Below are 113,139 nucleotides of genomic sequence, written 5' to 3'. Positions count from 1 at the left end.
GATAGGCGGGTTTGGGCCACGGATCGGTCCATTCGGCCCAGCCTTCACCTTTGCCAGATGGGTTGCCGTTCGACAGCAGGACCGGAAGTTCGCCGTTGATCCGTACTGTAAATGTGGACATCACATCGGGGCGGTCGGGATAAAAGGTGATCTTGCGAAACCCCTCGGCCTCGCATTGGGTGCAGTACATGCCGTTCGACATATACAACCCCTCAAGCGCCGTGTTGTTGCCCGGGTCGATTTCGACCTCGGCCTCCCAGATGAATGGCGCATCGGGGACATCGGCAGTCAAACCTTGCTCGGTCACCGCAGGGTTCACATCTGTGCCATCAATGGACGCACGTATCAGCTCTAACTCTTCCCCATGCAAAAAGAAGCGGTGGTCCGAGGCATCGGGGTTTGGTCGAAATGCGATGCGCGATTTCACACGCGTTGCATGTGGTGCGAGATCAAAGGTCAGATGAACGCTGTCCACCAGGAACCCAAAGGGCGTGTAGTCTTTCAGATAGATTGTCTTGCCAGTTTCGTCGCGCATCCGAGGCCTCGCATCGGTTTTGGGTTTTTCGCGACGTTATGAGCTTCGATCCGGGGCTGCAACCGGCCCGCGCGATTGCCTTGCCGCTTTTGAAACAGCTTTAGGCAAAACTGGGCGATGAGAAACCTTAGACAAAAGTTGCCTATCGGAAACATTCGGCTTAAGTCAGTTTGGCATACATCGGCACACAAACGCGGGAGAGCAACATATGAGTGGCAGACAGACCCTGAGCGGGTTGCAGGTAGACCCAATACTGGTTGAGTTTATCGAGACTCAGGCGCTGCCAGGGACGGGCGTATCGTCCGAGCATTTCTGGGCTGGTCTCGCACGTATGGTTCTAGAGCTGGGGCCCAAGAACCGTGCCCTTCTGGCCAAGCGCGCGGATATTCAAAGTCGTGTCGATGGCTGGCATCTTGCAGAAAAATCGCAACCCATGGATCCCTCCGCCTATCAGGCTTTCTTGAAAGAGATCGGGTATCTGGTTGATGAAGGCGAGGCGTTTCAGATCAAAACGGCAAATGTGGACCCCGAGATCGCGCTGACCCCTGGCCCGCAGCTTGTCGTGCCAATTACCAATGCCCGCTTTGCTTTGAACGCGGCAAACGCACGCTGGGGCAGTCTATATGATGCACTCTACGGGACAGACGCAATGGGCGATCTGCCTGCGGGTGGGTGCTATGACGAAAAGCGTGGGGCGCGTGTAATTGCATGGGCCAAAGCGTTTCTGGATGAGGTTGCGCCGCTTGCCGAAGGATCATGGGCTGATGTCGCGGGGCTGACCATCGATGCCGGAGCGTTGACTCCCGCGTTGGCCAATCCTGCACAGTTTGCCGGTTTCGGCGGGGAAGCAAATAAGCCTGCGTTCGTATTGTTGAAAAACAATGGCTTGCACATTCAAATCATGATCGACCCGTCCAGCGCAATTGGGACAAGTGATCCTGCGGGCATTGCCGATATGCGCCTGGAATCGGCGCTGTCGACCATCATGGATTGCGAAGATTCTGTCGCCTGTGTGGATGCCGAAGACAAGGTTGTCGCTTATGGCAACTGGCTGGGCTTGATGAAAGGCGACCTGACCGAGGAGGTCACGAAGGGCGGCGAAACCTTCACCCGTAAGCTTGCGGATGATGTGGAATACACCACGGCTGATGGCGGTCAGGCGTGGCTAAAGGGCCGGTCGCTGATGTTGATACGGAATGTGGGCCACCTGATGACCAACCCGGCCGTATTGGACACTGAAGGAAATGAGATCGGTGAGGGGCTGATGGATGCGCTGTGCACCACGTTGATCGCAATGCATGACCTGAAGCGCGACGACGGGAACTCGGTCGAAGGGTCTGTCTATGTGGTCAAACCCAAGATGCATGGCCCCGAAGAGGTCGCGTTCGCGGTTGAGATTTTCGACATGGTCGAAGACGTTTTGGGACTGCCGCGCAACACCGTGAAACTGGGCATCATGGACGAGGAACGCCGCACCTCGGCAAACCTGACCGAGTGCATCCGCGCCGCGAAATCGCGCGTGGCGTTTATCAATACCGGGTTCTTGGATCGTACCGGGGATGAGATTCATACCTCGATGGAAGCGGGTCCGATGCTGCCCAAGGGGGACATCAAAACCACGCCGTGGATAGCCTCGTATGAGGATCGCAATGTCGATATCGGCCTAGCCTGCGGTCTCAAAGGCAAGGCGCAGATCGGCAAAGGTATGTGGGCGATGCCCGACCGGATGGGTGAGATGCTGGAAGCCAAGATCGGCCACCCGCAATCTGGCGCAACCTGCGCTTGGGTTCCATCTCCTACAGCGGCAACTCTGCATGCGACGCATTACCACAAGGTGGATGTGCTTGCCCGGCAGGATGAAATCGCAGCTGGCGGCGCGCGCGGTACTTTGGATGATCTGCTGACCGTTCCATTATTGGGTGGTCGCAACCTGAGCGATGAGGAAATCACCCGCGAGATCGAGAACAACGCGCAGGGCATCCTGGGTTATGTAGTACGCTGGGTCGATCAGGGCGTGGGCTGTTCGAAAGTGCCGGACATCCATGATGTCGGGTTGATGGAGGATCGCGCGACCTGCCGTATCTCATCCCAGGCGCTGGCGAACTGGCTGCATCATGATGTGGTGAGCGAGGCACAAGTGATGGCCGCGATGCAGAAAATGGCGGCTGTAGTGGATCGCCAGAATGCGAGCGATTCAAACTATGTTCCGATGGCGCCGGGATTTGACGGTATCGCTTTCCAGGCTGCTTGCGATCTGGTCTTCAAGGGCCGGGTTCAGCCGTCAGGCTATACCGAGCCGGTTCTGCATGCGCGGCGGTTGGAATTCAAAGCCAGTCAGGATTGAGTGGTAGTTGCGGGAACGAGGGGGCTGTCTGCCCCCTCGCGCTCCCCCGAGGATATTTTTGGCCAGATGAAGGGATCAGGTATGGGTATTTCTTTGCGCAAGGCGCGGACCATTATACGTAAAGCGATGGAAAAAGGGCGGGAAATGGAACTGAAACCACTCTCGGTTGTGGTTCTGGATGCCGGCGGTCATGTTATCGCATTTGAGCGTGAAGACGGTGCTGCCCCTGGCCGGTTCGCCATTGCACAGGGCAAGGCGTATGGTGCGGTTATGCTGGGCATGTCAGGCACGGCGCAGATGCAGCGAGCCGAAGCACAGGCCTATTTTATGGCCGCGGTGAACGGCGTGTATGGCGGACAGGTCGTGCCAGTGCCGGGCGGCATTCTGCTGCGCGACCGCAAAGGTGCCGTGATCGGTGCGGTTGGTGTGACGGGCGACACCTCGGACAATGATGCTGTTGCAGGCATGGCAGGGATCGAAGCAGCTGGACTAACGGGCGAAATCTGACCCGGCAGAGTCCAGTTAATAGGCGTGTGCGCAATTGAACATTGCTTTGCGCTGTTATGCAGCCTGTGCTCTGTTGCACGGGCTGCTTTGTGTCGATAGCGTCAGTTCCAATCAATGCAAAAGCAAGGACATTGGAATGGTGCGACCCGTTGTTGGTATTATCGGCAATTCTTATCTGATGAATGATCAGTATCCCACACATGCGGGTGGGACGATGAATTCGGATGCCGTGGCCAATGTATCGGGTTGTCTGCCGCTGCTGATACCAGCTGATCCGCGGTATGTTTCGGTCGACGAATTGCTTGAGGTCTGTGACGGGTTCCTGCTGACGGGTGGTCGCCCCAACGTACACCCTGAGGAATATGGCGAAGCGGCCACAGATGCGCATGGAGATTTCGACCGGGCGCGGGATGCGATCACGCTGCCTTTAGTGCGCGCCTGTGTCGAACGTGGCCAGCCCTTTCTGGGGATCTGCCGCGGGTTTCAAGAGGTGAACGTGGCCATGGGCGGCACGCTTTATCCCGAAATCCGGGACCTGCCGGGCCGCATGAACCACCGGATGCCGCCAGATGGAACGCTTGAGGAAAAATTCGCACTGCGCCATATCGTGACCCTGTCGGAGAACGGTATGTTTCACGATCTCTTTGGTGCGACCGAGGTGATGACGAACACGTTGCACGGTCAAGGCATCAAGCGGATTGGTGAGCGGGTGGTGATCGACGGCCATGCGCCGGATGGTACGCCCGAAGCGATCTATATCAAGGATGCGCCCGGTTTTACCCTTTCGGTTCAGTGGCACCCGGAATGGGATGCGATCAATGATCCGGTGTCTCGTCCGCTGTTTGAAGCGTTTGGGGCGGCTGTGCGGAACTGGGCTTCAGGAACCGCGCTGCAACAGATGCAGAGATTGGCATGATATTGTCAGCGGCCCGGCGATGGGTGCCGGACCGCCTCTATGTCATCAGATCATCAGATCGAACTGATTAATCAAAGGCAGGCTGCGCGCTCGTTCCCCGGTCAGGTCGAACAATGCGTTCCCAAGCGCGGGCATGGATGGCGGTGTGCCGGGCTCACCCGCGCCGCCCATATGGCGGTTGGTTTCCAGCACGCGCACCTCAACCTGTGGCGCAGTGTGCATGCGGATCGCGTCATAGTCGGGGAAGTTGTACTGCTCCACTTCGCCGTCGGCAAAGGTAATCTCGCCGTAGCAGGCCGCTGATAGGCCATACATCATGCCGCCGAACATCTGGGCTTTGACATTCTCGGGATCCAGAGCCAGCCCCATGTCACAGGCGATCCACGCCTTGTTGATACGGATCGTGCCGTCTTCATCCACCACTTCGATGACTTGCGCAACAGGGGTGCCGAAGCTGTAGGTGAAGGCCACACCGCGCCCGACACCGCGGGGTGTTTGGCCCGTCCAGCCCGACATTTCGCGGACCGCTTCGAGGCATCCTGCGGATGGGGCGTGCTCGCCTTGCATCAATTCCAGTCTGAATTCCAGCGGATCACGGCCTGCGGCATGGGCCAGCTCATCCATGAATGTCTCGTGGAAGAACCCGTTATGGCTGTTGCCGACCGAGCGCCAGAACCCGACAGGGATATCGAGATTGGCGATATGTCCGCTCATGCGATAGTTCGGGACGCCATAGGGCTGGTTGAAGAAACCTTCGACCAATACCTTGTCCGGGCCGGCGCCAGGCAGGCCAGTATAGCGCTGAACAGCTTGTTGCGTACAGGACTGTGAGGCGACGGCGCCATCGATCAAAACCGCTTTGCCATCCTGAACCGCACCCCGCATCCGGGCGATGGCACCGGGGCGGTAGTAGTCGTGGCGCATGTCTTCTTCGCGGCTCCAGGTGGTTTGGACCGGCGTTCCCGGCATCGCCATGGCGACCTTGGTGGCAATGTCACCAAAATCCAGCTCACCACGTCGGCCAAAGCCGCCACCCAGATAGGTGGTATGAATTTGCACGGCTTCGGTCTCCAACCCGGCTGTGTTGGCAACCCGGAACTGGATCAGAGTGGGGGCCTGGTTGCCGCACCACAGCTCCAACGCGTTTCCGGTGTAAAGCGCGGTGGCGTTCATCGGCTCCATCGTTGCATGGGCCAGATAGGGCAGTTGATACTCAGCTGTGATCTCTGTTGCGCCCTCGGGCATAACGCTGACATCGCCATCATCGCGCATGGTCGAGTTCGGGGCGTCGTCGAACGCCTTGGCAATCTCGGCAAAGACCTGATCGGTTTCGGGCGGGTAGGGGGCGTCGCCCCAATCCACGTCAATTGCGTCAACCGCCTGTTGGGCGAGCCATGTGTTGTTGGCGATGACCGCAACTCCGGTGCCCAAATCGACAACTTTCTCAACACCCGGCATCGAGGTTGCGGCACTGTCATCATATCCGTTCATCGCGCCACCCAGCTTAGGGTTCATGCGCACAGCGGCGAATTTCATACCCGGCAAGCGGACATCGACGCCAAACTCTGCCGTACCCGTTGCTTTCTCCACCATATCCAGCCGCGGCTGGGATTGTCCCAGATAGCGCCATTCGGAGGGATCGCGCAGGGGAACCTCGACCGGCTCAAGATCGGCGACATCAACGGCCAAATCGGTGTAAGGGATTTTGTCACCATTGGGGGCGATTACATGGCCAGACGCGGTCTGCAACTCTGCGGGGTCAACGCCCAGCCGGTCGGCAGCAGCGCGTTTCAGGGTTTCGCGCGCCGAAGCCCCGGCCTGACGCATGCGTTCATACCCGTCCTTCATCGAAGTCGAGCCACCGGTGACCTGAAGGCTGAGTGTACGCCCCAACACCCCTAGTGCTTCACCCAAATTGTACTGGATATCCGGGATGTCATAGCCCTTGTTGGGCAGACCTTCGCCAATCAGAGCCGAGTTGTAGTAGGCCGCAGCGGCAGGCCCGTGCAGAACGGTGACCTGATCAAGGTCAACGTCCAGTTCTTCGGCAATCAGCGCGGCCCATGTGGTTCGCACGCCCTGTCCCATTTCCGCGCGGGGCGCGAATAGCGTTACACCGTTCTGGTCGATCAGAATGAATGGGTTCAGTGCAGCCTCACCCTCGCCGGGTTTCAGCGGGTTCGCGGCGGGTCGGCTGACGTAATACGCACCGAAGGCCACACCGCCGACAATCGCGGCGGACCCGATCAGGAAGGTGCGGCGCAGGATTTTTCCAACTTTGCCCATCTCTTACGCCTCCTTCAGTTTGCCAGCGGCGTCGTGAATTGCTGCACGTATCCGGGGATAAGTGCCGCAACGGCACAGGTTGCCCTGCATCGCGTCTTCGATATCGGCATCTGAGGGCGCGGGGTTTTCGGCCAGCAAAGCTGCGGCCTGCATGATTTGACCGGACTGACAATAGCCGCATTGCGCCACCTGATGGTCGACCCAGGCTTGTTGGAGTGCTGACATGGCCGCAGGCGTTCCGATGCCTTCAATCGTTGTCACGTCGCCCCAAACATCCGACAAAGCCACCTGACAAGAGCGCACGGCCTCGCCATCGATGTGCACGGTACAGGCCCCGCAGGCCGCGACACCGCAACCGAATTTGGTACCGGTCAAGCCGACCTCATCACGCAGCACCCAAAGCAGGGGGACATCATCAGGCAGATCCACCTGATGTGCGGTTCCGTTGATCTTAAGGGTGGTCGCCATGGCGCGCCTCTCGTTAGCTGTGGCAGTTTCTGACATAATTGGTGAAAAATGTCAGCGTGTCAATTGACAAAATATACGAAAACTGTCAGAGCTTCTGAAATGAAGGATACGAGCGACGACATACGGCAAAAGGCTATTCTGGCTTCGGCTTTCCAGGCTTTTTCAAGATACGGGTTCCGCAAGACATCGATGGATGACATTGCGAAAGGTGCGGGTATGTCCCGCCCTGCTGTGTATCTGCACTACAAGAACAAAGAGGCGATCGTTCGCGAACTAACCAGGCTGCACTATGCTGACAAGACAAATGCCGTAGCCGCTGCATTGAAGAAGGCAGGATCAATCTCGCAGGTGTTGAACGCAGCGATTCAGGCGCAAATGGAGGGAATGGCGGCGATACTGGCGTCACCCCATGGGGTCGAGATGCTGGATACGACCAAATCCATGTCCACCGATATTGTCGAACAGGGTGAGGCAGAACTGACTTTGCTATTTGCGGAATGGCTGACCGATATGCAGGCCAAAGGGCGCGCCCGCGTGTTCGACACGCCCCACGACACCGCAAAGACGATTACGGCCAGCCTGAAAGGGATCAAGCTGACCGCCTCCAGCGCCGAAGAGTTCGAACAGCGCACCCGGCAGCTGGCTGCGATGATCGGCGCGGGGCTTGAAGTCAGGTAACCCGCTGACGGATTTTGTATTCGGGCCGATCCCACTGCCTGTTGCGCATGATATCGGCCAGAATATCAACCGCTTGCTCCACATCCGTTACATCAATGTAAAGCGGTGTAAAGCCAAAGCGCATAATATCCGGCGCCCGGAAATCTCCGATCACACCGCGCGCGATCAGGGCCTGCATCGCGGCGTATCCTTCGGTGAACCGGAACGACACCTGACTGCCCCGTTGCAGCGGGTCGCGGGGGCTGGCCAGTGTCAGGCCAGGGCAGGTGGCCTCGACCCGTTGAATGAACAGCTCGGTCAATTCGATGGATTTGGCGCGCACATCGGCCATATCGGCCATATCCCAGACATCCATCGCCACCGAAAGTGAGGCCATCTGAATGACCGGAGGGGTTCCGACCCGCATCCGTTCGATCCCCGCGCCGGGGCGATAGTCGAGATCAAAAGCGAACGGAGCCTCGTGCCCCAGCCAACCAGACAGTGCTGGGCGCACCTGCTCCGCCAACCGAGGGGCCACATAGACAAAGGCCGGAGCACCGGGCCCGCCGTTGAGGTACTTGTAGGTACAGCCCACTGCAAAATCGGCATTGCAGACCGTCAGATCTACAGGAATCGCCCCAGCCGAATGGGCCAGATCCCAAACGGTCACCACGCCCAAAGAGTGCGCCAATTCGGTCAGGGTTTTCATGTCATGCATGCGCCCGGTCCGGTAATCGACCTCGGTCAGCATCAGTACGGCGACGTCATCCGTCAGGGCATCGGCCACCTGTTCAGGGTCGACCACGCGCAACTCATAGTCATCGCTGAGCGAACGCAAAAGCCCGTCAACCATGTAAAGATCGGTTGGGAAGTTGCCATTGTCTGACAACACAACTTTGCGATCCGGGTTTAGCTCCAAAGCGGATGCTACCGCTTGATAGACTTTGATCGATAACGTGTCGCCCACGACAACACTGCCTGGTTTTGCTCCGATCAGTTTGCCAATCCGGTCGCCCAATGCCGCGGGCATACCCATCCAACCGGCTTTGTTCCAGCCCGTGATCAGCAATTTCCCCCATTCGTCGGTCATCATCTGATGCACGTGATCCGCCGCCGCCTTCGGAACCGGGCCCAGTGAGTTTCCGTCGAGGTAGATCATCCCCTCGGGCAGAGTGAACATGTCTTTGGTCGTCGCGAAATCAGTCATGGCGGCCCGTTTTTTTGTATATTCGGATAGCATTGCCCCTAGGGCGTAAAACATCCCATCTCTGCTGTCCATTGATGCGACAACTGGGGTTTTGCTATTTCGGTCCCAAAGCGGTAGGACAGCGCCCAGAAACGACACGTGCCCTTACGTGACGTCAACCCTGAGGATCGACGATGCGCTGGATCGACCTTCCCCCTGTCTGGCTAGTGGGCTTTGCCCTGCTTGCCTGGTTACAGGGGCGCTATATGGGATTTGGCCTGTCCCTCGACGGTGGGTTGACCGATCTGCTCAGCGGTGTGCTGATCGGGGGGGGCATCCTTCTGGCCGTATTGGCCGTTGCCGAATTCCGACGTCATAAGACGACAGTCATCCCGCATGAAACACCCAGTGCAATCGTGCAATCCGGTATCTACAAACGCAGCCGGAATCCGATCTACCTGGGAGATGTTTTGATCCTGGCGGGCTTGGTTCTGCGCTTTGACGCCGTTCTGTCACTGGCTTTAGTGCCGATCTTCGTCTGGGTGCTTGAACGTCGTTTCATCCTGCCCGAGGAGGACCGCATGCGCCGCACCTTCCGCGCCGATTTCGCCCGCTATGAACAAAAGACAAGACGGTGGGTGTAGCCAGATCAACTGAATGACACAACGTAATGGATGCTGCGCTTGCGAAATAAAATTGCGCAAGATACATCTTTTCTTAACAATCCATACCCGAGGACCTGACCGGCCTTAGAACCAAGGGGGACTGCCAGTGAAAATAGGCACACCGAAAGAAATACTGGATGGCGAGAACCGAGTGGCAATGACGCCAGACTCGGCCGTACAGCTGCAGAAACTGGGTTATGAGTGCCTGATCGAAAAAGGAGCCGGGGCTGCCGCCGGGTTTTCGGATGCCTCATATGAGGCTGCGGGTGTTGAGATCGTAAAAACCGCGGCAGCGCTTTGGAAAGCGGCGGATATTATCGCCAAAGTGCGCATCCCGACCGAGACCGAGCTGAAGCGTTTGACCAAGGGCAAGACGCTGATCTCTTTCTTCAATCCGGCGGGGAACGAAGAAGGGATGGAGCTGGCCAAGTCCAAAGGCGCGAACGTCATTGCGATGGAGATGGTTCCGCGTATTTCCCGTGCGCAGAAGATGGACGCGTTGTCCTCGATGGCCAATATCGCCGGTTACCGTGCGGTGATCGAGGCGGGTAACAACTTTGGCCGGTTCTTCACCGGTCAGGTAACGGCGGCCGGTAAGGTGCCGCCTGCCAAGGTTTTGATCGTGGGGGCCGGTGTTGCCGGTCTGGCGGCGATTGGTACGTCCACGTCGCTGGGTGCGATCACCTATGCGTTCGACGTACGCCCCGAAGTGGCCGAGCAGGTCGAATCCATGGGTGCCGAGTTCGTCTATCTGGATTTCGAAGAAGAACAGCAGGATGGTGCGGCCACCGGTGGCTATGCTTCGGTCCAGTCGGAAGAGTTCCGCAACGCGCAGCTGGCCAAGTTCCGCGAGCTGGCGCCCGAGGTGGACATCGTCATCACTACCGCGCTGATCCCGAACCGCGAAGCGCCCGAGCTTTGGACCAAGGATATGGTCGAAGCGATGAAGCCGGGCTCTGTCATCGTGGATTTGGCAGCGGAGAAGGGCGGTAACTGCAAGCTGACCGTGCCGGATGAGAAGATCGTGACCGACAATGGCGTGACCATCATCGGCTATACGGATTTCCCCAGCCGGATGGCGGCGCAATCCTCTTCGCTGTACGCGACAAACATCCGTCACATGATGACTGACCTGACGCCGGAAAAGGACGGTCAGATCAATCACGACATGGAAGATGACGTGATCCGCGGAGCAACCGTGACCCATGAGGGTGAGATCACCTTCCCGCCGCCACCGCCCAAGGTGCAGGCGATTGCGGCGCAGAAAAAGCCCGAGGTCAAGGAACTGACCCCGGAAGAGAAAAAGGCGCAGGAAATCGCAGCCTTCAAGGCGCAGACCAAGCAGCAGTTCACCCTGCTCGGTATTGGCGGCGCGCTGATGCTGCTGGTGGGGCTGATCGCTCCGGCCAGCTTCATGCAGCACTTCATCGTCTTTGTTTTGGCGATCTTTGTGGGCTTCCAGGTGATCTGGGGCGTTGCGCACAGCTTGCACACACCGCTAATGGCGATCACCAACGCGATCTCGTCGATCATTATCGTCGGGGCGTTGATGCAGATTGGGTCCGGGTCGTTCCTGGTCATTCTGCTGGCGGCGCTGTCTGTCTTCATGGCCGGGATCAACATCTTTGGTGGCTTCCTCGTAACCCGGCGCATGCTCGCCATGTTCCAGAAATCCTAAGGAGGTCGGGCATATGATTGGCTTTACTTCTGCCGCTTATGTTGTTGCGGCTGTCCTTTTCATCCTGTCGCTCGGCGGCCTTTCGAACCAGGAAAGCGCCAAGCGCGCGGTCTGGTATGGCATTGTCGGTATGGCACTGGCGGTCTTCGCTACTCTGGTTGGTCCCGGTTCGGGACTGTGGCTGCTGTCCATTCTGCTGATCATCGGCGGTGGTCTGATCGGTCAATACGTGGCGCAGCGCGTCCAGATGACCGAGATGCCGCAGCTGGTGGCTGCAATGCACTCGCTGGTCGGCTTGGCGGCTGTGTTCGTGGGCTTCAACGCGCATTTTGAGATCGGCAACGTGGCGCAGGTCATGGCGATTGCGGATAGTGCCAGCCAGGCGAACCTGTCTGATCTGGGCGCGTTCGCCAAGCTGATCGCCAAGAAAACCCCTGCGGAACTGGCGATCCTGCATGTTGAGCTGTTCCTGGGCATCTTCATCGGTGCGATCACCTTTACCGGCTCGGTCGTGGCCTATGGCAAGCTGGCGGGCAAAGTGACCTCGGCGGCGACCAAACTGCCCGGTGGGCATATGCTGAACGCGGCGGCTGCAGGTCTCTCGCTGATTTGTCTGATCTGGTATACCAGCTCGGGTGGGTTTTTCCCGCTGTTCCTGATGACGCTGGCTGCGCTGTTCATTGGCTATCACCTGATCATGGGCATCGGTGGTGCCGACATGCCGGTGGTTGTGTCGATGCTGAACTCGTATTCGGGTTGGGCGGCTGCGGCGATCGGCTTCAGCCTTGGAAACGACCTGCTGATTGTGGTTGGCGCTCTGGTCGGCTCGTCGGGTGCGATCCTGTCCTACATCATGTGCAAGGCGATGAACCGTCACTTTGTCAGCGTGATCCTAGGCGGCTTCGGTGGTCCGCAGGGCGAGCAGATGGCTGTCGAGGGCGAACAGATCGCGATTGAGGCTGATGGCGTGGCTGCTGCGCTGAACGATGCGGACAGTATTGTCATCATCCCGGGTTATGGCATGGCAGTGGCGCAGGCACAGCAGTCGGTGTCCGAGTTGGTCCGCAAGCTGCGCGCCAAGGGCAAAGAGGTGCGCTTTGCGATCCACCCCGTTGCCGGACGTTTGCCTGGCCACATGAACGTTCTGCTGGCCGAGGCGAAAGTGCCGTATGACATCGTGCTTGAGATGGATGAGATCAATGACGATTTCCCGGACACGGATGTAGCCATCGTCATCGGCTCGAATGACATCGTGAACCCTGCCGCGCAGGAGGATCCCAACAGCCCCATCGCCGGTATGCCGGTTCTGGAATGCTGGAAGGCCAAGCAGGTCTTTGTGTCGAAGCGCGGTCAGGGCACTGGCTATTCGGGCATCGAAAATCCGCTGTTCTTCAAAGAGAACACGCGCATGTTCTATGGCGATGCCAAGCAGTCGCTGGACAAGCTGTTGCCGATGATCGACTGATCAACTGTTGCTAGTAAATTGCAAAGGGCGCCTGCGGGCGCCCTTTTCTTTTTTTGGGTAGAGGTGGGGGCTTTGCCCCCAAACCCCCAGGATATTTGTGGCCAGATGAAGCCTGTGGAATGTGCTATTCTGAGCCGGAACACGGTGACAGGAGGTGGCCATGCAGAAAGTGAATGGTATTGGCGGGGTTTTCTTTCGGGCCCGGGATCCTGAGGCGTTGCGGGATTGGTATGAAAGGCATCTGGGCGTTAACCATTATGACCCTGTGCCCTGGAAACAGCGCGAGGGGTATACAGTGTTTGCACCTTTTGCGCAGGATACCGAGTATTTTGGCAGGGCCGAGCAGCAATGGATGATCAATTTTCGCGTTGATAACCTTGTGGCGATGACCGCACAGCTTGAGGCTGCGGGGATCAAGGTTGAGACCCACCCCGACTGGGACAGCGAGGTTGGCAAGTTCGCCCGTATTCATGATCCGGAAGGCAATCCGATTGAGCTGTGGCAGCCAAATCAATGAGATAGCTGGTTTGTATACCGTTGCATTCCTGTAAGTATATGAAATAAAAAGAGAATTGATGTATTTCAGCTGTGTCGTATAGTGCCCCGGATAAGACGGAGCCAAAAAATGACGCCGATTGATGATCATCCCCTGCGCTATGCGCTGGCCAATGAGCTGCACGCACGGCCCTTTCCAAGCGCCGAGGTGCCCTGCACAGTTGCATTTCTGGCGATCAAGAAGCCGACTGAGTCGGTTGATGGAGATCGTCAGGCGGACATCGCACATCTGACCGATCTGTTGACGCGCCATGGTGCGTCTCGCCCCCAGCCAGACGCCACGCATTACGCAGGTCAGATTGGTCGTCATTGGTTGAAGTGGGAACAGCATACCGAGTTTGTGACCTATACCGCGATCTCGCAGAATGTGAGCGCGCGGGCATTTGACCCAGCTGACTTTGAAGTGTTCCCGGCGGACTGGGTTATGGCCAGCCCAGGCAAAAGGATCACATCGATTCTGATGCGTGTCGTGCGGCGGCCAGATCAGGATGCGGTCCGTGCTGTGTTGCCTGACTGGTTCGAACCCGAAAGCCTGGCCGTTTCTTGCGTTCTGGATGATGCGGCGATCTGTGCCAGCGATTTTCGCATCGATCCAGCGGGCCATATGCGTTTTGCTGTGTTTATTTCCGAAGGCACGGGTCAGCGACGGATCGGGCGTATCATTCAACGCTTGTGCGAGATCGAGACGTATAAGGCGATGTCCATGTTGGGATTTGCCAGGGTCAAAAGCCTGACGCCGCGCATCGGTGGGTTAGACCAGAAGTTGACCGCGTTGATGGGCGAGATGACGGACGGAGAAAACCATCCTGACGATCTGTTACCTGATCTGCTGCGCATCTCGACCGAGTTGGAAACCTTGTCTGCCCGCTGTGCCTTTCGCTTTGGGGCGACTGGTGCCTATGAGGCCATTGTCAATCAGCGCATTGCCGTGTTGCGGGAAGAACGGTTTATGGGCCGTCAGAGCTTTGCCGATTTCATGATGCGCCGTTACGACCCGGCTATGCGCACTGTGAAATCGACAGAAAAACGCCTGCAAACCCTTTCAGACAGAGCAATCCGCGCCGGGGATTTGCTGCGTACAAGGGTTGATGTTGAACGCAGCGCACAGAACCAGGCTTTGTTGGAAAGCATGGACAAGCGCGCGGACCTGGCCTTGCGCCTGCAGCACACGGTCGAGGGGCTTTCGGTTGTGGCCATCAGTTACTATGCCGTCTCGCTGGTCAGCTACGTGCTGTATCCGCTCACGTCGACCGGGTTGAGCAAGGGTACATTGACCGCCTTGATCACGCTGCCGGTCATTTTGATGGTCTGGGCTGCCGTCCACAGAATTCGCAAGCGGTTGGAATGACGTCACTTGCACAGCAGGGCAAGCTTTGTACTAGTGACCGGCAGCGATAGTCACACAATCGGAGCATCCCTGTGATCAGTGTCGTTTCAGCATGGCGGGCTGTGACCGCGATGTTCATCCTCAACGGTGCGTTGTTTGGTATCTGGGCCTCGCGCATTCCGGCGGTTCGGGATCATCTGCAGCTGAGCCATGAGGCGTTGGGCTATGGCCTGCTGTTCATGGCAGCGGGCGCGGTGTGCTCCTTTCCCGTCACTGGGCGACTGACCGACCGGTTTGGCGCCGTTGCAATCACGCGGGTTATCGCGGTTCTCTATACCGGATCTCTGGTGCTGTTGGGGCTGGCGGACAGTTTCACCCTGCTGGCTGTCTTTCTGTTTGTCTTCGGGGCGTTTCACGGGTCGATGGATGTGGCCATGAATGCCTGGGCCGCCGAAGTTGAAAGCGCCTACGAGAAACCATTGATGTCCTCATTCCACGCGATGTGGAGCCTTGGGGCAGGGCTGGGCGCGATCAGCGGGTATGCGGCTGTTCAGATGCAGATGAGCGTGTTGCAACATTTCCTGGCGGCTGGCGGTCTGGTTGTGGCTCTGGCTTTGGCGCTGTCTTGGGTGCAATGGACTTCCCGGCGTTCGGTGCAGTCGCAGGGATCAGTTTTTGCGTTCCCGTCTGGGGTGCTGATCCTGGTGGGGTTCACGGCCTTGTGCGGTGCGCTCGGCGAAGGGGCCGTCGCGGATTGGAGCGCGATTTTCCTGCGCGATGTCACTGGCGCTGCCGAAAGCATTGCGACGCTGGGCTATGCCGTGTTCTCGGTCGCGATGGTGGTATGTCGTCTTGCGGGAGGGATGGTGATTGCTTGGGTCGGGCCGGTTGCTGCGGCACGGGGTGGTGGAATGTTCGCCGCTATGGGCGTGTTTTGTGTTGTCTCGGCCGGGGCCGCTCCGCTGGCTTTGGTGGGCTTTACGCTGATGGGCGTGGGATATGCGGTGATTATGCCTTTGGCGTTTAGCCGTGCCGCGAATGACCCACAGATACCGCCGGGGCAGGCCATCGCCAGCGTGGCAACGCTTGGCTATGGCGGCCTGCTGATCGGGCCGCCCCTGATCGGGTTTTTGGCAGAGTTGCTGACGCTGAGAATGGCCTTTGGTGTCTTGCTGCCGCTTGCCGTTCTGATCGTTGTATGCGCCGGCGCGCTGAAGCGCGCCGACTGAGTTTGATTAACGTCCGCGAATACGCGGATCCAGCGCGTCTCGCAGGCCGTCACCCAGATAGTTGACGCTGAGCACCGTGAGCGAGATGGCGAGGCCGGGCCAGAACACGCGCTCGGGGTATTGCTGCAGGTAATCGACGCCATCGAATAGCAAGCGGCCCCAGGTCGGGAAGTCAGGCGGGAAGCCCAGCCCCAAGAAGGACAGCGCGCTTTCGGTGATGATCGCGGTGGCAATCCCCAGTGTCGCTGACACCATGATCGGAGACAGCACGTTCGGCAGGATGTGCCGCGTGATGATCTGGCTGTTGCTGGTGCCGATGGATCGGGCTGCCAGAACGAACTCTCGTTCCTTGATGGCCAAAACATCGCCCCGAACGATCCGGGCTGTCGGCATCCACGAGGTGATGCCGATGGCGCACACGATCAGGATGAAAATCCCGCGTTCCAGCCCGAATGCGGCAGACAAGGGCTCGCGGAACAGCAGCATCATGACCAGCAGCAAGGGCAGCAGAGGTAGGGCCAGAAACAGATCGGTCAGGCGCATCAGCGGCCCGTCGAGCCGTTTGAAGAACCCAGCGACCACACCGATGAATGAGCCCAAGAACAGCGCCAGCAGCATCGCGGTGATACCCACCGAAACCGAGGTTTGCCCACCTGACATCATCCGCGCCAGAATATCGCGGCCCAACTGGTCGGTGCCAAAAGGGTGCGCCCAGCTTGGACCCTGATTACGCGACCGGATGTCGATCTGCGTCGGGTCGATGGTCCAGAGATACGGGCCCAGATACACTGCAGCGACGATGAAGATGAACAGGACCGCCCCAATCATCGCGCCTTTGTGTGTCTTGAACTGATCCCACACATCGCGCCACTGGCTGCGGGGGGGGGTGGTCAGATCGTCCATCACGCCTGCAGTTGGCAGGGCAGTAGACGCGGGTGCAATGCCTTCATCCGGGACCAGCGTATCGGTACGATCATGATCAGTCATAGCGAATCCTCGGGTCCAGGATGCCGTACAGGACGTCGGCGATCAGGTTGAACAGTACGATCAGCACGGCAAAGATGAAGGTCAGGGTTTGAACCATCGGCAGATCGTTGGCCTGAATGGCCCCGATCAGCAACTGGCCGATGCCGTTCACCTTAAAAACCTGCTCGGTGATGATGGCGCCGCCAAAGATGGCCGGGATACCCAGCGCGATCACTGTGACCACAGGGATCATCGAATTGCGCAGGACGTGGACCATGACGACGGTGTATTCGCTGAGGCCCTTGGCGCGGGCGGTGCGGACGTAATCCTGATTGAGGTTGTCCAGCATCGAGGCGCGCATAAACCGACTCAGCTGAGCGGTGATCTGAAGCGCCAGAACCATGACTGGCATGATCATTTGCTTGAGCTGCACGACAAAGCTGTCCCAACTGTTGACCACCAGCGTGGTGTCATAGATCGAAGGGAACCAGCCAAGCTGGACTGAGAAGATCACGATCACCAGAACGCCCGAGAAGAAGGGCGGGACCGAGAAACCAACCATCGACACGAATGTGCCCATTTGGTCGAACCAGGAATACTGGCGATAGGCCGAATAGATACCGATGGGCAGGGCGATCAGGATCGCAACTACATAGGCAGTGCCAACAACCCACAGGGTCTGTGGGATGCGCTGAACGACGATGTCCATGACCGGCGAACGGGTCTGCCACGAAATCACACGTAGATCACCTTCGGAAAAGGTGGTGCCGAACATGTGGTCAATCAGAACCTGCGGTTCGATCCAGAAGAACTGAACGATCCATTTCCAGAACCGGATATGCATCGGCTGGCCGAGGCCGAGCGCTTCGCGCATCTTCTCTTTGACTTCGGGAGGAACGGTTAGCGGAACCTGTGCCATCGGATCGCCAGGTGCGAGTTCGAGGAGCAGGAAGATGACGAGGCTGATGAACAGCAGTGTAGGCACCGCCAATATCAGTCGTCTGATGGTAAAATTAAGCATTAAGAGGCGCCTTTATATGCGTCTTCTTGTTGGGGTGGTGTGCAAAGCACCGCGCCCCGAAGATCGGGGCGCGGCTTTGCAAGGCTAACGCTTAGGAACCGGTCTTGCGGTACCAGTCAGCGATATTCCAAAGTTCGCTGTCCCAAACGTTCAGGACAACGCCACCCAGGGTGTTTGCATGTGCCGACAGGCGACCACGGTGCACAAGCGGGATCATACCGCCGTTTTCAACCATGATGTCGTTCAGCTGTTTCGCGATCTCGGCACGCTGTTCCAGACCGGCAGTTTCGGCCAGCTGCGCATGCAGCGTATCGAACTCTTCGTTGCAGAAGCGGCTGATGTTTTCACCCTGCCACTGTGTATCGGGACGAGGAGCCTTGTCGCATAGACCGTTGCCCAGATAGGACTGAGGGTCGGTGCCGTTGAAGGTGTTGGCGTACATTTCAACGTCGGCATAGAACTTCTGGAATGTGTCGGGCGAGCCCGGGTCACCACCGAAGAAGACCGACGCGTTGATGTTGCGCAGTTCAGTTTCGATACCGATCTGGCTCCACCATTCCTTGATCAACGCCTGGAAGTCCTGACGGACGGCGTTGGTAGACGTTTGATAGACGACTTTCAGCGGAACACCGTCTTTTTCACGGACGCCGTCGCCATTTGTGTCAACGATGCCTGCTTCGTCCAGCAGGGCGTTTGCGCCCGCGATATCCTGCGTGTCACAGGTCATCGAGGTCGAGTTGAACGCAGCCGGGGCCGGAACCCAGTTACAGGTCACTTTGCCTGCCTGACCATAGCCGATCTCAACCAGTAGCGGGCGGTCGATGGCCATGGACATGGCTTTGTAAACGGCCGGGTCCTGCAGGAACGGGTGCGGATGCGTTGCGGTCGACCGCTCGCCTTCCGGCAGGTCAGGCGACGGGTTGGTCTGGTTCAGCATGATACGCTCGACCAGAGGACCGAAGCCCGCAACCGGGGTACCTTTGCCACCTTCTTGCATCTGCGCGATCACTTCGGGCGCCAGCTGCAGGTTCCAGGCATAGTCAAACTCGCCGGTTTCCATAACAGCACGACCAGCCGCGGTTGCATCGCCGCCACCTTTGAAGGTGACTGTCGCAAAGGCAGGTTTCGCCGGATCGCGATAGTTGTCGTTGGCCTTGAAGGTGATCACGTCATTTGGCTTGAATTCGGTGACGACAAATGGGCCAGTGCCGATGGGGTTAAAGTTCTGTTCGGTGCATTCGGGGGCCTTCGCGCCCATGCAATCCGCGAACTGAGCGGCCTGAATGATCGGGCTTTCACCACCCACAAACGGTCCGTAGGGGAAGGGGGTCGGTTTGTCGAAGGTGACTTTGACGGTCAAGTCATCCACCGCTTCGACATTGGTGACGCCTTCAAACTTGGTGACTTGCGCACAGCCACCTTCGGGGTCCATGCAATAGTTCGCGGTAAAGACCACATCTGCCGAGGTAAACGCCGAGCCATCCGACCAAGTGATTCCCGGTGCGATCTTCCATGTGATCGAGGTCAGGTCCTCGCTAACTCCACCGTTTTCAACGGTCGGAATCTCTGACGCCAGATAGGGCACCATGTTGCCATCTTGGTCGTAGCGCGCGAGTGGCTCGATCACCAGCGATGCGGATTCAACGTCCTTGGTTCCGCCCGACAAAAAGGGGTTCAGGATCGACGGAGCCTGCCAATAAATGATGCTGACATTGCCGTCCGATCCACGCTCGGCCAAGGCCATCGGGGCCATCGCCGTGCTTGCGATCGCACCGAGCAAAAGGGTTTTGATCTTCATAATAAACTCCCGAAAAGGACACTTCCGTGTCTCGATTATCTCCGCAAGGCCTGCGGATTTGGCGTTGCCGCTTTGGGTAAGGGTCTGAATTGTTGCCGCAAAATCTGCTAAGACCCACGGAATCCATGATCTCCCCATCACGGTTACGCGAGGTATCGAAACAGAACTCTGGAAAAAAGCAAGGGTTGCCGTCGGGAAAAATGGCAACGGGTTTGACTTTTCCTGCCTTGCCGCCTTAGCGTCGGGCATCCGAACAAAAAAAGATTACCAACGGGAGCGCGTGCGTGCTGGATCAACCTATTGCACAGATCAAGAAACTGCGGGTCGAGTTTCAAACGAAAGATGGCCCTGTAGTGGGTGTCGAGGATGTCTCGTTCGAAGTAAATCCCGGCGAAACCGTTTGTATCGTTGGCGAATCTGGCTCAGGGAAATCGGTTTCCTCGCTGTCGTTGATGCGCTTGGTCGAGTTCGGTGGCGGCGAAATCGCGGGTGGAGAACTGTTGTTTGACCGCCGCGACGGCGAAGAGATGGACCTGTCGAACGCCGATCAGGATCTGATGAAACAGATTCGCGGCAATGAGATCGGGATGATCTTTCAGGAACCGATGACTGCGCTGAACCCGGTTTTCACGGTCGGACGCCAGCTGACCGAAGGGCTGCGCATCCACAAAGATATGTCCAAGGCGCAGGCCGAGGAGTGCGCGCTTGAGTTGCTGCGCCAGGTTCGAATCCCTGAACCTGAGCGTCGTTTGAAACAGTACCCCCATGAATTGTCGGGTGGCATGCGGCAGCGTGTTGTGATTGCGATGGCGATGGCGTGTGAACCGCGCCTGCTGATCGCGGACGAACCCACGACCGCGCTGGATGTGACCATTCAGGCCGAGATTCTGGCGTTGATGGACCGGCTGAAGCGGGAAACAGGTACGGCGGTGATGTTCATCACCCATGATATGGCTGTTGTGGCGCAGATGGCGGATCGGGTTGTTGTCATGTTCCGCGGCAACAAGGTTGAAGAGGGCACCGTAAAAGAAATCTTCGAGAACCCGCAGCATGATTATACCAAAGCGCTGCTGGCGGCGGTGCCGAAGCTGGGTGAGATGCGCGGCAAATCTGCGCCTGAACCCATGAAACTGCTGGGGGTCGAAGGGCAGAACATCGCCCCCATCCCGGGCACCGAAGAGGTTCTGCTGACTGTCAACAACCTGACAACGCGCTTCCCGGTCAAAGGTGGCTTACTACGTCGTACTATCTCGAACGTTCATGCGGTTGAGGATGTGTCCTTTACCCTCAACAGGGGGCAAACGCTGAGCCTGGTGGGCGAATCGGGGTGTGGAAAATCCTCGGCTGGACGCTCGATCCTGCGGTTGGTCGAGCCTATGGCCGGCGAGATCAATCTGGACGGCGTCGACATTATGAAACTGGATCCTTCCGGCCTGCGTAAGGCGCGGCTGGACATGCAGATGATCTTTCAAGACCCGTTTGCCTCGCTCAATCCGCAGATGCAGCTGGTCGATCAGGTGGCCGAGCCGATGCGCAACTACGGCGTCGCCTCAGGGTCGGAATTGCAGGACCGCGTCGCGCAACTGTTCGACAAAGTACAATTGCCTCGCAGCTTCATGCGTCGCTTCCCGCACGAGATGTCAGGCGGTCAACGTCAACGGATTGCCATCGCCCGTGCATTGGCCCTGAACCCTAAGCTGATCATCGCGGATGAGGCGGTCTCGGCCCTTGATGTGTCTGTGCAGGCGCAGGTTCTGAACCTGATGATGGAACTGCAATCTGAACTTGGCCTGTCCTACCTGTTCATCAGCCACGACATGGCTGTGGTCGAGCGTGTCAGCCATTATGTGGGCGTTATGTATTTGGGTCGGATCGTGGAACTTGGACCGCGTGCGCGGGTATTTGAGAACCCACAGCACCCCTATACACAGGCGCTGATGAAGGCGGTTCCAATTGCTGATCCAAATCAGCGAAAGTCGGAAAAAGACTTGAATTTCAAACCGATCCCGTCGCCCATTCATCCGATTGACTACAAGCCGGAACCGTCTGAGTACCGCGAGGTCGAGCCGGGGCACTTTATCCTGACCACGGATAGCGGATACTGACCCACATGGCACAGCGTCTGACGCCGCTTGAGATCATGACCGAACTGATCTCGTTCCCAACCGTAAGCCGTGAAAGCAACCTGCCGCTGGTCGATTGGGTCGAAGGGTATCTGGGCGAGCATGGGATCAAGGCGCATCGCTGGCCTGACCCGAACCAACCGCACAAGGCAGCGATCTTTGCGCATGTGGGTCCTTGGGAAGAAGGCGCGGTCGTCCTTTCTGGCCACACAGATGTGGTGCCGGTCGACGGGCAACCTTGGGATTCCGACCCTTTTGTTGTGACCGAGAAAGATGGTAAATATTTTGGCCGCGGCACCTGCGATATGAAGGGATTTGACGCGCTGGCGATCTGGGCCCTGGTCGAGGCGCACTACGCCGATCTCAAACGCCCGCTGCAATTGGCGCTGAGCTTTGATGAAGAAGTCGGCTGCACCGGCGCGCCGCCCATGATTGAGGCAATGCAGAAGGTTTTGCCCAAAGGGTCGGCTGTGATCGTCGGTGAGCCATCGGTGATGCAGGCTGTCACGGGTCACAAGGGAGGGTTCGGTTATGACACGCATATGATCGGGTTCGAGGTCCATAGCTCAATCATGCATACAGGCGTCAATGCGATCATGGAGGCGGCGCCTCTGATCAATTGGGCCAATGAACAGAACGCCCGCAACCGGGCTGCGACGCCAAGTGACACGGCGGCGGTGTTTGATCCGCCCTGGACCACCGTTCATGTGGGTATGATCGAAGGCGGTACAGCGCATAACATCACCGCGAAAGATTGCCATTTCATGATGGATTTCCGGACCGTGCCGGATGAAGCCAAGGCCGAATGGCGAGATGCGTATTTCCAGCAGGTGCGCGCGGTTGAGACGCGGATGCAGGCCGTACACCCTGAAGCCCGTATTGAGATTTCCGAGAACTTCTCGATCCCCGGTCTGGTGCCCGAGCAGGATGGTGAGGCCGAAGCTTTGGTGCGCGCTCTGACCGGCGACAATGCCAGCCATGTGGTCAGTTACGGCACCGAAGCGGGCCAATTTCAGGAAGCAGGCTATTCGGCTGTCATCTGCGGCCCCGGTGATATTGCGCAGGCGCATCAACCGAACGAGTTTATCTCGGTCGTGCAGTTCGAAGCAGGGCACGCGTTCATGCAGCGGTTGGTTGAAAAATTGTCAGGCTGATCCAGCCCTTTTTAAGGAGGCTTCAAATGCCGGTCAAAAACAGACTTGCCGAGATGCAGGATGAGATTACCAAATGGCGCCGCCATCTGCATATGCATCCCGAGCTGATGTATGACGTCCACGAAACCGCGGGTTTTGTGGTTGACCGCCTTAATGAGTTTGGCGTCGATGACATCACGCCGGGCATCGGCCAAACCGGTGTCGTGGCGGTGATTAAGGGTCGGACAGATACCAAAGGTCGGGTGATCGGACTGCGTGCCGATATGGATGCTTTGCCCATCGAAGAGGCGACGGGATTGGACTACGCCTCGACCGTGTCCGGCAAGATGCATGCGTGCGGGCATGATGGTCATACCTCGATGCTGCTGGGGGCGGCGCAGTATTTGGCTGAGACGCGGAACTTCGATGGCACTGTGGTGCTGATCTTTCAACCAGCCGAAGAAGGCGGGGCCGGGGGATTGGCCATGTGTCAGGACGGGTTGATGGATCGTTGGGGCATTCAGGAAGTATACGGGATGCACAATATGCCCGGCCTACCGGTTGGCGAATTCGCGATCCGGCCCGGTGCGTTGCTGGCGTCGTCCGATGAGTTTGAGGTCGTTGTAACAGGCAAAGGCGGCCACGCTGCAGCCCCGCATGAAGCCGTCGATACAACGCTCGTTGCTTCGCATATTGTTGTGTCTTTGCAGTCGGTTGTGGCGCGAACTGTCGATCCGATTAAACGCGTTGTCCTGACGGTTGGTACGTTCGAGACGGACAGCGTCGCCTCGAATGTGATTGCGCATACGGTCAGGCTGAAGGGCACGGTGCGGACGCTTGACCCCGAGTATCGCACGATTGCCGAAGAACGCGTGCGCCGGATTGCCGAAGACACGGCCTCGGCCTTTGGTGCGACCGCACAGGTAACATGGAAGCCTGGGTATCCGGTGACGGTGAATTCCGAGGCGGAAACAGGATACGCCGCCGAAGCCGCCGCCGCTGTTGCAGGCAAGGTGAATGACAGCACCGATCCCATCATGCCGTCAGAAGATTTCGCCTACATGCTTGAAGAACGGCCCGGAGCCTACATCTTTGTTGGAAACGGGGATACGGCCATGTGCCACCACCCGGAATACAACTTCGATGACGACGCGATTCCCGCCGGCTGCAGCTGGTTTGCCGAGCTTGTGGAACGACGATTGCCCATCGCCTAACAAAGGGAGAATGCCATGCCGATCAGAAACCGCCTTGCAGAGCTGCATCAAGAGATCACCGGTTGGCGGCGTGACATTCATAAACACCCCGAAATCCTCTACGACACCCACCGCACCAGCGCTTTGGTGGCTGACAAGCTGAAAGAATTCGGTTGTGACGAGGTGGTCACCGGCATCGGTCGTACCGGTGTGGTTGGCGTAATTAGGGGCAAGACTGATACGCAAGGTCGGGCCATTGGGTTGCGGGCGGACATGGACGCGCTGCCCATGCAGGAGCAGACCGGGCTGGATTACGCCTCGAAAACGCCTGATGCGATGCATGCCTGTGGGCATGATGGTCATACGGCAATGGTTCTTGGGGCTGCGAAATACCTGGCCGAAACACGCAATTTCGATGGTACGGCAGTTGTGATCTTTCAACCCGCGGAAGAGGGCGGCAATGGGGCCGAGGCCATGTGTCAGGATGGGTTGATGGACCGGTTCGGCATTCAGGAAGTCTATGCCATGCATAACGTGCCGGGCCTGCCCACGGGGCAATTCGCGATCCGTTCGGGACCTCTGTTGGCGGCGGCGGACGAGTTCGACATCCATTTGGAAGGTCATGGCGGGCATGCGGCCAAACCGCAGGAGACGGTGGATACTACGGTAATGCTGTCTCAGCTGATCGTGGCGCTGCAAACGGTTGTCGCGCGCAACGCGGACCCGATTGAACAGGGTGTTTTGTCTGTGACCTCAGTTGAGACATCATCGAAGGCGTTCAACGTGATCCCGCAATCGGCTCGTGTGCGAGGAACAGTGCGCACCCATTCCAAAGAGATGCGCGCCATGATCGAAAAGCGGCTGACCGAAGTTGCGACCGGGATCGCAGCAACGATGGGCGGCACGGCGACCGTGACGTACAACAAAGGCGTTCCGGTCACGATCAACGCCGAAGAACAAACCGGCTACGCCGAAGAGGCCGCGATTGCGGTTGGTGGAAGCTGCGGCGAGGCTCCTATGGTTATGGGCGGCGAGGATTTCTCATTCATGCTCGAAGAACGCCCCGGCGCCTTCATCATTCTGGGCAACGGCGACAGCCCAGGGCTGCACCACCCAGAATATAATTTCAACGACGAGATCATCCCGATTGGATGTTCGTGGTTTGCCGAAATGGTCGAGCGCCGGATGCCGGCGGCTTGAAGTAGGAGAGAGAAGACATGCCAGTTAAGAACCGCTTTGCCGAATTGCAGGCCGAAATCACCGAATGGCGACGGGATTTGCACGAGAACCCCGAAATTCTGTTCGAAACGCATCGTACCAGCGCAATGGTTGCGGAGAAGCTGAAAGAGTTCGGCTGTGATGAGGTAGTCACCGGAATTGGCCGCACCGGCGTTGTGGGTGTGATCAAGGGCAAGTCTGACAGCAAGGGAAAGGTCATTGGCCTGCGCGCGGATATGGATGCATTGCCAATCCACGAGGCGACAGGTCTGGACTATGCCTCAAAAACAGATGGAGCCATGCATGCCTGTGGGCATGACGGTCATACGGCGATGTTGTTGGGGGCTGCGAAGTACCTGTCGGAGACGCGAAACTTCGACGGCACCGTTGTCGTAATCTTCCAGCCCGCCGAAGAAGGCGGTGGCGGTGGGCGCGAGATGTGCGAAGACGGCATGATGGACCGCTGGAACATTCAGGAGGTCTACGGAATGCACAACTGGCCGGGTAAACCGGTTGGTAGCTTTGCGATCCGTCCGGGCTCGTTCTTTGCCGCAACTGATCAGTTCGACATTACTTTTGAAGGGCGCGGCGGACATGCGGCGAAACCGCAGGAAACCGTCGATACAACCGTGATGACAGCGCAGGCGGTGCTGGCCTTGCAAACCATCGCATCGCGCAATGCGGACCCGATTGATCAGGTGGTTGTGTCGGTGACCTCGTTTGAAACCTCGTCGAAGGCGTTCAACGTGATCCCGCAGACGGTGCAGATCAAAGGGACTGTTCGCACGATGAGCAGCGACATGCGTGATCTGGCCGAAAAGCGGATCAATGAGATCTGCAACGGGGTTGCGGCGACGTTTGGTGGCACCGCGGACGTGACCTATATTCGCGGCTATCCGGTCATGGTGAATAGTGACGAGCAGACTACGTTTGCCGCAGAAGTGGCCCGGTCTGTTTCTGGCGATTGTGAGGATGCACCTCTGGTGATGGGCGGCGAAGATTTCGCGTTCATGCTCGAGGAACGCCCGGGGGCGTATATTCTGGTTGGCAATGGCGATACGGCCATGGTTCATCACCCGGAATATAACTTTAATGACGAGGCCATTCCCGCCGGGTGCAGCTGGTGGGCTGAGATTGTCGAGCAGCGGATGCCGGCGGCCTGATGGCGAGGGTGGGGGCCCTGCCCCCACACCCCCGGGATATTTTTAGCCAGATGAAGAGGGATCCTGCGCCTTTGGTGCAAGGTTCAGGTGCGTGCAGAGCGTTTCGGCGACCTGGTTCAGCGCGTCTTTTTGAGTGCTGACGCAGGTTTGGGCAGCGCTGCGCGCGGTGGTCAGGGTGCTGTCATCGGATAGCCAGGTTGCAACAGCGTTGGAGAGCCCTTGTGCGGTTTGGATTTCGATTGCGCCTCCGCTCTTGATCAGGGGCGCGAAGGTTTCGGCGAAGTTGAAATAGCCCGGGCCGGTGAGGATGGCGGCCCCGGCTTGGGCGGGTTCGAATGGGTTATGGCCGCCGATCTCTTTCAACGATCCGCCAAGGAACACGATGGGGCAGAGCGCGTACCACGTGCCGGTTTCACCTAGCGTGTCGGCGACGTAGGTTTGAGTTTGCTCCGTGACCGGTTCACCCGTCGTGCGGAAAGCGGCTGTGAGATTGGCCTGATGTAGAAGTTTGGCGACTTCGTCACGGCGTTCCGGATGGCGCGGGATCAGAAGCAGGAGCAGATCGGGCCAGCGTTCAAGCAGCGTCTTATGCGCCGCGAACACGGTTTCCTCTTCGCCTTCATGGGTAGAACTGGCGATCCAGACGGGGCGGCCTGCGATTTGCGTGCGGATGTCGGATAGCGCCTGTTCGTCGATGTCCAACGGATCGGACATCGCTTTGAGGTTGGTGCCGGGTTTCACGTCCTCGGGTTTGGCACCCATCTCGATCAGATTGGCTGCGGTTCGGTCATTCTGGGTCAGGAAGAGATAAAAACTGTCCAATATGAAACGCGCAGTTTTGGGCCGCTTTTTCCAACCCTCGACAGATTTCTGCGAAAGACGGGCGTTCAGCAGGGCCAGTGGCACGCCGCCCCTGGCGCTTTCGACGATCAGCTGAGGCCAGATTTCACTTTCGACAAACACGCCTGCATCGGGTTTCCAGTGTGAGAGAAAGCGCTGTACCGGGCCATGCGTATCCAGCGGTGGGTATTGGTGTCGTGTCCGGGGGGGCAGGCGTTTCTCAATTAGCGCGGCAGATGTCGGCGTGCCGGATGTGATCAGAAACTCGGCGTCGGGCAAAAGCGTGCCCAACCGCCTGATCAGGCTGAGGACCGACAGGCTTTCGCCAACGCTGGCCGCGTGAAACCATATCAGACGTCCTGAGGGTCGCGGTAGGCTGGCATGACCCAGCCGTTCCTGCTGTCTTTTGTTTGGAACACCTGCAGATTCAAGTTTGCGGCGCACGGTGCGCCAGAACAAGGGCGCTGCCACAGCAATGATCCCGCAGTAGAGATGATACAGCAGTGTCGGACGACCGGGGCGATGGTCGGGCATCCTAGCCGCCCGTATGGCTCATATGGCGGGTCATCTGGCCATCAACGGCTTGGCGGGAATAGTCGAAATCATGGCCTTTGGGTTTCAGGTTGATGGCGGCGCGGATCGCATGCTCCAAGGGCGCTTCGCTGTCGGGGTGGTCACGCAGCGGGGCGCGCAGGTCAGCCATGTCTTCCTGACCGAGACACATATAGAGCTCACCCGTGCAGGTCAGGCGCACCCGGTTGCAGCTTTCGCAGAAATTATGGGACAGGGGTGTGATGAACCCAATCTTCTGCCCGGTTTCTTCCAACCTTACATAGCGCGCGGGTCCACCGGTCCGTTCGGCCAGATCGGTAACGCTGTAGTGGTTCTCATATTCCTTGCGAACGTCCTTCAGCGACCAGTACTGATCCAGACGATCCTCGTTGCCGATATCGCCCATGGGCATCACCTCGATCCAGGTCAGGTCCATATCGCGTTCGGCACACCATTCGGTGATGCGGGGCAGTTCGGGTTCGTTGAAGCCTTTAAGAGCAACCGCGTTGATCTTGACCCGCAAACCGGCCTTTTGCGCCGCATCAATCCCGTTCAACACCTGTTTCAGGCGGCCCCAACGGGTGACTTTGGCGAATTTGTCTTCATCCAGCGTATCCAGAGAGACGTTCACACGCCGCACACCGGCGGCATAGAGTTCGTCGGCAAAGCGATGAAGTTGCGAGCCGTTGGTTGTCAGCGTCAGTTCCTTGAGCGCGCCGCTGTCCAGATGCCGCGTCATGGAGTGGAAGAAACTCATGATGTTGCGACGCACAAGAGGTTCCCCCCCGGTGATCCGCAGCTTTTGAACGCCCAGCTTCACAAAGGTCGAACACATCCTGTCCAACTCTTCCAAGGTCAGAAGATCTTTCTTCGGCAAAAAGGTCATGTGCTCGGACATGCAGTAGACGCAGCGGAAATCGCAGCGATCCGTTACCGAGACGCGGAGATACGTGATGGCACGTGCGAAGGGGTCTATCAGCGGAGCAGTCATGCGTAATAGGTAAATCGGTAACTGGTCCGCGACAAGGGGCTAACATGCTTTGGGCTGGAACAGATCGATGCGTGGCTGTAAGTTTCGGGTATGAAATACGTTCTTGTTTTCCTGTGTGTTCTGCTTGCCGGCTGCGAAACGGTGCGGTCGACGACGGATCGTGTGTTTGGGCGCAGCGAGGCCGCGCCCGAGACAGAGGCCAATGCAGAACCCGAAGCCGCACCCGAAACTGAGCCGGTCACGACGCGACCGAACTGGGACGGCGCCAAATCCACTACCGCTGTTCTTGGGGACCCCTCAACGCCAGGGCGCTGGATGCAAACGCCGCTTGTGGATACCGAGGTTACGGCCCGCGTGGTGGTGCCCCGGACCGGGGCACAGGCGTATATCACGCTTATTCCGTCGCGCGGACCAGAAGGCGGCGGCAGCCAGTTGTCACTGGATGCGATGCGTACACTTTTGGTGCCTTTGGATGCGCTGGTTGAGGTTGACGTCTACGCCAACTGATCTTTCAGGTACTTCCCGGCTTCCCGCCGCGCAAAGGGTTTCATCGCCGGGCCATGCTGCTCCAAAAACGCGACAACGCGCGGGGCATCGTGTTTTGACAATTCGCGCAGCCACCAGGCAATGGCTTTCTGGATGAACCAGTTGCGATCTGGCACATACCTGGCAGCCCAGCCCAGTATGCGATCTCGGCGGTGCAGATCATCAGGTTTGGGATGGTTTTGCTTGGTCCAGGGCAGGGTGGCCACCAAGGCGGCGCGGCGTGTCCACATGTGATCTGATGTTGTCCAAACCTCGACCTGATCCAGCCGGGCGGGATCAGCCGTCAGCCGTTTTTGCATCGCCATAGCCGCATGATCGGCCACGGCCCATGCATCGAAATCCGGCAGCCAGCTTTGCAGCAGTTCCCAGACGGCGTCATCCGGTCTGATACGCGCCTGAGTGAGGAGTTTTGAGGCGGCGAGCCGGGTTTCGTGGGTGTTGAGTTGCCACAGCGCATCCGCCAACTGCACGCGTTGCGGCACGTCCAGCTCTTGCCGCCAAGCTTTGGTCAAATCATTCAGAACGGGGTTTGCGACGCCCAGATACGGGCGGTCAGCCTTGTGATAGGCTGCCATCTGGGCACCGCGTTCAGGATCGGCATGGGCCTTGATCTGGGCCAGATAGGGATCAACCAGTGGCATCTCAGGCAGGGACTCCTGTGGGTTTGCTGTCAATCGTCTGCTGGTTCTTGTCTGCCCAATAGGCGCGGATGTCCTCATCGGACTTGCCATCTACCCATTTCTGCATGGTGTCGCGTTCCGACGTGTATTCCATGAAGGGTACCGCGTAGCCGCAGGAGGTTTGAACCATATCGATGCTCAGATCATAAATCTGCCTCGCGCTACGATGGGCGGGGAAATGCTGGGCCAACCCCTCCCAGCCCGCATCGCCTGTGTGGAGTGTTTTGGCGGTACCATAGGCGCGCAGGATCAAAGGGCGGGTGGTGAAGGAACACCACATCAAAGTCATGCGATTGACGTCCAGTAGATGCCCAGCCGTTTCATTGCCGCTGCCGGTCAGGTTCATCCAGATGATCCGGTTCGGGCCCAGAACACGCAGGGAATCCATCCCCTTGGGCGAGATATTGACTCGCCCCTCAGACCCAGCGGTTCCGACAAAGAACATGTGCTGATCTTCTATGAAGGTCTGATGCGGCGGGTCGAGTTGCGGGAATTGCTTGGCCATGATGCGCTCCGAGTAAGGGGTTGCGGCAAAACTAAGCGCGTACGGATGGGCCGTCCAGCACTCAGGAGATTGAGCGCCGTTCTGCGAGCAGGGCATCCAGATGCCTGGGATAGGTTTTGTACCCTGTGAATATGAATTCGTCCTCATCCGCCGGGGCGCGCAATTTGGCCTCGTGATCCCAGATTCGGGCCCAATCCCGCAAATGCTCTTGCAGGTCTTCCAGCGCTGACATCAGTTCAGGGGCGGCTTTGAATGGAGTGTCTTCGATGAAATCCAGCACCTGTTGGTTGGTCGCGCGCAATGCCTGCGCCGGACCAAAGGTCTTGCCTTGTGCCAAATAGCGTTCGTACTCTGTGCGCGAAGCACGCATCAAGGACATCAGTTGCGCAATAGCGTCCTGCTGAACCATGTTCCCGCCTATTCCACCGTCACCGACTTCGCCAGATTGCGCGGCTGATCCACATCCGTGCCCTTGGCCACCGCTGTGTGATAGGCCAGCAGCTGTGCGGGGACAGAATACAGGATCGGGGCAAGGCTAGGGTGGATATGCGGCATTCGGATCGTGCTCCAAACCCCGTCCTCGGCCTCGGCGATGCCATCATCGTCTGAGACCAGGATGACCTTTCCCTTGCGCGCCATGACCTCTTGCATATTGGACACGGTCTTGTCGAACACGGTATCTTTCGGTGCCATCACCACAACCGGCATATGCTTGTCGATCAGCGCGATGGGGCCGTGTTTCAGCTCACCTGATGCATACCCTTCGGCGTGGATATAGCTGATTTCCTTCAGCTTTAGCGCGCCTTCCATGGCCAGCGGGTACATCAGGCCGCGCCCCAAGAACAGGACATCGCGCGCCTCGGACAAGCGCTGGGCGGATTTGCGGATGGCGCGATTTTGATCCAGCGCCGAGTTCAGAACCGAGGGCAGACCACGCAAGGCGGCGGCGTGATCGGCCAGTTCCTCATCGGTCAGGGTGCCCCGGTCGGCGGCGGCTTTGAGCGCCAGCATCAGCAAGACGCTGAGTTGGCAGGTAAAGGCCTTTGTCGAGGCCACGCCGATCTCGATACCTGCGTGGATGGGCAGTGCCACATCGCTTTCCCGTGCGATCGAGCTTTCGGGGACGTTAACAACAGAGACGATCTTGTCAGCCTTACCTTCGCAATAGCGCAGTGCAGCCAGCGTATCGGCGGTTTCGCCCGATTGGCTGACAAACAGGGCCAGGGTGCGGTCGCTGATCGGAGGTTCGCGATAGCGAAACTCGCTGGCGATATCGACCTCGACCGGCATTTTGGCCAGTTGTTCGAACCAGTACTTCGCCGTCAGGCAAGCGTAAAACGCGGTCCCGCAGGCGACCATGGTTAAGCGGTCAAGCTTGGTGAAATCCAGATCGATATCTGGCAGAACCACCCGATCCCCGCCGGTAGGCAGGTAAGACCGGATCGCTTCGGCCACAACAACCGGTTGTTCTGCGATTTCTTTGGCCATGAAATGTTTGTGCTCGCCTTTGTCGGCCCGCGCATGATCCAGCTTGATCTTGCGCATTTCCCGATTGGCCAATTCACCGGCCTCATTGCGGATTTCAAGCGAGGTGCGGGTCAATACAGCGCGGTCGCCTTCCTCTAGATAGGTGATCTTGTTTGTCAGAGGGGCTAATGCGATGGCGTCGGAACCCACAAACATCTCTCCATCCCCGTGCCCGATGGCCAAGGGTGAGCCCTTGCGCGCGGCGACGATCAGGTCGTCTTGCCCGTCGAACAGAAAAGCCAGCGCAAATGCGCCTTCCAACTGATCAATGGTCTTGAACGCCGCTTCGACCGGGGACAGGCCTGAATTCAGCAAATGTTCGGCCATCAGAGCCACGGTCTCGGTGTCGGTCTCGGTTTCAAATCCGATCCCGTTTTCGGCCAATTCGGCGCGCAGTTCGCGGTAGTTTTCGACGATGCCGTTATGCACAACGGCGACCGGGCCGGCCTTGTGCGGGTGGGCGTTGTTGACCGATGGCGCACCATGGGTGGCCCAGCGAGTGTGGCCAATCCCGGATTTGCCAGGCAGCGGGTCATGGACCAGCAGGTCACTCAGGTTGACCAGCTTGCCTACCGCCCGGCGACGCCCCAGCGCCCCGTCATTCACAGTGGCAATGCCGGCGCTATCATATCCGCGATATTCCAGCCGTTTCAGGGCTTCAACCAGAATAGGGGCGACCTCATGCTGCCCCAGAACACCTACAATTCCACACATAAACTCAGGCCTCTTTATCGCGGCGAGCTTTTTTCGCCTTTAACATATCAAACAATTTGCGCGCATAGCCGGGTTTGTTTTCTTGTTTGGCCCGCGCAACGGCCAAGGCATCAGCTTCGACATCTTTGGTCACCACGGTGCCGGTCGCCGTCATCGCCCCATCGCCCACTGTCACCGGCGCAACCAGCATGGTATTCGAGCCGATAAACACGTTGTGACCAATCGTGGTTTTGTGCTTCATCACGCCGTCATAGTTGCAAGTGATCGTGCCCGCACCGATATTCGTTGCGGCCCCAACTACAGCATCACCGACATAGCTAAGGTGATTGACCTTCGCGCCCTCGGCAATCTCAGCGTTTTTGATCTCAACGAAATTGCCGATTTTCGCGTTTTCTGCGAGTTCCGCACCCGGGCGCAGGCGGGCATAGGGGCCGACGACGGCGCCTCGGCTGACATGGCAGCCTTCCAGATGCGAATAAGCTCGGATCGTCGCGCCGCTTTCTACGGTCACGCCGGGGCCAAAGACCACGTTGGGTTCGATTACCGTATCGCGCCCGATGACCGTATCGGCGGCCAGATAAACCGTTTCCGGCGCCATCAGAGTCACGCCCAGATCCAGCAACTCGGCGCGCGCCTGCGTCTGAAACACAGCATCCGCCGCAGCCAGATCAGCGCGAGAATTCACACCCAGTGTCTGGGCTTCGTCACAAGCTACGGCGGTTACGCTCAGACCACGGTTGCGAGCGATTTCGACCACATCCGTCAGGTAGTACTCGCCCGCGGCATTGCCATTGCTCACCGCATCAATCAGCGACAACAGTGTTTCTGCGTTACATGCTAAAAGCCCTGAATTGCAGAAACTTATCGCGCGTTCTTCATCTGATGCTTCTTTGAATTCGACAATCCGCTCCAGCGTGTCACCATTCATGACCAGACGCCCATAGCGTGCGGGATCTGCGGCCTTAAAGCCCAGGATCACAAGATCATTCTGCACGCGGGCCTCGATCATGCGTTCCAGCGTATCGGGCTTCAAGAACGGAGTGTCACCGTAGAGAACAACGACATCACCGTCGAAACCTTCGAGCGCGTCGCGCGCTTGCGCAACCGCATGCGCGGTGCCCAGCTGCTCCTCCTGAACTGCGATCTGCGCCGTTTCATCTTCGGCCTGCGCGACCTTGGCGACGGCTTCGGACCCGTGGCCTGTGACGATCACGGTGCGCTCGGGCGACAGCACCGACCCGGCGCGCATGGCGTGGATCAGCATCGGAACCTGGGCGATGGGATGCAGTACCTTTGGAATATCCGAATTCATCCGGGTGCCTTTTCCAGCGGCAAGGATGACAAGGGCAGTGGTCATGAAATCGTTTTCTCTTTGTGTTTTCTTGCCGACCGTTTTATCCGCTGAGGGCAAAGGCGCAAGCCGTTCGGCCATCAAACAAGATTGCCGTTTGCAACATGACATGGCGGAAAACTGCCGAGCAAGGAGGCGCGATGCGCACTGTCATCTTCGATCTGGATGGGACTTTGGCGGATACATCCGGGGATTTGCTGGCCGCTGCAAACCATTGTTTTCGCGCGATGGGACATGGGGATGTGCTAGTCCATGGACAGGATGCGGGCATTGCGGTGCGTGGTGGTCGGATGATGCTGAGGCACGGGTTGAAACGGGTCGGGGCCTATAACGAGGATACGGTGGATGCTTACTATCCTGTGTTGCTCGAGGCTTACTCTAAAGATATCGACACCCATACGCGTTTTTATCCGGGTGCGTTGGAGGCGGTCGACGCCCTAAAGGCCGCAGGCTACGGCGTCGGCATCTGCACCAACAAACCCGAACGGCTGGCGGATCAATTGTTAACTCAGATGGGTGTTCGCGATCAGTTCGCTTCTCTGGTTGGTGCAGATACGCTGCACGTACGCAAACCCGATCCCGCGCCCTTGCGTGAAGCAGCACGACGGGCAGGTGGGCATCCCGATCTGTGCGTTCTGATCGGGGACTCTGATACTGACCGCAACACAGCAAAGGCCGCAGGCGTGCCGTCTGTGCTGGTTACGTTCGGGCCATCGGGGGATGATATGGCCGCGTTGGAGCCCGAGGCTTTGCTGCATCATTTTGCCGATCTGCCGGGTGTTGTGACCGATCTGATCGGTGCGGCGGCATGATCTCTTGACCCGACGCGGATAGAGCCCCAGAACTGAGCCATGACTGAGACATTCACCGGCAGCTTCACCCAACAGGAACCGATCCCTGATGAGGCGATCGAGGCCGCGCTGGCCGTCCTGCGCCATGGGCGTCTGCATCGCTATAACGTCGCACCGGGTGAGCTGGGCGAGACCGCATTGTTGGAACAGGAATTTGCCGCCCAGATGGGGGCGAAATACTGTCTGGCGGTGTCCTCAGGCGGTTACGCATTGGCGACTGCCTTGCGCGCGGTGGGTGTGCAGCCCGGCGATCCGGTGCTGACGAATGCCTTTACCCTTGCACCGGTGCCGGGGTCGATTGCATCTGTTGGGGCTAAACCTGTGTTTGTAGGCGTCTCGGAAAATCTGACGATTGATCTGGACGATCTTGAGACCAAGCTGGATCAGGCGCGGGTTCTGATGCTCAGTCATATGCGCGGTCACCTATGCGACATGGATCGGTTGATGCAACTTTGTGATGCGGCTGGTGTGGTCGTGATCGAGGATTGCGCACATACGATGGGCGCGGCTTGGCGGGGGCAATTGTCCGGTCGGCAGGGGGCAATCGGCTGCTATTCCTGCCAGACGTACAAACATGTCAATTCCGGTGAAGGCGGACTGCTGATCACTGATGATGAGGAGCTTGCCGCCAAGGCCACGATGCTGTCGGGCTCTTACATGCTCTATGAACGTCATCTGGCAGCCCCGTCGCCCGAGGTTTTCGAGCGCGTCAAATACACCACGCCCAATGTCTCGGGTCGCATGGACAATTTGCGCGCTGCCATCCTGCGCCCGCAATTGCGCGATCTGGATCGGCAGGTTGGGCGTTGGAATGAAAGATACCGGGCCATCGAGGCTGGCTTGCGCGGAACACCGGGGCTGACAATTGTGGACCGGCCAGAGGAAGAAACCTATGTCGGTTCGTCGATCCAGTTCCTGCTTCTGGACTGGGTTCCCGATCGGATCACCGAGGTTATTGATAGGTGCGCAAAACGGGGGGTCGAGTTGAAATGGTTTGGTGGGGCTGAACCGACAGGCTTCACCTCTCGCTATGACAGCTGGCGCTATGTCGAAAGCGAATGTATGCCGGGATCGGATCGTATCCTTACGGGTATTTTGGATATGCGTGTCCCGCTCACGTTCTCTTTGCAGGACTGTGATCTGATTGCTCGAATAACTCGGGAAGAAGTCGCGCGGATCCACAATCTGGCGACGGCCTGAAACAGCAAAATCCGTTGTCCGGACACGATTTCGCTTGCGTACGGACGTTATCATGCTGGCAAATTGAGGTGTCTTTGCTTCTTTGAGCGGGCACACCATCAGATATCATTGCGGAACCATGACCAAAGAGAAAAAATCTGAATCTCTGGAAGTCAGGCTAAGCCTGTCGGAAAAAAACGCGTTCGCCGCAAGGGTTGCTGCGCGCGGGGAAACCATGAGCGCGGCTTTGCGCCGCTTGATCGCTGAAGATGGAGTGCCTCATTCAAACTCGAAGGAGGTTTCGACCATGAAAAAGACTGTAGTTGCGGCGTCTCCAGTAATTCTGACGATCGCTATCTTAGCCGCTGTATCGATGTCTGGAGCATCTGCAAAAACCGATTTCGCTGGCAATTTTCGTGCCAAGGATACCAACGGCGATGGATTTGTCGATCGGATCGAAATGCTGAGTTACATGACGCAGCAGGCCGAGCAGGTGAACTTGCCTAGCGATTGTGATGGAACCGAACTGGCGAAAGTTTGGTCAATGTCGCCGGAAGAACTGGCAGATGATGCAATTGGCTTCTCAGATGCTGACAATGATGGCCGCATTACCTTGTCTGAAGTCGTAGCGGCAAACGAACGCTACCGGGCTGACGATTTCACATCCGCCGATACCAACGAGGACGGATTTGTGACCTTGGCAGAGTTGGAGTTCGGCTTTCGTGAAGACGAAGCCAAGGTCAGCGCGGAATGCAGAGCGGCCATTGGTATGCACAGCGCCGCTCGCGCTTCTGAGATTTTGGAGCAAATAGATACAGATGGTGATGGGCGGATCAGCTTGGGTGAGTTCGTGAACCACTAGACCGCATTCCAACTGGACAGACACTCTTGGTTTCGCTATAAATGAACACATGTTCAATTACTGAAGTGTAGCGCAGAGGCAGACCAAATGTTCCAGGCGGCAATGACTTTTGATCTCGGCGAGGATGTAAACGCGCTGCGCGAGATGGTGCATCGCTGGGCGCAGGAACGGGTCAAGCCGATGGCCGCCGAGATCGACGCATCTAATGCTTTTCCCAATGAGCTATGGGCGGAGATGGGAGAGCTTGGCCTTCTGGGCGTGACGGTGCCCGAGGAATATGGCGGGGCCGGAATGTCCTATCTGGCTCATACAATTGCAGTAGAGGAAGTGGCGCGTGCCTCGGCATCGGTTTCGCTGTCATACGGGGCGCATTCCAACCTGTGCGTGAATCAGATCAAGCTGAACGGCAATGAGGAGCAAAAGCAAAAGTACCTGCCGCGGCTGATTTCTGGCGCGCATGTGGGTGCATTGGCGATGTCCGAGGCTTCGGCCGGGTCGGACGTCGTTTCGATGAAGCTGCGCGCGGAAAAGCGCAACGATCATTACCGGCTGAATGGCAACAAATACTGGATCACCAACGGGCCGGACGCGGATACGCTGGTCGTCTACGCCAAGACAGACCCAGAGGCCGGGTCCAAAGGAATCACCGCGTTTCTGATCGAAAAAGAGATGAAGGGCTTCTCGACCTCACCGCATTTCGACAAGCTTGGAATGCGCGGGTCCAATACAGCAGAACTGATCTTTGAAGATGTCGAAGTGCCGTTCGAAAATGTTCTGGGCGAAGAAGGCAAGGGCGTTGCCGTTCTGATGTCTGGGCTCGACTACGAACGTGTCGTTCTGGCCGGGATCGGAACCGGGATCATGGCGGCCTGTCTTGATGAGATCATGCCCTATCTGGCCGAACGCAAACAGTTCGGCAAACCCATCGGCAGCTTCCAACTGATGCAGGGCAAGATCGCGGATATGTATACCTCGATGAACTCTGCCCGGGCTTATGTCTACGAAGTTGCAAAGGCCTGCGATCGTGGGGATGTGACGCGGCAGGATGCAGCGGCGTGCTGTCTCTATGCCTCAGAGGCTGCGATGACGCAGGCGCATCAGGCGGTTCAGGCGATGGGCGGGGCCGGGTTCCTGTCGGACGCGCCGGTCAGCCGGATTTTCCGAGATGCCAAACTAATGGAGATCGGTGCAGGCACCAGCGAAATTCGCCGGATGCTGATTGGCCGCGAGCTGATGAACGAGATGCAGTGAAGAAAACGCCCCGCTGACTTTGGGTCGACGGGGCGCTTTGGATTGGATCAGAACCGATGGACGTAGGACACACCGACCAGCCAGGGATCGATTTCGGCGGTGCCGATATCGGCGCCATCCAGGGTCACGTCCGAGTCGATGTCGAACCAGCGCACATTCAGTCGGACTGCCCCGTTTTGGGTGACCTGATAGTCCAGCCCGGCCTGCAGCGCGACCCCGAACGAGTTATCGACCTTGAGATCCCCCAGCGGAGAGCTTTCGTCGAAGAAGATCGTGTAGTTCAGACCGGCCCCGACATAGGGTTTCCAAGCGGTGTTGGTCGGGAAGTGATAGTTCAGCGACAGGGTCGGGGGCAGGTGCTTGACGCTGCCCGCATCAGTGCTGCCTCCCAGAGTGATGTCGTGGCTGAAGGGCGTTGCAGCCAAGAGCTCGATCCCCAGATTGTCGCGGATAAAGTATTCGGCGGTGAAGATCGGGCGGGTATCCGCGTCGATATCTGCGCTAAGCCCCGCAAGCGTTCCGTTGTCGGATTTCGGGTCCAGATATCCCACACCTACGCCAAGGGTCCAGTCGCCCTGCGATTGGGCAAATGCGGGCACGGCCAAAGCGGCCAGTGCGGTCGAGAATGTCAAAGCGGCGAGCGTTTTCATCATGATCTTGCCTTTGGTTTTGTTGATGCCCCTTGTGTGGCGGCAAAGGCCAATCCGCGCTCTGATCTGTATCAAGTTTTGCTTGGTTCTGGTTGCCTGCGTCCGGCGGGAAAATTCAATGAAAAAAGAGGCCTAGCAGATGCTTGACCCTAGGCGCATACCTGGTTTGCGCCCAGAGGGTGGCTGGGACCTGCCCGATCAGTTGAACATGGCGCGTCAGTGTCTGGTTCATCCCGATGATCGTATTGCCGTGATTGATCTAACCGGTCCCACTGAACAGCGTGTGACTTATGAGCAGCTACATCATATGACCGACGGGATTGCTCGTGCTTTGCAGCAGAAGGTACAGCCAGGTGATCGGGTCGGTGTCCTGCTCAGCCAATCCCCATGGTGTGCCGCCGCGCATCTGGCGATCTGGAAGATCGGCGCGATCTCGGCTCCCCTGTTCAAGCTGTTCAAACAGGAGGCATTGCTGTCTCGTGTCAGTGATGCGGGCGCCAGTATTGTGCTGACCGATGTCGAGGGTGCCGGGCTGCTTGAAGGGATCGCAAAGCCTCTGATCGCATCTGAAGTAGGGGTGGCCGGCGCTCCACTTCCCTTTGCCGAGACTGGGCCGGATGATCCGGCGGTGCTGATCTATACGTCGGGCACAACCGGCAGCCCCAAGGGGGCCCTGCACGGGCATCGGGTGCTGACGGGCCATTTGCCCGGCGTTTCAATCAGCCACGATCACCTGCGCGACGGAGACTGCCTGTGGACCCCTGCCGATTGGGCCTGGATCGGCGGGCTGTTCGACGTGCTAATGCCCGGTCTGGCGCTGGGCATTCCGGTGGTTGCGGCGCGGCTGGATAAGTTTTCGGCTGAGGCCTGCGCGGACGTGATTGCGCAGGGTGGGGTGCGAAACGTGTTCTTCCCTCCGACCGCGCTGCGGATGCTGAAAGCAGCGGATCAGAGCATACCCGGCTTGCGCTCGGTCGCCTCGGGTGGGGAGCCTCTGGGGGCCGAGATGCTGGCCTGGGGACAGCAGACGTTTGGCCTGACGATCAATGAGTTTTACGGCCAGACCGAATGCAACATGGTCGTCTCTTCCTGTGCCGAGGATTTCCCGGTTCAGCCCGGTTGCATCGGCAAACCAGTGCCGGGGCATGAGGTGGCGGTGATCGACGACGATGGCAATCCGACCGGGGACGAGGGCGACGTGGCCATCCGGCGCGGCTCGGCCTCGATGTTGCTGGAATATTGGAACCGCCCTGACACAACTGCTGAGAAATTCCGGAGCGACTGGCTGATCACCGGCGATCGCGGCGTGTGGGAGGGAGACTATCTGCGCTTTGTCGGTCGTGATGATGACGTGATTACCTCCGCCGGGTATCGCATCGGCCCGGCTGAGATCGAGGATTGCCTGCTGACCCACCCGGCGGTGGCAACGGTGGGCGTGGTCGGCAAGCCCGATCCGCTGCGGACCGAGATTGTGAAGGCCTATGTGGTGTTGAAACCGGGTGCTGAGGCTGCGGAACGGGAGTTGCAGGAGTGGGTCAAGGATCGTCTGGCGCAGTACTCCTATCCGCGCGAGGTGGCGTTTTTGGAGGAACTGCCAATGACGGTCACGGGGAAGGTGATACGCAAGGAATTGAAGGCCCGAGCGGCCACAGAGGTGTTATGATACGTTTTATCGCCGTCTTGTCTCTGCTGCCCGTTCAAGCGGTGGCTGATTGGGCTCCTGACCCGGTAGCCGAGGCTGATATTTGGCATTGTGTGGCCGAGGCGGGTGAAGGCTGGCATGCTGGTGCAACGTGTGTCCGGAACTTTGCGAATGCCTGCATAGAAGAGGGCGGTTCCTATGACAGCATAGCGGTTGCACAGTGTATGGACGCAGAGACCAAAGCTTGGGATGCAGTGATGAACACAGCATACGGATCTTTGCGCCAAGATTTATCAGATCCAGAACTGCCGCCCGTTGCAGCTGAGGCTCTCAGGGACGCACAGCGCGCCTGGATCGCATTTCGAGACGCTGAATGCCTGTCGCGGGGAAATCTGACAACCGGAACGGGCCACTTCGAAGATGGGGCGGATTGTATGTTGCGGGTAACAGCAACGCGCGCGTTGGATTTGATCGGATATGGGGGCACACAATGAGTAAATTGAAATCCGCGTTCCTTCCTAGTTCGGAAGCCGCACAAACAAACCGCACCGCCCATCTCGACGCGCTGGCGCAAATCTCCGAAGCTGCTGAAGCAGCCCGTATCGGAGGCGGCGAGAAATCTCGCGCGCGGCACGTTTCTAGGGGCAAGATGCTCCCGCGGCGTCGGGTGGCGAACCTGCTCGACCCGGGCTCTCCGTTTCTTGAAATCGGCGCGACGGCGGCGCATGGGATGTATAGCGATGCCGCGCCCTGTGCCGGGGTCATCGCAGGCATTGGGCGTGTGCAGGGGCGCGAGGTCATGGTGGTCTGTAACGACGCCACCGTGAAGGGCGGCACCTATTACCCGATGTCGGTGAAGAAACACCTGCGCGCGCAGGAGATCGCCGAGGAAAATCAACTGCCCTGCATCTATCTGGTCGACAGCGGCGGTGCGAACCTGCCCAATCAGGATGAGGTCTTTCCTGATCGCGATCACTTTGGCCGCATCTTCTACAATCAGGCGCGTATGAGTGCGAAGGGGATCGCTCAGATCGCCGTTGTGATGGGGTCATGTACCGCGGGCGGGGCCTATGTGCCCGCGATGTCTGACGTCACGATCATCGTGAAGGAACAGGGGACGATTTTTCTGGCCGGGCCGCCTCTGGTGAAGGCTGCGACCGGCGAGGTCGTGAGTTCCGAAGATCTGGGCGGCGGTGACGTGCATACCCGCCTGTCAGGTGTGGCGGACTACCTAGCGGAAGATGACGCCCACGCTCTGGCTTTGGCGCGACGGGCTGTTGGCTCGCTGAACCTGCGCAAACCGCAGACGGTGGATTGGGCCAGCCCCGAAGACCCTGCCTATGACCCAGAGGAAATCCTCGGCGTTGTTCCGGCTGACTTGCGCACGCCCTATGACATCCGCGAGGTGATCGCGCGGCTGGTCGACGGCTCTCGGTTCGATGAGTTCAAGCCCAGGTTTGGGGAAACGCTGGTGACCGGCTTTGCCCATGTCAAAGGCTGCCCGGTGGGCATCATCGCCAACAATGGGGTACTGTTTTCCGAGGCCGCGCAGAAGGGCGCGCATTTTGTCGAGCTGTGCTCGCAACGCAAAACCCCGCTGGTGTTCCTGCAAAACATCACCGGCTTTATGGTGGGCCGTAAATACGAAAACGAAGGCATCGCGCGGCATGGGGCCAAGATGGTGACGGCGGTGGCAACAACTTCGGTGCCGAAGATCACGATGCTTGTCGGAGGCTCATTCGGGGCCGGAAACTATGGCATGGCCGGTCGGGCCTATCAGCCTCGGTTCCTGTGGACCTGGCCGAATTCTCGGATTTCCGTGATGGGCGGCGAGCAGGCGGCGGGCGTTCTGGCCACCGTCAAACGCGACGGAATCGAACGGCAGGGCGGCACTTGGTCCGCCGAGGAAGAAGCCGATTTCAAACGCCCGACACTGCAGATGTTCGAGGAACAGTCGCATCCGCTGTATGCCTCGGCCCGCCTCTGGGACGACGGTATCATCGACCCGCGCAAATCGCGTGATGTGTTGGCCCTATCGCTCAGCGCAGCGCTGAATGCCCCGATTGAGGAGACACGTTTCGGCGTGTTCAGGATGTAAGATGACCGATCTGGAACAGCTAAAAAACCGCTACCCAGGCGCACAGACCTTCAAGTTTGGGGACAACGCGGCGCTGAGTGACGAGCTGCTGGCCCTTGTGCGTGCTGGAAAGAAAACGGCGACCTGCGATGCATTGCGAAACTATCCCGAAGGCTCTCCTGACCTGCCGGTGGTTGGGCGGCGCGATATTGCTCTGAACTGGAATGATCGCCCGGCGCTGGTGATAGAAACGGTCGAGGTTACGATCTGTCGCTATTGCGATGTGACCGAAGGTTTTGCGCTGGCCGAGGGCGAGAATGAAACGCTTGCGGGGTGGCGCGATGATCACCGCCGTTATTTCGAACGCAATGGCGGCTTCGATCCTAAGATGGAGTTGGTCTGCGAGCGATTTCGTCTTGTCGAAGATCTGGCGGTTGAGGGGTAAGCCATGTTTTGTAAAATCCTGATTGCCAACCGGGGCGAGATCGCCTGCCGAGTGATGGAAACTGCTCAGAAAATGGGCGTTGCTTGTGTCGCTGTTTATTCCGATGCAGATGCCTCGGCCAAGCATGTTCAGATGGCGGATGAAGCGGTTAATATCGGCGGCGCGGCTCCGTCAGAGAGCTATCTGAAGGGCGATGTGATCATTCAGGCGGCGCTGGATTCCGGCGCGCAGGCGATCCATCCGGGCTATGGGTTTCTATCCGAAAACCCGGAATTCGTGGATGCGGTTGAGGCTGCGGGCTTGACGTTCATCGGACCATCGGCAGATGCGATCCGGAAGATGGGCCTCAAAGACGCAGCAAAGGTTCTTATGGAACAGGCGGGCGTGCCTGTCGTGCCGGGTTATCATGGGGACAATCAGGACCCCGAGCATCTGGCCGAGGCGGCCGAAACTATTGGCTATCCTGTGTTGATCAAGGCAGTGGCAGGCGGCGGCGGCAAGGGGATGCGGCTGGTCGAAAATCCCGAGGATTTTCTGTCCGCTCTGGACAGCGCACGCGGCGAGGCGAAAACCGCCTTCGGCAATGATGCTGTGCTGGTTGAGAAATTCGTCGCGAAGCCTCGCCATATCGAGGTGCAGGTATTTGGCGACGGCAGACACGCAGTTCACCTATTCGAACGGGACTGCTCATTGCAGCGACGGCATCAGAAGGTGATCGAAGAGGCTCCGGCCCCTGGCATGACAACTGAAATGCGCGACGCGATGGGACATGCAGGTGTCCGCGCGGCTGAGGCGATTGGCTACAAAGGGGCGGGGACGGTTGAGTTTATCGTCGACGCGTCCGAAGGACTGCGCCCGGATCGGTTCTGGTTCATGGAAATGAACACGCGCCTGCAGGTTGAACACCCTGTAACCGAGGCGATCACGGGCGTCGATCTGGTCGAATGGCAGTTGCGTGTGGCAGCGGGTGAGAGCTTGCCAAAACAGCAAAGAGACCTTTCGATCAACGGCCACGCGTTCGAGGCGCGGCTCTATGCCGAAGATGTACCCAAGGGATTCCTGCCAGCAACAGGTACCCTGACCCATCTGCGCTTTCCTCAAGGGTGTCGGGCAGATAGTGGCGTGAGGGCGGGGGATACAATCAGCCCCTGGTATGACCCGATGATTGCAAAGGTGATTGTGCATGGGCCGACGCGGTCGGTCGCTCTCGAACAGTTACACCGCGCGTTGCAAGGGACTGAGGTCGCCGGAACGGTTACCAACCTGTCATTCCTGGGGGCCTTGACCCGGCATACTGGCTTTGCCTCGGGCGATGTCGATACGGGGCTGATCGGGCGCGACCTTGACGAATTGGTGCAGGCGGTACCGCCACGGCCCGAGACCCTTGTGGCGGCAGCCATGCGGGCATCGAACTTGGTGGACATGCAGGCAGACGCTGGTTTCTCGCTTTGGGCGCCTCTGCATCGGGCGGTTCAGCTGATATCCGGTGAGGATCATATCGAGCTTGATGTTCAAGTTATTGGCGCCGAGCGGCAGGAGTGGCACGTGGGTGAGACGGTCGTCACGGCACAACGCCAGGACGGGCGCTGGCTGATCAACGGAAAACCGATGCCCTATGTCGTGGTCACTGGTCCCCGGATCACGGTCTTCGAGGATTATGGACAGAGTTTTGACCTGGTCGACCCACTGGACCGCGAGGCCAGCGCGGCTGGGGATACCAACCTGATCGAAGCGCCGATGCCGGGGCTTGTCAAAGCGGTCTTTGCAGTGGCCGGTCAGCCGGTCAATGAAGGCGACCGCTTGGCGGTGCTGGAGGCGATGAAGATGGAACATTCCCTGCTTGCTGCTCGGGATGGTGTTGTCGCAGAGGTTCTGGCCGAAGAAGGCGCTCAGGTCGAAGCCGGTGCCGCCTTGGTCCGGTTGGAAGATAGCTAGGCTGTTCGAAAGTCTGTGCATGTGTCACGATCAGTTTGGACACCTAAGGGAGATGAGGCATGGGCGAACGGGTCGAAATTTTTGAAGTCGGGCCTCGGGACGGGTTGCAGAACGAAACGCGCGACATTCCGGTGGCCGAGAAGATTGCGCTTGTCGATTGCCTGTCGGATGCCGGGTTCAACCGGATCGAAGTGGCCAGCTTTGTTTCACCTAAATGGGTTCCCCAAATGGCGGGAAGCGCCGATGTTCTGGCCGGCATAGCGCGCGCAAAGGGTGTGCGATATGCAGCCCTGACCCCCAATATGCGGGGGTATGAAGATGCATTGGCAACCAAAGCGGATGAGATCGCGGTTTTTGCCTCGGCTTCCGAGGGATTCTCGAAAGCGAATATCAATGCCACCATTGCCGAGTCGATTGAACGGTTCACGCCGATCCTGGACGCCGCGCGCCACATCGACCTGCCAGTGCGCGGCTATGTCTCTTGCGTGACCGACTGCCCGTATGATGGGCCGACACCGCCCGAAAAGGTGGCCGAGGTCGCGGATCTTTTGTTCTCTCACGGCTGCTATGAGGTGTCTTTGGGCGATACGATCGGGCAGGGCACGCCGGACAAGATCGCACGGATGTTGATGGCGGTGCGAGAGCGTGTTCCCGTGACCCGGCTGGCCGGTCATTTTCACGACACGAATGGCCGGGCGTTGGACAATATCGATGCCTCGCTTTCACTGGGCGTCCGTGTATTCGATGCCGCCGTTGGTGGCCTTGGTGGTTGCCCTTACGCACCCGGTGCAGCGGGCAATGTCGCGACCGAAGCCGTTGCGGCGCATCTGGAACGGTTGGGATATGCCACCGGCCTGGATGCCAAAGTGTTGGATAAAGCCGCGCAGATGGCGCGCGCCATGAGGGGCTAAGATGTACGAAACGATCTCGATCGTCACAGATGCACGCGGCGTTGCCACCCTGTGCCTAAACCGCCCGGAAAAACACAACGCGATGTCGGCCACGATGATCGCCGAACTGACGCGCGCAGCGCAGGATTTGGAGCAAGACCCCGCTGTTCGGGTCGTCGTGCTGACCGGGACTGGTAGATCCTTTTGCGCGGGCGGGGATCTGGTTTGGATGCAGGATCAGATGACAGCCGACCCTGCAACGCGTTTCATCGAAGCACGCAAGCTTGCGGAAATGCTGCAAGCGCTCAACACGATGCCGAAACCCCTGATCGGAGCGTTGCAAGGCAATGCGTTCGGCGGTGGCGTGGGTCTGGCTGCTGTCTGTGATGTGGCGATTGGTGTTGAAGCCCTGAAAATGGGCCTGACCGAGACAAAGCTGGGCCTGATCCCGGCGACGATTGGGCCCTATGTGATCGCACGTATGGGGGCGGCCAAGGCCCGCCGGGTTTTCATGTCTGCGCGTCTGTTTGATGCGGCCGAGGCCGTGAGGCTTGGGCTTTTGGCCAAAACAGTTGCGGTAGACGGGTTGTATCAGGCCATCGAGGACGAAGTTCTTCCCTATCTGAACTGCGCACCAGGGGCGGTTGCCTCGGCCAAGGCGCTGGTTCAGGATCTTGGGCCTAAGATTGACGATCAGGTGATTGACCATACGATCAATGCGCTGGTTTCTCGCTGGGAAACAGAAGAAGCGCACGAGGGAATTAACGCTTTCTTTGAGAAACGTAAGCCCAAGTGGATCAACGACGTTTAATTCTGAGACGGAATGCGGCGCTGTGCAGAATGACATGCGAAATTTCAGGATGGTCAACCCCAAGGTTGATGCCCCTGCGCGCTTGTGATCGGTTGACCCTCTGACCCCGCAGAGATAGAGAATGTCCAGTCAACTCGCCAATTGACCGCGCGCTCAATATGGATCGCGCAGGAAAGGAGCTACTCTTGGAAGAGCTGTTGCGGGAATATCTCCCGATCCTGGTGTTTCTGGCCGTGGCCGTGGGCCTTGGAATAGTGCTGATTCTGGCGGCTGTCGTTTTGGCCGTCCGCAACCCCGATCCGGAAAAAGTCAGCGCATATGAATGCGGCTTCAACGCATTTGATGACGCGCGGATGAAATTTGATGTTCGATTCTATCTGGTCGCGATTCTTTTCATTATCTTCGATCTGGAAATCGCCTTCCTGTTCCCCTGGGCCGTTGGCTTCAAGGACATCAGCGATGTGGGTTTCTGGTCCATGATGGTGTTTCTGGGCGTTCTGACCATCGGCTTTGCCTATGAATGGAAGAAAGGGGCGCTGGAATGGGAGTGATGACGGGTGCAAACACCGCTGGCGTCGACAAAGAAGTCGCCACCCAGGCCTTGAATGCCGAGCTTCAGGACAAAGGGTTCTTGCTGACTTCGACCGAGGACATCATCAACTGGGCGCGCACTGGCAGCTTACATTGGATGACCTTTGGTCTAGCCTGCTGCGCGGTTGAGATGATGCACACCTCGATGCCGCGCTATGACGCGGAACGGTTCGGTATCGCCCCGCGCGCATCCCCGCGCCAGTCCGACGTGATGATCGTGGCTGGAACCCTGACCAACAAAATGGCCCCGGCGCTGCGCAAAGTTTACGATCAGATGCCCGAACCGCGCTATGTGATCTCGATGGGCTCCTGCGCGAATGGCGGTGGCTACTACCATTATTCCTATTCAGTCGTGCGCGGCTGTGACCGCATTGTGCCCGTGGATATCTACGTACCCGGCTGCCCTCCGACCGCCGAGGCGCTGCTCTATGGTCTGATGCAACTGCAACGTAAGATCCGCCGTACTGGGACGATTGTAAGATGATCGGGGTTTCTGGTTCGACACCTTCTATAGATTTGGTCGCGGAGAACTCGGCGATACTGGCCGGTTTCGCCGATCGTGGGGTCGATCTGAACCAAAAGCTAGAGTTCGAATTTTCTGTTGAATTTTCAAGCAAAGATCAGGCGAAGGAGTTCAGATCGATTGCTCGTGAAGCAATGAAGCCGATAAAAGCGGAGTTTGGGCTGAAAAATTTCCTGTTTATTTTGTGTAACTACGAAGATGAAGGCTGCGTCGAGTTAAAGTGCTGTGTCGAAACTACTCCGGACGTCCGATTGATTTCTACCATCGAACAGACGTTGGGGGCACTCGCTGCAGAACGCGGTGGAAGTGACTGTTTTTGGGAGTTCCCAGATCCGGCGAACAACAAAGTTCCTACGGAATCCGCGCAGGAGGTTGGTCAATGAGCGAAGCACTCAAAGAACTCGGCACACAGCTTGAACTGAAACGCTCGGATTGTGTTCTGTCCTGGGACGTGACCCATGAAGAATTGAACGTCGATGTTGCGCTGTCGAACCTTGTCGAATTCATTGAATTCCTGAAAAGCGACCGGTCCTGTCAATTCTCTACCTTGGTGGATATCACCGGCGTGGACTATCCCGAACGAGCCAAGCGGTTCGACGTGGTCTATCACTTCCTGTCGATGTACCAGAACCAGCGTATTCGCCTGCGGGTCTCGATCCGCGAGGAAGACATGGTGCCCTCGATCGTTGACGTACACCCCTCGGCCAATTGGTTTGAGCGTGAGGTGTTCGACATGTTCGGCATCCTGTTCTCAGGCCATCCGGACCTGCGGCGTATCCTGACCGACTATGGCTTCCGGGGCTATCCGCTGCGCAAGGATTTCCCGACCACAGGCTATACAGAAGTGCGCTATGACGAGGCGCAAAAGCGAGTGGTCTACGAACCCGTCAGCCTCGTGCAGGAATACCGTCAGTTTGATTTCATGTCCCCGTGGGAAGGTGCGAACTACATCCTGCCGGGGGATGAGAAGCAGGAGGCCGAGTGATGGGGGGTATCTGGTGGCTGATCCTTTCCGCGCTGACCATCATCCCGATGGTAAAGATTTTGCCATTCTTCGGGATCAACAAGGTCTGGTGCCTGCTATGTCTGGTCCCTTTTGGCACGATTGCCCTGCTCTGGTGGGTCGGGATCAAGCTACAGGAAATGGAGCGCCGTTAAGATGCTGACGATGTTGGGCGAACTGATCACATTGGGCGCGCTGGGTGTTTTGCTGGCCGGGGCTGCTGCCAAAGCCGTTGAGGCAAAAAAGGTCCGAGTTCGGGCTGAAGCAAAGAAAAGACGGGGGCGTTGATGGACGGCTCAAGATATGATGACGGCAGCACGGACGCGCTGAGCGGCGAGCAGAAGATCCGTAACTTTAACATCAACTTCGGCCCGCAACACCCTGCAGCGCATGGGGTTTTGCGCTTGGTTCTTGAGTTGGACGGCGAGATCGTGGAGCGTTGCGATCCGCATATCGGCCTGCTGCATCGTGGTACTGAGAAGCTGATGGAAAGCCGGACGTATCTGCAGAACCTGCCGTATTTCGATCGTCTGGACTATGTGGCGCCGATGAACCAGGAACATGCCTGGTGTCTGGCGATTGAGAAACTGACTGGTGTTGAAGTGCCGCGTCGCGGCTCGCTGATCCGGGTTCTGTATTCCGAGATTGGTCGTATCCTGAACCATCTGCTGAACGTGACCACACAGGCGATGGATGTTGGCGCGCTGACTCCGCCGCTTTGGGGATTTGAAGAGCGCGAAAAGCTGATGGTGTTCTACGAGCGTGCCTGCGGGGCCCGCCTGCACGCTGCTTACTTCCGCCCCGGTGGCGTCCATCAGGACCTGCCGCCGGAACTGCTGGACGACATCGAGGCTTGGAGCCACGAATTCCCCGCCGTTCTGGACGATATCGACGGTCTACTGACCGAAAACCGCATCTTCAAACAGCGCAACGCCGATATTGGCGTTGTGACCGAGGATGACATCCAGAAATACGGGTTCTCGGGCGTGATGGTCCGTGGCTCGGGCCTCGCATGGGACCTGCGTCGCGCGCAACCCTACGAATGCTATGACGAGTTCGAGTTCCAGATCCCCGTCGGCAAGAATGGCGATTGCTACGACCGTTATCTCTGCCGCATGGAAGAGATGCGCCAGTCGCTGCTGATCATCCGTCAGGCCATCGCCAAGATTCGCGAATGCCCGGGCGACGTTCTGGCCCGTGGCAAGATCACCCCACCGAAACGGTCTGACATGAAGACCTCGATGGAAAGCCTGATCCATCACTTCAAGCTCTACACCGAAGGGTTCCACGTCCCCGCAGGCGAGGTCTACGCCGCCGTCGAAGCCCCCAAGGGCGAGTTTGGCGTCTATTTGGTCGCCGACGGCACCAACAAGCCTTATCGCGCCAAACTGCGCGCGCCGGGGTTCTTGCATTTGCAAGCCATGGACCACATCGCCGGAGGCCACCAACTTGCCGACGTCGCCGCCATCATCGGCACTATGGATGTGGTTTTCGGGGAGATTGACCGGTGAAAACGATTGTCGTCGCTCTTACAGTTTATGCGCTTTCCGGGCCAGTGATAGCCCAAGCGCTGGTCGGTGAAAGCGACTATGTTCATGTTTCTGATCTTGCCAATGCAGGGTTTGAGCCATTTGCCACAAGTGGCCAGAACGGGGCTAGTTTCGGTATGAAAAAAGGCTCGGATATGTATTTTTGCTTTAGCGCGGATCGAGAGGAATTTGCTGCCGTTCGTCGCGAGAAATTGAGTGCAGAAATGCGCGATGAATCGCCTGATCGAAAGGTGCCCAACATTTTTGTTGCGTGCATTGCGATGCAGTAGGACCAGATCAATGCTTAGACGCCTCCACCCCGAACAACCCGACAGCTTCGCCTTCACCTCTGCCAATCAGCAATGGGCCGAAGCGCAGATTACCAAATATCCCGAAGGTCGTCAGGCCAGTGCGGTGATCCCGTTGCTGTGGCGCGCGCAAGAGCAGGAGGGGTGGCTATCCCGTCCGGCAATTGAATCCGTCGCTGACATGCTGGGCATGGCCTATATCCGCGTGCTTGAGGTCGCCTCATTCTATTTCATGTTCCAACTTCAGCCGGTCGGATCGGTGGCGCATATTCAGGTCTGTGGCACGACCTCCTGCATGATCTGCGGGGCCGAGGATCTGATTGCGGTCTGCAAGGACAAGATCGCCGCCAAGCCGCATGAACTGTCTGCCGATGGTAAACTGAGCTGGGAAGAAGTCGAATGCCTTGGGTCCTGCGCCAATGCGCCGATGGCGCAGATCGGCAAGGACTATTACGAAGATCTGACCGCCGCGAGCTTTGGCAAGATTATCGACGATCTGGCCGCAGGCAAGGTGCCAACACCGGGCCCTCAGAACGGGCGTTACGCAGCTGAACCACTGGGCGGGCTGACCAGCCTGACGGACCATGACGCAGGCAAACCGCAGTACAATGCCAGCGTGGCCTTGGCGACCGATCTGGGCGACACGGTCAAGCGCATCGACGGGACCGAGGTGCCGATTCTGACCCCTTGGCTGGGCAAGGACGGCAAGGCAGCGGCGACCAAGTCGGCCCCGAAACCGCCCAAAGCGCCGAAACCGGCCAAACCCGCTGTGAAGCAGGCGGAGGAGGCGAAGGCCGCCAAGGAAGCGCAGCCAGAAACGCTGACTGACGCGCGGGATGGCAAGGCCGATGATCTGAAAATGCTGAAAGGCGTCGGCCCGAAACTGGAGCAGACGCTGAACGAGCTGGGTTTTTACCATTTCGACCAGATCGCCGCCTGGACGCCCGAACATGTGGCTTGGGTCGATACACGGTTGAAGTTCAAAGGCCGGATCGAGCGCGACGGATGGATCGCACAAGCGGCCAAGCTGGCAGCGGGAGAAGAGACCGAGTTTGCCAAGCGCGCCAAGAAAGACGGTAAGTACGAAGACTGAGATGGACGCGGATAAGGAACAGGCCATCGCCCGCAAGGGCCGACATATTGGCATCGTCATTGCGGTGACGATGGCGATCTGGCTTGCCATGAACCTGTTCATCGGTCCCGCTTTGGGGCTGACCACGCGCCACGCATTGTTTTTTGACCTCGCCGCATTGGCCGGGTTCATCTATGCGGGCGTCAACATATTTCAACTCTGGCGCATGCGTCAGGAAAGCCGAAGGTAACACGCGATGCTGAAGGATCAGGACCGGATCTTTACCAACATCTACGGGATGCATGAGCGTACGCTGCGCGGTGCACAAGCTCGCGGGCATTGGGATGGCACCGCTGGATTGATCGAAAAGGGGCGCGACTGGATCATCCAGACGATGAAGGATTCCGGGCTGCGCGGGCGTGGTGGCGCGGGTTTCCCCACCGGTTTGAAATGGTCCTTCATGCCCAAGGAAAGCGATGGCCGTCCGGCCTACCTGGTTGTAAACGCAGATGAATCCGAGCCGGGCACATGCAAGGACCGTGAGATTATGCGCCACGATCCGCACACTTTGATCGAGGGGTGCCTGATCGCATCCTTCGCGATGAATGCGCATACCTGCTATATCTACCTTCGCGGCGAATACATCCGCGAGCGTGAAGCCCTACAGGCCGCGATTGACGAAGCCTATGACGCCGGTCTTCTGGGCAAGAATGCTGCCGGTTCGGGCTGGGATTTCGATCTGTTCCTGCATCACGGGGCAGGGGCCTATATCTGTGGTGAAGAAACGGCGCTGATCGAAAGTCTCGAAGGAAAAAAGGGCATGCCGCGTATGAAACCTCCGTTCCCGGCGGGGGCGGGGCTTTATGGTTGCCCGACCACAGTGAACAACGTGGAATCCATCGCGGTTGTGCCCACCATCCTACGCCGGGGCGCAGATTGGTTTGCGGGCTTTGGTCGTCAGAACAATGCGGGCACCAAGCTGTTTGCAATCTCGGGCCATGTGAACAACCCCTGCGTGGTGGAAGAGGCAATGTCGATCTCGTTCGAGGAGCTGATCGAAACCCATTGCGGTGGCATCCGTGGTGGCTGGGACAACCTTCTGGCGGTTATTCCGGGCGGGTCTTCGGTGCCATGTGTCCGCGGTGAGAACATGCGCGACGCGATCATGGATTTCGACTACCTGCGTAACGATCTGGGCTCTGGCCTTGGAACAGCAGCAGTGATCGTGATGGATAAGTCCACTGACATCATCAAGGCGATCTGGCGCCTATCCAAATTCTACAAGCACGAAAGCTGCGGTCAGTGTACGCCCTGCCGCGAAGGCACAGGCTGGATGATGCGCGTGATGGATCGTTTGGTGCGCGGCGAGGCCGAGCTGGAAGAGATCGATATGTTGTTTGACGTGACCAAACAGGTCGAAGGCCACACGATCTGCGCCCTTGGTGATGCGGCGGCCTGGCCGATCCAGGGCCTGATCCGCAATTTCCGGGACGAGATCGAAGATCGCATCAAGGCCCAGATATCGGGTCGTTCAAGCGCGATTGCAGCGGAGTAGGAAACATGGACCTATTCACAGATTATTCTCATGCTGTTGCTTCGGTTGTGATTTTCACGCTGGTCGTATTGTTGTTGTCACCCCTCACGGCGATGGCCAAACAGAGCAAAGGCTTGGCACCGGGTGCGACGCCTGATCAGGACTATGCCGACCGTGCTTATCGTTTGAATCGGGCCTATCTGAATGGAACAGAAACGCTGCCGGCTTTCGTCGCGGTAACAATTGCCGCGATTTTTCTGGGGGCGAGCCCGTTTTGGGTGAACCTGTTGGCTTCGGTCGCTCTGGTTGCGCGGTTGGCGATGCTGGTGGTTCATATTCGCGGAACGGGTAAGCCAAATTCAGGCATCCGTTCGATCTTTTATGTGCTGAGTTGGGCCTGCATGTTTGTGATTGGGGTCATGGCTCTGGTGGCGGCGTTCTGATGGGGAGCAAGGATAAAGTGAACTGGTCGACGGTTGGGCGCATTCGTTCAGGCACCTGCGTTGCTATTGCAGCCGTAGCGCTTGTGTCGTCCTGTGGTACGATCACAAAGTCAAGTGACCGGGTTCAATTCGAAGGCAATTTCTTCCGTGCCAAGGCCAAGCCTGTGGACAAGAAAAAGGCCCCGACTGATTTTACTGTTGTCGTGAACGGCGTCTCGCAGTCCTTGAACGGCGCGCGTGAAGCCGGGCGCTATGAGGGCACGAAGTACTGTATTGAGCAATTCGGCTCCTCCCGTATCGAATGGAAGGTCGGGCCTGATACCGAACCGGATCAGCTTCAGATCAGCGACGACAAGCTTTCTTTTGCAGGAACATGCCAGCGACCATGATCTGTGTTTTTGCATATCAGCGCATGACTAGGGGTTTGCTATCGCATAGCAGACCGTCAGGCCCTTGTTTTGGGGAACCCAAAACAAAAGGAAAGAACATGTCTGTAGCAAAATCCTTAGGTCTGGCCGTTCTGTTGACATTACCAATCGCAGCCGAAGCCAAACCTCCCCTGCGCGATGTTCATGAGATCGACAACGAGCTGTATTATATCGCCATCGCAAATGAGATTTCTGAATATTGCCCTTCGATCAGCGGTCGACGTCTCAAGGCGATCAATGTGATGTGGGGGCTGCGGTCCAAAGCCCACAAATTGGGATATTCCGACAAGGAAATCCGCGCCTATGTGGAATCGGACTCGGAAAAAGACCGGATGCGCGCCAAGGGCGAGGCCTATCTGGCGCAAAACGGAGTGTCTTATGACACACCGAACTCATTTTGCGCACTGGGGCAGTCCGAAATTCAAAGAAACAGCGCCATCGGCGTCTATCTGAGGGCGAATTGACGATGCGTTTCAGGGCAGTGCAAAAAACTCTTCTCGGCGGATTGCTTCTGCTTGTTGTGGCGGGATGTCAGACCACCGCCAGCGAGTCGCCTGAGGTGGCGGCCGCACGTGCGCCGTTCCGCACCGAAATGCCGGAAAACCTGTACAATGTAGCCTTCGCCAATGCGATGGCCGAACAAATCTCAATCGGATGCCCTTCATTGTCGATGAACCGGCCACAGATCGCGAACAGCATGAAAGCGGTGGCTGACGATCTTGAAGCCAAAGGGTATCAGGAAAGCGACTTTAAATATCTTGAACAAAATCTGCCTCGGAAACGGATTCAGGACGATGCAATCCGGTACATCCAAAGCAACGGGATCGTCATCGGTGTGCCGGAAACCATGTGTTCGGCGGGCCGACGCGAGATCGCCAAAGGCTCTGCCATTGGCACATTCCTGAAAGGGTAACGTCACAATGTCTGACCTCCGCAAGATCAATATCGACGGCCAAGAAATCGAAGTCGATGGCGCGATGACCCTGATCCAGGCTTGTGAACAAGCCGGGGTCGAGGTGCCGCGCTTTTGCTATCACGAGCGTCTGTCAATTGCCGGGAACTGCCGCATGTGCCTGGTCGAGGTTGTCGGCGGACCGCCGAAACCTGCGGCCTCTTGTGCGATGCAGGTGCGCGATCTGCGCCCCGGTCCGGAAGGGCAGCCACCGGTGGTCAAGACCAACTCGCCGATGGTCAAGAAGGCGCGCGAAGGGGTGATGGAGTTCCTGCTGATCAACCACCCTCTGGACTGTCCGATCTGTGACCAAGGCGGCGAGTGCGACCTGCAAGATCAGGCCATGGCCTATGGTGTATCGGGTTCGCGCTTCAAGGAAGCGAAGCGCGCGGTGGATGATTTGGATCTGGGGCCGCTGGTCGGCACCGCGATGACACGTTGCATCAGTTGCACCCGCTGTGTGCGCTTCACCACCGAGGTTGCCGGGATCACCCAGATGGGTCAGACCGGGCGCGGGGAAGATGCCGAAATCACCTCTTATCTGAACCAGACGCTGGAATCGAATCTTCAGGGCAATATCATCGATCTTTGCCCGGTTGGGGCACTGACCTCGAAGCCTTATGCCTTTACGGCCCGTCCTTGGGAGCTGACCAAGACCGAGAGTATCGACGTAATGGACGCTCTGGGCTCGAACATTCGCGTGGACACTAAGGGCCGCGAAGTAATGCGCTTTTTGCCGCGCAACCATGATGGCGTGAACGAGGAATGGATCAGTGACAAAACGCGGTTCGTCTGGGATGGTCTGCGCCGTCAGCGTCTGGATACGCCTTATATCCGTGAAAACGGCAAGCTGCGGCCTGCGTCCTGGCCCGAGGCGCTGACCAAGGCGGCTGAAGCGCTCAAGGGGGCTGAGAAACCTGCCGGCATCATCGGAGACCTGGCCCCGGTTGAGGCCGTATTCGCCCTGAAACAGATGATCGAAGGGCAGGGTGGCGTTGTCGAATGTCGCACCGATGGCGCTAAGTTGCCCGCAGGCAACCGTGGGGCCTATGCCGGGACCGCAACCATCGAAGAAATCGACAATGCCAAATCTATCCTCCTTGTGGGCACCAATCCGCGTGATGAAGCGCCAGTGTTGAATGCACGTATCCGCAAGGCGTGGGCACATGGTGCTGAGGTCGGGCTGGTCGGTGAGGCCGTAGATTTAACCTATGACTACGCACATTTTGGCACAAATCGCAAAGCGCTGACTGACAACGCGCAATGCGCAATTGATAATTTGTCCACGAAGGGCCCAAGCATTGTCATTGTTGGCGCGGGTGCTCTCAACGAAGCAGATGGTGCAGCCGTTCTAAGCGAAGTCATGCGTATCACGCAGGCAGCTGGGGCTAAGCTGCTGGTTCTGCACACCGCAGCCGCGCGCGTTGGTGCGATGGATGTGGATGCCACCAATGAAGGCGGCATGGAGGCGATCAGCGCGGCGGATGTCATCTATAACCTCGGCGCGGATGAAGTTGAAATCGGCGACGGTGCTTTTGTGATCTACCAAGGCAGCCACGGCGACCGTGGCGCGCATCGTGCCGATGTGATCCTGCCGGGCGCGGCCTATACCGAAGAAAACGGTCTGTTCGTGAACACCGAAGGCCGCCCACAACTGGCGATGCGCGCCGGGTTCGCACCGGGCGACGCCAAGGAGAACTGGGCCATCCTGCGGGCCCTTTCCGCAGAACTGGGCGCGACGCTGCCTTATGACTCGTTGGCGCAACTGCGCACGGCCTTGATCGAAGCGGTCCCACATCTGGCCCGCATCGACGAGGTGATCGAAAACGAGGTGCAGCCGCTTGAGGCTGGCGCATTGGGCGACGCGACATTCCGCAATGCGGTCAAGGATTTCTACCTGACCAACCCGATTGCCCGCGCCTCGCAACTGATGGCCGAGCTTTCGGCGCAGGCCAAAGCCTTAAAAACCGACAGGATCGCCGCAGAATGATCCGAACCGCTGACATATCCCCGACGACCCACGGTGTGAGGACCAATGGCTGACTTCTTTAACACCCCAGGCGGCATCGCCCTGATCATCCTGGCCCAAGTGCTTGCGGTTGTGGCCTTTGTGATGATCTCGCTGTTGTTCCTTGTCTATGGCGACCGCAAGATTTGGGCCGCCGTCCAAATGCGCCGAGGCCCTAACGTAGTAGGGGCTTATGGCCTGCTGCAAACGGTGGCGGATGCGCTGAAATATGTGGTGAAAGAGGTCGTGATCCCGGCGGGGGCGGATCGAACGGTATTCATCCTTGCACCACTCACGTCCTTTGTGCTGGCCATGATCGCCTGGGCGGTGATCCCATTCAACGATGGCTGGGTTCTGTCGGATATCAACGTCGCCATTCTGTATGTTTTCGCCGTCTCCTCGTTAGAGGTTTATGGCGTGATCATGGGTGGTTGGGCGTCGAACTCAAAGTATCCGTTCCTTGGCTCACTCCGCTCTGCCGCGCAGATGATTTCTTATGAAGTTTCAATTGGCCTGATCATTATCGGCATCATCATCTCAACCGGGTCAATGAACTTTGGCGATATCGTCCGTGCGCAAGATGGTTCCTTCGGCTTCTTCAGCTGGTATTGGCTGCCGCATTTCCCGATGGTCTTCCTGTTCTTCATCTCGGCGCTGGCCGAAACCAACCGCCCGCCATTCGACTTGCCCGAGGCGGAGTCGGAACTGGTTGCAGGCTATCAGGTCGAATACTCGGCCACGCCCTTCCTGCTGTTCATGGCCGGAGAATACATCGCCATCTTCCTGATGTGCGCCCTGACCACGCTGCTGTTCTTCGGCGGCTGGCTGTCGCCGATCCCGGGCCTGCCCGATGGCGTGCTGTGGATGGTCGCCAAGATGGCGTTCTTCTTCTTCCTCTTCGCGATGGTCAAAGCGATCACGCCGCGCTACCGCTATGACCAACTGATGCGCCTGGGCTGGAAAGTGTTCCTGCCGTTCTCGTTGGTCTGGGTGGTGTTCGTGGCCTTCGCGGCGAAATTCGACTGGTTCTGGGGCGCGTTTGCCCGCTGGAGCGTAGGAGGCTGATATGACACAAATCGACTATACTCGCGCCGCCAAATACTTCCTGCTGCAAGACTTCTGGGTCGGCTTCAAACTGGGCATGAAGTACTTCTTTGCCCCCAAGGCCACCGTGAACTATCCACACGAAAAAGGCCCCCTGTCCCCACGCTTCCGGGGTGAACATGCCCTGCGCCGCTATCCGAATGGGGAAGAACGCTGCATCGCCTGCAAACTGTGTGAGGCGATTTGCCCGGCGCAGGCCATCACCATCGACGCTGAACCGCGCGAAGACGGCAGCCGCCGCACCACGCGCTATGACATCGACATGACCAAGTGCATCTATTGCGGTTTCTGCCAAGAGGCTTGCCCGGTCGATGCCATCGTCGAAGGCCCGAACTTCGAATTCGCTACTGAAACCCGCGAAGAGCTGTTCTACGACAAGGAAAAACTGCTGGATAACGGCGAACGCTGGGAAGCCGAGATTGCCCGCAATCTGGAAATGGACGCACCGTATCGATGACTTCGACTGATCCAAAGACCAGCACTTACGCGCGCGGAAAGGCGTTGTCCGAACAGGTCAACCCAGGCATGGAGGATGCTCTGCGCGCCCGATATGATGAACTCGTGCCGGGCCTTTCACGTACGGTTGTGGATGTGGCCTATGGGCAGTTCTATGATCGCGGGGTTGTAGACGAAAAGACCCGATTGCTGGCGACCGTCGCAGCGTTGACTGCACTTGGCGGGCAGACCCGGCCGCAACTCAAGGTCAATATCGCAAGCGCGCGCGCTGTGGGTGCGTCACGCGAGGAGATCAGTGAGATCATCTTTCAGATGACCCTCTATGGAGGGTTTCCGGCGATGATTAATGCAATGAACGCAGCGATCGAGGTGTTTGAAGCGGAAGAGGCGACGGATGAATGACAGCCCGACAAATCCGTTCGAGCTGATGATGAAGCAGGCTCAGGACATGGCCAAGGCGATGAACCCGGCGATGGAAAGTTTCTCGCCCAAAGGGTTCGAGGCGCTGTGGCCGACCATGCCGAAAGAAGTCATGGAGATGATGTTCGGCAATACCGTCAACAAAGACGGGCTGGATGCCAAAACCCGCCTGCTGCTGACGCTGGCCGGGCTGACCTGTCAGGGCGCGCAGGCGGACCCAGCGGTGCGTCAGACCGTGCGCCACGCGCTGGAAGCGGGTGCCAAGAAACAAGAGATCGTGGAAACGATCGGTCAGATGTCGGTCTTCGCCGGCATCCCGGCCATGACCCGCGCGCTGGATCTAGCGCAAGAGGTCCTGGGCGACAACGAGGATGAGGATCAATGACCGTCTTTGCCTTCTACCTGTTTGCCATCAGCGCCATCACCGGCGGGCTGTTTACGGTGATCAGCCGTCAACCGGTGCATTCTGTGCTGTGGCTGATCCTGTCCTTCCTGTCTTCGGCAGGGCTGTTCGTGCTGCTGGGGGCCGAGTTCGTGGCGATGCTGCTGATCATCGTTTATGTTGGCGCGGTCGCGGTGCTGTTCTTGTTCGTCGTGATGATGCTGGACGTGGATTTTGCCGAGCTCAAGGCCGAGATGGCGCGCTATATGCCGCTGGCCCTGCTGATCGGTCTGGTGATCCTGATGCAGTTCGTCATGGCTTTCGGCGCTTGGGATAGCGCACAAGGTGTCGAGGCCAATCTGGCCCAGCCGGTTCCGGCAGACCGCCACAATACCGAGGCGCTGGGTGTCATCCTTTATGATCAATACTTCCTTCTGTTCCAATTGGCGGGCCTGATCCTGCTGGTGGCCATGATCGGCGCAATTGTGCTGACGCTGCGCCACCGTCAGGACATCAAGCGTCAGGACATCATCGGCCAGATGATGCGCGACCCGGCCAAGGCGATGGAGTTGAAGGACGTGAAACCGGGGCAGGGGTTGTGATGCGTGGAATATTCTTAGCATTTGCTTTTGTTCTGTTTGCCGGTAGCGCCTTTGCTTGTAGTCTTGAGGAAGACCCCACATGGAGAGATCAACCAATCTCGGTAGCACCGGATGGGAGCTTTCAGCACGCTGAAGACTATAAGTATCATAAGTCGTTCGGTGGAAAGATCGTTGATCTGGGCGGTAAACTAGTTGCCCAACGAGTCACCCTCACGACCACGTGCGGTGGCGTTTTTGAGAGTATTTTGTTTGCCGACTGCCATCGGGCAGAAGTCGTGTCGATCTTAGGAGCAGAAAATCTAGACCAGCCTTACGGATGGCGTGACGAACTCGTGGATTTGATACAAGTTCCCATTGGAGCTATCGACTTGCGGAAAATTACTTCTGCAGCTGAACTCGTATCGTTTGCTTACGAAAACGACTACAAAGTTTCTCTTAATGTTGAGCAAAGAGTCGCAAACATGAAGCGCCGCAACCGCTATGACCCATTTAACGGCTGCAAAATCTACTACCCAGAGTCCCGAGGAGCAGGTCTATGATCGGACTTGAACACTATCTTACGGTCGCGGCGACGCTGTTCGTCATCGGCATCTTCGGTCTCTTCCTGAACCGTAAGAACGTCATCATCCTGCTGATGAGCATCGAGCTGATGCTGCTGGCGGTGAATATCAACCTTGTGGCGTTTTCCAGTTTCCTGGGCGATCTGGTCGGGCAGGTGTTCACGCTGTTTGTGCTGACCGTTGCGGCGGCTGAGGCGGCGATTGGTCTGGCCATTCTGGTCTGTTTCTTCCGCAACCGTGGCACCATCGCGGTTGAAGATGTCAATATGATGAAGGGCTAAGAGAACTATGGAAACCACCATCCTCTTTGCCCCTCTCGTGGGCGCGCTGCTCTGCGGGTTCGGCTGGAAGTTCATTGGCGAGAAAGCCGCCATGTGGACCGCAACGGGCCTGCTGTTTCTGGCCTGTCTTCTGTCATGGATTGTCTTCCTCACCTTCGACGGCCAGACCCAGCAAATCGAAATCCTGCGCTGGATCGAAAGCGGCTCGCTGTCGACAAGCTGGGCTATTCGTCTGGACCGTCTGACCGCGATCATGCTGATCGTGGTGACGACCGTCTCGGCGCTCGTGCACCTGTACAGCTTCGGCTACATGGATCACGACCCGCAATGGCGTGAGGGCGAAAGCTATAAGCCGCGCTTCTTTGCCTATCTCTCCTTCTTCACCTTCGCGATGCTGATGCTGGTGACAGCCGACAATCTGGTGCAGATGTTCTTTGGCTGGGAAGGCGTGGGCGTCGCATCCTACCTGCTGATAGGGTTCTATTACCGCAAATCCAGCGCAAATGCGGCGGCGATGAAGGCGTTTATCGTCAACCGGGTTGGCGATTTCGGCTTTGCTCTGGGCATCTTTGCGATCTTCTTCCTGACTGACAGTATCAATTTCTCGGATGTTTTCGCCTCGGCCCCGACACTGGCCGAAACACAGCTAAGCTTCCTGTGGGGCGAGTGGAACGCTATCGAGGTAATCTGCGTGCTATTGTTCATCGGCGCGATGGGCAAGTCAGCGCAGTTGATCCTGCACACCTGGTTGCCGGACGCGATGGAAGGCCCGACGCCTGTGTCCGCCCTGATCCACGCCGCGACGATGGTAACGGCGGGTGTGTTCCTGGTCTGCCGCATGTCGCCGCTGATGGAGTTCGCACCGGGTGCAACTGCGTTCATCACCTTCCTGGGCGCATCGACAGCCTTCTTTGCGGCGACCGTGGGATTGGTTCAGACTGATATCAAGCGCGTCATCGCGTATTCGACCTGTTCGCAGCTGGGCTACATGTTCGTTGCTGCGGGTGTCGGTATGTATTCGGCGGCGATGTTCCACCTGCTGACCCACGCGTTCTTCAAGGCGCTGCTGTTCCTGGGCGCAGGCTCGGTGATCCACGCGATGCATCACGAGCAGGAGATGACCGAATATGGCGGGCTGCGAAAGAAAATCCCCTATACGTTCTGGGCGATGATGATCGGAACGCTGGCCATCACCGGTGTGGGTATCCCGCTTACCACGTTCGGTTTTGCCGGGTTCCTGTCGAAAGACGCCATTATCGAAAGCGCCTTTGCCGGCGGAACGGGCTATGCCTTCTGGATGCTGGTGATCGCGGCGGTGTTCACTTCGTTCTACAGCTGGCGGCTGATCTTCCTGACCTTTTACGGCGAACCGCGCGGGGACAAGCATACGCATGATCATGCGCATGAAAGCCCGATGGTGATGCTGGTGCCTTTGGGCGTTCTGTCGCTGGGAGCGGTATTTGCTGGGATGCTCTGGTACAACAACTTCTTTGGCCATACCGACAAGGTGGGCAAGTTCTACGGCATTCCGGTGGCTGAGGCCTCAGAGCATGGTGGTGCGCATGGCGATGCCCATGCAGATGAGGGTCACGCCGACGATGCACATGCTGATGGCTCGCATGGTGACGACGAGGGTCACGGTAAGAAAGACGACCATGGCGACCATCACTATGTGTTTGCGGGTGAGCCGGGTGAAGGCGCGTTGTACATCGCGCCCGATAACACGGTGCTGGACGATGCGCATGCGGTGCCGAAATGGGTCAAGGTCTCACCCTTTGTGGCGATGTTGTTGGGCTTCATCGTGGCCTATTGGTTCTACATCGTGAACACCACGTTGCCCGCGCGGCTGGCTGCGAACCAGCGTCCGCTGTACCTGTTCCTGCTGAACAAATGGTACTTTGACGAAATCTATGACGCGGTCTTCGTCAAACCCACTGTGGCCATTGGCCGCTTCCTGTGGAAACGCGGCGACGGCAACACAATCGATGGCTTCCTGAACGGAATAGCAATGGGCGTTGTTCCCTTCTTCACCCGCCTCGCAGGCAAGGCGCAGACCGGGTACATCTTTACCTATGCCTTCTGGATGGTGCTGGGCATCGCGGCCCTTGTGACCTGGATGTCGATCGGCGGAGGGGCGCAGTAATGGACAATATCCTTTCCATCGTTACCTTCATCCCGGCGATTGCAGCAGGCATTCTGGCGCTGTTTCTGCATGGCGATGATGCGGCGGCACAGCGGAATGCCAAGTGGATTGCGCTTCTGGCGACGACTGTGACCTTCCTTGTGTCCATCGGCATCTACACGGGCTTTGACCCCTCGAATACCGGCTTCCAGATGGTGGAAGAGGGTGAGTGGCTTATGGGTCTGAAATACAAGATGGGCGTGGATGGCATCAGCGTTCTGTTTGTCCTTCTGACCACATTCATCATGCCGCTAACCATTCTGGCCAGCTGGAACGTGACCGATCGCGTCAAGGAATACATGGTGGCCTTCCTTTTGCTGGAAACGCTCATGCTGGGCGTGTTCATGGCGCTGGACCTGGTGCTGTTCTACCTGTTCTTCGAGGCCGGTCTGATCCCGATGTTCCTGATCATCGGCATCTGGGGCGGAGCGAACCGCATTTACGCCAGCTTCAAGTTCTTCCTTTACACCTTCCTCGGCTCTGTGCTGATGCTGGTGGCGATGGTTGCCATGTACGCAGACGCGGGCACCACGGATATCGAGGCGCTGATGACCCACCAGTTCTCGTCCGAGGGGTTCAGCGTACTGGGTATCTATATCATCGGCGGTATGCAGACGCTGATGTTCTTGGCGTTCTTCGCCTCGTTCGCTGTGAAAATGCCGATGTGGCCGGTGCACACCTGGCTGCCGGATGCACACGTTCAAGCCCCGACCGCTGGTTCGGTGGTACTTGCGGCGATCCTGCTGAAGATGGGTGGCTACGGCTTCCTGCGCTTCAGCCTGCCGATGTTCCCGGTGGGCTCAGCAGTGATGACCGATCTGGTGCTGTGGATGTCAGCCATCGCTGTCGTCTACACCTCGCTGGTGGCGTTGGTGCAGGAGGATATGAAGAAGCTGATCGCCTATTCCTCGGTCGCGCATATGGGCTTTGTCACCATGGGCATCTTTGCGGCGAACCAGCAAGGCATAGATGGCGCGATCTTCCAGATGCTCAGCCACGGGTTCATCTCGGCGGCTCTGTTCCTGTGTGTCGGCGTGATCTACGATCGTATGCACACCCGTGATATCGAGGCCTACGGGGGCTTGGTGATCCGTATGCCCGCATATGCGTTGGTCTTCATGCTGTTCACTATGGCCAATGTCGGTTTGCCGGGTACATCGGGTTTCATCGGCGAATTTCTGACCCTGATGGGAGCCTTCCAAGTCAACACCTGGGTGACCGCAGTGGCGGCGACCGGCGTGATCTTTTCAGCCGGTTATGCGCTGTGGTTGTACCGCCGGGTTGTGTTTGGCGACCTGATCAAGGAAAGCCTGAAGGCGATGACGGACATGAGCTCACGCGAGCGACTGATCTTTGCTCCGCTGATCATTATGACCATCCTATTGGGCGTCTACCCATCTCTGGTAACCGATGTGATCGGGCAATCCACCGCCGCGCTGATCTCGAACTATGACACGGCTCTGGCCGCGGCAGAGGCCGCGACCCAGACAGCCGCCTCGCATTAAGGGAGCTTTGGAGACATGATCCAAGCTGATCTGACAATAATCCTGCCAGAGATTGTTCTGGCCGTGTATGCGATGGTGGCTCTGATCGGAGCCGTCTACACGACGAAAGACGGGCTGGCCCCGGTGCTGGTCTGGACAACGGCGGGCCTGATGGCGCTGTTGTCCTTCTGGATCGCCACCAATGGTGACGGCATGAATGTCGCCTTCAACGGCATGTTCATCGACGATGGCTTTTCGCGGTTTGCCAAGGTCGCGATTTTACTTTCTGCCGCCGCCGTTCTGGTCATGAGCCAGGACTACATGGCGCGCCGAGACCTGTTGCGGTTCGAATACCCGCTATTGGTCGCATTGGCGGCTGTTGGCATGATGATGATGGTCAGCGCGGGCGATCTGATGTCGCTCTATATGGGGTTGGAGCTGCAGTCTCTCGCGCTCTACGTCGTAGCTGCACTGCGCCGCGACAGTGCAAAATCAACAGAGGCGGGCTTGAAATACTTCGTCCTGGGCGCGCTCAGTTCAGGCCTGCTGCTGTATGGGGCCTCGCTGGTTTATGGCTTCACCGGAACAACCCTGTTCTCGGGTATCATCGGAACCGTGCAGGCCGGAGAGGTCTCAATCGGTTTGCTGTTCGGTCTGATCTTCCTGATCTCGGGGCTGGCCTTCAAAGTCTCTGCCGTGCCGTTCCATATGTGGACCCCAGATGTGTACGAGGGCTCTCCGACCCCGATCACCGCATTCTTCGCGACCGCACCCAAAGTGGCCGCCATGGCGCTGTTTGCGCGGCTGTTGCATGACGCCTTTGGTGGCATTGTAAAAGACTGGCAGCAGGTGATCGTGCTGCTGTCGGTTCTGTCAATGCTGTTGGGTGCAGTCGCGGCCATAGGTCAGCGCGACATCAAACGCCTGATGGCTTTTTCGTCGATCGCTCATATGGGTTACGCGTTGATCGGTCTGGCCGCAGGGACCGAGCTGGGTATCAAAGCCATGCTTATGTATCTGGCCATCTACGTGACGATGAATATCGGTACCTTTGCCTTTATCCTGATGATGGAGCGGGACGGTAAGCCGGTCACGGATATTGATGCCCTGCGACAGTATTCCAAACGTGATCCGGGCAAGGCGCTGGCGGTTCTGATCTTGATGTTCAGCCTTGCTGGCGTGCCGCCGATGCTGGGTTTCTTCGCCAAGTTTGGCGTTTGGCAAGCGGGTGTCAGCGCGGGGCTGACCGGTCTGGTCATCGTCTCGGCCATCGCCTCGGTCATCGGGGCGTTCTATTATCTGCGGATCGTGTTCTACATGTATTTTGGGGCGGAAAACGAAGAACCGATCGAGACGCGTTCGACGCCTGTTCTTTGGGTGGCCCTGATGGGCTCGGCCGCGTTGATGCTGGTGGGCGTATTCTACCAGTTCGGGGTTGAAGGCGCAGCGGCTGCCGCTGCGGCGACGCTTGTCAACTGATCCCTTCCGCAAGACCGGGCCTTTCCTGTCATGAGCAATTGGCCAGACGGATACGGCCTGCATGTTGTGCAGGAGGTCGACAGTACCCTGAACGAGGCTGCCCGTTTGGCACTGCAGGCGCGGGGATCCGTTTGGATCATGGCACATCACCAGACCGCCGCGCGTGGTCGGCGGGGCCGGGCCTGGACGCACCCAAAGGGTAATCTGGCGGCGACGCTGCTGATGCGTCCCAGTGGTGATCCCGAGCAGGCCGCATTGCGGAGCTTTGTGGCCGCGTTGGCCCTGTTTGATGCCTGTGTTGCGGTGACAGGTCGTGCGGCGGGTCTGGCGTTAAAATGGCCCAATGATGTGTTGCTGAATGGTGGCAAACTGGCGGGTATTTTGCTGGAAAGCACGGGGCAGGGTCGCAGTGTCTCTCATCTGTCGATCGGGATTGGCGTAAACCTTGTGGACGCTCCGGGCACAGATATGGTCGAGCCTGGCGCGGTACGCCCGGTCTCGCTATTGTCCGAGACCGGGGCACAGGTCTCGCCCGAGGATTTCCTGACCGAACTCGCCGCCGCTTTTGCAACCTTAGAGGCGCAATTCGTGACCTATGGGTTCGAACCGATCCGCAGCGCATGGCTGGCGCGTGCAGCCCGGTTGGGCGAGGTCATCACCGCTCGCACCGCAACGTCCGAAACAGTGGGAACCTTTGAAACGGTAGACGCGGGGGGCAACCTTGTCCTAAACACCGCGAAAGGCCGCGTCAGCATTCCCGCGGCGGATGTGTTTTTCTGAAGGGGGCTCAGATGCTTCTGGCCATCGACTGCGGCAATACGAACACTGTGTTCTCGATTTGGGACGGCGAGAAGTTCCTGTGTACGCTGCGCACCTCGACCCATCATTCGCGCACCGCTGACGCCTATTTCACCTGGTACTCGACGCTGGTGAAACACTATGGGATCGAGGCCGAGATCAGTGACGTCATCATCGCGTCGACTGTGCCGCGTGTTGTCTTCAACCTGCGTATCTTTGCGGATCGGTTCTTTGGTTGTCGTCCGCTGGTTGTGGGTAAACCCGATTGCCTGCTGCCCGTGCCTCCGCGTATCGACGAAGGCACTGTTCCGGGGCCGGACCGTTTGGCCAACGCCGTTGGTGCGTTTGACCGCCACGGCGGCAATGTGGTTGTCGTGGATTTCGGCACGGCCACCAATTTCGATGTTGTAGCCGCAGATGGCGCCTATGTCGGTGGTATCATTGCACCGGGTGTGAACCTCAGCCTTGAAGCATTGCACCAAGGCGCCGCGGCCCTACCGCATATCGACATCACGCGCCCGGACAAGGTGATTGGTACGAATACGGTTGGCTGTATCCAATCGGGCGTGTATTGGGGATATTCCGGTCTGATCGAAGGGCTGATTGCCCGCATCAAGACCGAATACGGAATGCCGATGAAAGTCGTTGGAACCGGAGGGCTTGCACCCTTGTTCGATCAGGCCGACGTAGGGTTCGACGCAATCGAAGATGATCTGACGATGCACGGGCTGACCGTGATCCATCGCTATAACAAGGAAAATGGCTCAACATGAGCAGCGAAAGACTGATCTACCTGCCGCTGGGCGGGGCCGGTGAAATTGGGATGAACGCCTATGTATACGGCTACGGCAAACCGGGAAACGAACGTCTCATCCTTGTCGATCTGGGTGTGACCTTCCCGGATATGGACACTACGCCTGGGGTGGATCTGATCCATGCCGATATCTCATGGCTGCGGGAACGTGCCGATCGGCTTGAGGCCGTGTTTGTCACCCATGCGCATGAGGATCACGTTGGCGCCGTTGCTCATTGCTATGAGGCGCTGGGGGCACCCGTTTATGCGCGCGCCTTCACGGCCAATATCGCGCGCCGCAAGATGGAAGAGCATGGCCACCCAGAGGACGCGGTCCATACGGCTTCGGCCTGGCCAGAACAGGTCTCGGCTGGCCCGTTCACGGTTGGCTTTCTGCCTGTTTCACACTCGATCCCTGAAAGCGCGGCACTGGTGATAGACACACCCGCAGGTCGGATTGTGCATTCAGGCGACTTCAAACTCGACGCGAACCCGGTGGTGGGTGAGGCGTTTGATCCGGACCTGTGGGCCGACGTCGCCAAATCGGGCGTCAAAGCGCTGGTCTGTGACAGCACGAATGTGTTCTCGACCCATGCCGGGCGTTCGGAATCCGAAGTGGGGCCCGAGATCACCAAGCTGATCGAAAGCGCCGAAAGCATGGTTGTGGCGACCACCTTCGCGTCGAACGTGGCGCGGGTGAAAACCTTGGCTGAGGCCGGGCAGCGGGCCGGGCGCTCGGTTGTGCTGCTGGGCCGCGCCATGCGCCGGATGATTGAAGCGGCGACGGAAACCGGCATTCTGTCGGACTTTCCTAAAGTGATCAGCGCTGAAGAGGCGGTGGACCTGCCACGCCAGAACCTGATGCTGATCGTGACCGGCAGTCAGGGCGAACGCCGCGCTGCCAGTGCGCAGCTGGCACGCGGCAAGTATCGCGGTATCGAGTTGAAAGAGGGTGATTTATTCCTGTTTTCATCCAAGACCATCCCCGGCAACGAGCGTGGCGTGATTTTCATCATGAACCAACTCAGCGAAAAGGGCGTCGATGTGGTGGATGACAGCTCGGGGCTCTACCACGTCTCGGGCCATGCAAACCGGCCTGATCTTGAGAAAGTGCATGCGTTGGTTGATCCACAATTTGTGGTTCCGATGCATGGGGAACACCGTCATCTGCGTGAACATGCCAAGCTGGCTGAAGCTGGCGGACGGACGGGTGTTCTTGCTGTGAATGGCACCATGCTGGACCTGACTGGCAACGCGCCCAAAATAGTGGACTATGTCGAAACCGGACGCACTTATCTTGACGGTACCGTGAAGATAGGCGCGTTGGATGGGATCGTGCGTGACCGTATCCGTATGGCACTGAACGGACATGTGACTGTGACCGTTATTCTGGATGAAGAGGATGAACCGCTGGGTGAACCCTGGTGCGACACGATGGGTCTGCCCGAGATTGGAACATCGCGTGCTGCGCTGGTCGAGGTGCTGGAAGAAGACTTGAACCAGTTCCTGAGGCGGGCCGAGGCCAAGACGTTGCGAGACGACGACAAGCTAGAAGAGGCGATGCGCCGGATCGTGCGCCAGACGGCAAAAACCGAGATCGGCAAAAAGCCCGAAGTGACGGTCGTAGTCAGCCGGATGAAGTAAGCCGGGCGTCAGTCGACATCCGGCATCGGAACGCCCCTCAGGCGGAAAAACAGGCTCGCCTCGTCATTGTTGCTGTAGAATGGCACCGACGCGGGCGGGCTGGGGTCAGCGACACGGGTTTCGATTTCGGCCAGCACGACCTCGGTGATGAAGGGCAGGTCCAGATCGCGGGCGCGGTTCAGTTTGACCCATTGCAGATGCGACAGCTCATCCGAGGCATGGCTGAAATCATCCAGATCTCCTTGAATCTGATCTGCATCCACCAGAAAGAACCGCGCATCGAACCTGCGGGGCCGACCCGGTGGGGTGACCGCGCGAAACACAAATTGCAATGCATTGGCCGATGGCAGGAAACCGGAGCGGGCAAAGCCGGACCAGTCTGCGGGTACGTCGCCTTGCCAGTTGCCGGGCTGACCCAATATCAGCCCGGTTTCCTCCCACAGCTCGCGGATCGCTGCGGCGGCCAGCGCCGTTTGCAAACCGGGGTCGGAATGCTCGGCCAGGCGATTATGGCAGAGGGCAGGCAAGGCATTTGCAAGCGTAATATCGGCGTCTGCCGGATCAACCGCCCCACCTGGAAACACGAACTTGTTCGGCATGAACACCGCATTCTTGCCGCGCTGCCCCATTAGGATCGACGGATCAGACAGCCTGTCGCGCAACACGATGACCGTTGCGGCGTCTCGTATCGGGGTCTTGTCGATGCTCATGCGTGGGTGGTTCCGGCGGTAGGCGTCATCAGGCCTTTTCAAACCCGTTCATACGACGGGCCCATTGATAGGCCACGACTGCTCCTTTCAGCCGGGGCAGCAGGTACAAAGACAATGCCACACAAGCGATTGAGAGGCTGATCGCCATGGTCCAGGGATCCGGTCGCCAATGCACATACGACACATGCAGAACAGGTGCCAGCAGGTGACCAACCAGAAGGATCGTCAGATAGGCCGGGCCGTCATCGGCGCGGTGATGAAACAGCTCCTGCCCGCAATTTGCGCAGTGGTCGTTCACCTTCAGATAGCTGTGCAGCAGCTTGCCTTCACCGCATTTGGGGCATTTGCAGCGAAATCCCTTGACCAGCGCGGGCCAAGTCTCGCGCTCATCTGCGGTTTCAGTCGATTTGTCGATTGTCTGGTCCATAGCAATACTCATGCGTTCGCCTTTCGCAGATATTGCGCCCGAATGGTGCGAGTTAAAAGGGGGGTGCGTCGCTTTGCGCCGATGTGATTTTTAGGGCCCGCGCAAAAAATATGCGATCCAAGCGACGGAAATACCCGCGGGGTGCGTTTGAATGGGTATGAGCAGCGGTGATGAGGCCGCTTCAAAAAGGGGAAAGACCTATGAAGAACTCAATATTTATTTCGGGGATCATTCTTGCCGCGGTTGCAATCACAGGCACATCCGTTTTGGCAGCAGGTCCCAAAGATCGCCAGCCAGCTTCGTTCCAAGAACTGGACGCGAATGGGGATGGTCAGATCACCAAAGATGAAATGACGGCCCATCGCAACGCACGGTTTGCAACCGCTGATACCGATGGCGATGGTCAGCTGAGCGTGGATGAAATGCAGGCCGTAGCGCAGCAGAGATCCAGCGATCGTGTAACCAAGATGTTCGAAAAGCATGACGCAAACGGGGATGGTTTTCTGAGCGATGATGAGTTGCCGAAACCGCGCCGGGCTGACAAGATGTTTGACCGGATCGATGCCGATGACAGCGGCGGCATCTCGGAACAGGAATTTGCTGATGCAAAAGACAAAATGGGTCGACACAAAAAGCGCCAGAAGGCGGACGCCGACGATAGCTGATGCAGGATGGAGGATCTGACCTCCCACTCACAGACCGGTTGCGGTGGCACCTCCGCCGCAACCGAACTTGGCGACGATGCGTTGCTAAGGCGCTTTGCTGATGGCGATGCGGGCGCGGCACGGATTTTAACCGACCGTCTGGGCCCGCGCTGCTATTCGGTGGCATTGCGCGTGTTGGGAAACCGGGCTGAGGCCGAGGATGTCACGCAGGAGGCGATGATGCGTCTGTGGCAGATGGCGCCCGATTGGGTGCCGGGGCAGGCCAAGGTTTCAACATGGCTCTATCGGGTGACGCTGAACCTATGCACCGATCTTCGGCGCAAGAAACGGCCCGAGCCGTTGTCAGATGTGCCCGAGCCCGAGGATGACAGCGCCGGTGTCGTCGAGCAAATGCAGGACGTCGCGCGAAAGGACGCGCTGCAAGCGGCTCTAGACATGCTGCCGGATCGGCAGCGGCAAGCGGTTGTGCTGCGCCATATCGAGGAATTGTCCAACCCCGAGATTGCCGGGATCATGGAGATTTCGGTAGAAGCGGTTGAAAGTCTGATCGCGCGAGGAAAACGCAGTCTGGCCGCTCTTCTGGCCGAACGACGGGATGAACTGGGGTACAAGAATGGCTGATAAGGATATGGAACTGGACCACCTATTCGCCGAGGCTCGACAGCGCCGGGATGCGTTGCCGGATGATCTGGTTGTGCGGATACAGACGGACGCCGAGGCGGTTCGGCTGGAACGTCTTTCAAAACTATCGAGGCCGACGCAAGGCCTCTGGTCTCGCGTCACGGATCAGCTTGGAGGCTGGCAGGGTTTGGGCGGCTTGGTCGCTGCAAGTGCTGCCGGGGTTTGGATCGGATTCTCAGCGCCTGCATTTCTGCCTGATCCGGCCAGCTTTGTTGGGGGGCAAGATACGGCCTATCTGGTTTCGGATCTGGGATTTGACACAAGTTTTCTGGAGGCTGCGGAATGAGCGCGGAAACCAAACCGAAGCGGCGTTGGATGCCGATTGTTCTGGTCATCTCGCTGGCCTTGAATCTGTTGGTCATCGGAATGGCCGCAGGGACTGCTTGGCGCCTGAAAGGAAGCGATCACGCCAAGGCGCCGCCGGGCTTCGGGCCTGCCTTGTATCGCGCGTTGCCGAAAGGCGAGCGCAATGCCATGTGGCGGGAATTGTCTGCGCTGCACAGAAAGGGGGCCAAGGAGCGGGCCGAGGATTTCGCCGCCATGTCGCAAGCTTTGCGGGCTGTTCCGTTTGACCCGGCTACGGTTGAGGTTCTACTGCAGCAGCAGACCCGCTCGATGGTTGAAATTCAGGACGAGCTGAAAACTCGCTGGCTGGCACGCGTAACCGCGATGTCAGATGCCGAGCGACAGAAATACGCCGATCGCCTGCAAGAGGTGGTCGCACGTGGCCACAAGGGAAAAAAGGATAGGGACTGAGATTAGGCTGCGCTTTGCCTGATCCGGACCTGATTGCGCCCGGCTTTCTTTGCAGCATAAAGCGCTTTGTCCGCAGATTTCAGTAACCCGTTTACAGGTTCGCATTGTTCCTTTGCCGACAGGTCCGAAGGCAAAGCATACTTTAGGCCAATGCTGATCGTAACAGAGACCGGGGTCTTATGATCAGACAAGTGAAATGGTTGATCGCAGATACTGTCGCATAACGCTTCGGCAAGCTTCAGCGCGCGGGCGCGCGACATGTTTGATGCGCCGATCATGAATTCCTCGCCGCCGATACGGGCGACAAAGCCTGCGTCTCCCAGCACGTGTTGCATACGCTCGGCAGCTTGTTTCAGCACCAGATCGCCGCTGGCATGCCCAAAACGGTCATTGATTGCTTTGAAATGGTCAAGATCGGCCAGCATCACGACAAACCCGCGTCCGGATTTGGAAGACTGACGCGCCATTTGTGCCATTGCGTGCATTCCATAGCGACGGTTGTGCAAGCCGGTCAGAGGATCGATCCATGAATCCGCGATGCCGCGTTTCAGCGAAGCGCGCATCTTGTCGATACGGGTTTTACGCGCCAGTTGATTGGCCAGCCTCAACTGGATCTCCTGCGCGCAGTAACCCCCAAGGCACACGGCATCTGCGCCGCGATCCAGCGCCTCAGAGGCCATCGCCGCGTTCTTGTCGGTCAGCACTCCGATCAGAACCGTATGCCGTGTCGCACTGCGCGACCTGAGATCGGCCAGAATGTTCAGCCCTGATGGGCTGGTATCCAGTTCGATGATAATCGCGTCAGACGGGGGGCCGGACAAAAGCGTATGCAAACTTGATTGCGTGTGCCAGGCAACGGAATGCGGTGACTTGTCTGCAAGGTCTTTACACCAAGTGGCACCGGTCCGAGGGGACAGGGACAGGATGTCAACCCGCGCTGGTTTGAAAGGTGTGTGGAAGGTGCTTGTTTCTTCCGCAAATCCAATGCTTTTGGTCCCGTGATTGACGCGCAGATCCTGGGTATCCGCGCGCGCGCGCAACAGGCTTCGAACGCGGGCCAGCAGCAACGTGTCCTTGAACGGGTGGGTCATGACGTCATCAAGACCGTCCTCTAGCGCGCGCAGGCGGACGGCTTTGTCATTCTGTGGGGCAAGGGCAATCACCGGCACATCGCCCAGGTCGGGTTCGCTCAGGATCAGTTTCTTCACATCTGCCGCCGTCCCATCTGGCAGGGAATGCGCAGTCAGCACCAGATCAGGCCGCGTCCGCCGCAAGAGTGCCCCAAGTCCTTTAAGCCGTTCCCCTTGTACTACATGGTACCAGGCCGCTGTCAGCTGAACCTTCAGCATGATGCGGTTGGTTGATACCCCGTCGAGGACAAGGATGGTTCCCTGCACGGACATTGTTGCTCACCCATTGATTGCATGCGTCAACAAAGTGTTTATGAGTCTGGTTAACAAACCCTTTCCAAGATCGTTTTCAGGGCCTGTTCATGTCACTTTCCGCCGATTCCGCCGAAACTCTGGCCCTAACCGTCTTGGGTTGGCTGGTCGGAAATGAGGAGCTTTTGCCGGTCTTTTTAGGCTCAACCGGCGCTGCATCCGAGGATTTGCGCGCCAGTGCGGGCGATCCGGCCTTTCTGACGTCAGTGCTGGATTTTCTGCTCATGGATGATTCGTGGATCGTTGCGTTTTGTGACTCGCATTCAATTCCCTATGAGCATCCAGCCCAGGCGCGCGCCGCGCTTTCGGGTGGCGAAATCCACTGGACTTGATCCCATCCCTGCAGGAGCATCTGATGCCAATTGACGCTATTGTCTTCGACAAAGACGGTACTCTGTTCGATTTCGCCAACACTTGGGGCGCGTTTGGGCGATCCCTTGTGATGCGCCTGACAAACAATGATGAAACACGGGCGGCTGCGCTGGGCGATGTGATCGGCTACGATCTTGCACAGGATCGATATGTTGAGGATAGCATCGTGATTGCCTCAACTGTCGAAGAGATTGCGGAATTCATGCTGCCACATGTCGATGGCTTCACGCTGACTGGGCTCATCGACGTTATGAATGTCGAAGCCGCCGCTGCCACGCAATCCCCAGCCGTGCCGCTCAAACCATTTCTAGAAGGCCTTCGAAAATCTGGGCTCAAACTTGGGGTGGCCACAAATGACAGTGAACACCCAGCTATGCAGCATCTGACGTCGGTCGGAATTCAGGATCATTTTGACTTTATCGCGGGCTATGACAGCGGCCATGGCTATAAGCCGGGGCCAGGTCAGTTGTTGGCCTTTGCCACGCATGTCGGGATCGATCCGTCGCGCATCGCGATGGTGGGGGACAGCCTGCATGACTTACAGGCCGGGCGCGCCGCTGGTATGGTCACCATTGGTGTGCTTACCGGGGTTGCCAAGACCGAGGCGTTGGCCCCGATGGCGGATGTCGTCTTGCCGGATATCGGACATATCCCGGCCTGGTTGGAAAGAAACTGACAACACCAATTAGAAATTCGGCACATCGGGACTAAAAACCGACAACTTCTGTCGCAGATAGAACGGCTGAGATGCGGTCTTCAAGGCTTGCTTAGAAACTAGCAAAGCAGGAGAGGACTATGGCCGATACCAATACACGCAGACGTCGTGGCGGCGGTCGCGCAGGTGCAGCGGCTCGTCGTGGTAGTGCTGTGATTGATCAGATGCCATGGAATCCGCCGGTTAATATCGACCGCCCGACCGAACCTTTGGGTCCAGAGGGAGTGGAAGCGATCCATGATGGCGCGATGCGCATCCTCGAAGAGATCGGGATCGAGTTCTACAATGATGAGGCCATCGGCATCCTGCGTGAAGCCGGGTGTACCATCGATGGTGACAATGTGCGCATGGGCTGCGATTTCGTCATGGAGATGATCGCCAAAGCCCCCAGTCAGTTCTCGATCACGCCCAGAAACCCGGACCATACGATTCAAATTGGTGGCAAGAACCTTCTGTTTGGAAATGTATCGTCCCCTCCGAACTACTGGGATATGGAGATCGGCAAGAAGGTTCCGGGCAATCGCGAGATGTGCCGAAACCTGCTGAAATTGACCCAGTATTTCAATTGTATTCACTTTGCCGGCGGGTATCCGGTTGAGCCGGTCGATCTGCATGCCAGCGTCCGGCACCTGGACGTGCTCTATGACAAGCTGACGCTGACAGACAAGGCGATGCACGCCTATTCGCTGGGCAAAGAGCGGGTCGAAGACGTGATGGAGATGGTGCGGATCGCGGGTGGGTTGAGCCACGAGGAGTTCGAGGCGACTCCGCGGATGTACACCAACATCAACTCGACCTCACCGCTGAAGCATGACTATCCGATGATCGACGGGTGCTTGCGTCTGGCACGGCGTGGTCAGGCGATTGTTGTGACGCCGTTCACCTTGGCTGGTGCTATGGCGCCGGTGACAATGGCGGGCGCTGTAGCTCAGTCGCTGGCAGAAGCCCTGTGCGCAATTGCGCTGTTCCAATATGTGCGTCCGGGCACGCCCTGTGCCATTGGAACATTCACGTCAAATGTTGACATGAAAACAGGTGCGCCTGCCTTTGGTACGCCAGAGTACATCCGTTCAACCCAGATGACGGGGCAGATGGCCCGGTACTACGATCTGCCGATGCGGTCTTCGGGTGTTTGTGCCGCCAACGTCCCGGACGGGCAGTCGGTTTGGGAGACGTCGAATTCCCTCTGGGCAGCTGTGCAGTCGGGTACGAATATGGTTTATCACGCGGCAGGTTGGCTAGAAGGGGGGCTAATCGCCAGCCCCGAAAAATTCATAATGGATTGTGAGGTTCTACAGCAAATTCAACGCTATATGGACCCCCAACTTGTGGCCACGGGCCCGGATGAAATTGCGCTGGACGCCATTCGTTCTGTCGGAAATGATGGCCACTTCTTCGGTATTCAGCACACCCAGGACCGCTATACCACGGCGTTCTATCAACCCTTCCTGAGCGATTGGAAAAACTACGAAGGCTGGGAGGTTGCCGGAGGTATCTGGACGGCTGAGCGTGCGCATCACATGTTCAAAGAGATCATTACCAGCTTTGAACCCCCGGCTTTGGACGATGGCATCCGGGACGAACTGGCCGATTTTGTTACCCGTCGTAAGGCCGAAGGCGGGGCGCCGACTGATTTCTGACTTGAAAACTATCGCTTTGATACTCGGTTGCATTCTCCGCAAACAGCGGTGGATTTTGGGTAATTGTTAAGATTTATCCGACCAAAGTGAGATGGAACCAAATGGGGCATCTTATGCATGGTCTGATAAATCGGGCGATCCAGTCTTTTGTTTGCGCGACCTATGGTCAATCGTGCTGGCTGCGTGTGACCGAGGCTGCGCGATTGGGCTTTGTCGAGTTCGAGGCCATGTTGACCTATGAAGACGATGTCCTGTTCCGGGTTCTGGAGGCGCTAAGCGCTGAACTTGGCCGCCCGCAGTCCGAAATACTCGAAGATGTCGGGACCTATCTGGTCTCGCATCCCAATATGGAAGGGCTGCGGCGCCTGTTGCGGTTTGGGGGTGTCAGCTATGTCGAATTCCTACACTCGCTGGATGATCTGCCTGATCGCGTCCGCTTGGCCGTCTCAGACCTGACCCTGCCCGCGCTGGAATTACGAGAGCTTTCGGTGACTGAATATCAACTGCTCTGCCATCCCGGTCTACCGGGCTATGCCAGCGTCATGGTTGGGGTACTGCGGGCGATGGCGGATGACTATGGCGCTTTGGTGATGCTGTCGGAGGATGGTCAACAGGACAGAGCTGAGGTCATATCCATCATGTTGGTCGAGACTGCTTTTGCCGAAGGACGTCACTTTGATTTGGGGGCGCGAAACGAATGACTAAGCCTCAGGATCTCGCACAGCTGCTCGAGACCCTTTGCCCGATGTTCATGCTGCTGGATGACAAAGGTCTTATCCAGAAGGTCGGACCGACATTGCAAAAGCTGCGACCAGATACGCCCCTGATCGGCAAAAGCTTTCTGGATGTGTTCCAGTTGATCCGACCACGGACCGTCACGACCATTCCGGCGCTGATGTCCATGGCCGGTGCAAAGCTGCATCTGAAGTTCCATGATGAGCCACGCACCGCTTTGAAGGGCCTGGTCGCCCCATTGCCGGATGGCGGCGGGGCAGTGATCAATCTGTCTTTCGGGATTTCAATTCTGGATGCGGTGCGGGATTATGCCCTGACTAGTGCCGATTTCTCGGGCACCGATCTGGCGATCGAACTGCTGTATCTGGTCGAGGCAAAATCTGCCGCGATGGAGGCGTCACGCTCGCTGAACCTGCGGCTGCAGGGGGCGATGCTTGCCGCTGAAGAGCAGGCGTACACCGACACATTGACTGGCCTGAAAAACCGCCGCGCGATGGATCACATGTTGGCGCAGCTCAGCGCGGCAAATGCGACATTTGCACTGATGCATTTGGATCTGGATTTCTTCAAATCCGTCAATGATCGCTTGGGGCATGCAGCCGGGGATTATGTGCTGCAGCAGGCCGCCCAGATCATGGTCGAGGAAACCCGGTCGAACGATATGGTGGCGCGAGTTGGGGGTGATGAGTTCGTCATCATCTTCAAGGGTCTGACCCAGGAAGAAATTCTGTCATCCATAGCCGATCGTCTGATCAAACGTCTTAACGAACCGATGATGTTCGAGCAACAACCCTGCCGTATATCCGCAAGCATCGGAACTGCGCTATCGACGCAGTTCGAGACGGTAAAGGCGGCTGACATACTGCATGCCGCCGATCTGGCCTTGTATCAGGCCAAACGAGAAGGGCGGTCACGTCATCGGTTGTATTCTAGCCTGTCACAGGCCCGCACCTGATCTGTGCTACGCTGCTGCAAAGACCGCTTCGAGCTTGCGGGCGATCTGGCGTTGAATGGGTGGAAGCTCTCCGACCACCGGCAGGGTTGCGCCTTGAAATCCTGCGCGATCCAGCTCCTGTGGGACATCTTCCAGCACATGGCCTCCGGTGCAGGCGAAAAAGGGCAGACAAAGAGACTGCGCACCGGCACCGCTTGCCGCATCTGCGATGGATGGGGGTTCTTCAACAAACCCGGCTTTCAGGGTCCTGAAAGGCAGCAGCCCGCCCAAATTTTCGGCGAACTCCAATGTCACAGCGGATGGATTGCGGCTGCGCCCAGATCCATGGGCGGCGATCACCAGATCTGTATCTTCGGTGACCCAGTCCTTTGACGTCAAAGCCTCGCGCAGGGCGGTGCACACCAAAGTTGGCAACTCAGGATCGACGCCAAGCGGGTCCAGAATCCGAAGCCCACGGTTGCCGACGCGTTTGGGCAAGGCACTGGTCACAAACCAGCCTTTGGCCATGAACAAAGGATAGATCACCGCATCAGATGGCAGTTCGTCCATCACCGCCTCAAGCCGGCCAGGGGCTGCCAAGGTGGCCGAATGCACCGAGACATCCTGGGTCAGAGCATCGACCTGAGCCGCAAATCGGGCAAGAGACGCCTCTGCCGGATCCGGGTCCGAGGGTTGACCATGGGCAACGATAATGGCCTGCGGCATATGTGGTTCCTTCTGTTTGCCCGATAGGTGTCGCGCCGGACGTGTAAGTCAAGGCGGGGATTATCCCAAAAGGGTCAGCCAAAGCCAGACGGTTATGATGGACGCTGCAGTTCCGATCAGTACAGATGACGCGGCGACCCGCTTGGCCCGGCCATACATATTGGCAAAGATATAGGCATTAAAACCCGGCGCCATCGCTGCGTTTAACACGCCCGAGCGAAACAGGTCCTGTGGCAGGCCTGTGGACGCGCCAAAGATCCAAACCAGACTAGGATGCAGCATAAGGGAAATGCAACAAACGTAAGCAATCGTCCTTAAATCGCCCTCGGGTTTGTACTTAACCAGCACGCCCCCCAGCGCAAACAAGGCGCCGGGCAAGGCCGCACGGGTCACAAGGCCAAGGGCCTCATCGACCACCCGAGGTATGACAATACCCGACAGGTTCACGACAAACCCAAGCGCGATACCCAGAATCAGGGCATTCTTGAACATCGCAGACAAAACCGACCGCGCCAAGCGTATGCCGCCATGACCGCGATTTCGAACAATCTCCATCACCGTGATGCCGACGCCGTAACAAAAGGGCGAGTGGAAGGCGATGATGGCGTAATTGCCAGTCAGATTGTCAGGCCCGTAGGCGCGTTCCGTGATGGGCAGGCCCAACAGGACCGAATTCGAGAACAGGCAGCAGAAGCCGATGGCAACGCAATCCTCCCAATCGCGCCCAAAGACCAGCCGCGCGCCGAACAGCCCTGCGGTAAAGCACAGGGCAGCGGCAGAGTAGAAGCTGATCAGCAGGCGCGGATCGAAACTGGCGCTGAGGTCCAGATGCGCAATGGCTAGAAATAGCAGGCAGGGGATGGCAAACCCCTGCGTAAATTTCATTAAACCGTCGACATGAATTTCTTTGAAATAGCCAGACCGTGTTGCTGCATAGCCTGCGCCGATGACCAGAAAGACCGGAAGGATGACGTCGATCAGGCTTTGAAGCATATCGCCCCGCGGCTTGACGATATCTGGCTCGCGCAGAGCAGCGGCTTACAGCGCCTGTTCGATCACCATCCCGTCATAGGCGGGGGTGATATTGTCAGGTGTCTCGGCCTCGACCGTCGCATAATCCAGATCGATATGCATATTGGTCAGAACCGCGCGTTTCGGGCCAAGCCGCTCGATCCAACCCAGTGTCTTTTCGAGATGCGCATGGGTGGGGTGAGGTGACCGGCGCAGGGCGTCGATGATAAGGCAATCCAGCCCCTCCATCTTTGGCCATGCGTCGTTATAGATTTCCGCGACATCCGGTAGGTAGGCGAGGTTACCCATCCGGAAGCCCAGCGAGTCGATCGAACCGTGGTTCACCTTGAATGGCTCAAACGGGATCGGGCCGCCGGGACCGTCGATTTCGAACGCGCCATCAATGGATTTCAGATCGAGGATCGGCGGATAGGGTGAGCCTTCGGGCTGGATGAACGCATACCCAAACCGACCCAGCAGGGCGTTTTGCGTATCACCATCGGCCCAGACTGGAACGCGGGTTCGCATGTTGAAGACGATCATTCTCAGATCGTCGATCCCATGCATGTGATCCGCGTGCGAGTGGGTATAGACGACCCCGTCCAATCGTCCGGTTCCCGTGTCCAGCAACTGGCTGCGCATATCCGGTGTGGTGTCGATCAGCACCGATGTAGTGCCATCCGGCCCGTCCCGTTCCACCAGCAGAGAGCAGCGGCGGCGGATATTACGCGGGTTCGCGGGATCGCAATCACCCCATTGCCCGCCCAGGCGCGGCACGCCGCCCGAAGATCCGCAGCCCAGAATGGTGCAACGCAGTAAGTTCATGCAGCGGCCTTAAACTGGGTGACCTTGGAAAACAGGCGGTCGAAGTTTAACTGAGTTTGTGCGGCGAATGCGGCGTAATCCATGCCGAACACCTCGGCCCCTTTGCGGGCTGTATACGCGGTATAGGCGGGTTCGTTGCGCTTGCCACGATAGGGTGGTGGCGCCAGATAGGGCGCGTCGGTTTCCACCAGAATACGATCCACCGGGGCTGCAGCGAAGATATCGCGCAGCTCCTGGCTTTTGGGAAAGGCAGCGATGCCGGACATGGACAGGTAGAACCCCAAATCCAAAGCGGCGCGGGCCAGTTCGGCTGAGGATGAAAAGCAGTGCATGACGCAGGAATAGGGCGCGTTGCGGTATTCCTCAGTCAGGATGCGGGCCATGTCATCATCGGCGGCGCGGGCGTGGATGATCAGCGGTAGGCCCGTGCGCTGTGCGGCCTCGATATGGATGCGCAGCGATTGTTTCTGCACCTCGGCACTGTCGGCGGTGTAGTGGTAATCCAGTCCGGATTCGCCGATGCCTACGAGTTTTGGGTGCTGTGCAAGCGCGACCAGCTCGTCAACTGTCGCCATCGGCTCGTCTGCCGCGCTCATCGGGTGAGTGCCTGCGGCGTAGAAGACCGGCGCGTGGGCCTCGGCAATGGCGCGGACGGTGGGTTCATTGCGCAGGCGGGTGCAGATGGTGACCATTCGGGTTACGCCTGCATCGGCGGCGTTGGCGATGATCTGGTCCAGCTGCCCTTCGAAATCGGGGAAGTCCAGATGGCAATGGCTATCGGTGATTTCGGGCGTATCGCTCATCTGCTCTGACCGGCGGTTTCCTGTATCTTGAACACCGTATCTAGGACCAAAGCGGCAGGGTCAAGGTTCACCGCCTGACCATGGCGCGCTCGGGCTGTGATTGTCGCGGCAACTTCGGCCCAGCGGCGCGCCTGATGAGGCGACGCGGATAGGCGGGCAAGCGTCTCGGCCTCGTTTGGGGCGGCTTCAGGCGCGGGAGGCGCACCGGTTGCCCCGGTCAGGGCCAGGCGGGACAGGGCGATGTCGATCAGGGTCAATAACAGTTCGAACCGCTCGGCTGCGCCGCGCTGGGCGGCGGTTTCGGCCAGCTTCAAAGCGCGTTGGCGATCCATGCGGGGCAGGGTGCCTAGAACAGCGATCAGTTCTGCATAGAGGTCCAATCCGCCCAGATTGATCAGACGCACCGCATCGCCGACCGATCCCGCGGCCAGCGCGGCCAGATGATCCGCCTGCGATGACGGTTCCGCCCCGGTCTGCGCCAAGGCGGCCTGCATGTCCTCAGGCCCCAGCGGTGAGAGGCGCAAGGTTCGGCAGCGCGACCTTATCGTAGGCAACAGGCGCGAAGGCTGGTGCGATATCAGCAGAAGCGTGGTCCTTGCAGGCGGCTCCTCAAGCATTTTCAACAGCGCATTCGCGGCGCTGACATTCATCTCATCAGCAGAATCGACGATGACTACGCGCCGCCCACCATCTGCCGAAGATAGACCGAAAAACTTGCCCAGTTTGCGGATGTCATCCACGACAATCTCACCACGTAACCGCCCCTGATCGTTCAGCGAGCGTGTTATGGCCGCCAAACCGGGTTCCGCACCCGCCATGATCCGGTGCGAGACCGGGTGGCCCGGATCAATATCCAGTGTTTCAGGGGGTGGAGGCGCGCCGAATAGCCCACCGTCATCAGCCGGAGGCGTTGCCAGAAGAAACCGCGCAATCCGCCAGGCCAATGTGGCCTTCCCAACCCCGCGCGGGCCGGTCAGAAGCCAGCCGTGGTGCAACCGGTCCGAGGTATAGGCAGTTAGAAACGCCTGTTCCGCCGCGTCTTGTCCGAAAAGGCGCAAGGTTTCACGCGGATGCGGCGCGCCGGGCGCCTGATCTGGGGTTGGGGTGTCGTCGCTCATCGTCTATCGCAAAGCTGCCTGGACGATGTCTCTCACATCTTGTGCGACGCTGTCCATGTCGCGATTGCCATCGACGACGCGGAACCGGTCGGAAAACTCGTCGGCCAAAGCCAGAAACCCAGAGCGCATCTGTTTTTGCAAGGCAGGGCCGAAATCTTCAAACCGTTCCTCGGTGCCCTGGCGGCCTTTGGCGCGGGACAGGCCGATTTCCGGGTCCATATCGACCAACAGGGTCATGTCGGGTTCGCGTCCGATCATGAGACTGTGCAACTGGTCGACAATGCCCCTCAGATCACCACGCGAGAGGCCCTGATACATGCGGGTGCTGTCGGCAAAGCGGTCGCAGATCACCACCTTGCCATCGGCCAGCGCTGGTTCGATGGTGCGTTCCAGGTGGTCGCGGCGGGCAGCAGTGAACAGCAGAATTTCGGTTTCAGCCGACCAACGATCCGGGTCGCCTTCCAGCACCAGCCTGCGGATTTCCTCAGCTCCGGGCGATCCCCCAGGTTCGCGCGTCAGAATGACCTGGTGGCCCGTCTCGCGCAGAAACTCGGCCAACATCCGAGCCTGAGTTGATTTACCTGATCCGTCAATGCCTTCAAAGGTCAGGAATAACCCGCGTTTCGTCACATCGACTCCAGCGGGTTATTGATCACGTCTTTCAGAACAATACCGCCCACGGTCATCATGCGCACCATGAACCCACCCAGAGGCACATCTTCGGCTGCAACCAGCGGGCGGCGAATTTCGGGCAGGCCTTCGGGTTTGATGACAAGCTCAGCCAGTTGATCGCCCTTGGCAACAGGGGCGTTGATCGGGCCGTCATAAACGACCTCTGCCTGCACATTCTGAGTGCCAAGAACCGGGAACAGAACGTTCAGGTCGCCCTCGGGCACCAACCCCACGGTCTTCTTCTCACCCATCCACAGCTTGGCTTGGGCTATCGGCGTTTCTTCGGTGGCAACTGTCCTCTCGACAAAATTTCGAAACGACCAGTTAACCACGGACTCAGCCTCCTCTGCCCGCTGAGCGGTACTGTCGAGACCGGTGAGGACAAAGATCACACGACGGTCGCCTTGTTTAGCCGATCCGACCAGGCCATATCCCGCTTCTTGCGTGTGGCCGGTTTTGAGCCCATCGGCCCCGATGTCCAGCCGCAGCAGAGGGTTCCGGTTGCGTTTGTTCGATGGCGCGCGCCCGTCGAATTCGAACTCTTCTTCAGCAAATAGCGGGTAGTATTCCGGGAAATCGCTGATCAAGCGATCCGCAAGAACCGCGAGATCATGCACCGACATCATATGCCCTGCGGCGGGCCAGCCGTTTGAATTGGCAAAGTTGGAATTGTCCATGCCCATCTGTTTGCCGCGTTGGGTCATGTAACGGGCAAATCCCGCCTCGGTCCCATCGGGGCTCAGCGCTTCGGCGATCACTACGCAGGCATCATTGCCCGACAGAACGATGATACCGCGCAACAGGTCCTCGACCGTCACGCGATCTTGTGTGTTCAGGAACATGGTCGAGCCGCCATAGCTCATCGCGTGTTCAGATACGGGCAGAGTTTCCTGCAAAGTCAAACGCCCATCGCGCAGCGCTTCGAACGCGACATAGAGCGTCATGAGCTTCGACATCGACGCGGGCGGCAGCGGTTGATCAGCGTCTTTCGACAGAAGTACAGTTCCGGTTGACTGATCGATCACATAGGCGGCACGCGCCGTGGTATCAAACGCGTGTGCGGGCAGGGCCAGGACAGCCATCCCGAGGGTAAATACGGATGTGCGAATTGCGGATAGCACGGGGCGCCTCCTGTTATCAGTTGGACACGGTGAATGCGTCGGTAAAGCCCAGGTCTTTGACATCGGTCTGAATCGCCTTGCGATCGGCGCGTGTTGTGGCAGGGCCGACCAGAACGCGCCAGACGGTTTTGTCTTCAGCCTCTAGCGCACGGACCTCGGCAGCCATACCATTCTTACGGATTTTTTCTGCGGCGGTGTTTGCATTGGCTTCAACACTGAACGTGCCGATCTGAACATAGGGCTTTGTCAAGTTCGACGCAGCAGGGGCGGCAGCTGCGGCCGCTGCCGGAGTGGCCTCGGCCGCGTCAATTGCGGCGGCTGCCCCTTCGATTGGGTCCAGCGGTGTGGCCGTTATCTCTTCGGGCTGCTTTTTCTGCCACCACTTGCGCTTGGCGGGTTTTTCGGTTGGGGCTGCAACGGGGGCGTCAGACAGTCCCGGTGCGGCGGCCCCAGCGGCTGAGGTGCTGTCTACCGCAGCTTCCGCAGCCTCTTCACTGGCCGAGCCAGCCGCCGCTGCAGCAGCGCCCGCTGCGCCCGCGGCAGCAGCCGGTTCTTTCTTTTGCCACCACTTGCGCTTGGCCGGCTTTTCCGGTGCAGCGGCCTCTGCTTCAGGTGCAGCGGCTGCGACTTCGGTTTCTTCTTTCGGAGCCTCGGCCTCGGGCGTCTGTTCTTCAGCGGGTGGTTCTTCTTTGGGTTCTTCCCGGCGCAGGGCTACAACGCTGACCCGCGTTGGCGCCCCGGCCAGCATTCCAAGTTTTTCCGCCGCGGCAGAGGAAACCTGCAAGGCAGGCCCCGGCAAGTTCGCCTGACGCCGGAACAGCGCGCCCGTGACGCTTTTGTTGTTCGCGGTGTTCTTGATCAAAACGCGTTCTGGTTGGTTAACATCAGGATGCGCCACCCAGATGCCGCCCAGCGAAGGCCGCCCATCCCAAAGCCCAGCTTCGGTTACCGAAAACACATCCGGTGCCTCAACGTCGCGCTGCGAGCTGTTGGTGACCTGAGGTACGAGTTCGATTGTCGAATTGTCCGCGCTGTCGCTCCTGGGCTTCGTTGATCCGTCCTGAGATTGAAGAACGTCGTCACACCCGGACAAAACTGTCAAAGTCACAGCTAGTACAGCCAGTCCTCGCGGATTTGCGCGTGTCTGTGTCGCTCGCTTCATCTCTTGTTCCCTTGCCTGAAAGGGCTTCGTTTTTTTCCAGCCCCGCCGAATGACCGGTTCTAAGCGCCAGTCTGCTGCGATCTTAAGGCCAGATCATAACGTGGCTGAAGGTCCAAGGAAAGGCTGCTGCGCAGGCTTGAGCAAGATTTCCCGATTTCGGCTTGCCTCTGATCTCAGTTGGGCTTAGACCGGGCCTCCGACGGGGAGGTGGCAGAGTGGTCGAATGCGGCGGTCTTGAAAACCGTTGAACGTGAGAGCGTTCCCAGGGTTCGAATCCCTGTCTCCCCGCCACTTGGCCTTTGCAATCCAATCACTCCAAGAACGGTTCTGGCAACTATTGCGACTTCAGGTCACGCGACCTGAGCCGAGAGTTGAAGCTGCGTGAACTCCGCATGGCCCTGAGTTTATCAGTTTGAGGGAAGCGTAAAATGAAGCGAGTTTTGCCTCCACCGGATACAACTGTGCTCGCTGTGTCGAAGCACCTTTCCCATCGTCGCACAATGATTGCAATGACAAGGACGTTCACTACATTCTAGGTAACTAGGATTCGCGACAGCCAGCGCGACGACTGTTTGTTTTGGTGTGCTGACTAGCTCCAGGATTTGACAGAGACAACAACTCTGCCGTCTGGGCCGTCATCCAGTTCCACGCCAAGCGCTTCGCCGACATTCACCATCCCAAGTCCTGTTTTTGCCAGAGTGTTCAAGTGTAGAAAACAATCGCGGGGATCATCAAACACATTTACGAACCCGTATTGCTTTTTCTCGCAGAACCATTTGACGCGTGCGGGCAGGTAAGTTCTACCTTCCCGTTCGCTGGTTCCGTCAGGCAAAAAATCTGGCACCGGTTCAGCCTGCAGCTCAAGGATCTCGACGATTTGTGTGCCCTTGGATGTGCGGCGCGCAAGCGCCTTGATTTCGCATCCGGGTGCTATGGATGTTTGGCCAAACTCGTTGAGCGTGTTCTGATGGAGCAGTGCATCTTTGCCCGTCTCGTCGCAGGTGACAAATCCGTATCCGTGTTTGGCAGCAAACCATTTCAAAACACCTGAAAACTGGACCAGAGCGGGATCGCCAAGCGTCGAACCATCCATAACAAGCAAACCTTTGAACATCACTGTCTTGAGCTAAACCCTTCATAGTAAATATGGTATTTATTAGTCATGTTTTAGGAGACTTGTGGTAAACCACAGATTAACACCCGCGGCGTTCGCAGCTGTGTATCTACTAAGATCAATGGCGCCTCAGCCCGCCACCACCATCTGTCGTTGAACGCCTAAGCCTTCGACACCAAGTTCAAGGATGTCTCCGGGTTTCAGGTAGACGGGAGGATTTTGCCCCATGCCAACACCGGGGGGGGTGCCGGTTGAAATCACGTCACCCGGTTGCAGCGACATGAACTGAGACAGGTGAGATACCACCGCCGCCACGCCAAAATGCATCGTTCGGGTTGAACCATCCTGATATCGATGGCCGTTCACCTTAAGATAGATCGACAGGTTTTGTGGGTCTGGAACCTCATCCCGGGTGACCAGCCACGGGCCAATGGGGCCAAAGGTGTCGGCTGATTTGCCTTTGGTCCATTGGCCCGAGCGGTGTAGCTGAAAATCACGTTCGGACACGTCGTTGACCACGCAATATCCGGCAACATAGTCTAATGCATCAGCCTCCGAGACATACTTGGCTTCTTTGCCGATGACGACGCCCAATTCGACTTCCCAATCGGTTTTGGTCGACCCGCGTGGGATCTCGACCGAGTCATTGGGCCCTGAGATGGCCGAGGTCGCTTTGAAAAAGATCACCGGTTCGGCGGGCAAATCCATCCCGCTTTCCGCCGCGTGATCGGCATAATTCAGGCCGATGCAGATGAATTTTCCAACCTGGCCGACGCAGGCCCCAATGCGCGGATTGCCGGTAACAACGGGCAGAGTTGATACGTCAAGCGCACGCAGCCGGTCGAGGGAGGCTTTGTCCAGCATCTCACCCGTGATGCCATCGACCATGGCAGATAGGTCCCGAATGGCACCGTCGTCATCCAGCATCCCCGGTTTTTCTGAGCCCTTTGGGCCGTAGCGAAGCAATTTCATAGTTTGCGGATATCCTGATTGGTAGTGGCGTCGAGCGTCGGCTTTCGAAGCCTGCAGCCTGTAGGACTTTGGGTCAACCGCTCAGTACGCTTTGAAACCTTACAGGCTTAGGGGTGAGATCCCCCCTGCAAAAGCCGCAAGAATGGGCGCGGCCAGCGCGATGCCCGCACGCATGAAATCGCCGGGCCCATCTGACAGACCGTGTGTGGATCGCCAGTCATCGACATCGAAGTCGTCCTCTGTGTCGTCTACCTGCCGGGCCGCAATGGCCAATTGTGTCACCCGACCATCCAGGATCAGTGCCACCGGCAGATAGAAGCTGAGCATCAGCAGACAGAAATAGGTTCCGGTGAACAAAGCCGATGCTGTGACCAAAGAGCTGAATGCGGCCTTTTCGGCCTCTGCAATGACGGGTAAGGGCCAGTACATCCAACTTGACGCAAAGAACATCCCAAAGGTCAGGATCAGACTGGACAGATACAGCTGTTGCTTCATTTGGCGGATGCTGCGGGCCAGGCTGGCGGCCGTATCTTCGAGATCGTCACCGCCGCCAAATGACAGGCACAAGATCATCCCAGCAATCAGCGCGCCTACTGCCAGACCGGCCAGTGCGGTGACAATATCCATCACGCGCCGGAAGAGTGAGAAGACGGGGATATCCCCACAGGTGCCCAGGGCCCAGAGATCATTGGGTCCGTCGCAGCCCGGCAACGTGCCTTTGGACAGAGCCATTTCAAATAGCTCTTTTCCGACTTGCCCATAAATCTGCGGGGGCGTGTTCGTCATGTGCTGCTGAATGACCGGGATCATCGCAAGGCAGAAAACCGTTATAACGGTCAGAATTGCGGCCAGCCTGGTAGCGCGTTCCGTCGGTCGCCTCAGGTTGCGTACCAAGACGGCGACCGGAAGAACAGCCAGAGCGGCAAAGAACCATGACGCCGCAAGAAACCGATACCGGCCAACTGTTTCCAACCAATCCTGATCCGCGATAAGAATGCCAACAGACAGGTTCAGGTCTTTTGGCAGCATGTGTGTCTGGATCAACTCATGGATCAGAAACACGCAAATCGGCAGCGCGACGATCGAAAAGTAATGCAGTTCTACGCGACGTTCGGACACGAGGGCGCCCCCCTTGCGTGAAAATTGTCTAAAAAACAGAGCATAGCATGGAATGAGGCTGGTTTCACGGTGTGGGTGGATGTTGGCCGCGTAGTGCCCGCATCCGTGTTGCCCGGCCAAACCGCGATGGATGGCGGTTTTTAGCCAATAGAAGCGAGGGATGTGATAAGATCAAGCGCAAGAGATGTTTTGGTGGGGCCATGATTAACCCAGTTCAGAACTATCACTACAACCAACAGCGCCGCGCCGGACCCCGGCCTTTGTTATGCTACAGCCCGTCGACCAGCCTGTATTTCGGGACCGAAGGTAAGGTTTCAAGCTGTTGTTATAATCGTGAACCGCTGGGCCGATATCCGGATCAATCCATCCGCGAAATCTGGCAGGGGCGTCCAAGGCAAACCTTGTGCCAGCGCGTGGCGCAGGGTGATCTGGGTGGCGGGTGCAATGGGTGCGGGTCGCAGATTGAAACCGGGAACTACGGCGCTGTTGTCGCACAGCATTTTGATCGCTGGAGCGTTGATCCCGATCACCCGACCTCGTTTTCGTTCGAACTCCACAATGCATGCAATCTGGAATGCATCATGTGCAACGGGGAACTGTCTTCGCGTATCCGTCGCTACCGCGAGCTGCGCCCGGCGATGCCGCAGGCTTATGGGGGCGAATTTGTTGAGGAGTTAGAGGATTTTATCCCGCATCTTGAAGGTACAACCTTTTATGGTGGCGAGCCCTTTGTAATGCGGCTTTATTATCAAATCTGGGAGAGGCTGATCGCCCTGAACCCAGAGTGTGAGATTACCATTCAGACCAATGCAAGCCTGCTGCCGGATCAGGCCTTGTCGGTTCTGGAGCGGGGAAATGTGCATATTGGTATCTCGCTCGACTCTGTCCGGCGTGAAACCTATTGCTCGATCCGCCGCAACGCGGATTTTGATGAAGTGATTAAGAACACCCGCTGGCTGGCCGAGTATTCGCGGCACCATCAGCGCCCGTTTGGCATATCGGCCTGTATCATGACGGTGAACTGGCAGGAACTGGCAGACCTGTTGGCTTTTGCCGACGACCTGGGTGCGGTTTTGTATTTCAACACTGTGTGGGAGCCCGAGCACTTGTCGCTGGCCTATGCCCCCCCCACCATGATCCTGCGAGTGATTGATCTGTACCGCAGACTTGCCGTCGAAAGGGGATTGCGCGGACCTATGGATGTGGCGAGGACTGTGACATCGACCAATCTGGCCGGATACATCGCCTTGCTGGGCACCTGGTATCAGGCTGCAATTCACTGCCAAAGCGAAGAGAAATTGGCGAAACTCAAGAGTTTGGTGTAGACTGGCGACAAGAATGACCGAAGCGAAACCGCAGCACTAAAGGGGCTGAGATGGCTAAGGCAACCCGCAAACAACCCGCAAAACGCGCGCGCGCGAAGGCGAAACCAGCAACGCCAGAGCCGCAGCCAGAACCCGTTGAGCCGGTTCAGGAGGTATATGAGAACAGGGCCAGCTCTACCAGCGGGCAAGATACGCCCCATGGCCTTGGCAAACAGGCCGAATTGCAGGCCGCGATGGAGGAAAGCTATCGCCAGTTGCAGTCCATCTACACGGCCTTCACGCAACAATACACGGATGCTGGGACCCAGTATCAGCACCTGACTGAACAGGGCTATGTGCCGGAAATGGCCGATCTGTACAAAGAGTTCACCGAGACGCGGGGGGCCGAGATCGCGCAGGAGGGTCTGCAGCTTGCGATCCGTTATGCAGCATCAGCTCAGGTTCTGTCGAAGCGCTATACGGATGAGCTGTTTCAGTTTCTCAACAGTCGTGGCGTGAACGGATATGCAGCCGAAGGGGCAACCACCCCGCAAGCCGCCGCAATCACATTATCCGGGCCTGCTGGCAGCACGCTTTCAGCCAGTTTCGAGGTCGAGAACAGCACGGCGGTTAGCGTCAGCCCGCGTGTGTCGACCACGCCGGTTCTGGATGAAGATGGCGTTGCGATAGAAGGGGCCATGATCGATGTGATCCCGGACCTGATCAATCTGGCGCCGGGGCAGAAACAACTGGTCAAGGTGATGGTGCCTGTCGATGCTGATCTGTACCGCGCCGGGCATTGCTATTCGACGGCGCTGGTCATCGTTGGATTAGGACAGGCGCGTAATCAATTAATAACGCTGGAAATTGATATCAGTTGATCGGGCGTTTCAAGCGCCATATCCGATAGCTCCATTCACCGGATTTCATGGATTCGTAGACCGCTGATCCAGGGGTTGCCAGGAAATTGCTCATCTCCTGATCGCCTCCGAACGCGCCCAGACGCGAGGCCGCGATTTCATCGCAGGACAGCAGCACGTTCTGCGTGATATCACGCTCGTCTTCGAGCTTAAAACCTAGGTCCTTCAACAGTTCGAGACATTGGTTCAGCTTTCCCAAAGGCAGAAGGTCGGTGTACAGAAACGCCCCGCCGGGTTTGAGGACCCGCATGACCGAGGCATAGAAGCGCTGTATCGCGGGGTAGGTGTGTGAGCTTTCGATATTGGTTACCGCGTCGAATTGCCCATCATCGAAGGGCAGGTTTTCTGCATCACCCTGAACAAAATTCAAACGCGGATCTGTATGCGTCTTGCGGCAAAACTCGATTGCCGCGCCGGACAGGTCCAACCCGGTGACAGCGGCGGGATCGAAGAACTCAACCAACGTGCGGGCAGTGCCGCCGCGCCCGCAGCCCACATCCAGAACCGACGACCCATCGATCGGGTGGGCACCAATGACCTCAAGCGCCAGTTTGACCGAATTCCGGTTCATCATCTTATCGCTCAGGGGAACATCAGACGCCTCGGGCGCTCCGTTCGGTGTGTAGCCATAGTTCAGAAAATGCGCGAAGGTTCCGAAGCCTGAGCTGTCCAGCTGCTTGGTGACACCATCATACATGTCCTGAAAGCTCTTCTTCGTGCCCTCTAGGTTCAGGTCGGGCTCTGGCGGCGGTGGTGGTTCAACCTCAGCTTTGACCGTTTCAACAGTGGATGCCCCCATATTGGCCTCGATAATCGGGGCTAGCCCCGCAATGGTCGGAGTGTCGAAGATCTGGCCAACCTCGGGGTTGTAGCCAAACCTCTCTTCGATCCGCATGGTCATTTCAATGGCCAGCAGGGAATGCCCGCCCAGCTCGAAAAACTTGTCGTTTATGCCAACCGGGGACAGGCCCAGCAGGTCTTCCCAAATCCCGGCAAGGATGGTTTCCATGTCCGTTTTCGGTGCTTCGAACGGATTGCTCAGGTTGGGGCGGCTGTGGCCTGTTGGTGTGGCTTCCGTGGCTTTGGGGGTGGCGGTGAATTCGACCCATTCCGCAAGCCTAGTGTTCAGCGGTGTGGTCGATATGGCGATCTGATCGGTATCCAACGCGGATAGGCGGTTCAGCGCCTCAACCCCATCTGCGGGAGAGATCGCATCTTCCCCATGCGTCTGATCGGCAAAGGCCCATTGATCCCAGTTCACGCTGATCCAGCGCGTTGGTGTCGGCTGCGACGCGGCAAATGTGTCCAGCATCTGGTTTGCCACCGCGTAGTAGCCAAGGTTCAACCCGCCCAGAACAGCCGACAGGGATGAGCCCAGCAGGACAAAATCCGGGGTATGGTCCTGCAAGACATGTGCAAGTGCGCGGGCACCGTTGATCTTTGGGGCGATATGGCTGTTTAGGTCTTCGGTCGTCAGGTCGCTGAGTTTGCCAAACCCGCTACCCACATTTCCAGCCATATGGAAGATGCCGTCTATGGGGCCGAAGGCTTTGGTGGCTTTCGACATCGCCACTTGCAGGGCGTTTGCGTCACAGACGTCGGTCTTCAGAACCAAGAGATCTGTCTTTCGATCCAAATCCAGCAACCTGCGTGCCAGCATCGCCGTTTTATCGAACTCATTGGGACCGGCGGCCAGCGCCTTCCAGTCGGGTTTTGCAGGCGCACCCGAGCGAGACAGAAGTACCAGCTTGGCCTTGTAGCGCTCCGCCAACATATCAGCCATCGCCAGCCCGATATTGCCTAAACCGCCAGTTATGACGTAGACGCCACCGGGCTTGAACAAAGTGGAGGTTTCGACCGGTTCCAGTGGTTGCGCCTGATAACTGAGGCGATGCCGTTTCCCTTTGATGTAAGCAACCGAAGGAACGAACTGTTGCGCTTGCAGCTCGTTTATAAGCCAGCCTGCAAAGTGGTCCGCTGAGGGCTTACTTCGATCGCTTTCCGCGATGTCGACCGAGGTGACGCGCAGCGAGGGAACCTCCTGTCCCAACACCTTCGCCAGCGCAAGGGTGGCCGAGCTTTCCACCCCCATCGTCTTGTCGGACCGTCCGGGCTGCGCCTGCGCAGTCACCGAAATCATCCGAAGCTTGGCAAGCCCACTGGCTTTGGTGACAGCCATGGCCGCATTCTGCATCGCAACCACGTTGGCCTCGGCGTCCTCAAGCGCGAGAGGCCACAGGTAAACGATGTGCGAAATAGGGTTGTTATCGTCCCGCAGCGCGCTGGCGAGACGGGTGAAATGCTCTGAAACTGTTGGATCGACCGAGAATGCGCCATCCTTGCGGTGCATGAACCGTGATGAGGCCGTGATGGTGGTAGCTGCGATGCCCTTGTCCCTAAGCGTTTTTTGCAAAACTCGGGCTGCTGGGCTCTTGTCGCTCAAAATCAGAACGCGCGCGTTTGCGGGCAGGTCTTCGATGTCCCTAATCGGAGCGTTTTTCCACTTTGGTACGTAGCCCCAATCGACCATCGCCTTGCGTGATGCTGCGGCGTCCACGCTGGGATCTTCCGCGCCGCCGACCCAATAGCTGTCCCGCTCAAACGGGTAGAGGGGCACCGGGACTTTGCGTCTCACCTCCTCGGCATAGTATCGATGCCAATCGATCTCAGCCCCATGCGCCCAAAGCTGGCCCAGCGTATCGGTCGCCAAATCAGCCTCAACCTGCGGGCCAGACTTGCTGTCTATTGAGGGCAGGGCGACCGAACCGCTCCCACTCAATTGCAGCCCGGCAAGATTGGTAAGCGATCGACCGGGGCCGACTTCAAGGAAAATCGCATCGGGCAGATCCAGCCCAGCTTTGACGCAATCGGCAAACCGCACCGCGCTGCGCAGATGCATCGCCCAATAAGCGGGATCGGTTGCGGCGGTTTTGGTCAGGACGGTGCCGGTGAGGTTCGAATAGATGTCGATCTGCGGTGCGCGCAGGCGAATGCCCTGAAATGCACTAATGAAGTCGTCCAAAATTGGATCCATCATCGCCGAATGGAAGGCGTGCGAGGTGCGCAGAAGCGTGGCTTTGATCTTCTGGTTTTCCAGCCGCTTTGCCAGCCGTTTGATTGCCGGGCTTGGTCCGGCCACAACTGTCATTCCTGTGGCGTTCACAGCGGCGATCGCGATGTCATCCGGCAGCAGCGGGCGCAGATAGGCTTCCTCTTTCGGAACGGCGAGCATCGAGCCCGGCTTACATGAGGCCATGAGCGCCCCGCGCTGCGCCACCAGTTTTGCGGCGTCCTTAAGTGTCATCACTCCCGCCATCGCGGCCGCAACATATTCGCCAATGCTATGCCCGATCATGGCTCTGGGTCGTACGCCCCACGACATCCACAGCTGCGCCAAGGCATATTCGACAGCAAACAGTGCGGGCTGTGTGAACTGCGTCTGTTTGAGCTTCTCAGCCGCGCGTTCACGATCCACTTTCTTGGGAAAAACTATCGGTTTCAGGTCTAACCCGCTGCCATCCCGAAAGGCGCGGCAGCACCGGTCAAAGGCCTTGCGGAAGACGGGCTCTGATCGATAGAGACCCCAGCCCATATCCGGATATTGGGCACCTTGGCCCGAGAACATGAAAATGACGGGCCTATCCTCGCCACTGGCTTCTATGGTGCGCACCTTGTCGCTGTTATGCGCCAGCAAGGCCAACGCGCTGCCTGCGGGGTTGTCGGCGTCTACGCGCACGTAACGCCGATGCGTAAAAAGCGTGCGGGAGGTTTTTGTTGTGAAAGCAATGTCGGCCAGTTCAGACGGCGTGGCAGTCATAACACGACGTGCATGGGAAAGGGCCAACCGGTCCAGCGCAGCCTCATTGCGGGCGGACATAACGATCAGATGCTGCGCGCGCCCCGGCCTGGATGGAGCCGGTTCGGGAGGTTCTTCCAGCAGGATATGCGCGTTGGTCCCACCAACACCGAATGAACTGACACCGGCGCGTCGCGGACCGTCACTTGCCGTCACGTTAGTCGCGTCACGGTTGACGTAGAACGGGCTGGTGGGGAAGTCGATGCCCGGGGCGGGCACGTTAAAATGAGGGTTCGGGGGAATTGTGCCGGTCTCGGTTACTAGGGCGGCCTTGATCAGCCCCGTGACGCCTGCGGCGCAACTCAGGTGGCCCACATTGGCTTTGACGGAACCGATGGCGCAGAACTGCGTATCCTCGGTCGATTTGCGGAATACGCGCGATAGTGCCGCGACCTCGATCGGGTCGCCCAGCATGGTCGCGGTTCCATGCGCTTCGATATAGCCGACCGAGCGGGGCGGGATTCCCGCCATCTCGAACGCGGTCTCAATCGCGCGCGCCTGACCTTCGGCGCTGGGCGCGGCATAGCTGACCTTGTTGGACCCGTCGTTGTTGTGGCCGAACCCCCGGATCACGGCGCGAATGCGGTCGCCATCGCGCAGCGCCTTATCCAGCCTTTTGAGGACAACCAGACCCACGCCGCTGCCAACAATCGTGCCCTGAGCCGCCGCATCGAAGGGGCGGCACTGACCGTCCGGGGACAGGATGCCACCTGCGGCGAACAGGTAGCCGCGCCGCTGCGGAACCTTGACCGTGACACCCCCAGCCAGCGCAATGTCGCAGCTTTCCTCCAGCAGGCTCTGGCAGGCCAGACAAGTTGCAACCAGCGAGGTCGAGCAGGAGGTTTGAACCGTGATCGCTGGACCGGTCAGGTTCAGCTTGTAAGCCACCTGAGTGGCCATGTAGTCCTTGTCATTGGTGATCATCAACTGCATGCCGTCCAGAAAACCCAGGCGGTCAATGTTGCGGTTGATAAGGTACAAATAGCCCGACAGTTCACAGCCCCCGAAGACACCGATATCGCCTTTGTAGCGATCGGGCACATAGCCCGCATCCTCAAGCGCATGCCAAGCGCATTCCAGAAACAGGCGGTGCTGCGGGTCGGTCAGTTCCGCGTCACGGGGGCTGAACCCGAAGAATTCGGCGTCGAACTTATCGACGTCCTCCAGCAGGGTGGCTTTGTTGACGTAATTCGACAGCTCGTGCAGCTCTTTCGGAACCTGCGCGCCTTCCATTTGCTCGGGTGTCAGAGTCGTGACCGCCTCGTGCCCCGTCAGCAGGTTCTGCCATAACTCATCGACACTGGCCGCGCCGGGAAAGCGGCCCTGCATGCCGATAATGGCAATCGACGCCTCATCCGGCGCGATAGAGGTCCTTTGAGTGTTCATTCAGGGCATCATCAACGTAGTCGAAAAGGGTGTCGGCGAAATCCGGGTTGGTAAAAGGAAAGAAATGATCACCTGCAAACAGGCGGCATTCAAAACGGCTGCGCGTGCGGTGTCGCCAACCCAGAATGCTGTGGAATGGCACCTGTGGGTCATTGTCCGAGCCGATCGCAAGGATTGGGCAGGGCAGCGGAGGATGCTTGCTGACGTGGTCAGCCTCATAGGTTTCGAGCAGCGCAAAATCAGCGCGCAAGGCGGGTAGCATGCGGTCCATCAGATCGGTATTGGCTAGCACTTCGGGCGGCGTGCCATTTATGGCTTCAATCTCAGCCAGAAACGCGGACCGAGGCAATCCGGATACATTGCGATCACGCCGTGCCATCTGCGGGGCAGGGCCTGCTACGATCAGCAGGTTGGGCGCATGTCCCTTGGCCGCCAAAACATGGGCAACTTCATAGGCCAGCAGAGCCCCAAAACTATGACCGAAGATGGCAAATGACCGGTCTGTCAAAGGCTGAATCTCGGCAACAATCGACTTGATCAGGTCCGGCCAACTCTCCACGGGCGATTGATCCAAAAGCCGCCCATGTCCCGGCAGGGTGACAGCCCGCACATCCAGAACCGGCGCAAATCCGCTCATCCAGTCGTGAAAGCGCTCAGCCGCGGCGCCTGCATGCGGGAAGCAGACCAACCGACCCGACAGCCCGGCATGGGTAGGGTTCTGCGGAGTCAATGCGATTTCTACACTCACAGCATCTGTCACCTCTGGTGATACCCACATGCGCGGCGCGCACCCAACCACTGATCTGGCCCAATCATAGCATGAAATCAGCGTTTTGGCGTGGCCCGCCCTGTTCCACCCAGGTTCTGGCGTGAATTGGCGGGTAAAATATGCTACCCTAGCGATACTTTTTGCACAGTTTTCGTGCCAAACGCTTACTCAGGTGCAGCCCGCACCAGAATGGATTTGGAGGTGACTATGCCAGGCGGCGGCAAAGGTGGCGGTGGCAGAAGCACCGTAAACGTCAACAACGGACCTATTAACATCGACTCTGACACAGACGCGGATGTCACAATCAATGGTCTGGACGATATCGGTCTCACGCTGAATGGCGGGCAACGCCCGATTAAGACCGAGACGAAGCTGGAAGGTGGCGATCCGATTAAGACGGAGAGCATTCAGGACCTGAAAATCTCGGAGCCGATTGTCAGCGAAAACACCACCGACCTGACGCTTGAGATCAAGCCTCTATCGGTTGATCTGAAACCCGTAGCGTTGGATCTGTGCACGACTGTCAACTACGGTAAGCTTCCAACCGGCATCATCCGGCAGCCCTATCATCACCATATCGGCGTGACCTATATGGGCGTCGAGTATTACGGCGTGACCTATAGCGGCGAAAGCAAACAGGTCTACGAAGAACTGCCCTTCCGCCCCTCGGTACAACTGCCGGCGCAAAGCGCGGCCCCTTCGGGTGGCGCAGCTGCGGCCAAACCGAACCCATCTTCGGGCGGCGTGAAAATCCACATCAAATAGGGATGCAAGATGGCGACGGCTGCAAAGAAAAAGACCCCAGATGTCTCACTTCTAGAGCCGCTTGTTCTGGTAGGCGCACCCAGCGCGCTGCATGGTACCTTAGCTCTGGCGAATACAGGTGCCGAACGCAAAGCCCTGCGGGATTTGAAGCTGATAGAGGTTAAGCCCAAGACGCGAGGCGCGAGGGCCCAGCCACTGCTCTCAGCAGATTTGCCACGGGTCAAACTGCGTGCAGGTGCTAGCAAAACTGTTCCGGTCACTGCAGCGCTTAACCCATCAACCCCGCCGGGGGTCTATAAGATGTCCCTGCCGGTTGATGGCACAGACCATCCAGTCGAGGTGATCGTCACCGAGGTTGTCGATTTCGAAATCACACCGGATGAGGTGTTTTTGGTCGGCAAGCCGGGGGCCAAGATCAAAAAACTGATGGTGTTCCGAAATCACGGCAACGTTCCGATCGATGTCCCCGCAATCGGCGCGATCCAATTGGATCTGGACCTGCTGCATTGTCGGGCGCAGCGCGAGATGCTCAAGAAGCTGCGCGATACGGACCGGACATTAGACGACGCGATGCGCGCGATGTCGTTGAGCTATGATGCCGAGTTGGAAAGTTTCACGCCGCTGAAGGTCAAGAACGATGCTGCGACCGTTGGCGCGGGAGAGACGGTCTCACAAATCTGGGAATTCTCGATACCGGGCACCATTCCAAAAGGCGTCGATGCCACGGCGATGATCCGGGTTTCGTCTGAAACCGTGACAGTACATATCTTGGCGGTTTGAACGCAGCGCCCGGAATAAGGAGACAAGACCATGCAAAGGACAATCACACGACATTCTGGCGGGTACGATAATAAGCCCGAAGTCTTCTACGGGTACTGCTATCAGACTCGCGGCATGCGGATGATGGATTTGGATGACTATCTGGGCAATCTGCGGGAAGGCTATGTTCAATTGCAGGCCTATACTCAGGGGGTCTACCGCGTGCCAGATGGAAGGTATTCGGGCGCTTGCAAGGAAGAAGATTGCGGCTGCGACTGCGATACCAAATCTTATGACAGTTGTTGTGATTGCTGCATCTGTGAGGGTGATGTGCTGATCGAAGCCCGCTGTTCGGAACGCCGGGTGATTTCTCTGACTTTCGCCAATGATACACGCCGCACGCGCGAGGTGACGCTATCGCTAAGCAGTTTCACCACCGCCAGTGGGCACGATTTGGGGTGGACGGCCGCCCTGTCTGACACAAAGTTCGAATTGGGCCCCTGCGAAGAAAACGTGGTGCAGTTGGTGGTCAATGTCGATTGCGCTGCCTTCCACAAAAACGGTGGCTCTGGATCCGCGGCGGCGGGGCGAGGCGACAAGAACAAGGAAAGACATCTGGATGTCGATCGATGCGAGGTGGCATATGCCCGGGTCAGTGCGGATGGCTGTATCTCGCGCCCTGTTTTGGTTGCTGTTGCTGTCTTGCCGAACCATTGCGACAGCTATGTCGCTGCATGCAAGTGCGGGTGCTGCTAGGCGGGTATTGCTGGCACCGAATAGGTCCCTTGCCCGTTCGTCGGGCGAAGCCGTACATGTATTTCGGAAAAATCATAGGTCTGTTTGGATAAAGTAGAATCTTACCGATTCCGGCTATGTCGACCTTGAAGCGCGATAGCTTCGCATGTTTGTCTTTTGGAGCATGTGTTTTGCTCACAATCAAACGCTAACAATCTGAGAACGCACATGTTGTCAATAGAATAAGCGCGCGCGCCGGGACGCCCCGAAAGACTGCGCGCTACATGTCCAACATGGAGAGACCTGATGAACAAAATTTCGATGCTACTGGGTGGCGCATCTGCAGTGGTCGCTTTGCCCGCATTTGCGGCCGACATTGTGATCGGCGTTCCGAACTGGGCCTCGGTCAACGCAACGGCGCATATCCTTGAGGTTGTGATCGAAGAAAACCTGGGGCTGGATGTCGAGCTTCAGAACGGAACGAACCCGATCGTGTTTGAGGCGATGGACAGTGGGTCCATGCATGTCCACCCCGAGGTTTGGATGCCAAACCAGCAAAACCTGCACGACACCTATGTTAAAGACAACGGCACGGTCGTAATGAACCAGAACCCGGTTCAGGCTGAACAAGGTATGTGTGTCCCGACCTACATTGCCGAACAGTATGAGATCAAATCAATTGATGATCTAAGCGATCCGGACAAGATGGCCATTTTTGACACCGATGGGAACGGAACCCCGGAAGTATGGATTGGCGCGCCTGGCTGGGCTTCAACCGTGGTTGAGAAGATTCGTGCAAAGTCATATGGCTATGATCAAATCTTCGACCTGACTGAGTATGAAGAAACGATTGCCTATGCAAACCTCGCCAACGCCACCAAGGCGGGCGATCCTTGGATCGGCTTCTGCTACAGCCCGCACTATATCTTTGTGACGCAAGAGCTGACCGTTCTGGAAGAGCCGCCCCATGATCCGGCAACCTGGACCATCGTGCAGCCCACGGATGATCCCGATTGGCTGGCTAAGTCTGAGGCGTCCTCGGCTTGGAACGGTGCGACCCTGCACCTGCACTATGCCAAGGAGTTGGAAGAGGCCTATCCCGAAGTTGCGGCTCTGTTTGCCAACTACCAGATGCAGGGCGATGACCTGAGCGCGATGGGCAAGGCGCTGGCCGTGGACAATGTCGAAGCCGCAGATTTCGCGCGCCAATGGGTGTCAGATAACGAGGACACCGTGATCGGCTGGTTGACCAACTAAGCCACACATATCCGGGCCGTTGCGAAAAATCGCAGCGGCCCGTTTCCTATCTGCCTGGCGCAACGACGCCTTCATGGGGGGCAAATGGACGAATCTGTAGTAAAACTTGAAAATGTCTGGAAAATTTTCGGCAATCGCGCTGCCGAGGCCATGGATGCCGTTCTGAAAGAGGGGCTGACCAAGGCTCAGGTTCTGGAACAATATGGCTGTGTTGTTGGTGTACAGGATGCCAGTTTCGAAGTCTCGCGAGGTGAGATATTTTGTATCATGGGTCTGTCTGGTTCAGGCAAATCCACTCTGGTCCGGCATGTGAATCGCCTGATCGAGCCCACCGCGGGCAAGATCGAAATTCTGGGTAAGGATGTTTCCGCCATTTCCGAGAACGAATTGCGCCGCATCCGGGCGCAACAGATTGGAATGGTGTTCCAGCATATGGCGCTGATGCCGCACCGGTCAGTGCGCGACAATGTCGCCTATCCGCTGGAAATCCGCAAAGTTTCCAAGTCCAAGCGCTGGGCGGTATCGGATCACGCACTGGGTCTTGTGGACTTGACAGGGTACGAAGACCGCCTGCCCAAAGAGCTGTCAGGCGGGATGCAGCAGCGTGTGGGGATTGCAAGGGCGCTTGCCTCGGACCCTGAAATTCTGCTGATGGACGAACCTTTCTCGGCCCTCGACCCGCTGATCCGGTTGCAGTTGCAAGATCAATTCAAGGCGCTAGTGGCGCAGTTAAAGAAGACAACGCTGTTCATCACGCATGACCTGGACGAGGCCATTCGCATCGGCCATCGGATCGCCATCATGAAGGATGGTGTCATCGTTCAGATCGGCACCCCGGAAGATATCGTGATGAACCCGGCAGACGATTATGTGCGCGAGTTTGTGCAAGGCATCTCGAAACTGAAACTGGTCAAGGCGCATTCAATCATGGAGCCGGTCGCCAGCTATTCGGGGTCGCTGGATGGTGCCCCCCGCGCGGATGAAGGCGCAGATCTCGATCAACTGATTGATCTGGCCGTCAACACCGAGATGCCGGTGGTCATCACCGACGCAGGTGCAGACGTGGGTGTTGTAACCAAACCGCGCCTGCTGCGCGGAATTCAGGGGGGCAAAAATGACTGATGCAGCCATGGAAATGAAAGTCACCGCCGCCTCGGATATCGAAGTCGATCGCGAGGCGCTGGATCAATCGATCCACGAATTCGCAGGACCGAATGGCGACTACTATGTCAATGCGTTTCACAAGATCCATGACGCAACCAGCCCTGTCCCGAACACGTTCAACCTTTGGGCTGCCGTTCTAGGGCCATTCTGGTCGGCCTCGCGGGCCATCTGGGGTATGTTCTGGACCTTTCTGATCCTTGAAATCATCGCCTGGGTTCAGATCGGACGCGGTGCCTGGGGCAACCCCGGTGCGGATTTCGCTGATCGGGCCGCACGCCAACAGGAACGCGCGAACGAGTTGCTGGGCCGGGCCGCTGAAGCGACCGCGCAAGCAGATATCGACCGGTTCACAAAACTGGCTGAGAACATCCAGAAGGCCGCAGATACCAGCCTTGAACGCGCGCTCGCCGCGCAGTCTGAAGCGACGGGTATCCTGTTGACCGGGCTTCTGATGCTGCTTGTTTTCAAGGTGGTGCAGGGGTTCTATGCCGATCGTATTTACGAGAAGCAGTATTCCAACTGGCGGATCAATCCGGGCAATGTTGAAAGCGGGCGCTCGACCCGAAACATCGTGATGGGGGCGATCCTGATCGCGGCTATTGGTCCGCTGATCGTCTACAAGTTCACTGTAAATGCATCGCTGCCATTGCTTGATGCCTTCCCAGAACAGGAAGTGTCCGCTGTGTTCTTGGGTGAGGGCGGAGGCACCTTGTTCTCAGCGCTTGCCAACTGGATGGAGGCGCGGATCGATGCCGCCGCCGCCGCTGGGGGCGATGTGTTTGATGGGATCGTTGCGGGGGTCCGCTCGGTTCTGGATGCGCTGACCATTGCGCTGATCGGATCACCCTGGCCGGTGGTCATGCTGGTCATTTGCGTGACCGCGTGGCGCGCGGCTGGCCCTCGGGTCGCGATCTTCACGGCTGCGTCCTTGGCGTATATCGCACTGCTGGGATATTGGGATGTGGCGATGGAGACGGTTGCTCTGGTGGGTGCAGCGGTGATCCTGTGCGTCGTGTTCGGCATTCCGCTTGGCATTTGGTTCGGCAAGTCTCAGCGCGCGTATCGCGCAGCCGAGCCTGTGTTGGACCTGATGCAGACATTGCCTGCTTTCGTCTACTTGATCCCGATTATCGCGTTCTTCGGTACGGGCAACCCTCCCGGCATTCTGGCCACGATCATCTTTGGTATGCCCCCCGTGATCCGCCTGACGGCGCTGGGGATGCGCGGGGTGCCTGACAGTATCAAAGAGGCTGCGGTCGCCTTTGGGGCCTCGAAATGGCAGTTGCTGAAGGATGTGGAGATTCCACTGGCCTTGCCTTCGATCATGACCGGTGTGAACCAGACCATTCTGATGTGTCTGTCGATGGTGGTGATCATCTCGCTGATCGGTGGCGGAGGTCTGGGCAAGGAAATCCTTGAGGCACTGCAATACGCCGCCAAGGGTCCGGGTCTGTTGGGCGGCTTTGCCATCCTGTTCTGTGCCATGGTCATCGACCGGATCGTACAGGGGGCCTTCCGGCGAGAAGACGAAAAAATCTGAACATGCGCGCCCCCGGTTCCCGCCGGGGGCGTTTTTCTATGAGGGAGAGCGAAATGGTGGATCGTTACGAACAGTCCATGATGGACAACCTGTATTGGTGGGGCGTGCCAACACTGTTTCGCTGCCCCAATATTGGCCCTGAAGGTCAGGATATCGCTCTGGCGGGTGTGCCCCATTCCACAGGCAATGGCACCACCGAACGGGACCAGCACCTGGGCCCGCGCGCGTTGCGCCATGTCTCGGCCGTACAGCGTAGGGTTCATTCGCTGTTTCAGATCGACCCGTGGACCAGTGCGAAAATCGCAGACGTGGGCGATGTGCCGTTTCCGCGAGCCAATGATAACGAAGCCTGTATCGAGCAGATCACCAAGTTCTACAAAGATATTGATGCAGCAGGTGCGCGCCCGGTTTCGATTGGTGGCGATCATTCGATCACCGGTGGAATTGTTCAGGCGCTAGGCTGTGGCAAGCTGGCGGGGGGCGAGCCGGTGAGCTTTCTGCATTTTGACGCGCATACCGATGTATTTACCAAAGTGGATCACTTCCTGGGCGCCAAGAAATCGGCCGCGCATTGGGGCGCGTATTTGGCTGATCAAGGGCAGGTTGATCCAAGCCGATCCATGCAGATTGGCTTACGGGGGCATCCGCGCAGTCTGGACTGGCTCCAGCCATCTTATGACTACGGCTATAACATCGTGACAATGCGCGAGTTTCGGCAGCGCGGTCTTGCTGATGTGTTGGCGCAAACGCGCGAAGTGCTGGGCGACCGTCCGGTCTATATCACCTTCGATCTGGATTGCCTCGACCCGACCGTTGCGCCTGCGGTATCCAATCTGGAACCCGGCGAGAAGGGTTTCGATATTGATGAGGCTGTGGGCCTTCTGCATGCCGCGCGCGGCTTGAACATTATCGGAGGAGACGTGGTCTGTATGATGCCCACCAAGGACAGCCCGAACAATATCACCGCGCTGACGGCGGCTGCGGTGATGTTCGAGATGATCTCGATGATTGCCGAAAACGTCAGCTAGCGCCGCGCATCCACGGCCTGCGCCAGCACACAGAGCAGTTCGAACATCAGCGAAATCCCCAGCCACGCCGTGCCTCCGTTCGGATCGAACGGGGGGGCGACCTCGACCAGATCAGCGCCCACTAGGTTCACGCCCGACATCTGGCGAATGACCTGCTGCGCCTGAAAGCTGTTGGGCCCACCGATTTCAGGCGTACCTGTGCCGGGGGCGTAGGTCGGGTCGACAAAGTCTATGTCATAGGTGCAATAGGTCGGGGCTGTGCCGACAATCTGTCGGACCTCGGTCATCACTTCGCCGATGCCGCGATCGAACAGTTCTTCAATGCGAATGATGCGAATGCCCTGCGCCTCGCCCCATTCGATGTCCTCGGTATTGTAGGCGGTGCCGCGAATGCCGACCTGCACAGAGCGTTTGGGATCGACCAGACCCTCCTCGACGGCGCGGCGGAACGGGGTGCCGTGCGTGAATTTGTGGCCGCCGAAATAAGTGTCGAACAGGTCGGTATGGCTGTCGAACTGGATCAGACCCAGCGGGCCGGACGCTGCCAAAGCCCGCAGGACGGGCAGGGTGGTCAGATGATCCCCCCCCGCGGTGAGCGGGGTGATGCCATCTGACACCAGACGCCCGTAGAAGCTGGTCACGCGATCCAGCGTGTCATCAATGTCCACCGGGTTGGGCGCAACATCGCCCAGATCGGCGCAGTTCACCAAGGAAAACGGGCTGATGCCGGTGACCGGGTTCATGGCGCGGATCATGGTGGAATAATCGCGCAATTGCCGGGGACCATGCCGCGCGCCGGGCCGGTTTGTGGTTCCGCCATCCCATGGGATGCCGACCAGCGCCAAATCGACGTCTTTGTATCGCTCATGCTCGGGTGTCAGGTTCGGCAGGCGCATGAAGGTTGGAACTCCCGCAAAGCGGGCAAGGTCCATCGCCGATACCGGTTGGAAAAATGCGTCTGCCATGGTGCCCCCCGTGATCCTTAGCGTCCTGCGACCCTAACCGGCTGGCGGCGCGTCGCCAATCCATAGTTTGCGGTCAGTAGAGAATACGAAACCGCTTGCGAATCTCTGCATCCTGCTTGGGCGTCAGATAGGTGGGGTGATGTGTTTGCAAGGTCTCGATGGCCTGCTCGCGGGCATTGGTCCAGGCGTCCTTTGCACCGTCCTCTTGCCACGTGCGCGGCTCGGTTCGGTCTGCAAGGGCGGGGTAGAAATAATCCCGCTCCATCGCTTCATAGGTATGAGAGCTGCCGAGGAAGTGACCATCACCCAGAACCGAATGGCAGATCGCGTCAAACCCAAGGTTTTCCTCAGTCACTTCGATCCCCCGCAGCGCGCGATAGGTATGAGAGTGCATTTCGTTGTCCAGCACAAAGGCTTCAAAACTCGCACCCAACAGCGACGCGGTCATGCCCGAGCTTTCATAGATCAGGTTTCCACCGGCCAGAGCCGCCGCCAGCGAGGTCATGCCCTTCTCAACCCCATATTGCGCGTCAATCGCCTTGGCGTCTGTCATCGAAGCCGCAACGCCCGACGGTAGGCCCAGCCAGTTGATGATCTGGGCCGAGGCGGCGTTCAGGATGGCGGTTTCGCCACTGCCGCCCGCAAAGGCCCCGGTCCGCAGATCGACGATGAAGGGCCAGTTCGAGAACACCATCGGAAAGCCGGGCTGGATCGTGTTGACCATAACAAGGCTCGCCAGCGTCTCGGCCAGCGATTGCGCCAGAAACCCGGCTAGTGTTGCTGGCGCTGTTGCCCCGGCCTGTGCGGCGGTGATGCAGGACATCGGGATGTTGTGGCGGACGCATTCATAGACAACGTCCACCGCATCTTCGCCGTAGCGGAGCGGAGAAATTACGGGGCTGATATGGGCTTTCAGGAACGGGCGTTCGGAAAACGCTCCGGGACCGCCTGCGGCAATGTCCAAAAGCGAGACAATCGAGGCGACATGCGCGGCCAGGGTGAATGAGGTTGCGACGGGTTTCGTGGTGTTTTTGACAAGCGCATAGGCGGTGTTTACGTCCAGATCCAAAACATCGGGTACGTCTGTCGCAACGCAACAGCGGGTGAACCAACTGACATTTGCAAGCGTGTCCTGCAGGCGGGTGAAATCATGCAGATCGGCAAGGGTTGAGGGGCGATAAACACCGCTCTCAAGGTCCAGCGTCTGAACCGCAGCCCCTCCGGTACCGAAAAACACCCGATCGCCACCGACTGCGATGGATCGTGCTTCGTCTCGGCCATGTAGGGTAAAGGTTTTGGCGGCTGTGCCGATTGCGTTTTCGACCATGCCGCGCGGAAGCAAAACGCGGTCTTGTTCAGCCTCCAACGCGCCCGCCGATAGTAGATCCCTGCACAGCCGATCCGGAACTTCACCCATACCGAGCGTTTCCAACAGGCGAAGCGCGGTATCATAGACGCGGGAAATCTCAGCTTCGGTCAGCGGTTTGTAAAACCCGCCGACCTGTCCCGGTGCACAGGGATCAACCTCGGGCTTGCCGGCCCGTTGCGCATGGCGGGCCTTGCGGCCGCTTCTTCTGTTTCCGTCCGATGCCATGCGCAGGGCGCTCCTCCGTCTTATCTGGGGTCACCGTAGAACTCAGAGATGGCTACCCGCAAAACCAGAAATCAGCCTTTTGAAATCTAAAACCATAGTTTCGATTTTTTCAAACTCACAAAACCCGCGTTGCTGACAGGCCGGGTTTGTCGCCACCATCTGAAAGACGCAGGAGGGAGCGCGCGATGAAAACACGCACAAAGGTCGTTGTGATCGGAGGAGGGATCGCCGGATGTTCCACCTTGTACCATTTGACGCAGGAAGGCTGGAGCGATGTGGTTCTGGTTGAACGGAATGAGCTGACATCGGGCACCACTTGGCATTCTGCCGCGCAAGTGACGAATTTCGGCATGAACCAGACGATGGTTGGGCTGAAATCCCACTCGATCCGTTTGTACAAGGAATTGGCCGACGATCCGGATTATCCGATCAACTACCACCACGCCGATGGGGGCATTAGGCTGGCTAATACCGAAGCGCAGATGCAAGGCTATCGCCATTTCACGTCGATGGCACGAGGTATGGATGTCTATTTCGAGGTGATCGACGCTGAGGAATGCGCCCACAGGCATCCTTTGATTTCGACCGACAATCTGGTCGGAGGGCTGTGGGATCCGCTGGATGGCGATATTGATCCGGCGCAACTGTGTCAGGCTTTGGCGCGGCGTGCCCGCAAGGCGGGGGCCGAGGTCTATCGCAATACACCGGTGACAGGGCTGGTCCAGCACAGCGATGACACCTGGACAGTGCAGACAGAACATGGCGATATCGACTGCGACATCGTCGTGAATGCCTGCGGCTATCGCGTGAATGAAGTCGGCGCGATGATGGGGGTGCATCACCCCGTCGCATCGATGGAGCATCAGTACTTTCTGACAGAAGAGATCGCAGCTATTCGCGATGCAGGCCACCGGATGCCGCTGCTCAGATGCCCGATCAGCGATTATTACTGCCGTCAGGAAAAGAACGGCCTACTGGTCGGGTTCTATGAACAGGACTGCAAGACCTGGGGCATGGACGGGATTGATCCAAATTTCGTCAACGCCTTGTGCCCAGATGATCTGGACCGCGTAACGGACGTTTTGGAAGGGGCCTTTGCCCGGATGCCCGCCCTGATGGAGGTTGGGATTCATACTGTCGTAAACGGCCCGATCACCTACACGATAGATGGTGCGCCTTTGGTTGGGCCGATACCCGGCAAGCGCAACGCATTCTGTATTATCGGCCTACGCGCTGGCCTGGGCGAGGGGGGCGGGCACGGCTGGCTGTTGGCTCAACAGATCGTGCATGGCGAGGCCTGCTATGACACCTGGTGTCTCGACCCGCGGCGCTTCACCGGTCATGCCAATGTCGAGATTACGGCGCTGAAAGCCATTGAGGACTATCAAAACGAATTCCGATTTCATTTTCCACACGAACATCGCCCCGCGGGACGTCCGGCCAAAACCACGCCTTTAACCCCGGTTTTGGCGGCGGAAGGGGCGGAATTCACTGTGGTGAATGGGTGGGAACGCGTCGACTATATCAAACCCCATCCTGAGTTCGAACCGACCCTCGGTTTCGACTTTGACGAAAGCTTCGACATCGTCGCATCCGAAGTCCAGAACGTGCAAACCAATGTTGGACTGGCGGAGGTGAATGGGTTCAACCGGATCGAGATCACCGGATCGGACCGCCATGCCTTTCTGGACCGCATGTTCTGCGGCACGGTGACGAAACGCGAAGGCCGGGTGGGGCTGGGATACCTTCTGAACCATCACGGAATGATCAAAGCTGAGGCGACGGTTGCAAACCTGCCCGCCAGTGATCGCGGCCCTGCGCGCGTCTGGTATGGCTCGGCGGCGGCCAGCGAATATCATGACATGGATTGGCTCAACCAGCATCTGCGCGCGGGCGAAGATGTGCAGATCAGAAGCCTGACCAACGACCAGACGATCCTTGTTTTGGCAGGCCCAAATGCCCGCGCGGTCTTGGCCGGATGTGCCCGGGGTGATTGGTCAGCAGACGCGTTTCCATGGCTCAGCGTGCGGGAGTGTTTTGTCGGTATTGCACCCGCGACGGTAATGAACTTGAGTTTTTCGGGCGAGCTTGCCTATGAAATCCATGTACCCAATTCATCGCTCTATGCCGCATACTTAGCTTTGCGCCAGGCTGGGCGCGCGTTTGATATTCGCCTGTTTGGCGCGCGCGCGGTTGAGTCGATGCGAATGGAGAAAGGCTTTCTGCATTGGAAAGCCGATCTGATCACCGAATTCGATCCTTATGAGACGGGTTTGGCCCGGTTTGTAAAACCTCAGAAAGGTGATTTTATCGGGCGAGAGGCCTTGGTAGAGCGGCGCGAAAAAGGGCCGTCCAAATGCCTCGTGACGCTTGCTGTGCAAACCGACCAAGCGCCAGCACATGGCGGGGCCTCCGTGATGCAAATGGGGCGTGTGGTCGGGACGGTGACGTCGGGCGAATGGGGGCATCGGACAGGGCTGAACCTAGCCTATGCCTTTGTCGAGCCCGACTGTGCCGACATCGGCACCAAACACGAAATCGACATGTGTGGAACGCGAGTTGACGCAATGATCATCGCGCCTTCGCCCTATGATTCACAGTTTGAGCGAATGCGGAGCTAGGCACTAAATTGCGCAATTTGGCAATTTAAGCCGCCTTCTTGCCCTCAAATTCAACTTCCGCATTGCCGTCTCTGCGATTCTCTGTTTCGGTTTTTCCGAAACAGAGAGGCGGGAGGAGACACGCGGATGTCGAAATCGCTAAGTTTGCGCTGGCTGGAGGTGTTCCAGTTGATCGCCAAGTCCGGATCCATCCAGCAAACGGCGTCTGAAACGGGGTTGTCGATCAGTACCGTTTCGAACCATCTGCGCAGTCTGGAAACCGCGCTGGGGATCGATCTGGTTGATCACGGGCGCCGCCCGATGGGCCTTACCCCTGCAGGCGAAGTGTTCGCGCGATATGTGCGTGAGGGGCTGACCGTACTGAAACGGGGCGAGGCGGAAATCCGGTCTGGGAACTGGCTGCACGCCACATCTCTGCGATTGGCGTTGGTTGATGATTTTGACAACCAGGTCGCGCCGGAACTGTTCCGCTATCTGGCGCAGACGCTTCCCCGGTGTAACTTTCGGCATTTCACCCGTCCGAGCCATGAAATCATTGTTAAGTTGCAGGAGCATAAGCTGGATGCCGGTGTTGCCACACGCCCACCGGGCCGGACAGACGGGCTGATCGAATACCCGTTGCTACGCGATCCGTTCCTGGTCATCCTGCCAAAGACCTATTCCGGCACGGTAGAAGACGTTCTGAAACCAGATGCTGATTTACCGTTCCTGCGGTATTCCCGCGACTACACGATCGGAAAGCAGATCGAAATTCAGCTGACGCGCAGTAAAATTAATCTGCCCAACCGGTTCGAGCTAGAGTGCAACCAGTCCATCGCCGGTCTGGTTGCCGAAGGCAGTGGATGGGCCGTGACCACCGCCGCCAGCTTTCGGCGTGCGCGCAGGTTTCACGATAACATCAACGTGCAGCCCTTTCCCGGCAGAAACTTTGCGCGCACCGTCTCTTTGTTCACGACCGAAGTCTATCCGTCCTCAACGTCGATGCTGATACACCGCGTGCTGAGCAAACTGATCAAGCAAAACTATTGTGACCCAATCTGCACCAGATATCGCTGGATCGAACAGGACTTTCGCGTTTTGCCGCTCGAATCCGCGTAGCAAGAGCAGGTGCAGAACCGAACAATCCCTTTGTCCACGGCTTGGTTCGTGCCAGACTGACACGCATACGCAGCGGGATGGCGCAGATGTCTGAACCGAAGTTGAAAGGCTGGAACCATATCCCAGAGGTTCCGATACAGGTTTCCCCCTTTTTCAGGTGGCCGCTCAGACCGCTTTCTATGCTGCGCTGGGTTTGGGGATCCTGGCTGCTGATTTCTGAGAAGCTCATCATCCTTGCAATCTCCTGTGCCTGCTATCTGTGGCTCAGCCCCAGCTTAGAGGAGGCGGCGCAGCTAGAGATCGGGTGGATCGCGCAGATTTATGTTCGAAATCTGGTTCTGATCTTTTGTATCGCGGGGCTGCTGCATTTGTGGTTCTACAAATACTCGGCGCAGGGGGACCAGCTAAAGTATGATCCTCGGCCTTTGATGCTGAAGGGCAAGCAATTTACCCTGGGCGGGCAGGTACGCGACAACATGTTCTGGACGTTAGGGTCAGGAGTGTTTTTCTGGTCGGCTTACGAAGTATTGATGTTTTGGTCGCTGGCAAATGGCTACGTCCCTTTGGTGACATGGGGTGCGAATCCGATCTGGTTTGTGGCGATCTTCCTGCTGATACCGCTTTGGGAAAGCTTCTATTTCTATTGGATTCACAGGCTGATCCACATCCCGTTTCTGTACAAACACATTCATGCGGTCCACCACCGGAACATCAATGTGGGGCCGTGGTCCGGGCTGTCGATGCATCCGGCGGAACATGCGATCTACCTTGGTTCGGTCCTGATCCACTTTGTGGTCGGAGCGCACCCGCTGCATATCATCTTTCACCTGCAATATTACACGCTGACGGCGGTGACGACGCATACAGGCTTTCAGGGGTTGGTGATCAAAGACAAGAACCGGTTGGCCTTGGGCACGTTCCACCACCAAATGCACCACCGGTATTTTGAATGTAACTATGGCTCGCTCGAGATACCTTGGGATAAATGGTTCGGATCGTTCCATGACGGCACGGTTGAGGCGAACGAGCGTATGCAGGAACGCCGCAAGTCGATCATGGGTAAATAGTCAGGTGGCCCGGCCCAATGACTCTCGGTTGATCACATTGGTTTCCAACCGCAGCGATTGGCCGGTTGAGCCTGTTTCGATCATATCAATCAGTTCGATTGCGGCTTTGCGGCCCATTTCACGATGGGGCACATGCACGGTGGTCAGCGATGGGCTTATAATCCGCGCCAATTCGATGTCATCAAACCCGGTGATCGAAACTTCATCCGGTATAGAGATGCCCATCTTTTCTGCCTGACGTACTGCACCGACGGCCAAAACGTCGTTGCCACAAAGAACGGCGGTCGGGCGCTGGGGCAGGGACATCAGCTGCTCGAAAGCGGCCGCGCCATTTTCGATCTCGTAGGTCGTTTCGATCACCTTTAGAGATGGCTCTGGCAGGCCGTTTTCGCGCATCGCATCCCTAATACCTTCGATGCGAAACCGTGCACGATCATTGCCCTGCGTCAACGCAGATATCGCCGCAAGGCGCGTATGTCCAAGCTTTATAACTTGCTTCGCCAAGGTTTGCATCGCCTCACGGTTGTCGAACCCAACCGATGGGGCGCTTTGGTTCGGGGCAAATGACCAGGCCACAACCATCGGGATTTTCTGCCGATCCAGATAGTCAAAGATACGTGGATCGCGGTCGTGACCGATCAACAACAGCCCGTCTGCTCCACGTGCGACCAGGGTGCGGATCTGTTCTTCTTCGGCCTCGGGTTGATAGGCAGAGCTGGACACCAGTAGGGTATAGCCTTGGTTATGAATCTCTTCCTGAAAGGCCTGTAACCCTCTGGCAAAAATCGCATTTTCCATAGTTGGGATGATTGCACCAATGGTGAAGGATCGCTTCGCGGCCATCACCCGTGCTGCAAAATTGGGGGTGTAGCCCAGTTCGGAAACTGCAGACATCACCCGGGCGCGCGTCGCCTCGACCACGCGCTTTGGGTCGTTCAAACATCGGGACACCGTGGCCGTAGACACACCTGCCTTTCTGGCGACGTCATCCAAGGTAGGCGCTGACCGGGTTTTTGACATTTTCAAACTCAAGCTTCGATTTCTTTGAACTTTATCTTGTTCGTGGGCCTTGGGGAAGCGCCAATGTAAGCGCTTGCATTTGTGATGTAAGCGCTTACAAATGAAGCTGGGCCGATTCTACAGGGAGTCCCAGAAATGTTTCTTGCAGCCTCGATTGTCGTGTTCGTCATCTATTTTGCGAACGTTGCCTTGGGGGCCTTCGCAAATGCTGCAGTTTTCGGGGATGTCGGAGAAATGTTGGTCCTGTTCGCGGCGTCGATCCT

General features: G+C 58.0%; 112 protein-coding genes and 1 tRNA gene (2 of these 113 running past the window's edge). 79 read left to right on the top strand and 34 right to left on the bottom strand.

Going from position 1 to position 113,139, the window contains the following annotated elements; genetic code table 11:
- Positions 1–535, bottom strand: the 5' end (the start) of a protein-coding gene (pepN, locus tag ACR0KG_RS14555) for an aminopeptidase N (RefSeq protein ID WP_480547729.1). The gene continues 2,018 nt to the left of window position 1, outside the view; only the first 535 of its 2,553 coding nucleotides appear in the window; it begins with the start codon at positions 533–535; its stop codon lies off the left edge, out of view.
- Between the two features lie 208 nt (positions 536–743).
- Here pepN and ACR0KG_RS14550 point away from each other — a divergent pair, with 208 nt between their 5' ends.
- The 3 genes from ACR0KG_RS14550 to ACR0KG_RS14540 all read left to right on the top strand — a co-directional run bounded on the left by ACR0KG_RS14550 (position 744) and on the right by ACR0KG_RS14540 (position 4,302).
- The gene (locus tag ACR0KG_RS14550; protein ID WP_480827667.1) at positions 744–2,879 is read left to right on the top strand and encodes a malate synthase G; all 2,136 of its coding nucleotides are present in this window, start codon (positions 744–746) and stop codon (positions 2,877–2,879) included.
- 81 nt (positions 2,880–2,960) lie between these two features.
- Positions 2,961–3,386 carry a GlcG/HbpS family heme-binding protein gene (locus ACR0KG_RS14545; protein ID WP_480827666.1) on the top strand — a complete coding sequence of 142 codons (426 nt, stop codon included), beginning with the start codon at positions 2,961–2,963 and terminating at the stop codon, positions 3,384–3,386.
- A 136-nt stretch (positions 3,387–3,522) separates the two neighbouring features.
- Entirely contained in the window at positions 3,523–4,302 is a 780-nt protein-coding gene (locus ACR0KG_RS14540; RefSeq protein ID WP_480540744.1) for a gamma-glutamyl-gamma-aminobutyrate hydrolase family protein, read from the top strand.
- A gap of 45 nt (positions 4,303–4,347) precedes the next feature.
- Here the strand turns inward: ACR0KG_RS14540 and ACR0KG_RS14535 are convergent, their stop codons facing one another.
- Both ACR0KG_RS14535 and ACR0KG_RS14530 read right to left on the bottom strand, forming a co-directional pair.
- On the bottom strand, positions 4,348–6,588 hold the full coding sequence (locus tag ACR0KG_RS14535) for a xanthine dehydrogenase family protein molybdopterin-binding subunit (RefSeq protein ID WP_480827665.1): 2,241 nt from the start codon (positions 6,586–6,588) through the stop codon (positions 4,348–4,350).
- 3 nt (positions 6,589–6,591) lie between these two features.
- The gene (locus tag ACR0KG_RS14530; protein ID WP_480547735.1) at positions 6,592–7,056 is read right to left on the bottom strand and encodes a (2Fe-2S)-binding protein; all 465 of its coding nucleotides are present in this window, start codon (positions 7,054–7,056) and stop codon (positions 6,592–6,594) included.
- 99 nt (positions 7,057–7,155) lie between these two features.
- Here ACR0KG_RS14530 and ACR0KG_RS14525 point away from each other — a divergent pair, with 99 nt between their 5' ends.
- Positions 7,156–7,734, top strand: a complete 579-nt coding sequence (locus ACR0KG_RS14525) for a TetR/AcrR family transcriptional regulator (protein ID WP_480827664.1) — start codon at positions 7,156–7,158, stop codon at positions 7,732–7,734.
- Here the strand turns inward: ACR0KG_RS14525 and kynU are convergent.
- Positions 7,727–8,920: a kynureninase gene (gene kynU, locus ACR0KG_RS14520; protein WP_480827663.1), complete on the bottom strand. Its 1,194-nt coding sequence runs from the start codon at positions 8,918–8,920 to the stop codon at positions 7,727–7,729. The genes ACR0KG_RS14525 and kynU overlap by 8 nt on opposite strands.
- Before the next feature lie 173 nt (positions 8,921–9,093).
- On the opposite strand from kynU, the gene ACR0KG_RS14515 reads away from it, so the two are divergent.
- The 6 genes from ACR0KG_RS14515 to ACR0KG_RS14490 all read left to right on the top strand — a co-directional run bounded on the left by ACR0KG_RS14515 (position 9,094) and on the right by ACR0KG_RS14490 (position 15,818).
- A complete protein-coding gene (locus ACR0KG_RS14515; RefSeq protein ID WP_480547739.1) occupies positions 9,094–9,543 on the top strand; it encodes a methyltransferase family protein in 450 nt (149 codons plus the stop codon).
- A 127-nt stretch (positions 9,544–9,670) separates the two neighbouring features.
- Positions 9,671–11,242 (top strand): Re/Si-specific NAD(P)(+) transhydrogenase subunit alpha, encoded by a 1,572-nt coding sequence (locus tag ACR0KG_RS14510; RefSeq protein ID WP_480827662.1) that lies wholly within the window; start codon positions 9,671–9,673, stop codon positions 11,240–11,242.
- Positions 11,243–11,255: 13 nt separating this feature from the next.
- Positions 11,256–12,707, top strand: a complete 1,452-nt coding sequence (locus ACR0KG_RS14505) for an NAD(P)(+) transhydrogenase (Re/Si-specific) subunit beta (RefSeq protein WP_480827661.1) — start codon at positions 11,256–11,258, stop codon at positions 12,705–12,707.
- Positions 12,708–12,867: 160 nt separating this feature from the next.
- Positions 12,868–13,224: a VOC family protein gene (locus tag ACR0KG_RS14500; protein WP_480827660.1), complete on the top strand. Its 357-nt coding sequence runs from the start codon at positions 12,868–12,870 to the stop codon at positions 13,222–13,224.
- Between the two features lie 108 nt (positions 13,225–13,332).
- Positions 13,333–14,610 carry a DUF3422 domain-containing protein gene (locus ACR0KG_RS14495; protein ID WP_170532223.1) on the top strand — a complete coding sequence of 426 codons (1,278 nt, stop codon included), beginning with the start codon at positions 13,333–13,335 and terminating at the stop codon, positions 14,608–14,610.
- Positions 14,611–14,681: 71 nt separating this feature from the next.
- Complete coding sequence (locus ACR0KG_RS14490; RefSeq protein ID WP_480827659.1) at positions 14,682–15,818, top strand: MFS transporter; 1,137 nt, start codon at positions 14,682–14,684, stop codon at positions 15,816–15,818.
- A gap of 6 nt (positions 15,819–15,824) precedes the next feature.
- Here ACR0KG_RS14490 and ACR0KG_RS14485 read toward each other — a convergent pair whose 3' ends face one another.
- From ACR0KG_RS14485 to ACR0KG_RS14475, 3 genes are all read right to left on the bottom strand, one after another.
- Entirely contained in the window at positions 15,825–16,805 is a 981-nt protein-coding gene (locus tag ACR0KG_RS14485; protein ID WP_170532225.1) for an ABC transporter permease, read from the bottom strand.
- Positions 16,798–17,805, bottom strand: coding sequence for an ABC transporter permease (locus ACR0KG_RS14480; protein WP_170532227.1), 1,008 nt, complete (start codon positions 17,803–17,805; stop codon positions 16,798–16,800). Before ACR0KG_RS14480 ends, ACR0KG_RS14485 begins: the two co-directional genes overlap by 8 nt.
- A 91-nt stretch (positions 17,806–17,896) precedes the next feature.
- Positions 17,897–19,603, bottom strand: a complete 1,707-nt coding sequence (locus ACR0KG_RS14475; protein WP_480540766.1) for a peptide ABC transporter substrate-binding protein — start codon at positions 19,601–19,603, stop codon at positions 17,897–17,899.
- A 284-nt stretch (positions 19,604–19,887) separates the two neighbouring features.
- On the opposite strand from ACR0KG_RS14475, the gene ACR0KG_RS14470 reads away from it, so the two are divergent.
- From ACR0KG_RS14470 to ACR0KG_RS14450, 5 genes are read left to right on the top strand one after another with little or no spacing between them, the layout of a single operon-like run.
- Positions 19,888–21,708 (top strand): ABC transporter ATP-binding protein, encoded by a 1,821-nt coding sequence (locus ACR0KG_RS14470; protein ID WP_480827658.1) that lies wholly within the window; start codon positions 19,888–19,890, stop codon positions 21,706–21,708.
- A 5-nt stretch (positions 21,709–21,713) separates the two neighbouring features.
- Positions 21,714–22,880 (top strand): acetylornithine deacetylase, encoded by a 1,167-nt coding sequence (gene argE / locus ACR0KG_RS14465; RefSeq protein ID WP_480827657.1) that lies wholly within the window; start codon positions 21,714–21,716, stop codon positions 22,878–22,880.
- A 26-nt stretch (positions 22,881–22,906) separates the two neighbouring features.
- On the top strand, positions 22,907–24,073 hold the full coding sequence (locus tag ACR0KG_RS14460; RefSeq protein ID WP_480827656.1) for a M20 aminoacylase family protein: 1,167 nt from the start codon (positions 22,907–22,909) through the stop codon (positions 24,071–24,073).
- A gap of 15 nt (positions 24,074–24,088) precedes the next feature.
- Positions 24,089–25,252: a M20 aminoacylase family protein gene (locus ACR0KG_RS14455; RefSeq protein WP_480827655.1), complete on the top strand. Its 1,164-nt coding sequence runs from the start codon at positions 24,089–24,091 to the stop codon at positions 25,250–25,252.
- 17 nt (positions 25,253–25,269) lie between these two features.
- Positions 25,270–26,433 carry a M20 aminoacylase family protein gene (locus tag ACR0KG_RS14450; protein ID WP_480540775.1) on the top strand — a complete coding sequence of 388 codons (1,164 nt, stop codon included), beginning with the start codon at positions 25,270–25,272 and terminating at the stop codon, positions 26,431–26,433.
- A 42-nt stretch (positions 26,434–26,475) separates the two neighbouring features.
- Here the strand turns inward: ACR0KG_RS14450 and ACR0KG_RS14445 are convergent, their stop codons facing one another.
- Together ACR0KG_RS14445 and moaA are read right to left on the bottom strand one after the other, a co-directional pair.
- Complete coding sequence (locus tag ACR0KG_RS14445; protein WP_480547748.1) at positions 26,476–27,807, bottom strand: 3-deoxy-D-manno-octulosonic acid transferase; 1,332 nt, start codon at positions 27,805–27,807, stop codon at positions 26,476–26,478.
- Between the two features lies 1 nt (position 27,808).
- Positions 27,809–28,816, bottom strand: a complete 1,008-nt coding sequence (gene moaA, locus ACR0KG_RS14440; protein ID WP_480827654.1) for a GTP 3',8-cyclase MoaA — start codon at positions 28,814–28,816, stop codon at positions 27,809–27,811.
- Positions 28,817–28,906: 90 nt separating this feature from the next.
- On the opposite strand from moaA, the gene ACR0KG_RS14435 reads away from it, so the two are divergent.
- Positions 28,907–29,323, top strand: coding sequence for a hypothetical protein (locus ACR0KG_RS14435; protein ID WP_480540781.1), 417 nt, complete (start codon positions 28,907–28,909; stop codon positions 29,321–29,323).
- On the opposite strand, the gene ACR0KG_RS14430 is transcribed toward ACR0KG_RS14435, so the two are convergent.
- From ACR0KG_RS14430 to glmU, 5 genes are all read right to left on the bottom strand, one after another.
- On the bottom strand, positions 29,311–30,003 hold the full coding sequence (locus tag ACR0KG_RS14430) for a DNA alkylation repair protein (RefSeq protein WP_480547750.1): 693 nt from the start codon (positions 30,001–30,003) through the stop codon (positions 29,311–29,313). The genes ACR0KG_RS14435 and ACR0KG_RS14430 overlap by 13 nt on opposite strands.
- 1 nt (position 30,004) lies before the next feature.
- Positions 30,005–30,547: a pyridoxamine 5'-phosphate oxidase family protein gene (locus ACR0KG_RS14425; RefSeq protein ID WP_480547751.1), complete on the bottom strand. Its 543-nt coding sequence runs from the start codon at positions 30,545–30,547 to the stop codon at positions 30,005–30,007.
- Between the two features lie 61 nt (positions 30,548–30,608).
- Positions 30,609–30,956, bottom strand: a complete 348-nt coding sequence (locus ACR0KG_RS14420; RefSeq protein WP_480547752.1) for a hypothetical protein — start codon at positions 30,954–30,956, stop codon at positions 30,609–30,611.
- A gap of 8 nt (positions 30,957–30,964) precedes the next feature.
- Positions 30,965–32,788 carry a glutamine--fructose-6-phosphate transaminase (isomerizing) gene (gene glmS, locus ACR0KG_RS14415; RefSeq protein ID WP_170532251.1) on the bottom strand — a complete coding sequence of 608 codons (1,824 nt, stop codon included), beginning with the start codon at positions 32,786–32,788 and terminating at the stop codon, positions 30,965–30,967.
- A gap of 4 nt (positions 32,789–32,792) precedes the next feature.
- Positions 32,793–34,145 (bottom strand): bifunctional UDP-N-acetylglucosamine diphosphorylase/glucosamine-1-phosphate N-acetyltransferase GlmU, encoded by a 1,353-nt coding sequence (gene glmU / locus ACR0KG_RS14410; protein ID WP_480547753.1) that lies wholly within the window; start codon positions 34,143–34,145, stop codon positions 32,793–32,795.
- Between the two features lie 134 nt (positions 34,146–34,279).
- Between glmU and ACR0KG_RS14405 the strand changes: the two genes are divergently transcribed.
- From ACR0KG_RS14405 to ACR0KG_RS14390, 4 genes are all read left to right on the top strand, one after another.
- A complete protein-coding gene (locus ACR0KG_RS14405) occupies positions 34,280–34,951 on the top strand; it encodes an HAD-IA family hydrolase (protein ID WP_480540793.1) in 672 nt (223 codons plus the stop codon).
- A 39-nt stretch (positions 34,952–34,990) separates the two neighbouring features.
- Positions 34,991–36,190: a DegT/DnrJ/EryC1/StrS family aminotransferase gene (locus ACR0KG_RS14400; RefSeq protein ID WP_480827653.1), complete on the top strand. Its 1,200-nt coding sequence runs from the start codon at positions 34,991–34,993 to the stop codon at positions 36,188–36,190.
- A gap of 214 nt (positions 36,191–36,404) precedes the next feature.
- Positions 36,405–37,031 carry an EF-hand domain-containing protein gene (locus tag ACR0KG_RS14395; RefSeq protein WP_353008151.1) on the top strand — a complete coding sequence of 209 codons (627 nt, stop codon included), beginning with the start codon at positions 36,405–36,407 and terminating at the stop codon, positions 37,029–37,031.
- 87 nt (positions 37,032–37,118) lie between these two features.
- Positions 37,119–38,282, top strand: coding sequence for an isovaleryl-CoA dehydrogenase (locus ACR0KG_RS14390; protein WP_480540799.1), 1,164 nt, complete (start codon positions 37,119–37,121; stop codon positions 38,280–38,282).
- 47 nt (positions 38,283–38,329) lie between these two features.
- Here ACR0KG_RS14390 and ACR0KG_RS14385 read toward each other — a convergent pair whose 3' ends face one another.
- Positions 38,330–38,935, bottom strand: coding sequence for an OmpW/AlkL family protein (locus ACR0KG_RS14385; protein WP_480547758.1), 606 nt, complete (start codon positions 38,933–38,935; stop codon positions 38,330–38,332).
- A gap of 136 nt (positions 38,936–39,071) precedes the next feature.
- Here ACR0KG_RS14385 and ACR0KG_RS14380 point away from each other — a divergent pair, with 136 nt between their 5' ends.
- From ACR0KG_RS14380 to ACR0KG_RS14205, 36 genes are all read left to right on the top strand, one after another.
- Positions 39,072–40,595 (top strand): AMP-binding protein, encoded by a 1,524-nt coding sequence (locus tag ACR0KG_RS14380; protein WP_480827652.1) that lies wholly within the window; start codon positions 39,072–39,074, stop codon positions 40,593–40,595.
- Entirely contained in the window at positions 40,592–41,068 is a 477-nt protein-coding gene (locus ACR0KG_RS14375; RefSeq protein ID WP_480540803.1) for a lysozyme inhibitor LprI family protein, read from the top strand. The genes ACR0KG_RS14380 and ACR0KG_RS14375 overlap by 4 nt, the downstream gene beginning before the upstream one ends.
- Positions 41,065–42,672 (top strand): carboxyl transferase domain-containing protein, encoded by a 1,608-nt coding sequence (locus ACR0KG_RS14370; protein WP_480827651.1) that lies wholly within the window; start codon positions 41,065–41,067, stop codon positions 42,670–42,672. Before ACR0KG_RS14375 ends, ACR0KG_RS14370 begins: the two co-directional genes overlap by 4 nt.
- 1 nt (position 42,673) lies before the next feature.
- Positions 42,674–43,096 (top strand): ASCH domain-containing protein, encoded by a 423-nt coding sequence (locus ACR0KG_RS14365; RefSeq protein WP_480827650.1) that lies wholly within the window; start codon positions 42,674–42,676, stop codon positions 43,094–43,096.
- A 3-nt stretch (positions 43,097–43,099) separates the two neighbouring features.
- Positions 43,100–45,031: an acetyl/propionyl/methylcrotonyl-CoA carboxylase subunit alpha gene (locus ACR0KG_RS14360; protein WP_480827649.1), complete on the top strand. Its 1,932-nt coding sequence runs from the start codon at positions 43,100–43,102 to the stop codon at positions 45,029–45,031.
- 59 nt (positions 45,032–45,090) lie between these two features.
- Positions 45,091–45,942, top strand: coding sequence for a hydroxymethylglutaryl-CoA lyase (locus tag ACR0KG_RS14355; RefSeq protein WP_480540813.1), 852 nt, complete (start codon positions 45,091–45,093; stop codon positions 45,940–45,942).
- Between the two features lies 1 nt (position 45,943).
- Positions 45,944–46,732 carry a crotonase/enoyl-CoA hydratase family protein gene (locus ACR0KG_RS14350; RefSeq protein WP_480827648.1) on the top strand — a complete coding sequence of 263 codons (789 nt, stop codon included), beginning with the start codon at positions 45,944–45,946 and terminating at the stop codon, positions 46,730–46,732.
- Positions 46,733–46,917: 185 nt separating this feature from the next.
- Positions 46,918–47,283, top strand: coding sequence for an NADH-quinone oxidoreductase subunit A (locus tag ACR0KG_RS14345; RefSeq protein ID WP_170532281.1), 366 nt, complete (start codon positions 46,918–46,920; stop codon positions 47,281–47,283).
- Entirely contained in the window at positions 47,274–47,807 is a 534-nt protein-coding gene (locus ACR0KG_RS14340; RefSeq protein ID WP_037307875.1) for a NuoB/complex I 20 kDa subunit family protein, read from the top strand. The genes ACR0KG_RS14345 and ACR0KG_RS14340 overlap by 10 nt, the downstream gene beginning before the upstream one ends.
- Entirely contained in the window at positions 47,804–48,229 is a 426-nt protein-coding gene (locus ACR0KG_RS14335; protein ID WP_480827647.1) for a ribonuclease E inhibitor RraB, read from the top strand. Before ACR0KG_RS14340 ends, ACR0KG_RS14335 begins: the two co-directional genes overlap by 4 nt.
- Positions 48,226–48,831: an NADH-quinone oxidoreductase subunit C gene (locus tag ACR0KG_RS14330; protein ID WP_170532283.1), complete on the top strand. Its 606-nt coding sequence runs from the start codon at positions 48,226–48,228 to the stop codon at positions 48,829–48,831. Before ACR0KG_RS14335 ends, ACR0KG_RS14330 begins: the two co-directional genes overlap by 4 nt.
- Positions 48,831–49,004: a hypothetical protein gene (locus tag ACR0KG_RS14325; RefSeq protein WP_170532285.1), complete on the top strand. Its 174-nt coding sequence runs from the start codon at positions 48,831–48,833 to the stop codon at positions 49,002–49,004. The genes ACR0KG_RS14330 and ACR0KG_RS14325 overlap by 1 nt, the downstream gene beginning before the upstream one ends.
- Before the next feature lies 1 nt (position 49,005).
- Complete coding sequence (locus ACR0KG_RS14320) at positions 49,006–49,137, top strand: hypothetical protein (RefSeq protein ID WP_480540819.1); 132 nt, start codon at positions 49,006–49,008, stop codon at positions 49,135–49,137.
- A complete protein-coding gene (locus ACR0KG_RS14315) occupies positions 49,137–50,360 on the top strand; it encodes an NADH-quinone oxidoreductase subunit D (RefSeq protein ID WP_480827646.1) in 1,224 nt (407 codons plus the stop codon). The genes ACR0KG_RS14320 and ACR0KG_RS14315 overlap by 1 nt, the downstream gene beginning before the upstream one ends.
- Positions 50,357–50,668, top strand: coding sequence for a hypothetical protein (locus ACR0KG_RS14310; protein WP_480827645.1), 312 nt, complete (start codon positions 50,357–50,359; stop codon positions 50,666–50,668). Before ACR0KG_RS14315 ends, ACR0KG_RS14310 begins: the two co-directional genes overlap by 4 nt.
- 10 nt (positions 50,669–50,678) lie before the next feature.
- A complete protein-coding gene (gene nuoE / locus ACR0KG_RS14305) occupies positions 50,679–51,779 on the top strand; it encodes an NADH-quinone oxidoreductase subunit NuoE (protein ID WP_480827644.1) in 1,101 nt (366 codons plus the stop codon).
- A 1-nt stretch (position 51,780) separates the two neighbouring features.
- Positions 51,781–52,008 (top strand): DUF5337 domain-containing protein, encoded by a 228-nt coding sequence (locus ACR0KG_RS14300; RefSeq protein WP_480827643.1) that lies wholly within the window; start codon positions 51,781–51,783, stop codon positions 52,006–52,008.
- A gap of 6 nt (positions 52,009–52,014) precedes the next feature.
- Entirely contained in the window at positions 52,015–53,313 is a 1,299-nt protein-coding gene (nuoF, locus tag ACR0KG_RS14295; protein WP_480827642.1) for an NADH-quinone oxidoreductase subunit NuoF, read from the top strand.
- Positions 53,314–53,318: 5 nt separating this feature from the next.
- Positions 53,319–53,735: an MAPEG family protein gene (locus tag ACR0KG_RS14290; RefSeq protein ID WP_480827641.1), complete on the top strand. Its 417-nt coding sequence runs from the start codon at positions 53,319–53,321 to the stop codon at positions 53,733–53,735.
- A gap of 17 nt (positions 53,736–53,752) precedes the next feature.
- The gene (locus ACR0KG_RS14285; RefSeq protein ID WP_480827640.1) at positions 53,753–54,124 is read left to right on the top strand and encodes a hypothetical protein; all 372 of its coding nucleotides are present in this window, start codon (positions 53,753–53,755) and stop codon (positions 54,122–54,124) included.
- A 98-nt stretch (positions 54,125–54,222) separates the two neighbouring features.
- Positions 54,223–54,627 (top strand): DUF5333 domain-containing protein, encoded by a 405-nt coding sequence (locus ACR0KG_RS14280; protein WP_480827639.1) that lies wholly within the window; start codon positions 54,223–54,225, stop codon positions 54,625–54,627.
- Positions 54,628–54,644: 17 nt separating this feature from the next.
- Entirely contained in the window at positions 54,645–55,076 is a 432-nt protein-coding gene (locus tag ACR0KG_RS14275) for a DUF5333 family protein (protein ID WP_480827638.1), read from the top strand.
- A 7-nt stretch (positions 55,077–55,083) separates the two neighbouring features.
- Positions 55,084–57,105: an NADH-quinone oxidoreductase subunit NuoG gene (gene nuoG / locus ACR0KG_RS14270; protein ID WP_480827637.1), complete on the top strand. Its 2,022-nt coding sequence runs from the start codon at positions 55,084–55,086 to the stop codon at positions 57,103–57,105.
- Between the two features lie 45 nt (positions 57,106–57,150).
- Positions 57,151–58,188, top strand: a complete 1,038-nt coding sequence (nuoH, locus tag ACR0KG_RS14265) for an NADH-quinone oxidoreductase subunit NuoH (protein ID WP_480547770.1) — start codon at positions 57,151–57,153, stop codon at positions 58,186–58,188.
- A 1-nt stretch (position 58,189) separates the two neighbouring features.
- A complete protein-coding gene (nuoI, locus tag ACR0KG_RS14260; RefSeq protein ID WP_353008116.1) occupies positions 58,190–58,684 on the top strand; it encodes an NADH-quinone oxidoreductase subunit NuoI in 495 nt (164 codons plus the stop codon).
- Positions 58,681–59,085 (top strand): carboxymuconolactone decarboxylase family protein, encoded by a 405-nt coding sequence (locus tag ACR0KG_RS14255; RefSeq protein WP_480547771.1) that lies wholly within the window; start codon positions 58,681–58,683, stop codon positions 59,083–59,085. Before nuoI ends, ACR0KG_RS14255 begins: the two co-directional genes overlap by 4 nt.
- Positions 59,078–59,488 carry a carboxymuconolactone decarboxylase family protein gene (locus ACR0KG_RS14250; RefSeq protein WP_480547772.1) on the top strand — a complete coding sequence of 137 codons (411 nt, stop codon included), beginning with the start codon at positions 59,078–59,080 and terminating at the stop codon, positions 59,486–59,488. The genes ACR0KG_RS14255 and ACR0KG_RS14250 overlap by 8 nt, the downstream gene beginning before the upstream one ends.
- Complete coding sequence (locus tag ACR0KG_RS14245; RefSeq protein ID WP_480547773.1) at positions 59,485–60,087, top strand: NADH-quinone oxidoreductase subunit J; 603 nt, start codon at positions 59,485–59,487, stop codon at positions 60,085–60,087. Before ACR0KG_RS14250 ends, ACR0KG_RS14245 begins: the two co-directional genes overlap by 4 nt.
- Positions 60,087–60,626: a hypothetical protein gene (locus ACR0KG_RS14240; protein ID WP_480547774.1), complete on the top strand. Its 540-nt coding sequence runs from the start codon at positions 60,087–60,089 to the stop codon at positions 60,624–60,626. Before ACR0KG_RS14245 ends, ACR0KG_RS14240 begins: the two co-directional genes overlap by 1 nt.
- Positions 60,623–60,928 carry an NADH-quinone oxidoreductase subunit NuoK gene (gene nuoK / locus ACR0KG_RS14235; protein ID WP_005984024.1) on the top strand — a complete coding sequence of 102 codons (306 nt, stop codon included), beginning with the start codon at positions 60,623–60,625 and terminating at the stop codon, positions 60,926–60,928. The genes ACR0KG_RS14240 and nuoK overlap by 4 nt, the downstream gene beginning before the upstream one ends.
- A 7-nt stretch (positions 60,929–60,935) precedes the next feature.
- Complete coding sequence (gene nuoL, locus ACR0KG_RS14230) at positions 60,936–63,071, top strand: NADH-quinone oxidoreductase subunit L (protein ID WP_480827636.1); 2,136 nt, start codon at positions 60,936–60,938, stop codon at positions 63,069–63,071.
- A complete protein-coding gene (locus ACR0KG_RS14225) occupies positions 63,071–64,615 on the top strand; it encodes an NADH-quinone oxidoreductase subunit M (protein WP_480547776.1) in 1,545 nt (514 codons plus the stop codon). The genes nuoL and ACR0KG_RS14225 overlap by 1 nt, the downstream gene beginning before the upstream one ends.
- A 15-nt stretch (positions 64,616–64,630) precedes the next feature.
- Complete coding sequence (nuoN, locus tag ACR0KG_RS14220; protein ID WP_480547777.1) at positions 64,631–66,073, top strand: NADH-quinone oxidoreductase subunit NuoN; 1,443 nt, start codon at positions 64,631–64,633, stop codon at positions 66,071–66,073.
- A 30-nt stretch (positions 66,074–66,103) separates the two neighbouring features.
- Positions 66,104–66,853, top strand: a complete 750-nt coding sequence (locus ACR0KG_RS14215) for a biotin--[acetyl-CoA-carboxylase] ligase (RefSeq protein WP_480547778.1) — start codon at positions 66,104–66,106, stop codon at positions 66,851–66,853.
- Between the two features lie 11 nt (positions 66,854–66,864).
- Positions 66,865–67,644 carry a type III pantothenate kinase gene (locus ACR0KG_RS14210; protein ID WP_480547779.1) on the top strand — a complete coding sequence of 260 codons (780 nt, stop codon included), beginning with the start codon at positions 66,865–66,867 and terminating at the stop codon, positions 67,642–67,644.
- Positions 67,641–69,308, top strand: coding sequence for a ribonuclease J (locus ACR0KG_RS14205; protein ID WP_480827635.1), 1,668 nt, complete (start codon positions 67,641–67,643; stop codon positions 69,306–69,308). The genes ACR0KG_RS14210 and ACR0KG_RS14205 overlap by 4 nt, the downstream gene beginning before the upstream one ends.
- A gap of 8 nt (positions 69,309–69,316) precedes the next feature.
- Here the strand turns inward: ACR0KG_RS14205 and ACR0KG_RS14200 are convergent, their stop codons facing one another.
- Together ACR0KG_RS14200 and ACR0KG_RS14195 are read right to left on the bottom strand one after the other, a co-directional pair.
- Positions 69,317–70,018, bottom strand: coding sequence for an NUDIX hydrolase (locus tag ACR0KG_RS14200; protein ID WP_480827634.1), 702 nt, complete (start codon positions 70,016–70,018; stop codon positions 69,317–69,319).
- A 28-nt stretch (positions 70,019–70,046) separates the two neighbouring features.
- Positions 70,047–70,445 carry a DUF983 domain-containing protein gene (locus tag ACR0KG_RS14195; RefSeq protein ID WP_480498836.1) on the bottom strand — a complete coding sequence of 133 codons (399 nt, stop codon included), beginning with the start codon at positions 70,443–70,445 and terminating at the stop codon, positions 70,047–70,049.
- 200 nt (positions 70,446–70,645) lie between these two features.
- On the opposite strand from ACR0KG_RS14195, the gene ACR0KG_RS14190 reads away from it, so the two are divergent.
- The 4 genes from ACR0KG_RS14190 to ACR0KG_RS14175 are packed head-to-tail and all read left to right on the top strand — an operon-like array spanning position 70,646 to position 72,547.
- On the top strand, positions 70,646–71,110 hold the full coding sequence (locus tag ACR0KG_RS14190) for an EF-hand domain-containing protein (RefSeq protein WP_480547782.1): 465 nt from the start codon (positions 70,646–70,648) through the stop codon (positions 71,108–71,110).
- Between the two features lie 6 nt (positions 71,111–71,116).
- Positions 71,117–71,731: an RNA polymerase sigma factor gene (locus tag ACR0KG_RS14185; RefSeq protein ID WP_480827633.1), complete on the top strand. Its 615-nt coding sequence runs from the start codon at positions 71,117–71,119 to the stop codon at positions 71,729–71,731.
- A complete protein-coding gene (locus ACR0KG_RS14180) occupies positions 71,724–72,077 on the top strand; it encodes a hypothetical protein (RefSeq protein ID WP_480827632.1) in 354 nt (117 codons plus the stop codon). Before ACR0KG_RS14185 ends, ACR0KG_RS14180 begins: the two co-directional genes overlap by 8 nt.
- Entirely contained in the window at positions 72,074–72,547 is a 474-nt protein-coding gene (locus ACR0KG_RS14175; RefSeq protein WP_480827631.1) for a periplasmic heavy metal sensor, read from the top strand. Before ACR0KG_RS14180 ends, ACR0KG_RS14175 begins: the two co-directional genes overlap by 4 nt.
- 2 nt (positions 72,548–72,549) lie before the next feature.
- Here the strand turns inward: ACR0KG_RS14175 and ACR0KG_RS14170 are convergent, their stop codons facing one another.
- Positions 72,550–73,950, bottom strand: a complete 1,401-nt coding sequence (locus ACR0KG_RS14170) for a diguanylate cyclase (protein ID WP_480827630.1) — start codon at positions 73,948–73,950, stop codon at positions 72,550–72,552.
- Between the two features lie 89 nt (positions 73,951–74,039).
- Here ACR0KG_RS14170 and ACR0KG_RS14165 point away from each other — a divergent pair, with 89 nt between their 5' ends.
- From ACR0KG_RS14165 to ACR0KG_RS14145, 5 genes are all read left to right on the top strand, one after another.
- Positions 74,040–74,321: a DUF3572 domain-containing protein gene (locus tag ACR0KG_RS14165; protein ID WP_480547786.1), complete on the top strand. Its 282-nt coding sequence runs from the start codon at positions 74,040–74,042 to the stop codon at positions 74,319–74,321.
- Between the two features lie 23 nt (positions 74,322–74,344).
- The gene (locus ACR0KG_RS14160; protein ID WP_480540866.1) at positions 74,345–75,037 is read left to right on the top strand and encodes an HAD family hydrolase; all 693 of its coding nucleotides are present in this window, start codon (positions 74,345–74,347) and stop codon (positions 75,035–75,037) included.
- Between the two features lie 119 nt (positions 75,038–75,156).
- Positions 75,157–76,716 (top strand): trimethylamine methyltransferase family protein, encoded by a 1,560-nt coding sequence (locus ACR0KG_RS14155; protein ID WP_480540868.1) that lies wholly within the window; start codon positions 75,157–75,159, stop codon positions 76,714–76,716.
- Positions 76,717–76,829: 113 nt separating this feature from the next.
- A complete protein-coding gene (locus ACR0KG_RS14150) occupies positions 76,830–77,417 on the top strand; it encodes a heme NO-binding domain-containing protein (RefSeq protein WP_480547787.1) in 588 nt (195 codons plus the stop codon).
- Entirely contained in the window at positions 77,414–78,406 is a 993-nt protein-coding gene (locus ACR0KG_RS14145) for a GGDEF domain-containing protein (protein WP_170532363.1), read from the top strand. The genes ACR0KG_RS14150 and ACR0KG_RS14145 overlap by 4 nt, the downstream gene beginning before the upstream one ends.
- Before the next feature lie 6 nt (positions 78,407–78,412).
- On the opposite strand, the gene ACR0KG_RS14140 is transcribed toward ACR0KG_RS14145, so the two are convergent.
- From ACR0KG_RS14140 to ACR0KG_RS14105, 8 genes are read right to left on the bottom strand one after another with little or no spacing between them, the layout of a single operon-like run.
- The gene (locus ACR0KG_RS14140) at positions 78,413–79,111 is read right to left on the bottom strand and encodes a CbiX/SirB N-terminal domain-containing protein (RefSeq protein WP_480540872.1); all 699 of its coding nucleotides are present in this window, start codon (positions 79,109–79,111) and stop codon (positions 78,413–78,415) included.
- A 60-nt stretch (positions 79,112–79,171) separates the two neighbouring features.
- A complete protein-coding gene (locus tag ACR0KG_RS14135; protein ID WP_480827629.1) occupies positions 79,172–80,104 on the bottom strand; it encodes an AEC family transporter in 933 nt (310 codons plus the stop codon).
- 45 nt (positions 80,105–80,149) lie between these two features.
- Entirely contained in the window at positions 80,150–80,947 is a 798-nt protein-coding gene (locus tag ACR0KG_RS14130) for an MBL fold metallo-hydrolase (RefSeq protein ID WP_480547789.1), read from the bottom strand.
- Positions 80,944–81,750: a TatD family hydrolase gene (locus ACR0KG_RS14125; RefSeq protein ID WP_480827628.1), complete on the bottom strand. Its 807-nt coding sequence runs from the start codon at positions 81,748–81,750 to the stop codon at positions 80,944–80,946. Before ACR0KG_RS14125 ends, ACR0KG_RS14130 begins: the two co-directional genes overlap by 4 nt.
- Positions 81,747–82,868 (bottom strand): DNA polymerase III subunit delta', encoded by a 1,122-nt coding sequence (locus ACR0KG_RS14120; protein WP_480827627.1) that lies wholly within the window; start codon positions 82,866–82,868, stop codon positions 81,747–81,749. Before ACR0KG_RS14120 ends, ACR0KG_RS14125 begins: the two co-directional genes overlap by 4 nt.
- Before the next feature lie 3 nt (positions 82,869–82,871).
- Positions 82,872–83,498 (bottom strand): dTMP kinase, encoded by a 627-nt coding sequence (tmk, locus tag ACR0KG_RS14115; RefSeq protein WP_480827626.1) that lies wholly within the window; start codon positions 83,496–83,498, stop codon positions 82,872–82,874.
- On the bottom strand, positions 83,495–84,622 hold the full coding sequence (locus tag ACR0KG_RS14110) for a D-alanyl-D-alanine carboxypeptidase family protein (RefSeq protein WP_480827849.1): 1,128 nt from the start codon (positions 84,620–84,622) through the stop codon (positions 83,495–83,497). Before ACR0KG_RS14110 ends, tmk begins: the two co-directional genes overlap by 4 nt.
- Before the next feature lie 55 nt (positions 84,623–84,677).
- Positions 84,678–85,823: an SPOR domain-containing protein gene (locus ACR0KG_RS14105; protein ID WP_480827625.1), complete on the bottom strand. Its 1,146-nt coding sequence runs from the start codon at positions 85,821–85,823 to the stop codon at positions 84,678–84,680.
- A 201-nt stretch (positions 85,824–86,024) separates the two neighbouring features.
- On the opposite strand from ACR0KG_RS14105, the gene ACR0KG_RS14100 reads away from it, so the two are divergent.
- Positions 86,025–86,114: transfer RNA gene (locus ACR0KG_RS14100), tRNA-Ser, on the top strand.
- 298 nt (positions 86,115–86,412) lie between these two features.
- Here the strand turns inward: ACR0KG_RS14100 and ACR0KG_RS14095 are convergent.
- The 3 genes from ACR0KG_RS14095 to ACR0KG_RS14085 all read right to left on the bottom strand — a co-directional run bounded on the left by ACR0KG_RS14095 (position 86,413) and on the right by ACR0KG_RS14085 (position 89,028).
- Positions 86,413–86,916 carry a cold shock domain-containing protein gene (locus ACR0KG_RS14095; protein WP_480827624.1) on the bottom strand — a complete coding sequence of 168 codons (504 nt, stop codon included), beginning with the start codon at positions 86,914–86,916 and terminating at the stop codon, positions 86,413–86,415.
- A 150-nt stretch (positions 86,917–87,066) separates the two neighbouring features.
- Positions 87,067–87,909, bottom strand: a complete 843-nt coding sequence (locus ACR0KG_RS14090; protein ID WP_480547795.1) for a fumarylacetoacetate hydrolase family protein — start codon at positions 87,907–87,909, stop codon at positions 87,067–87,069.
- A gap of 99 nt (positions 87,910–88,008) precedes the next feature.
- Positions 88,009–89,028, bottom strand: coding sequence for a hypothetical protein (locus ACR0KG_RS14085; RefSeq protein WP_480827623.1), 1,020 nt, complete (start codon positions 89,026–89,028; stop codon positions 88,009–88,011).
- Between the two features lie 200 nt (positions 89,029–89,228).
- Here ACR0KG_RS14085 and ACR0KG_RS14080 point away from each other — a divergent pair, with 200 nt between their 5' ends.
- Both ACR0KG_RS14080 and ACR0KG_RS14075 read left to right on the top strand, forming a co-directional pair.
- Positions 89,229–90,353 (top strand): radical SAM protein, encoded by a 1,125-nt coding sequence (locus ACR0KG_RS14080; RefSeq protein WP_480827622.1) that lies wholly within the window; start codon positions 89,229–89,231, stop codon positions 90,351–90,353.
- 50 nt (positions 90,354–90,403) lie between these two features.
- Entirely contained in the window at positions 90,404–91,213 is an 810-nt protein-coding gene (locus tag ACR0KG_RS14075; RefSeq protein ID WP_480827621.1) for a hypothetical protein, read from the top strand.
- Here the strand turns inward: ACR0KG_RS14075 and ACR0KG_RS14070 are convergent.
- Positions 91,206–96,494 carry a beta-ketoacyl synthase N-terminal-like domain-containing protein gene (locus ACR0KG_RS14070; RefSeq protein ID WP_480547799.1) on the bottom strand — a complete coding sequence of 1,763 codons (5,289 nt, stop codon included), beginning with the start codon at positions 96,492–96,494 and terminating at the stop codon, positions 91,206–91,208. The two genes, ACR0KG_RS14075 and ACR0KG_RS14070, sit on opposite strands and share 8 nt — an antisense overlap.
- Positions 96,460–97,242, bottom strand: coding sequence for a thioesterase II family protein (locus ACR0KG_RS14065; RefSeq protein WP_480540897.1), 783 nt, complete (start codon positions 97,240–97,242; stop codon positions 96,460–96,462). Before ACR0KG_RS14065 ends, ACR0KG_RS14070 begins: the two co-directional genes overlap by 35 nt.
- 228 nt (positions 97,243–97,470) lie before the next feature.
- Here ACR0KG_RS14065 and ACR0KG_RS14060 point away from each other — a divergent pair, with 228 nt between their 5' ends.
- From ACR0KG_RS14060 to ACR0KG_RS14030, 7 genes are all read left to right on the top strand, one after another.
- On the top strand, positions 97,471–98,028 hold the full coding sequence (locus tag ACR0KG_RS14060) for a hypothetical protein (RefSeq protein ID WP_480547800.1): 558 nt from the start codon (positions 97,471–97,473) through the stop codon (positions 98,026–98,028).
- 9 nt (positions 98,029–98,037) lie between these two features.
- Positions 98,038–98,808, top strand: a complete 771-nt coding sequence (locus ACR0KG_RS14055; protein WP_480827620.1) for a COG1470 family protein — start codon at positions 98,038–98,040, stop codon at positions 98,806–98,808.
- A gap of 30 nt (positions 98,809–98,838) precedes the next feature.
- A complete protein-coding gene (locus ACR0KG_RS14050; protein WP_480827619.1) occupies positions 98,839–99,543 on the top strand; it encodes a hypothetical protein in 705 nt (234 codons plus the stop codon).
- Between the two features lie 285 nt (positions 99,544–99,828).
- Positions 99,829–100,779: an ABC transporter substrate-binding protein gene (locus tag ACR0KG_RS14045; RefSeq protein WP_480827618.1), complete on the top strand. Its 951-nt coding sequence runs from the start codon at positions 99,829–99,831 to the stop codon at positions 100,777–100,779.
- A gap of 84 nt (positions 100,780–100,863) precedes the next feature.
- Positions 100,864–101,901 (top strand): quaternary amine ABC transporter ATP-binding protein, encoded by a 1,038-nt coding sequence (locus ACR0KG_RS14040; RefSeq protein ID WP_353008051.1) that lies wholly within the window; start codon positions 100,864–100,866, stop codon positions 101,899–101,901.
- The gene (locus tag ACR0KG_RS14035; protein WP_480827617.1) at positions 101,894–103,483 is read left to right on the top strand and encodes an ABC transporter permease; all 1,590 of its coding nucleotides are present in this window, start codon (positions 101,894–101,896) and stop codon (positions 103,481–103,483) included. Before ACR0KG_RS14040 ends, ACR0KG_RS14035 begins: the two co-directional genes overlap by 8 nt.
- A 53-nt stretch (positions 103,484–103,536) precedes the next feature.
- Positions 103,537–104,511: an arginase family protein gene (locus ACR0KG_RS14030; protein ID WP_480547803.1), complete on the top strand. Its 975-nt coding sequence runs from the start codon at positions 103,537–103,539 to the stop codon at positions 104,509–104,511.
- Here ACR0KG_RS14030 and speB read toward each other — a convergent pair.
- Positions 104,508–105,476 (bottom strand): agmatinase, encoded by a 969-nt coding sequence (gene speB, locus ACR0KG_RS14025; RefSeq protein ID WP_480827616.1) that lies wholly within the window; start codon positions 105,474–105,476, stop codon positions 104,508–104,510. The genes ACR0KG_RS14030 and speB overlap by 4 nt on opposite strands.
- Positions 105,477–105,549: 73 nt before the next feature.
- The gene (locus ACR0KG_RS14020; protein WP_480827615.1) at positions 105,550–107,070 is read right to left on the bottom strand and encodes a trimethylamine methyltransferase family protein; all 1,521 of its coding nucleotides are present in this window, start codon (positions 107,068–107,070) and stop codon (positions 105,550–105,552) included.
- A gap of 185 nt (positions 107,071–107,255) precedes the next feature.
- On the opposite strand from ACR0KG_RS14020, the gene ACR0KG_RS14015 reads away from it, so the two are divergent.
- The 3 genes from ACR0KG_RS14015 (at position 107,256) to ACR0KG_RS14005 (ending at position 111,856) form a co-directional block, all read left to right on the top strand.
- Complete coding sequence (locus tag ACR0KG_RS14015; RefSeq protein ID WP_480827614.1) at positions 107,256–109,691, top strand: GcvT family protein; 2,436 nt, start codon at positions 107,256–107,258, stop codon at positions 109,689–109,691.
- Positions 109,692–109,817: 126 nt separating this feature from the next.
- Positions 109,818–110,789, top strand: coding sequence for a LysR family transcriptional regulator (locus tag ACR0KG_RS14010; protein ID WP_170532415.1), 972 nt, complete (start codon positions 109,818–109,820; stop codon positions 110,787–110,789).
- 179 nt (positions 110,790–110,968) lie between these two features.
- Positions 110,969–111,856 carry a sterol desaturase family protein gene (locus ACR0KG_RS14005; RefSeq protein ID WP_480827613.1) on the top strand — a complete coding sequence of 296 codons (888 nt, stop codon included), beginning with the start codon at positions 110,969–110,971 and terminating at the stop codon, positions 111,854–111,856.
- Here the strand turns inward: ACR0KG_RS14005 and ACR0KG_RS14000 are convergent, their stop codons facing one another.
- Positions 111,857–112,876, bottom strand: a complete 1,020-nt coding sequence (locus ACR0KG_RS14000) for a LacI family DNA-binding transcriptional regulator (protein WP_480827612.1) — start codon at positions 112,874–112,876, stop codon at positions 111,857–111,859.
- A gap of 135 nt (positions 112,877–113,011) precedes the next feature.
- On the opposite strand from ACR0KG_RS14000, the gene ACR0KG_RS13995 reads away from it, so the two are divergent.
- Positions 113,012–113,139, top strand: partial view of a hypothetical protein gene (locus ACR0KG_RS13995; protein ID WP_480827611.1) — the 5' portion only. The gene runs 58 nt beyond the window's last position; the window shows 128 of its 186 coding nt (coding positions 1–128); it begins with the start codon at positions 113,012–113,014; its stop codon lies off the right edge, out of view.

Source organism: Ruegeria sp. H4 (assembly GCF_056533065.1).
Note: the sequence above shows the minus strand (reverse complement) of the source record. Positions and strands in the feature narration are given on the sequence as shown.

Excerpts from the sequence above, each read along its gene's own strand:
- ACR0KG_RS14405 (WP_480540793.1), top strand. The coding sequence starts at position 34,280 with ATGCGCACTGTCATCTTCGATCTGGATGGGACTTTGGCGGATACATCC.
- ACR0KG_RS14165 (WP_480547786.1), top strand. The coding sequence starts at position 74,040 with ATGTCACTTTCCGCCGATTCCGCCGAAACTCTGGCCCTAACCGTCTTG.
- nuoF (WP_480827642.1), top strand. The coding sequence starts at position 52,015 with ATGCTGAAGGATCAGGACCGGATCTTTACCAACATCTACGGGATGCAT.
- ACR0KG_RS14040 (WP_353008051.1), top strand. The coding sequence starts at position 100,864 with ATGGACGAATCTGTAGTAAAACTTGAAAATGTCTGGAAAATTTTCGGC.
- ACR0KG_RS14125 (WP_480827628.1), bottom strand. The coding sequence starts at position 81,750 with ATGAGCGATACGCCCGAAATCACCGATAGCCATTGCCATCTGGACTTC.
- ACR0KG_RS14120 (WP_480827627.1), bottom strand. The coding sequence starts at position 82,868 with ATGAGCGACGACACCCCAACCCCAGATCAGGCGCCCGGCGCGCCGCAT.
- moaA (WP_480827654.1), bottom strand. The coding sequence starts at position 28,816 with ATGACTGCTCCGCTGATAGACCCCTTCGCACGTGCCATCACGTATCTC.
- ACR0KG_RS14095 (WP_480827624.1), bottom strand. The coding sequence starts at position 86,916 with ATGGATGGTTCGACGCTTGGCGATCCCGCTCTGGTCCAGTTTTCAGGT.
- ACR0KG_RS14355 (WP_480540813.1), top strand. The coding sequence starts at position 45,091 with ATGGGCGAACGGGTCGAAATTTTTGAAGTCGGGCCTCGGGACGGGTTG.
- ACR0KG_RS14075 (WP_480827621.1), top strand. The coding sequence starts at position 90,404 with ATGGCTAAGGCAACCCGCAAACAACCCGCAAAACGCGCGCGCGCGAAG.
- ACR0KG_RS14335 (WP_480827647.1), top strand. The coding sequence starts at position 47,804 with ATGATCGGGGTTTCTGGTTCGACACCTTCTATAGATTTGGTCGCGGAG.
- ACR0KG_RS14475 (WP_480540766.1), bottom strand. The coding sequence starts at position 19,603 with ATGAAGATCAAAACCCTTTTGCTCGGTGCGATCGCAAGCACGGCGATG.
- ACR0KG_RS14480 (WP_170532227.1), bottom strand. The coding sequence starts at position 17,805 with ATGCTTAATTTTACCATCAGACGACTGATATTGGCGGTGCCTACACTG.
- nuoE (WP_480827644.1), top strand. The coding sequence starts at position 50,679 with ATGCTTAGACGCCTCCACCCCGAACAACCCGACAGCTTCGCCTTCACC.
- ACR0KG_RS14255 (WP_480547771.1), top strand. The coding sequence starts at position 58,681 with ATGACTTCGACTGATCCAAAGACCAGCACTTACGCGCGCGGAAAGGCG.
- ACR0KG_RS14200 (WP_480827634.1), bottom strand. The coding sequence starts at position 70,018 with ATGAGCATCGACAAGACCCCGATACGAGACGCCGCAACGGTCATCGTG.
- ACR0KG_RS14455 (WP_480827655.1), top strand. The coding sequence starts at position 24,089 with ATGCCGATCAGAAACCGCCTTGCAGAGCTGCATCAAGAGATCACCGGT.
- ACR0KG_RS14240 (WP_480547774.1), top strand. The coding sequence starts at position 60,087 with ATGCGTGGAATATTCTTAGCATTTGCTTTTGTTCTGTTTGCCGGTAGC.
- ACR0KG_RS14430 (WP_480547750.1), bottom strand. The coding sequence starts at position 30,003 with ATGCCACTGGTTGATCCCTATCTGGCCCAGATCAAGGCCCATGCCGAT.
- ACR0KG_RS14090 (WP_480547795.1), bottom strand. The coding sequence starts at position 87,909 with ATGAAATTGCTTCGCTACGGCCCAAAGGGCTCAGAAAAACCGGGGATG.
- ACR0KG_RS14225 (WP_480547776.1), top strand. The coding sequence starts at position 63,071 with ATGGACAATATCCTTTCCATCGTTACCTTCATCCCGGCGATTGCAGCA.
- ACR0KG_RS14505 (WP_480827661.1), top strand. The coding sequence starts at position 11,256 with ATGATTGGCTTTACTTCTGCCGCTTATGTTGTTGCGGCTGTCCTTTTC.
- ACR0KG_RS14290 (WP_480827641.1), top strand. The coding sequence starts at position 53,319 with ATGGACCTATTCACAGATTATTCTCATGCTGTTGCTTCGGTTGTGATT.
- glmU (WP_480547753.1), bottom strand. The coding sequence starts at position 34,145 with ATGACCACTGCCCTTGTCATCCTTGCCGCTGGAAAAGGCACCCGGATG.
- ACR0KG_RS14185 (WP_480827633.1), top strand. The coding sequence starts at position 71,117 with ATGGAGGATCTGACCTCCCACTCACAGACCGGTTGCGGTGGCACCTCC.
- ACR0KG_RS14210 (WP_480547779.1), top strand. The coding sequence starts at position 66,865 with ATGCTTCTGGCCATCGACTGCGGCAATACGAACACTGTGTTCTCGATT.
- ACR0KG_RS14205 (WP_480827635.1), top strand. The coding sequence starts at position 67,641 with ATGAGCAGCGAAAGACTGATCTACCTGCCGCTGGGCGGGGCCGGTGAA.
- ACR0KG_RS14500 (WP_480827660.1), top strand. The coding sequence starts at position 12,868 with ATGCAGAAAGTGAATGGTATTGGCGGGGTTTTCTTTCGGGCCCGGGAT.
- nuoN (WP_480547777.1), top strand. The coding sequence starts at position 64,631 with ATGATCCAAGCTGATCTGACAATAATCCTGCCAGAGATTGTTCTGGCC.
- ACR0KG_RS14250 (WP_480547772.1), top strand. The coding sequence starts at position 59,078 with ATGAATGACAGCCCGACAAATCCGTTCGAGCTGATGATGAAGCAGGCT.
- ACR0KG_RS14485 (WP_170532225.1), bottom strand. The coding sequence starts at position 16,805 with ATGACTGATCATGATCGTACCGATACGCTGGTCCCGGATGAAGGCATT.
- ACR0KG_RS14155 (WP_480540868.1), top strand. The coding sequence starts at position 75,157 with ATGGCCGATACCAATACACGCAGACGTCGTGGCGGCGGTCGCGCAGGT.
- ACR0KG_RS14360 (WP_480827649.1), top strand. The coding sequence starts at position 43,100 with ATGTTTTGTAAAATCCTGATTGCCAACCGGGGCGAGATCGCCTGCCGA.
- ACR0KG_RS14375 (WP_480540803.1), top strand. The coding sequence starts at position 40,592 with ATGATACGTTTTATCGCCGTCTTGTCTCTGCTGCCCGTTCAAGCGGTG.
- ACR0KG_RS14400 (WP_480827653.1), top strand. The coding sequence starts at position 34,991 with ATGACTGAGACATTCACCGGCAGCTTCACCCAACAGGAACCGATCCCT.
- ACR0KG_RS14420 (WP_480547752.1), bottom strand. The coding sequence starts at position 30,956 with ATGGTTCAGCAGGACGCTATTGCGCAACTGATGTCCTTGATGCGTGCT.
- ACR0KG_RS14010 (WP_170532415.1), top strand. The coding sequence starts at position 109,818 with ATGTCGAAATCGCTAAGTTTGCGCTGGCTGGAGGTGTTCCAGTTGATC.
- ACR0KG_RS14525 (WP_480827664.1), top strand. The coding sequence starts at position 7,156 with ATGAAGGATACGAGCGACGACATACGGCAAAAGGCTATTCTGGCTTCG.
- ACR0KG_RS14215 (WP_480547778.1), top strand. The coding sequence starts at position 66,104 with ATGAGCAATTGGCCAGACGGATACGGCCTGCATGTTGTGCAGGAGGTC.
- ACR0KG_RS14495 (WP_170532223.1), top strand. The coding sequence starts at position 13,333 with ATGACGCCGATTGATGATCATCCCCTGCGCTATGCGCTGGCCAATGAG.
- ACR0KG_RS14135 (WP_480827629.1), bottom strand. The coding sequence starts at position 80,104 with ATGCTTCAAAGCCTGATCGACGTCATCCTTCCGGTCTTTCTGGTCATC.
- ACR0KG_RS14045 (WP_480827618.1), top strand. The coding sequence starts at position 99,829 with ATGAACAAAATTTCGATGCTACTGGGTGGCGCATCTGCAGTGGTCGCT.
- ACR0KG_RS14370 (WP_480827651.1), top strand. The coding sequence starts at position 41,065 with ATGAGTAAATTGAAATCCGCGTTCCTTCCTAGTTCGGAAGCCGCACAA.
- nuoK (WP_005984024.1), top strand. The coding sequence starts at position 60,623 with ATGATCGGACTTGAACACTATCTTACGGTCGCGGCGACGCTGTTCGTC.
- ACR0KG_RS14105 (WP_480827625.1), bottom strand. The coding sequence starts at position 85,823 with ATGAAGCGAGCGACACAGACACGCGCAAATCCGCGAGGACTGGCTGTA.
- ACR0KG_RS14300 (WP_480827643.1), top strand. The coding sequence starts at position 51,781 with ATGGACGCGGATAAGGAACAGGCCATCGCCCGCAAGGGCCGACATATT.
- ACR0KG_RS14070 (WP_480547799.1), bottom strand. The coding sequence starts at position 96,494 with ATGAACACTCAAAGGACCTCTATCGCGCCGGATGAGGCGTCGATTGCC.
- ACR0KG_RS14395 (WP_353008151.1), top strand. The coding sequence starts at position 36,405 with ATGAGCGCGGCTTTGCGCCGCTTGATCGCTGAAGATGGAGTGCCTCAT.
- ACR0KG_RS14015 (WP_480827614.1), top strand. The coding sequence starts at position 107,256 with ATGAAAACACGCACAAAGGTCGTTGTGATCGGAGGAGGGATCGCCGGA.
- ACR0KG_RS14320 (WP_480540819.1), top strand. The coding sequence starts at position 49,006 with ATGCTGACGATGTTGGGCGAACTGATCACATTGGGCGCGCTGGGTGTT.
- ACR0KG_RS14460 (WP_480827656.1), top strand. The coding sequence starts at position 22,907 with ATGCCGGTCAAAAACAGACTTGCCGAGATGCAGGATGAGATTACCAAA.
- ACR0KG_RS14425 (WP_480547751.1), bottom strand. The coding sequence starts at position 30,547 with ATGGCCAAGCAATTCCCGCAACTCGACCCGCCGCATCAGACCTTCATA.
- ACR0KG_RS14445 (WP_480547748.1), bottom strand. The coding sequence starts at position 27,807 with ATGCCCGACCATCGCCCCGGTCGTCCGACACTGCTGTATCATCTCTAC.
- ACR0KG_RS14325 (WP_170532285.1), top strand. The coding sequence starts at position 48,831 with ATGGGGGGTATCTGGTGGCTGATCCTTTCCGCGCTGACCATCATCCCG.
- ACR0KG_RS14060 (WP_480547800.1), top strand. The coding sequence starts at position 97,471 with ATGCCAGGCGGCGGCAAAGGTGGCGGTGGCAGAAGCACCGTAAACGTC.
- ACR0KG_RS14550 (WP_480827667.1), top strand. The coding sequence starts at position 744 with ATGAGTGGCAGACAGACCCTGAGCGGGTTGCAGGTAGACCCAATACTG.
- ACR0KG_RS14130 (WP_480547789.1), bottom strand. The coding sequence starts at position 80,947 with ATGAACTTACTGCGTTGCACCATTCTGGGCTGCGGATCTTCGGGCGGC.
- ACR0KG_RS14140 (WP_480540872.1), bottom strand. The coding sequence starts at position 79,111 with ATGCCGCAGGCCATTATCGTTGCCCATGGTCAACCCTCGGACCCGGAT.
- ACR0KG_RS14050 (WP_480827619.1), top strand. The coding sequence starts at position 98,839 with ATGCAAAGGACAATCACACGACATTCTGGCGGGTACGATAATAAGCCC.
- kynU (WP_480827663.1), bottom strand. The coding sequence starts at position 8,920 with ATGACTGATTTCGCGACGACCAAAGACATGTTCACTCTGCCCGAGGGG.
- ACR0KG_RS14350 (WP_480827648.1), top strand. The coding sequence starts at position 45,944 with ATGTACGAAACGATCTCGATCGTCACAGATGCACGCGGCGTTGCCACC.
- nuoI (WP_353008116.1), top strand. The coding sequence starts at position 58,190 with ATGACACAAATCGACTATACTCGCGCCGCCAAATACTTCCTGCTGCAA.
- ACR0KG_RS14530 (WP_480547735.1), bottom strand. The coding sequence starts at position 7,056 with ATGGCGACCACCCTTAAGATCAACGGAACCGCACATCAGGTGGATCTG.
- ACR0KG_RS14160 (WP_480540866.1), top strand. The coding sequence starts at position 74,345 with ATGCCAATTGACGCTATTGTCTTCGACAAAGACGGTACTCTGTTCGAT.
- ACR0KG_RS14380 (WP_480827652.1), top strand. The coding sequence starts at position 39,072 with ATGCTTGACCCTAGGCGCATACCTGGTTTGCGCCCAGAGGGTGGCTGG.
- ACR0KG_RS14080 (WP_480827622.1), top strand. The coding sequence starts at position 89,229 with ATGATTAACCCAGTTCAGAACTATCACTACAACCAACAGCGCCGCGCC.
- nuoH (WP_480547770.1), top strand. The coding sequence starts at position 57,151 with ATGGCTGACTTCTTTAACACCCCAGGCGGCATCGCCCTGATCATCCTG.
- ACR0KG_RS14055 (WP_480827620.1), top strand. The coding sequence starts at position 98,038 with ATGGCGACGGCTGCAAAGAAAAAGACCCCAGATGTCTCACTTCTAGAG.
- ACR0KG_RS14535 (WP_480827665.1), bottom strand. The coding sequence starts at position 6,588 with ATGGGCAAAGTTGGAAAAATCCTGCGCCGCACCTTCCTGATCGGGTCC.
- ACR0KG_RS14450 (WP_480540775.1), top strand. The coding sequence starts at position 25,270 with ATGCCAGTTAAGAACCGCTTTGCCGAATTGCAGGCCGAAATCACCGAA.
- ACR0KG_RS14390 (WP_480540799.1), top strand. The coding sequence starts at position 37,119 with ATGTTCCAGGCGGCAATGACTTTTGATCTCGGCGAGGATGTAAACGCG.
- ACR0KG_RS14035 (WP_480827617.1), top strand. The coding sequence starts at position 101,894 with ATGACTGATGCAGCCATGGAAATGAAAGTCACCGCCGCCTCGGATATC.
- nuoG (WP_480827637.1), top strand. The coding sequence starts at position 55,084 with ATGTCTGACCTCCGCAAGATCAATATCGACGGCCAAGAAATCGAAGTC.
- ACR0KG_RS14195 (WP_480498836.1), bottom strand. The coding sequence starts at position 70,445 with ATGGACCAGACAATCGACAAATCGACTGAAACCGCAGATGAGCGCGAG.
- argE (WP_480827657.1), top strand. The coding sequence starts at position 21,714 with ATGGCACAGCGTCTGACGCCGCTTGAGATCATGACCGAACTGATCTCG.
- ACR0KG_RS14190 (WP_480547782.1), top strand. The coding sequence starts at position 70,646 with ATGAAGAACTCAATATTTATTTCGGGGATCATTCTTGCCGCGGTTGCA.
- speB (WP_480827616.1), bottom strand. The coding sequence starts at position 105,476 with ATGGCAGACGCATTTTTCCAACCGGTATCGGCGATGGACCTTGCCCGC.
- ACR0KG_RS14515 (WP_480547739.1), top strand. The coding sequence starts at position 9,094 with ATGCGCTGGATCGACCTTCCCCCTGTCTGGCTAGTGGGCTTTGCCCTG.
- ACR0KG_RS14245 (WP_480547773.1), top strand. The coding sequence starts at position 59,485 with ATGACCGTCTTTGCCTTCTACCTGTTTGCCATCAGCGCCATCACCGGC.
- glmS (WP_170532251.1), bottom strand. The coding sequence starts at position 32,788 with ATGTGTGGAATTGTAGGTGTTCTGGGGCAGCATGAGGTCGCCCCTATT.
- ACR0KG_RS14365 (WP_480827650.1), top strand. The coding sequence starts at position 42,674 with ATGACCGATCTGGAACAGCTAAAAAACCGCTACCCAGGCGCACAGACC.
- ACR0KG_RS14110 (WP_480827849.1), bottom strand. The coding sequence starts at position 84,622 with ATGGCTGTCCTGGCCCTGCCCGCACACGCGTTTGATACCACGGCGCGT.
- ACR0KG_RS14005 (WP_480827613.1), top strand. The coding sequence starts at position 110,969 with ATGCTGCGCTGGGTTTGGGGATCCTGGCTGCTGATTTCTGAGAAGCTC.
- ACR0KG_RS14280 (WP_480827639.1), top strand. The coding sequence starts at position 54,223 with ATGTCTGTAGCAAAATCCTTAGGTCTGGCCGTTCTGTTGACATTACCA.
- ACR0KG_RS14180 (WP_480827632.1), top strand. The coding sequence starts at position 71,724 with ATGGCTGATAAGGATATGGAACTGGACCACCTATTCGCCGAGGCTCGA.
- ACR0KG_RS14435 (WP_480540781.1), top strand. The coding sequence starts at position 28,907 with ATGAAATACGTTCTTGTTTTCCTGTGTGTTCTGCTTGCCGGCTGCGAA.
- nuoL (WP_480827636.1), top strand. The coding sequence starts at position 60,936 with ATGGAAACCACCATCCTCTTTGCCCCTCTCGTGGGCGCGCTGCTCTGC.
- ACR0KG_RS14330 (WP_170532283.1), top strand. The coding sequence starts at position 48,226 with ATGAGCGAAGCACTCAAAGAACTCGGCACACAGCTTGAACTGAAACGC.
- ACR0KG_RS14340 (WP_037307875.1), top strand. The coding sequence starts at position 47,274 with ATGGGAGTGATGACGGGTGCAAACACCGCTGGCGTCGACAAAGAAGTC.
- ACR0KG_RS14020 (WP_480827615.1), bottom strand. The coding sequence starts at position 107,070 with ATGGCATCGGACGGAAACAGAAGAAGCGGCCGCAAGGCCCGCCATGCG.
- ACR0KG_RS14170 (WP_480827630.1), bottom strand. The coding sequence starts at position 73,950 with ATGTCCGTGCAGGGAACCATCCTTGTCCTCGACGGGGTATCAACCAAC.
- ACR0KG_RS14540 (WP_480540744.1), top strand. The coding sequence starts at position 3,523 with ATGGTGCGACCCGTTGTTGGTATTATCGGCAATTCTTATCTGATGAAT.
- ACR0KG_RS14175 (WP_480827631.1), top strand. The coding sequence starts at position 72,074 with ATGAGCGCGGAAACCAAACCGAAGCGGCGTTGGATGCCGATTGTTCTG.
- ACR0KG_RS14385 (WP_480547758.1), bottom strand. The coding sequence starts at position 38,935 with ATGATGAAAACGCTCGCCGCTTTGACATTCTCGACCGCACTGGCCGCT.
- ACR0KG_RS14030 (WP_480547803.1), top strand. The coding sequence starts at position 103,537 with ATGGTGGATCGTTACGAACAGTCCATGATGGACAACCTGTATTGGTGG.
- ACR0KG_RS14145 (WP_170532363.1), top strand. The coding sequence starts at position 77,414 with ATGACTAAGCCTCAGGATCTCGCACAGCTGCTCGAGACCCTTTGCCCG.
- ACR0KG_RS14150 (WP_480547787.1), top strand. The coding sequence starts at position 76,830 with ATGCATGGTCTGATAAATCGGGCGATCCAGTCTTTTGTTTGCGCGACC.
- ACR0KG_RS14315 (WP_480827646.1), top strand. The coding sequence starts at position 49,137 with ATGGACGGCTCAAGATATGATGACGGCAGCACGGACGCGCTGAGCGGC.
- ACR0KG_RS14545 (WP_480827666.1), top strand. The coding sequence starts at position 2,961 with ATGGGTATTTCTTTGCGCAAGGCGCGGACCATTATACGTAAAGCGATG.
- ACR0KG_RS14000 (WP_480827612.1), bottom strand. The coding sequence starts at position 112,876 with ATGTCAAAAACCCGGTCAGCGCCTACCTTGGATGACGTCGCCAGAAAG.